112 protein-coding genes, 1 tRNA gene and 2 pseudogenes (1 of these 115 cut by a window edge) are annotated in these 109,447 nt (G+C 69.9%); 50 read left to right on the top strand and 65 right to left on the bottom strand.

Going from position 1 to position 109,447, the window contains the following annotated elements; genetic code table 11:
• Positions 1-129 precede the first annotated feature (129 nt).
• Positions 130-3,285, bottom strand: coding sequence for a Tat pathway signal protein (locus ABZ016_RS29430; protein ID WP_356919722.1), 3,156 nt, complete (start codon positions 3,283-3,285; stop codon positions 130-132).
• Between the two features lie 315 nt (positions 3,286-3,600).
• Between ABZ016_RS29430 and ABZ016_RS29435 the strand changes: the two genes are divergently transcribed.
• The 3 genes from ABZ016_RS29435 to ABZ016_RS29445 all read left to right on the top strand — a co-directional run bounded on the left by ABZ016_RS29435 (position 3,601) and on the right by ABZ016_RS29445 (position 5,530).
• Positions 3,601-4,476, top strand: a complete 876-nt coding sequence (locus ABZ016_RS29435; protein ID WP_356919723.1) for an aminoglycoside phosphotransferase family protein — start codon at positions 3,601-3,603, stop codon at positions 4,474-4,476.
• Between the two features lie 71 nt (positions 4,477-4,547).
• Positions 4,548-4,979 carry a peptidoglycan-binding protein gene (locus ABZ016_RS29440; protein ID WP_356919724.1) on the top strand — a complete coding sequence of 144 codons (432 nt, stop codon included), beginning with the start codon at positions 4,548-4,550 and terminating at the stop codon, positions 4,977-4,979.
• Positions 4,980-5,098: 119 nt separating this feature from the next.
• Positions 5,099-5,530 carry a hypothetical protein gene (locus tag ABZ016_RS29445; protein ID WP_356919725.1) on the top strand — a complete coding sequence of 144 codons (432 nt, stop codon included), beginning with the start codon at positions 5,099-5,101 and terminating at the stop codon, positions 5,528-5,530.
• 340 nt (positions 5,531-5,870) lie between these two features.
• Here the strand turns inward: ABZ016_RS29445 and ABZ016_RS29450 are convergent, their stop codons facing one another.
• The 3 genes from ABZ016_RS29450 to ABZ016_RS29460 form a co-directional block, all read right to left on the bottom strand.
• On the bottom strand, positions 5,871-6,137 hold the full coding sequence (locus ABZ016_RS29450; RefSeq protein WP_356919726.1) for a YrhB domain-containing protein: 267 nt from the start codon (positions 6,135-6,137) through the stop codon (positions 5,871-5,873).
• 86 nt (positions 6,138-6,223) lie between these two features.
• Positions 6,224-6,505: a hypothetical protein gene (locus tag ABZ016_RS29455; protein ID WP_356919727.1), complete on the bottom strand. Its 282-nt coding sequence runs from the start codon at positions 6,503-6,505 to the stop codon at positions 6,224-6,226.
• A 1-nt stretch (position 6,506) separates the two neighbouring features.
• Complete coding sequence (locus tag ABZ016_RS29460; protein ID WP_356919850.1) at positions 6,507-11,705, bottom strand: DUF6531 domain-containing protein; 5,199 nt, start codon at positions 11,703-11,705, stop codon at positions 6,507-6,509.
• A 385-nt stretch (positions 11,706-12,090) separates the two neighbouring features.
• Here ABZ016_RS29460 and ABZ016_RS29465 point away from each other — a divergent pair, with 385 nt between their 5' ends.
• Positions 12,091-12,516 (top strand): hypothetical protein, encoded by a 426-nt coding sequence (locus ABZ016_RS29465; protein ID WP_356919728.1) that lies wholly within the window; start codon positions 12,091-12,093, stop codon positions 12,514-12,516.
• 59 nt (positions 12,517-12,575) lie between these two features.
• Positions 12,576-12,980 carry a hypothetical protein gene (locus ABZ016_RS29470; RefSeq protein ID WP_356919729.1) on the top strand — a complete coding sequence of 135 codons (405 nt, stop codon included), beginning with the start codon at positions 12,576-12,578 and terminating at the stop codon, positions 12,978-12,980.
• A gap of 26 nt (positions 12,981-13,006) precedes the next feature.
• Here ABZ016_RS29470 and ABZ016_RS29475 read toward each other — a convergent pair.
• From ABZ016_RS29475 to ABZ016_RS29485, 3 genes and pseudogenes are all read right to left on the bottom strand, one after another.
• Positions 13,007-13,120, bottom strand: a pseudogene (locus ABZ016_RS29475) (transcriptional regulator); the annotation flags it as partial.
• A gap of 288 nt (positions 13,121-13,408) precedes the next feature.
• Positions 13,409-13,482 (bottom strand) — tRNA-Thr (locus ABZ016_RS29480).
• 90 nt (positions 13,483-13,572) lie between these two features.
• Entirely contained in the window at positions 13,573-14,007 is a 435-nt protein-coding gene (locus tag ABZ016_RS29485) for a DUF3224 domain-containing protein (protein WP_356919730.1), read from the bottom strand.
• 103 nt (positions 14,008-14,110) lie between these two features.
• On the opposite strand from ABZ016_RS29485, the gene ABZ016_RS29490 reads away from it, so the two are divergent.
• The 4 genes from ABZ016_RS29490 (at position 14,111) to ABZ016_RS29505 (ending at position 17,906) form a co-directional block, all read left to right on the top strand.
• A complete protein-coding gene (locus tag ABZ016_RS29490) occupies positions 14,111-15,082 on the top strand; it encodes a WYL domain-containing protein (RefSeq protein ID WP_356919731.1) in 972 nt (323 codons plus the stop codon).
• Between the two features lie 181 nt (positions 15,083-15,263).
• Complete coding sequence (gene ugpC / locus ABZ016_RS29495) at positions 15,264-16,346, top strand: sn-glycerol-3-phosphate ABC transporter ATP-binding protein UgpC (RefSeq protein WP_356919732.1); 1,083 nt, start codon at positions 15,264-15,266, stop codon at positions 16,344-16,346.
• A 229-nt stretch (positions 16,347-16,575) separates the two neighbouring features.
• The gene (locus tag ABZ016_RS29500; protein WP_356919733.1) at positions 16,576-17,031 is read left to right on the top strand and encodes a hypothetical protein; all 456 of its coding nucleotides are present in this window, start codon (positions 16,576-16,578) and stop codon (positions 17,029-17,031) included.
• A gap of 143 nt (positions 17,032-17,174) precedes the next feature.
• A complete protein-coding gene (locus tag ABZ016_RS29505) occupies positions 17,175-17,906 on the top strand; it encodes a nucleotidyltransferase family protein (RefSeq protein WP_356919734.1) in 732 nt (243 codons plus the stop codon).
• Positions 17,907-18,056: 150 nt separating this feature from the next.
• Here ABZ016_RS29505 and ABZ016_RS29510 read toward each other — a convergent pair whose 3' ends face one another.
• The 6 genes from ABZ016_RS29510 to ABZ016_RS29535 form a co-directional block, all read right to left on the bottom strand.
• Entirely contained in the window at positions 18,057-19,766 is a 1,710-nt protein-coding gene (locus ABZ016_RS29510; RefSeq protein ID WP_356919735.1) for a DoxX family membrane protein, read from the bottom strand.
• A 128-nt stretch (positions 19,767-19,894) separates the two neighbouring features.
• Positions 19,895-20,836, bottom strand: coding sequence for a 23S rRNA (guanosine(2251)-2'-O)-methyltransferase RlmB (gene rlmB, locus ABZ016_RS29515; protein ID WP_356919736.1), 942 nt, complete (start codon positions 20,834-20,836; stop codon positions 19,895-19,897).
• A gap of 141 nt (positions 20,837-20,977) precedes the next feature.
• Positions 20,978-22,375, bottom strand: a complete 1,398-nt coding sequence (gene cysS, locus ABZ016_RS29520) for a cysteine--tRNA ligase (protein WP_356919737.1) — start codon at positions 22,373-22,375, stop codon at positions 20,978-20,980.
• Positions 22,376-22,513: 138 nt separating this feature from the next.
• Positions 22,514-23,020 carry a 2-C-methyl-D-erythritol 2,4-cyclodiphosphate synthase gene (gene ispF, locus ABZ016_RS29525; RefSeq protein ID WP_356919738.1) on the bottom strand — a complete coding sequence of 169 codons (507 nt, stop codon included), beginning with the start codon at positions 23,018-23,020 and terminating at the stop codon, positions 22,514-22,516.
• Positions 23,010-23,774 carry a 2-C-methyl-D-erythritol 4-phosphate cytidylyltransferase gene (gene ispD / locus ABZ016_RS29530; RefSeq protein ID WP_356919739.1) on the bottom strand — a complete coding sequence of 255 codons (765 nt, stop codon included), beginning with the start codon at positions 23,772-23,774 and terminating at the stop codon, positions 23,010-23,012. Before ispD ends, ispF begins: the two co-directional genes overlap by 11 nt.
• Positions 23,775-24,114: 340 nt before the next feature.
• Positions 24,115-24,597, bottom strand: coding sequence for a CarD family transcriptional regulator (locus ABZ016_RS29535; RefSeq protein WP_003953493.1), 483 nt, complete (start codon positions 24,595-24,597; stop codon positions 24,115-24,117).
• 600 nt (positions 24,598-25,197) lie between these two features.
• On the opposite strand from ABZ016_RS29535, the gene ABZ016_RS29540 reads away from it, so the two are divergent.
• Positions 25,198-25,890 (top strand): DUF461 domain-containing protein, encoded by a 693-nt coding sequence (locus ABZ016_RS29540; protein ID WP_356919740.1) that lies wholly within the window; start codon positions 25,198-25,200, stop codon positions 25,888-25,890.
• A gap of 78 nt (positions 25,891-25,968) precedes the next feature.
• On the opposite strand, the gene ABZ016_RS29545 is transcribed toward ABZ016_RS29540, so the two are convergent.
• On the bottom strand, positions 25,969-26,649 hold the full coding sequence (locus ABZ016_RS29545) for a response regulator transcription factor (RefSeq protein WP_030243122.1): 681 nt from the start codon (positions 26,647-26,649) through the stop codon (positions 25,969-25,971).
• Positions 26,646-27,938 carry an ATP-binding protein gene (locus ABZ016_RS29550; protein ID WP_356919741.1) on the bottom strand — a complete coding sequence of 431 codons (1,293 nt, stop codon included), beginning with the start codon at positions 27,936-27,938 and terminating at the stop codon, positions 26,646-26,648. The genes ABZ016_RS29545 and ABZ016_RS29550 overlap by 4 nt, the downstream gene beginning before the upstream one ends.
• A gap of 244 nt (positions 27,939-28,182) precedes the next feature.
• Between ABZ016_RS29550 and phoU the strand changes: the two genes are divergently transcribed.
• The 4 genes from phoU to ABZ016_RS29570 all read left to right on the top strand — a co-directional run bounded on the left by phoU (position 28,183) and on the right by ABZ016_RS29570 (position 30,280).
• Entirely contained in the window at positions 28,183-28,884 is a 702-nt protein-coding gene (gene phoU / locus ABZ016_RS29555) for a phosphate signaling complex protein PhoU (RefSeq protein ID WP_356919742.1), read from the top strand.
• A gap of 171 nt (positions 28,885-29,055) precedes the next feature.
• Positions 29,056-29,211, top strand: coding sequence for a hypothetical protein (locus ABZ016_RS29560; protein ID WP_356919743.1), 156 nt, complete (start codon positions 29,056-29,058; stop codon positions 29,209-29,211).
• 169 nt (positions 29,212-29,380) lie between these two features.
• Positions 29,381-29,632, top strand: coding sequence for an SCO4226 family nickel-binding protein (locus tag ABZ016_RS29565; protein ID WP_356919744.1), 252 nt, complete (start codon positions 29,381-29,383; stop codon positions 29,630-29,632).
• A gap of 93 nt (positions 29,633-29,725) precedes the next feature.
• Positions 29,726-30,280: a GNAT family N-acetyltransferase gene (locus tag ABZ016_RS29570; protein ID WP_356919745.1), complete on the top strand. Its 555-nt coding sequence runs from the start codon at positions 29,726-29,728 to the stop codon at positions 30,278-30,280.
• Between the two features lie 44 nt (positions 30,281-30,324).
• On the opposite strand, the gene ABZ016_RS29575 is transcribed toward ABZ016_RS29570, so the two are convergent.
• Positions 30,325-31,665, bottom strand: coding sequence for an MFS transporter (locus tag ABZ016_RS29575; protein WP_356919746.1), 1,341 nt, complete (start codon positions 31,663-31,665; stop codon positions 30,325-30,327).
• Positions 31,666-31,852: 187 nt separating this feature from the next.
• Between ABZ016_RS29575 and ABZ016_RS29580 the strand changes: the two genes are divergently transcribed.
• Positions 31,853-32,614: a phosphoglyceromutase gene (locus ABZ016_RS29580; protein ID WP_356919747.1), complete on the top strand. Its 762-nt coding sequence runs from the start codon at positions 31,853-31,855 to the stop codon at positions 32,612-32,614.
• Positions 32,615-32,694: 80 nt separating this feature from the next.
• Here ABZ016_RS29580 and ABZ016_RS29585 read toward each other — a convergent pair whose 3' ends face one another.
• Positions 32,695-32,874 carry a hypothetical protein gene (locus tag ABZ016_RS29585; RefSeq protein ID WP_356919748.1) on the bottom strand — a complete coding sequence of 60 codons (180 nt, stop codon included), beginning with the start codon at positions 32,872-32,874 and terminating at the stop codon, positions 32,695-32,697.
• 423 nt (positions 32,875-33,297) lie between these two features.
• Positions 33,298-33,438, bottom strand: a pseudogene (locus ABZ016_RS29590) (site-specific integrase); the annotation flags it as partial.
• Positions 33,439-33,670: 232 nt separating this feature from the next.
• Here ABZ016_RS29590 and ABZ016_RS29595 point away from each other — a divergent pair.
• The 3 genes from ABZ016_RS29595 (at position 33,671) to ABZ016_RS29605 (ending at position 36,181) form a co-directional block, all read left to right on the top strand.
• Positions 33,671-34,120, top strand: a complete 450-nt coding sequence (locus tag ABZ016_RS29595) for a hypothetical protein (protein WP_356919749.1) — start codon at positions 33,671-33,673, stop codon at positions 34,118-34,120.
• A 260-nt stretch (positions 34,121-34,380) separates the two neighbouring features.
• Complete coding sequence (locus ABZ016_RS29600) at positions 34,381-35,136, top strand: hypothetical protein (RefSeq protein WP_356919750.1); 756 nt, start codon at positions 34,381-34,383, stop codon at positions 35,134-35,136.
• Positions 35,137-35,806: 670 nt separating this feature from the next.
• Positions 35,807-36,181: a hypothetical protein gene (locus tag ABZ016_RS29605; protein WP_356919751.1), complete on the top strand. Its 375-nt coding sequence runs from the start codon at positions 35,807-35,809 to the stop codon at positions 36,179-36,181.
• A gap of 314 nt (positions 36,182-36,495) precedes the next feature.
• On the opposite strand, the gene ABZ016_RS29610 is transcribed toward ABZ016_RS29605, so the two are convergent.
• The 4 genes from ABZ016_RS29610 to ABZ016_RS29625 all read right to left on the bottom strand — a co-directional run bounded on the left by ABZ016_RS29610 (position 36,496) and on the right by ABZ016_RS29625 (position 41,900).
• The gene (locus ABZ016_RS29610; protein WP_356919752.1) at positions 36,496-36,912 is read right to left on the bottom strand and encodes a hypothetical protein; all 417 of its coding nucleotides are present in this window, start codon (positions 36,910-36,912) and stop codon (positions 36,496-36,498) included.
• 95 nt (positions 36,913-37,007) lie between these two features.
• The gene (locus ABZ016_RS29615; RefSeq protein ID WP_356919753.1) at positions 37,008-37,745 is read right to left on the bottom strand and encodes a VOC family protein; all 738 of its coding nucleotides are present in this window, start codon (positions 37,743-37,745) and stop codon (positions 37,008-37,010) included.
• 40 nt (positions 37,746-37,785) lie between these two features.
• Entirely contained in the window at positions 37,786-38,349 is a 564-nt protein-coding gene (locus ABZ016_RS29620; RefSeq protein ID WP_356919754.1) for a dihydrofolate reductase family protein, read from the bottom strand.
• A gap of 131 nt (positions 38,350-38,480) precedes the next feature.
• A complete protein-coding gene (locus tag ABZ016_RS29625) occupies positions 38,481-41,900 on the bottom strand; it encodes a hypothetical protein (RefSeq protein ID WP_356919755.1) in 3,420 nt (1,139 codons plus the stop codon).
• A 441-nt stretch (positions 41,901-42,341) separates the two neighbouring features.
• Between ABZ016_RS29625 and ABZ016_RS29630 the strand changes: the two genes are divergently transcribed.
• Both ABZ016_RS29630 and ABZ016_RS29635 read left to right on the top strand, forming a co-directional pair.
• A complete protein-coding gene (locus ABZ016_RS29630; protein ID WP_356919756.1) occupies positions 42,342-42,839 on the top strand; it encodes a DUF664 domain-containing protein in 498 nt (165 codons plus the stop codon).
• Positions 42,840-42,900: 61 nt separating this feature from the next.
• Complete coding sequence (locus tag ABZ016_RS29635; RefSeq protein WP_356919757.1) at positions 42,901-43,320, top strand: nuclear transport factor 2 family protein; 420 nt, start codon at positions 42,901-42,903, stop codon at positions 43,318-43,320.
• Between the two features lie 7 nt (positions 43,321-43,327).
• Here the strand turns inward: ABZ016_RS29635 and ABZ016_RS29640 are convergent, their stop codons facing one another.
• The 3 genes from ABZ016_RS29640 to ABZ016_RS29650 all read right to left on the bottom strand — a co-directional run bounded on the left by ABZ016_RS29640 (position 43,328) and on the right by ABZ016_RS29650 (position 45,713).
• Positions 43,328-44,350: a hypothetical protein gene (locus ABZ016_RS29640; RefSeq protein ID WP_356919758.1), complete on the bottom strand. Its 1,023-nt coding sequence runs from the start codon at positions 44,348-44,350 to the stop codon at positions 43,328-43,330.
• Between the two features lie 63 nt (positions 44,351-44,413).
• The gene (locus ABZ016_RS29645; protein ID WP_356919759.1) at positions 44,414-45,157 is read right to left on the bottom strand and encodes a hypothetical protein; all 744 of its coding nucleotides are present in this window, start codon (positions 45,155-45,157) and stop codon (positions 44,414-44,416) included.
• 118 nt (positions 45,158-45,275) lie between these two features.
• Positions 45,276-45,713, bottom strand: coding sequence for a DUF2000 domain-containing protein (locus ABZ016_RS29650; RefSeq protein WP_356919760.1), 438 nt, complete (start codon positions 45,711-45,713; stop codon positions 45,276-45,278).
• A gap of 49 nt (positions 45,714-45,762) precedes the next feature.
• Between ABZ016_RS29650 and ABZ016_RS29655 the strand changes: the two genes are divergently transcribed.
• On the top strand, positions 45,763-46,599 hold the full coding sequence (locus tag ABZ016_RS29655; protein WP_356919761.1) for an AraC family transcriptional regulator: 837 nt from the start codon (positions 45,763-45,765) through the stop codon (positions 46,597-46,599).
• Here the strand turns inward: ABZ016_RS29655 and ABZ016_RS29660 are convergent.
• The 3 genes from ABZ016_RS29660 to mshA form a co-directional block, all read right to left on the bottom strand.
• The gene (locus ABZ016_RS29660) at positions 46,578-48,290 is read right to left on the bottom strand and encodes a glycosyl hydrolase family 28-related protein (protein ID WP_356919762.1); all 1,713 of its coding nucleotides are present in this window, start codon (positions 48,288-48,290) and stop codon (positions 46,578-46,580) included. The two genes, ABZ016_RS29655 and ABZ016_RS29660, sit on opposite strands and share 22 nt — an antisense overlap.
• 140 nt (positions 48,291-48,430) lie before the next feature.
• Positions 48,431-48,940: a YbjN domain-containing protein gene (locus ABZ016_RS29665; RefSeq protein WP_356919763.1), complete on the bottom strand. Its 510-nt coding sequence runs from the start codon at positions 48,938-48,940 to the stop codon at positions 48,431-48,433.
• Positions 48,933-50,270 carry a D-inositol-3-phosphate glycosyltransferase gene (mshA, locus tag ABZ016_RS29670; protein ID WP_356919764.1) on the bottom strand — a complete coding sequence of 446 codons (1,338 nt, stop codon included), beginning with the start codon at positions 50,268-50,270 and terminating at the stop codon, positions 48,933-48,935. Before mshA ends, ABZ016_RS29665 begins: the two co-directional genes overlap by 8 nt.
• 306 nt (positions 50,271-50,576) lie before the next feature.
• Here mshA and ABZ016_RS29675 point away from each other — a divergent pair, with 306 nt between their 5' ends.
• The 4 genes from ABZ016_RS29675 (at position 50,577) to ABZ016_RS29690 (ending at position 55,617) form a co-directional block, all read left to right on the top strand.
• The gene (locus ABZ016_RS29675; RefSeq protein WP_356919765.1) at positions 50,577-51,446 is read left to right on the top strand and encodes a calcium-binding protein; all 870 of its coding nucleotides are present in this window, start codon (positions 50,577-50,579) and stop codon (positions 51,444-51,446) included.
• A 355-nt stretch (positions 51,447-51,801) separates the two neighbouring features.
• A complete protein-coding gene (locus tag ABZ016_RS29680; RefSeq protein ID WP_356919851.1) occupies positions 51,802-52,593 on the top strand; it encodes a class I SAM-dependent methyltransferase in 792 nt (263 codons plus the stop codon).
• A gap of 226 nt (positions 52,594-52,819) precedes the next feature.
• A complete protein-coding gene (locus ABZ016_RS29685) occupies positions 52,820-53,914 on the top strand; it encodes an NlpC/P60 family protein (RefSeq protein WP_356919766.1) in 1,095 nt (364 codons plus the stop codon).
• 353 nt (positions 53,915-54,267) lie between these two features.
• Positions 54,268-55,617, top strand: a complete 1,350-nt coding sequence (locus ABZ016_RS29690; RefSeq protein WP_356919767.1) for a SpoIIE family protein phosphatase — start codon at positions 54,268-54,270, stop codon at positions 55,615-55,617.
• A 26-nt stretch (positions 55,618-55,643) separates the two neighbouring features.
• Here ABZ016_RS29690 and ABZ016_RS29695 read toward each other — a convergent pair whose 3' ends face one another.
• From ABZ016_RS29695 to ABZ016_RS29710, 4 genes are all read right to left on the bottom strand, one after another.
• On the bottom strand, positions 55,644-55,976 hold the full coding sequence (locus ABZ016_RS29695) for a DUF2516 family protein (RefSeq protein WP_078507033.1): 333 nt from the start codon (positions 55,974-55,976) through the stop codon (positions 55,644-55,646).
• Positions 55,977-56,090: 114 nt separating this feature from the next.
• Complete coding sequence (locus tag ABZ016_RS29700; protein ID WP_356919768.1) at positions 56,091-56,861, bottom strand: hypothetical protein; 771 nt, start codon at positions 56,859-56,861, stop codon at positions 56,091-56,093.
• An 86-nt stretch (positions 56,862-56,947) separates the two neighbouring features.
• Positions 56,948-57,529 (bottom strand): helix-turn-helix transcriptional regulator, encoded by a 582-nt coding sequence (locus ABZ016_RS29705; protein ID WP_356919769.1) that lies wholly within the window; start codon positions 57,527-57,529, stop codon positions 56,948-56,950.
• Positions 57,530-57,626: 97 nt separating this feature from the next.
• The gene (locus ABZ016_RS29710) at positions 57,627-58,250 is read right to left on the bottom strand and encodes a TetR/AcrR family transcriptional regulator (protein WP_356919770.1); all 624 of its coding nucleotides are present in this window, start codon (positions 58,248-58,250) and stop codon (positions 57,627-57,629) included.
• A 75-nt stretch (positions 58,251-58,325) separates the two neighbouring features.
• Here ABZ016_RS29710 and ABZ016_RS29715 point away from each other — a divergent pair, with 75 nt between their 5' ends.
• Positions 58,326-58,751 carry a hypothetical protein gene (locus ABZ016_RS29715; protein ID WP_356919771.1) on the top strand — a complete coding sequence of 142 codons (426 nt, stop codon included), beginning with the start codon at positions 58,326-58,328 and terminating at the stop codon, positions 58,749-58,751.
• A 106-nt stretch (positions 58,752-58,857) separates the two neighbouring features.
• Here the strand turns inward: ABZ016_RS29715 and ABZ016_RS29720 are convergent, their stop codons facing one another.
• From ABZ016_RS29720 to ABZ016_RS29730, 3 genes are all read right to left on the bottom strand, one after another.
• Positions 58,858-59,730: a universal stress protein gene (locus tag ABZ016_RS29720; protein ID WP_356919772.1), complete on the bottom strand. Its 873-nt coding sequence runs from the start codon at positions 59,728-59,730 to the stop codon at positions 58,858-58,860.
• A 307-nt stretch (positions 59,731-60,037) separates the two neighbouring features.
• Positions 60,038-60,382 (bottom strand): hypothetical protein, encoded by a 345-nt coding sequence (locus ABZ016_RS29725; RefSeq protein WP_356919773.1) that lies wholly within the window; start codon positions 60,380-60,382, stop codon positions 60,038-60,040.
• Positions 60,382-60,648 (bottom strand): hypothetical protein, encoded by a 267-nt coding sequence (locus ABZ016_RS29730; RefSeq protein WP_356919774.1) that lies wholly within the window; start codon positions 60,646-60,648, stop codon positions 60,382-60,384. Before ABZ016_RS29730 ends, ABZ016_RS29725 begins: the two co-directional genes overlap by 1 nt.
• Positions 60,649-60,829: 181 nt before the next feature.
• Here ABZ016_RS29730 and ABZ016_RS29735 point away from each other — a divergent pair, with 181 nt between their 5' ends.
• Positions 60,830-61,099 (top strand): winged helix-turn-helix domain-containing protein, encoded by a 270-nt coding sequence (locus ABZ016_RS29735; protein WP_356919775.1) that lies wholly within the window; start codon positions 60,830-60,832, stop codon positions 61,097-61,099.
• A 20-nt stretch (positions 61,100-61,119) separates the two neighbouring features.
• Here the strand turns inward: ABZ016_RS29735 and ABZ016_RS29740 are convergent, their stop codons facing one another.
• Together ABZ016_RS29740 and ABZ016_RS29745 are read right to left on the bottom strand one after the other, a co-directional pair.
• The gene (locus ABZ016_RS29740) at positions 61,120-61,476 is read right to left on the bottom strand and encodes a VOC family protein (protein ID WP_356919776.1); all 357 of its coding nucleotides are present in this window, start codon (positions 61,474-61,476) and stop codon (positions 61,120-61,122) included.
• Positions 61,473-62,021, bottom strand: coding sequence for a DUF6817 domain-containing protein (locus tag ABZ016_RS29745; protein WP_356919777.1), 549 nt, complete (start codon positions 62,019-62,021; stop codon positions 61,473-61,475). The genes ABZ016_RS29740 and ABZ016_RS29745 overlap by 4 nt, the downstream gene beginning before the upstream one ends.
• Positions 62,022-62,107: 86 nt before the next feature.
• Between ABZ016_RS29745 and ABZ016_RS29750 the strand changes: the two genes are divergently transcribed.
• Complete coding sequence (locus ABZ016_RS29750; protein ID WP_356919778.1) at positions 62,108-62,842, top strand: hypothetical protein; 735 nt, start codon at positions 62,108-62,110, stop codon at positions 62,840-62,842.
• 24 nt (positions 62,843-62,866) lie between these two features.
• Here ABZ016_RS29750 and ABZ016_RS29755 read toward each other — a convergent pair whose 3' ends face one another.
• Complete coding sequence (locus ABZ016_RS29755) at positions 62,867-63,520, bottom strand: class I SAM-dependent methyltransferase (protein WP_356919779.1); 654 nt, start codon at positions 63,518-63,520, stop codon at positions 62,867-62,869.
• A 110-nt stretch (positions 63,521-63,630) separates the two neighbouring features.
• Between ABZ016_RS29755 and ABZ016_RS29760 the strand changes: the two genes are divergently transcribed.
• The 3 genes from ABZ016_RS29760 to ABZ016_RS29770 all read left to right on the top strand — a co-directional run bounded on the left by ABZ016_RS29760 (position 63,631) and on the right by ABZ016_RS29770 (position 66,018).
• Positions 63,631-64,161 carry a DUF2269 domain-containing protein gene (locus tag ABZ016_RS29760; protein ID WP_356919780.1) on the top strand — a complete coding sequence of 177 codons (531 nt, stop codon included), beginning with the start codon at positions 63,631-63,633 and terminating at the stop codon, positions 64,159-64,161.
• Positions 64,162-64,243: 82 nt separating this feature from the next.
• Positions 64,244-64,831: a WHG domain-containing protein gene (locus ABZ016_RS29765; RefSeq protein WP_356919781.1), complete on the top strand. Its 588-nt coding sequence runs from the start codon at positions 64,244-64,246 to the stop codon at positions 64,829-64,831.
• Between the two features lie 5 nt (positions 64,832-64,836).
• On the top strand, positions 64,837-66,018 hold the full coding sequence (locus ABZ016_RS29770; RefSeq protein WP_356919782.1) for a GDSL-type esterase/lipase family protein: 1,182 nt from the start codon (positions 64,837-64,839) through the stop codon (positions 66,016-66,018).
• 16 nt (positions 66,019-66,034) lie between these two features.
• Here the strand turns inward: ABZ016_RS29770 and ABZ016_RS29775 are convergent, their stop codons facing one another.
• The 6 genes from ABZ016_RS29775 to ABZ016_RS29800 all read right to left on the bottom strand — a co-directional run bounded on the left by ABZ016_RS29775 (position 66,035) and on the right by ABZ016_RS29800 (position 73,329).
• Positions 66,035-66,658, bottom strand: coding sequence for an RraA family protein (locus ABZ016_RS29775; protein ID WP_356919783.1), 624 nt, complete (start codon positions 66,656-66,658; stop codon positions 66,035-66,037).
• A 29-nt stretch (positions 66,659-66,687) separates the two neighbouring features.
• On the bottom strand, positions 66,688-68,709 hold the full coding sequence (locus ABZ016_RS29780) for an AAA family ATPase (RefSeq protein ID WP_356919784.1): 2,022 nt from the start codon (positions 68,707-68,709) through the stop codon (positions 66,688-66,690).
• 40 nt (positions 68,710-68,749) lie between these two features.
• The gene (locus tag ABZ016_RS29785; protein ID WP_356919785.1) at positions 68,750-69,373 is read right to left on the bottom strand and encodes a TetR family transcriptional regulator; all 624 of its coding nucleotides are present in this window, start codon (positions 69,371-69,373) and stop codon (positions 68,750-68,752) included.
• Between the two features lie 40 nt (positions 69,374-69,413).
• Positions 69,414-71,498 carry an aminoglycoside phosphotransferase family protein gene (locus ABZ016_RS29790; protein ID WP_356919786.1) on the bottom strand — a complete coding sequence of 695 codons (2,085 nt, stop codon included), beginning with the start codon at positions 71,496-71,498 and terminating at the stop codon, positions 69,414-69,416.
• Between the two features lie 242 nt (positions 71,499-71,740).
• Positions 71,741-72,478 carry an HAD family hydrolase gene (locus ABZ016_RS29795; RefSeq protein ID WP_356919787.1) on the bottom strand — a complete coding sequence of 246 codons (738 nt, stop codon included), beginning with the start codon at positions 72,476-72,478 and terminating at the stop codon, positions 71,741-71,743.
• The gene (locus tag ABZ016_RS29800; protein ID WP_356919852.1) at positions 72,478-73,329 is read right to left on the bottom strand and encodes a winged helix-turn-helix domain-containing protein; all 852 of its coding nucleotides are present in this window, start codon (positions 73,327-73,329) and stop codon (positions 72,478-72,480) included. Before ABZ016_RS29800 ends, ABZ016_RS29795 begins: the two co-directional genes overlap by 1 nt.
• A gap of 208 nt (positions 73,330-73,537) precedes the next feature.
• On the opposite strand from ABZ016_RS29800, the gene ABZ016_RS29805 reads away from it, so the two are divergent.
• Entirely contained in the window at positions 73,538-73,726 is a 189-nt protein-coding gene (locus ABZ016_RS29805; protein WP_356919788.1) for a hypothetical protein, read from the top strand.
• 1 nt (position 73,727) lies between these two features.
• Here ABZ016_RS29805 and ABZ016_RS29810 read toward each other — a convergent pair whose 3' ends face one another.
• The 3 genes from ABZ016_RS29810 to ABZ016_RS29820 all read right to left on the bottom strand — a co-directional run bounded on the left by ABZ016_RS29810 (position 73,728) and on the right by ABZ016_RS29820 (position 76,871).
• Positions 73,728-74,636: a GntR family transcriptional regulator gene (locus tag ABZ016_RS29810; RefSeq protein WP_356919853.1), complete on the bottom strand. Its 909-nt coding sequence runs from the start codon at positions 74,634-74,636 to the stop codon at positions 73,728-73,730.
• A 257-nt stretch (positions 74,637-74,893) separates the two neighbouring features.
• A complete protein-coding gene (locus ABZ016_RS29815; RefSeq protein ID WP_356919789.1) occupies positions 74,894-76,159 on the bottom strand; it encodes a GNAT family N-acetyltransferase in 1,266 nt (421 codons plus the stop codon).
• Between the two features lie 79 nt (positions 76,160-76,238).
• Positions 76,239-76,871: an aerial mycelium formation protein gene (locus ABZ016_RS29820; protein WP_356919790.1), complete on the bottom strand. Its 633-nt coding sequence runs from the start codon at positions 76,869-76,871 to the stop codon at positions 76,239-76,241.
• A gap of 212 nt (positions 76,872-77,083) precedes the next feature.
• On the opposite strand from ABZ016_RS29820, the gene dtd reads away from it, so the two are divergent.
• Positions 77,084-77,509: a D-aminoacyl-tRNA deacylase gene (gene dtd / locus ABZ016_RS29825; RefSeq protein WP_356919791.1), complete on the top strand. Its 426-nt coding sequence runs from the start codon at positions 77,084-77,086 to the stop codon at positions 77,507-77,509.
• Between the two features lie 27 nt (positions 77,510-77,536).
• Here dtd and ABZ016_RS29830 read toward each other — a convergent pair whose 3' ends face one another.
• The 3 genes from ABZ016_RS29830 to ABZ016_RS29840 are packed head-to-tail and all read right to left on the bottom strand — an operon-like array spanning position 77,537 to position 79,542.
• Positions 77,537-78,502 carry a folate-binding protein gene (locus ABZ016_RS29830; RefSeq protein WP_356919792.1) on the bottom strand — a complete coding sequence of 322 codons (966 nt, stop codon included), beginning with the start codon at positions 78,500-78,502 and terminating at the stop codon, positions 77,537-77,539.
• 10 nt (positions 78,503-78,512) lie between these two features.
• A complete protein-coding gene (locus ABZ016_RS29835; RefSeq protein ID WP_010036186.1) occupies positions 78,513-78,950 on the bottom strand; it encodes a transcriptional repressor in 438 nt (145 codons plus the stop codon).
• 16 nt (positions 78,951-78,966) lie between these two features.
• Entirely contained in the window at positions 78,967-79,542 is a 576-nt protein-coding gene (locus ABZ016_RS29840; RefSeq protein ID WP_356919793.1) for an FABP family protein, read from the bottom strand.
• A 204-nt stretch (positions 79,543-79,746) separates the two neighbouring features.
• On the opposite strand from ABZ016_RS29840, the gene ABZ016_RS29845 reads away from it, so the two are divergent.
• Positions 79,747-80,109, top strand: a complete 363-nt coding sequence (locus ABZ016_RS29845) for a DsrE family protein (protein WP_356919794.1) — start codon at positions 79,747-79,749, stop codon at positions 80,107-80,109.
• Here the strand turns inward: ABZ016_RS29845 and ABZ016_RS29850 are convergent.
• The 9 genes from ABZ016_RS29850 to ABZ016_RS29890 form a co-directional block, all read right to left on the bottom strand.
• Positions 80,103-80,489: a VOC family protein gene (locus tag ABZ016_RS29850; protein WP_356919795.1), complete on the bottom strand. Its 387-nt coding sequence runs from the start codon at positions 80,487-80,489 to the stop codon at positions 80,103-80,105. The two genes, ABZ016_RS29845 and ABZ016_RS29850, sit on opposite strands and share 7 nt — an antisense overlap.
• A 62-nt stretch (positions 80,490-80,551) precedes the next feature.
• Positions 80,552-80,812 carry a DUF3099 domain-containing protein gene (locus ABZ016_RS29855; RefSeq protein WP_356919796.1) on the bottom strand — a complete coding sequence of 87 codons (261 nt, stop codon included), beginning with the start codon at positions 80,810-80,812 and terminating at the stop codon, positions 80,552-80,554.
• A gap of 86 nt (positions 80,813-80,898) precedes the next feature.
• Complete coding sequence (locus tag ABZ016_RS29860) at positions 80,899-81,186, bottom strand: DUF1416 domain-containing protein (protein WP_003991226.1); 288 nt, start codon at positions 81,184-81,186, stop codon at positions 80,899-80,901.
• Between the two features lie 43 nt (positions 81,187-81,229).
• The gene (locus ABZ016_RS29865) at positions 81,230-82,075 is read right to left on the bottom strand and encodes a sulfurtransferase (RefSeq protein WP_356919797.1); all 846 of its coding nucleotides are present in this window, start codon (positions 82,073-82,075) and stop codon (positions 81,230-81,232) included.
• A 137-nt stretch (positions 82,076-82,212) separates the two neighbouring features.
• Positions 82,213-82,293 (bottom strand): putative leader peptide, encoded by an 81-nt coding sequence (locus tag ABZ016_RS29870; RefSeq protein ID WP_350310325.1) that lies wholly within the window; start codon positions 82,291-82,293, stop codon positions 82,213-82,215.
• Between the two features lie 202 nt (positions 82,294-82,495).
• Positions 82,496-83,239 (bottom strand): DUF2993 domain-containing protein, encoded by a 744-nt coding sequence (locus ABZ016_RS29875; RefSeq protein WP_356919798.1) that lies wholly within the window; start codon positions 83,237-83,239, stop codon positions 82,496-82,498.
• Between the two features lie 158 nt (positions 83,240-83,397).
• On the bottom strand, positions 83,398-84,468 hold the full coding sequence (locus ABZ016_RS29880; protein ID WP_356919799.1) for a hypothetical protein: 1,071 nt from the start codon (positions 84,466-84,468) through the stop codon (positions 83,398-83,400).
• A 2-nt stretch (positions 84,469-84,470) separates the two neighbouring features.
• Positions 84,471-84,725, bottom strand: a complete 255-nt coding sequence (locus tag ABZ016_RS29885) for a MoaD/ThiS family protein (RefSeq protein WP_010036212.1) — start codon at positions 84,723-84,725, stop codon at positions 84,471-84,473.
• Between the two features lie 37 nt (positions 84,726-84,762).
• The gene (locus tag ABZ016_RS29890; RefSeq protein ID WP_356919800.1) at positions 84,763-85,614 is read right to left on the bottom strand and encodes an alpha/beta fold hydrolase; all 852 of its coding nucleotides are present in this window, start codon (positions 85,612-85,614) and stop codon (positions 84,763-84,765) included.
• 173 nt (positions 85,615-85,787) lie between these two features.
• Here ABZ016_RS29890 and ABZ016_RS29895 point away from each other — a divergent pair, with 173 nt between their 5' ends.
• The 8 genes from ABZ016_RS29895 (at position 85,788) to ABZ016_RS29930 (ending at position 92,552) form a co-directional block, all read left to right on the top strand.
• Positions 85,788-86,570, top strand: coding sequence for a response regulator transcription factor (locus ABZ016_RS29895; RefSeq protein WP_356919801.1), 783 nt, complete (start codon positions 85,788-85,790; stop codon positions 86,568-86,570).
• Positions 86,571-86,685: 115 nt separating this feature from the next.
• Positions 86,686-87,708 (top strand): LacI family DNA-binding transcriptional regulator, encoded by a 1,023-nt coding sequence (locus ABZ016_RS29900; protein WP_356919802.1) that lies wholly within the window; start codon positions 86,686-86,688, stop codon positions 87,706-87,708.
• Positions 87,709-87,820: 112 nt separating this feature from the next.
• Complete coding sequence (locus tag ABZ016_RS29905) at positions 87,821-88,891, top strand: trypsin-like peptidase domain-containing protein (RefSeq protein ID WP_356919803.1); 1,071 nt, start codon at positions 87,821-87,823, stop codon at positions 88,889-88,891.
• 46 nt (positions 88,892-88,937) lie between these two features.
• Positions 88,938-89,123, top strand: coding sequence for a hypothetical protein (locus ABZ016_RS29910; RefSeq protein WP_356919804.1), 186 nt, complete (start codon positions 88,938-88,940; stop codon positions 89,121-89,123).
• A gap of 84 nt (positions 89,124-89,207) precedes the next feature.
• Positions 89,208-89,945 (top strand): response regulator transcription factor, encoded by a 738-nt coding sequence (locus ABZ016_RS29915; RefSeq protein ID WP_356919805.1) that lies wholly within the window; start codon positions 89,208-89,210, stop codon positions 89,943-89,945.
• Entirely contained in the window at positions 89,942-91,414 is a 1,473-nt protein-coding gene (locus ABZ016_RS29920; protein WP_356919806.1) for a HAMP domain-containing sensor histidine kinase, read from the top strand. Before ABZ016_RS29915 ends, ABZ016_RS29920 begins: the two co-directional genes overlap by 4 nt.
• Positions 91,415-91,494: 80 nt before the next feature.
• Positions 91,495-91,827 carry a metalloregulator ArsR/SmtB family transcription factor gene (locus tag ABZ016_RS29925; RefSeq protein ID WP_356919807.1) on the top strand — a complete coding sequence of 111 codons (333 nt, stop codon included), beginning with the start codon at positions 91,495-91,497 and terminating at the stop codon, positions 91,825-91,827.
• Between the two features lie 44 nt (positions 91,828-91,871).
• Positions 91,872-92,552 (top strand): NAD(P)H-dependent oxidoreductase, encoded by a 681-nt coding sequence (locus tag ABZ016_RS29930; RefSeq protein WP_356919808.1) that lies wholly within the window; start codon positions 91,872-91,874, stop codon positions 92,550-92,552.
• Between the two features lie 15 nt (positions 92,553-92,567).
• Here ABZ016_RS29930 and mshD read toward each other — a convergent pair whose 3' ends face one another.
• Entirely contained in the window at positions 92,568-93,506 is a 939-nt protein-coding gene (gene mshD / locus ABZ016_RS29935) for a mycothiol synthase (protein ID WP_356919809.1), read from the bottom strand.
• 142 nt (positions 93,507-93,648) lie between these two features.
• Between mshD and ABZ016_RS29940 the strand changes: the two genes are divergently transcribed.
• The 4 genes from ABZ016_RS29940 (at position 93,649) to ABZ016_RS29955 (ending at position 98,907) form a co-directional block, all read left to right on the top strand.
• Positions 93,649-95,478: a bifunctional metallophosphatase/5'-nucleotidase gene (locus ABZ016_RS29940; protein WP_356919810.1), complete on the top strand. Its 1,830-nt coding sequence runs from the start codon at positions 93,649-93,651 to the stop codon at positions 95,476-95,478.
• A 74-nt stretch (positions 95,479-95,552) separates the two neighbouring features.
• A complete protein-coding gene (locus ABZ016_RS29945; protein WP_356919811.1) occupies positions 95,553-96,791 on the top strand; it encodes a DUF2993 domain-containing protein in 1,239 nt (412 codons plus the stop codon).
• 132 nt (positions 96,792-96,923) lie between these two features.
• Positions 96,924-97,733, top strand: coding sequence for a hypothetical protein (locus ABZ016_RS29950; protein ID WP_356919812.1), 810 nt, complete (start codon positions 96,924-96,926; stop codon positions 97,731-97,733).
• A gap of 139 nt (positions 97,734-97,872) precedes the next feature.
• Positions 97,873-98,907, top strand: a complete 1,035-nt coding sequence (locus ABZ016_RS29955; RefSeq protein WP_356919813.1) for a cellulase family glycosylhydrolase — start codon at positions 97,873-97,875, stop codon at positions 98,905-98,907.
• 63 nt (positions 98,908-98,970) lie between these two features.
• On the opposite strand, the gene ABZ016_RS29960 is transcribed toward ABZ016_RS29955, so the two are convergent.
• Entirely contained in the window at positions 98,971-101,034 is a 2,064-nt protein-coding gene (locus tag ABZ016_RS29960) for a pectinesterase family protein (protein WP_356919814.1), read from the bottom strand.
• A 90-nt stretch (positions 101,035-101,124) separates the two neighbouring features.
• Positions 101,125-101,973: a hypothetical protein gene (locus ABZ016_RS29965; RefSeq protein WP_356919815.1), complete on the bottom strand. Its 849-nt coding sequence runs from the start codon at positions 101,971-101,973 to the stop codon at positions 101,125-101,127.
• 114 nt (positions 101,974-102,087) lie between these two features.
• Here ABZ016_RS29965 and ABZ016_RS29970 point away from each other — a divergent pair, with 114 nt between their 5' ends.
• From ABZ016_RS29970 to ABZ016_RS29980, 3 genes are read left to right on the top strand one after another with little or no spacing between them, the layout of a single operon-like run.
• The gene (locus ABZ016_RS29970; protein ID WP_356919816.1) at positions 102,088-102,291 is read left to right on the top strand and encodes a DUF397 domain-containing protein; all 204 of its coding nucleotides are present in this window, start codon (positions 102,088-102,090) and stop codon (positions 102,289-102,291) included.
• 52 nt (positions 102,292-102,343) lie between these two features.
• Positions 102,344-102,631: a hypothetical protein gene (locus ABZ016_RS29975; protein WP_356919817.1), complete on the top strand. Its 288-nt coding sequence runs from the start codon at positions 102,344-102,346 to the stop codon at positions 102,629-102,631.
• Complete coding sequence (locus ABZ016_RS29980) at positions 102,628-103,026, top strand: hypothetical protein (RefSeq protein WP_356919818.1); 399 nt, start codon at positions 102,628-102,630, stop codon at positions 103,024-103,026. Before ABZ016_RS29975 ends, ABZ016_RS29980 begins: the two co-directional genes overlap by 4 nt.
• A gap of 752 nt (positions 103,027-103,778) precedes the next feature.
• Here ABZ016_RS29980 and ABZ016_RS29985 read toward each other — a convergent pair.
• The gene (locus ABZ016_RS29985) at positions 103,779-104,711 is read right to left on the bottom strand and encodes a LysR family transcriptional regulator (RefSeq protein ID WP_356919819.1); all 933 of its coding nucleotides are present in this window, start codon (positions 104,709-104,711) and stop codon (positions 103,779-103,781) included.
• A gap of 88 nt (positions 104,712-104,799) precedes the next feature.
• On the opposite strand from ABZ016_RS29985, the gene dnaE reads away from it, so the two are divergent.
• A complete protein-coding gene (dnaE, locus tag ABZ016_RS29990; protein WP_356919820.1) occupies positions 104,800-108,471 on the top strand; it encodes a DNA polymerase III subunit alpha in 3,672 nt (1,223 codons plus the stop codon).
• A gap of 171 nt (positions 108,472-108,642) precedes the next feature.
• Here the strand turns inward: dnaE and ABZ016_RS29995 are convergent, their stop codons facing one another.
• Together ABZ016_RS29995 and ABZ016_RS30000 are read right to left on the bottom strand one after the other, a co-directional pair.
• A complete protein-coding gene (locus tag ABZ016_RS29995) occupies positions 108,643-109,290 on the bottom strand; it encodes an ABC transporter (RefSeq protein WP_356919821.1) in 648 nt (215 codons plus the stop codon).
• On the bottom strand, positions 109,278-109,447 hold the 3' portion of the coding sequence (locus tag ABZ016_RS30000; RefSeq protein WP_356919822.1) for an ABC transporter permease. The gene runs 1,354 nt beyond the window's last position; the window shows 170 of its 1,524 coding nt (coding positions 1,355-1,524); its start codon lies off the right edge, out of view; it ends in the stop codon at positions 109,278-109,280. Before ABZ016_RS30000 ends, ABZ016_RS29995 begins: the two co-directional genes overlap by 13 nt.

Genomic DNA, 109,447 nt, shown 5'->3' on the forward strand with positions numbered 1-109,447 from the left:
TTCCACCCCTGGCTGCCGCCCCGGTTGCGGGCGCGCGGGCCCCGGCCGCTCACCGCCGGCATCGGCTCGAAGGCGAATTCGCCTTCGAGGGGCCCTCCTCGTCACCAGCGCTCGCGCGCGCTCAGCAGATCAGCGGGCGACCGCCTTCGTCGCCGCGCTCACCGCCGACCCGTCCTTGTGCCCCGCGCGACGGGCCGTCACCTTCACGGTGATCTTCTTGCCCTGCTGCGCCGCCTTCAGCACGAGCGAGGACTTCGTCGCCCCGCTGATCGCCGTGCCGTTCGCGTACCACTGGTACGCAAGGGAGGACACCGCCGGGCTCCACGTCCCGGCCGACGACGTCAGCGTCTTACCGACCGCGACGGTCCCGCTGATCACCGGCGGCTTGGTCGCCTTGGGCGCGTCGCCCTCGGCCACGGTCACCGACGGCGAGGACGCCGACCCGCTCTGCCAGCCGCTCCTGACCGCCGTCACGGTCACGCTGATCTTCTTGCCGGCCTGCGCCGCGGGGATCCGGTACGCCGACGCCGTGGCACCGGCGATCGCGGCCCCGTCCGCCTTCCACTGGTACGTGTACGACGTCGGCGCCGCCGACCAGGTGCCCGGCGCGGCAGTGACCTCGGCACCCACCTTGGGCGTGCCGGTCACCTTCGGTGCCGCCGTGTTCGACAGCTCGGGCCGGGGCGTCACGGTGAAGGTGCCGCGCTGGAACTCCCAGCCGCGTGTGATCACGCTGACGTTCCAGGTGCCGGTCGCCGCGCCCGTCAGGTCGACGGTCGCGGTCACCGTCCGGTTGTCCGCGGCGACCGAGTCCGCCTGCGCCGTGATCGTCTTGCCGGCCTGGCTCAGCCGGACCGTGACGTCCTTCCCGAGCGCGGTACCGGTGACCGTGAGCTTCACCTTGCCGCCGGCGGCGCCCGTGTCCGGGCTGACGGCGGTGACGTCCGTCTTCTCCGTGCCGCACAGCGCGGACGAGCAGATGAGTTCGGCGCTGTAGGCCGTACTCGACGCCTTCTCCGGCAGGCCGAGCAGGAACAGCGACGGCGCGCTCCCGGAGGACGAGCCCTGGACGCCGCAGTCGTAGTCCTCCGGGTAGAAGCGCGTGCAGCCGTTCTTCCAGGTGGACGTGTCGTACAGCACGGGTACGGCCTTGACGTCGGCGCCCGCCGTGTCCTTGATGTCGGTGTCGAACCGGTCGAAGCCCGCGGTGGGCAGCGCCGCGCATACGGCGGTGCGCGACTCGTCCAGCGTGCCGGTGACCGGCCCGTATCCGAAGGCCACCGACGGCACCTTCACGCACTCCGGGGCGGGCCCGTCGGCGGTCGCGATCCGCAGCCGGTCCAGGCGGTACTCGGGCGCCGCCTTCAGATGGGCGGGCGTCTGCACGAGCACCTGGTGGGTGGTCGAACCGCTCACCGCGCAGGACGTGTTGCGGAAGGAGCACTCCACTCGGCCGTCCCCGGCCACCACCGCGCTGTTGGCGGTACCGAGCGCGTCCCGCACGTCGACATGGACGACGTCGGTCGCCGCGCCGGTGGTCACCTGGTGGCAGTTGATGGTGCCCGGCGCCGCGTACGCGCTCTTCAGGGACGCCCCGCCGACCTTCACCGCGGCGGTCTTGCCACAGCCGGAGGCGGATGCGCTCTCCGTGACGTCACGCCGGGTCAGGGAGTACGTCGCGGCCTCGTCCCGGCCGGTCACCAGTACGGTGTGGGCCTTGCCCGGGGTCAGCGAACAGATCGTCCAGCCGTCGGTGGTGGCGTAACGGTCGCAGACCCGCTTGCCGTCGGAGTCCAGCACCGAGAACCCGGCCGGAGCGGTGCCCGAGGTCGCGGTCAGCTGGAGCAGTTCCGCCGTCGAGTGCGCGTCGGCCGGGATGCCCAGGCAGTGCGAGAAGACGCCGTCGCCCGTGGTCAGCGTGGCCTTGGCGCCGCCCGGGGCGAAACTGCCCGCGGGCAGGGCGGGGCAGCCCTCGGCGGCGTCGGTGCGGTGGAAGGCGACCCGGTAGGGGCCGGTGGCCGTGTCGCCGCTGTCCTCGGTGTGCACCAGCGCGCGGAACGGTGCCTCACCGGTCAGCGCGCAGTCACCGTCGCGGAGCGCCTCGCTGTCGCACTGCGGGGTGCCCGCACGATCCAGAACCTCCACCTCGGGGGTCAGCCCGGCCGAGGAGTTCGCGGTGAGCGCGGCGATCCGGGCGTCCTTCGGCACGGGCAGCGTCAGGCAGTCGTACTGCCCGGCCGTGCTCAGCTCGCCCTTGTACAGGCCGGTCCCGATCTCCTCGCAGCCGGCGTCGGAGGCCCGGTCGAACACGACCAGCCGGTCCCGGGAGGCCTCGAAGGGGTAACTGCCCAGGACGGCGGTGTACGTACCCGCCTCACGGATCCGGCACGGGTCGGTGCCGGAGTCGCACACGGTCAGCCCTTCGGCGTCGTACACCCGGACCGCCCCGGCCGACCGGTCCTCGTCCACGGCGTGCACGGTGTACGGCCCGGCCCGCCCGGCGGCGAAGGTGTAACAGAGGTCGGTGCCGAAGTCCTGCGGCTTCAGCGGCCCGAACGGCAGGACGGAGGCGGTCGTGCAGCCCTGCGGGTCGTTCAGCCGGCGCACTTGGAGCGCGTAGGCGGCGGGGAAGCCGCCCTCCGAACGCGAGACGGTCGACAGCACCCGGTAGGGGCCGTCGCCGGGCAGCACACAGCTGTCCTCGCCGTCCTCCGGGAAGCGCTCGCAGATCCGGGCGCCGGTCTCGTCGGTGATCCAGGCGACCGACTCGCCGTACACCTTCCGCTGCAGGTTCAGCCTGATCCGCTCACCGGGCCGGGCCTCGAAGGCCTGGCAGTCCACGGCCAGCGGGCTCGCCGCGCTCCGGATCACGGCCGGCTGGTCCCAGCCGGTGCCGACGGGCCCGGCGCAGCCGCGGTTGTCCGAGCTGAGCGGGACGACGGTCAGTTCGGTCTTCTCGTCGTCCACCCAGCCGCTGTTGACGACCTTGAGGGTGTACGTACCCGCCGCGGGCACCTGGCACCAGCCCTCGGTGCGGGCCTCGTCGGCGTAGCAGTCGACCTGGGCACCATCCGCGTCGTACAGCTCTGCGTGGGCGTTGTTCCCGCTGTCCTTCAGGGTCACCAGGTGCGGACCGGCCGAGCCGGCGGTCACGGTGAAGCAGGCGCTGCTCTGCGCCGGAACGGTCTCCCTGCCGACAGCCTCCCCCGGGTCGCCGAACGGCGCGAGCGCGAGCGGCGCGCACTCGGGCCCGTCGGCCTGGCCGACCTCGGCCGCGGCCCCCACCGCGGTCCCCGCCCCCGTCAGGCTGAGCAGCGGGACGAACAGCGAGACGGCGACGGCTGACGCGACGCCCCGTCCTCGTCCCGCACGCGCTCTCCATCTCGGTCCGGGTCTCGATCTCGGTCTCAATCTCGGTCTCGGACGCACGTCGGTTCCCGACATGGCAATCCCCCCTGGATCAGTGGTCGTTGGCGAGATGCTCGCACACAGATACGACACACCGCCCCCGAGATACAGCCTCCCCGGCCCATTCCGGCCCACCCCGGCCCGCCTCGAATTCGCGTGCCCCACCCCGCCCACCCCGCTACGGTGCGGCGAGTGATCGAGATTCCCCGCGAACTGGCAGCATCACAGGAGAAGTTCAACGGCGAGGCAGGCCGCGCCTTCATCGCCGGACTGCCGGAGCTGACGGCCGGCTTCCTCGACCGCTGGGAGCTGAGACCCGACGGGGCCCCCATGCACGGCGTCTGCGCCCTGGTCCTCCCGGTGCTCCGCGCCGACGGCACCCCCGCGGCCCTCAAGCTCCAGATCCTCGACGAGGAGAGCGAGGGCGAACCGGTCGCCCTGCGCGCCTGGGACGGCGACGGAGCGGTCCGCCTCCTCGACCACGACCAGCCCACCGGCACCATGCTGCTGGAACGCCTGGACGAGACCCGCATGCTCTCCGAGGAACCGGATCCCCACCGGGCCGTCGTCACCATCGCGGAACTCCTCACCCACCTCACCTCCTTCCCCGCCCCACCCGGCCTGCGCCACCTCGGCGACATCGCCCGCGCCATGCTCGACCGGACCCCGTGGGCACTCGACCGCATCCCCGACCCCGAGGCCCGCCGCCTCGTCGCCGACTGTGCCGCCGCGGTGCGCGAAGTCGTCGACGAACCGGGCGACCGCCTCCTGCACTGGGACCTGCACGACGAGAACGTCCTGGCCTCCGACCGCGCCCCCTGGCTCGCGATCGACCCCAAGCCCCTGGTGGGCGACCCCGGCTTCGAACTCTGGCCGGCCATCGACAACCGCTACGACCCCGGCGACATCCTCTGGCGCTTCGACGCCATGACCGACGTCCTCGCCCTGGACCGCCCCCGCGCCCGAGCCTGGACCCTCGGCCGCCTCCTCCAGAACGCCCTGTGGGACATCGAGGACGGCCGCCCCCTGGACGACGACCAGCTGGAAATCGTCCGCAGACTGAAATAGCCCGGGTAGCGCATTTTATTTCAAAAATTAAGCGAGATGCACGCCGCTACGCGCAGGATTAGCCTTGAAGCATGACTACAACACAGACACGAGACGCCATCTACTACGTCGTAGAAGGCGACACCCTCTCCGAGATAGCCGAGTTTTTCGGAACCACGGTCGCGAAGCTCCAGCATCTGAACAATATCCCTGACCCGGATGTGATCCGGGTCGGCCAGCGCCTGGTCATCTCCCATTCAGGAAACGGCTTCGTTCCGTTCCCCGGAAAGCGGTGGTTCCAGCATCACCCGAACAACAAGGTCGTTCTCGCGATGGCTCGCCGCCTGCAACAGGAAGGCTGTGGCACCTATCAGCCGCCGGAGCCGGACATGAAGTGGTCGTCGGCGGACAAGGCCTCGTACAAGAAGTTCCAGGAAAAGAATGGGTTCAGCGGCCCCGACGCGGACGGCATACCGGGGAAGCTGACCTGGGACAGGCTCAAGGTTCCCACGCCTTCCGCCTGACCGCGACGGCGTGAATTCAAACAAGGCCGATCGGCTCACAGTCGACCGGCCTTATTGAGCGATGATGCGGCCCGAAAATGGGGCGACCAGTCCCGGTGACCGTCGATAAACTCACGAACATGATGATCCGTACCGCGTCTCCGGACGACGCGCCTGCGATCGGTGGTCTCAAGGTTCGGGCGTGGCGTGCCGCCTACTCGCGGTTCATGAGTCACGCGTACCTCGACGCCTTGGACCCGGCGGACGAGACGACGGACTGGGCCGAGTATCTGGCTGCGATGCCGGACGCCCACCGGCTCTGGGTGCTGAGCGACGCGGGGGATGTGGTCGGCTTCGGTACCGGGCTGGGGCGTCGGCTCTTCACGTACGCCGTCGCTGACCTCGAAGTCCGTGGTCATGGCCCGCTGTGCGTGTACGCCTACCTGCCCAACGAGGTCGCTCAGCACTTCTACCGCCGGGCCGGCTTCGCACCCGACGGCCGCGCCCGCGTCGAGGACGGCGACGGTCCAGGCGTGCCTGAGGCGAGGTTCGTCAAACCGTTCCGACCGTGAAAGACCCCAGGTCCGTCAAGCACTGACCTGGGGTCCCAAGGGAGCCCCCTGTCGGATTCGAACCGACGACCTACGCATTACAAGCCCTAGCCATGACTTGACGGGTGGTTCCGGACCCTGGGTCGGTGTCCGGAACCACCTGGTCAGAGCATGTGAGCCGTGAGTGCCTATCCGCCGCGCGGCGGGTTGTGACGCACCGTCCGTTCACGCATCGCTCACGCAGACGTGTGAGAGGAGACCGCCTGCATCAGGCAGAACTCGGCCCGTGGCCTGCGGCGCACGTCGCAGGCCACCAACATGTCTCCCAACGCCGACACATAGGAGACTTTGAAGAGACCGGTCAAAAGAGGTCGAGCTCGGCGGACTCGACGGCTCCCAGCATGCTGCACTTGCCGGTTTCCCCGTCAACGGCTACGTGCCCCACGCCGATGGCCATGTCCCGGAAGTCTCCGCTGCGGAGGTAGGCGTCCGACTGGCAGTCGAAGTAGAAGACAGCGCCCACTTGAGTGCGCTCCCCTTCCACGAGGGCCAAGGGGGTGACGCCCGGCCCAGCCCGCTCGTCCAGGAACCGCTGGGCCAGCTTGGCCGCCTGTTCGATGTCCAGCATCAGTCGGTCCTCGCTGCTGACGGTAGGTTGGGACAGCGGGCTGTGGCGTTGATCTTCGCGGCCCGCTGTCCATGGCGAGGCGCTTCTCAGAGCAGGTCGCGCGCCATCATGTCCTCCGCCTCCTCCCGAGTGATGAAAGAACACGATCCGGTGCTCATGTCGACTGCTACTGGAAGATTTCCGCCGAGCTGCATGTCGTCACGGCCGTGATCGAGATAGTCGACATGGTCGTAGGGAGCGATGAACCGCCCTCGGTCTGTGAAGCAGTACTCAGGAATGATCCTCACGTTGGAGGACGGTCCCCATGTCCTGCTCTGTTCCGCGAGGAACTCCGCGGCCCTGCGCTCGGCTTCTTCCCGGTCGAGCATGTCAGTTTGTCCTCATGAGGTAGTAGTCACGGTACGTCGATTTCGCCGGATTGGCCTTGCCCTGCTGGAAGTCGAGGAAGACCACCTTCCCGTCGATGTTCACGACGTTGAAGTAGTGCCCCAGGCCCCTCCTCGGCCATGCTCCTACTATTGCTCGCGCGCCGGGCCCCCATCGCAGCACCTCGCTGACGATGACGTTCAGGCCGCCTACCTTCCGGAACGCCTGACCCGTCAGAGCAGACACCTCAGCACGTGTCATCGGGCGATCGGCCCCGGCCACCGCGTTCGGGTTCCGGCCAGCCATCAGGTCGTCACCCGCGGTCGCGCACAAGCCGCAGTTCATCTCACCGCCCTCGGGGTTGATGCGGTTCTTCGACGACGGGGTCTCCGGCGTGTAGTAGGAAAGTCCGAACCGCGTCGTGCTCGGCTCCCCGTAGTACCGTCCCCCGCCGGGCTCGACAGCGGCCCTTCGCCAGCCTGTGAGACCACCGAGGCCGGTGACCGCGATCTGCTGGGCGAGATCGTCCGCAGCGTCGGCGTACAGGTCGGCCAGGGCGTCGCAGCCCTGCTGGCGGAGCATGTACTCGGCCCGGTAGAGCCGGTAGGCGGGGCGGACGGGGAGGTACTTGTCGACGAAGGTGCCAGCACCGCCGTTCTGGCCGGTGGCGGCGTCATACGCGTCGCCGAGGAACTCGAATGGGGCTTTCAGCCCCTGGATGAAGCCATCACCGAAGATCTTGAGCCCCTCGCCGAGGCTGTCGACACGCTCGTTTGGATCCTCCGGTGTCAGGCCGCTGGGGTCGGTGAGCAGGGTGGGCTGGTTGTCGGCGTACGCGTACGTCGAGACGTACGGGGTGGTGAGGCTCCTCGTTGCCGGGTCGGGGCGGTTGAAGCGGCCGGTGGTGGTGTTGTACTGGCGGGCGTGCAGGTCGAGGTTGCCTGTGGTGGTCTCGTAACGGGCGCCCGTGTAGGACGGGGTGCTTGCGGGGGCGCCGCTGGTGACCGTGTTCAGGACACGGGTGCCGAAGGGGTCGTAGGCCCAGCGCTGGTGGAGCGTGCCGGTGCTGCCCGCCACGTCGACCGGGGAGCCCTGGGTGTCGTGGTGGTAGTAGAAGAGCGCGCCTGAGCCGGTCTTGGTGGCGGTGGGCTGTCCCAGGGGGTCGTAGCGGTAGGACTGCTTAAGCGCCCAGGCGCTGTCGTACTCGGTGGCGAGGATCGGTAGCGGGCCGTTGGGGTCCCACTGCGTGCGGCTGGTGACCGTCCCGTCCTTGGTGGTGGTGACCTGGTTGCCGCTGGCGTCGTGGTCGTAGGCGTAGGTGCTGCCGGCGACCGTGGCGGCGGAGATCTGTCCGGTCAGGTCGTAGGTGTAGGTGTCCGCTCCCGCCTTGGTTTGGTTGCCCTCGCCGTCGTAGTCGTAGGTGGTGGTCGTGGTGCCAGTGGCGGTGGACGTGAGCTGGTCGGCCGCGTCGTAGGTGTAGTTGGTGTTGGTGGTGCCTAGGGTGGAGGTCAGGCGGTTGCCGACCTTGTCGTAGGTGTAGGCCGTGGTGCGGGCGGACGCGCAGCCGGCTACCCAGGGCTGGGGGGCGCAGCCTGAGGTGAGGCGGCCTGCCGCGTCGTAGGTGAGGTCCCAGCCGCCGGTGCCGACACTGGCCCGGGTGACGTCGACGTGAGTGGGCAGTCCAGCAGCGGACAGAGTGAGAGCCGTCTTGGTGACGGTGGTCCCGGCCTTGGATGACGTGACGGCGGTGAGCCGGCCCGCCCGGTCATAGGCGCGGTCCTCGGTCTCGGTGTTGGGCAGCGCCGATTTGGTGAGGTTGCCCGCAGCGTTCCAGGTGTAGTTGGTGGTGACTCCGTCGGCGGTCATGGATGACGTGCGGCCGTCGTTGTCGTAGGCGTAGTTGATGGTGTTGCCGTCGGAGTACTTGCGGGTGAGCATCTGCCCGGCGGCGTCGTAGGTGTAGGAGAAGCCGCGGGTCTTGGTGAGGTTGCCCACCGCGTCGTAGTCGAAGTCCTCGGAGATCGTCGCGTTGGCGCGGGTCGTCATGCGCCCGGCGGCGTTGTAGCCGAAGCTCACGTCCGGCGTCGAGTCCGAGTAGTCCACCTTGGTGGGCAGCCCGCGGGTGTCGAAGGCGTAGCTGGTGGTGCCGCGCGGGGTGGTCTTCTTGGTGAGGTTGCCCTCGGCGTCGTACGCGTACGAGGTCACGCGGTCCAGCGGGTCGGTGACCGCCGTCAGGTGGCGGGCCGCGTCGTAGCCGTAGGCGGTCGTTTGGTTGTTGGCATCGGTTCGCTTGGTGACGTTGCCTGCGGCGTCGTATTCGTAGGTCGTCTTTGCGCCGTCAGGGGCGGTGACCGTGGTGAGCTGGTCGAGCTTGTCGTACCCGTAGGTGGTGGCGCGCTTGTCGGCGTCGGTGCGCTTGGTGACGTTGCCCGCCGCGTCGTACTCGGTCCTGGTCGCCCCGTCGAGCGGGTCGGTGACAGTGAGGAGGTTGCCGGCCGCGTCGTAGCTGTTGGTGGTGGTGTACTGGGCCGGGTCGGCGCCGGTGGCATTACCGCGGGGGTCGACGGTAGTGGCCTGGCGGCCGTCGCCGTCGTAGGTCCAGCTTTCCTTGTTGCCCAGCGGGGAGGTGCGGCTGAGCAGGTTGCCGTCGGTGTCGTAGGCGAATGTGGTGGCCTTGCCGAGTTGGTTGGTGGAGCTGGTCAGTCGGTTGTTCTTGTCGTACACCGAGGAGACGCTCTTGCCGAGGGCGTCGGTGACCTTGGTGACGTTGTCGACCGCGTCGTAGGCGTAGGTGGTCGTCTTGCCCAGCCTGTCGGTGGACTTGACGGGCCGGTTCACGGCGTCGTACTCGGTGCCGGCAGCCGCGCCGCTGGGGTCGGTGACCTTGGTGCGGTTGCCTGCGGCGTCGTAGGCGTAGCTCGTACTGTAAGCGGCCGGATCGGCGCCGGTGACGTTACCGCGGGCGGAGACCGTGCTCAGCAGTCGGCCGAGCTTGTCATAGGTGTAAGTCGTCTTGTTGCCCAGCGGGTCTGTCTCGGAGGTGAGACGGCTGCCGGAATCGTAACTACGGGTGACGGACTTGCCCGCCGCGTCGGTGGTCTTGGTCAGGTTCCCGACGTCGTCGTACTCATAGCGGGTGATGTTGTCGGCCGGGTCCTTGGCCGAGGTCAGCTGTTCGGCGCCGTTGTAGCCGTAGCTGGTGGTGCGGCCCAGGGGGTCGGTGGCGGTGCTGAGCAGACCGCGGCCGTCGTAGGTGTACTTCGTGGTGTAGGCGGCCGGGTCGGCTCCGGATGCGTTGCCGCGGGGGTCGGTCTTGGAGGTGATGCGGCCTGCGCCGTCGTAAGTGAAGGTGCTCTTCTCTCCGAGCGGGGTGGTGACCGAGGTGCGGTTGCCCTTCGCGTCGTACCCGTACGTCGTGGTCTTGCCGCGCGGGGTGGTCACGGTCGCCAGGGCACCGAGCGCGGTGTACGTGTACGTCGTTTTGCCGCTGAGCGGATCGGTGCTGGAGGTCAGCCGGTTGGACGCGTTGTAGGTGTACGTCGTCTTGTTGCCGCGGCCGTCCGTGTGGCTGAGGATGTTGCCGGCGCTGTCGTAGGTCCAGCTCTCCTTGTAGCCGAGGGACGCTGGCGCGCTGCGGGTGAGCATGCGTCCGGCGCTGTCGTACGTCATCGACGTGGTGTTGCCGCGCTGATCGGTGATCTCGACCGGGCGCAGGTAGCGGTCGTAGGTGTAGGAGACCTTCTTGCCGTAGGGGTCGATGCTCTCCATCAGCACGTTGGCGGCGTAGATGTCGGTCCACACTCCGCCGTCCGGGGCTGTCATGTGGGACTCTTCGCCGCCGCTGTCCCAGGTGAAGGACGTGGTCTTGCCCTTCTGGTCCGTCTGGGACTTGATCCTGCCGTTGGTCTCATAGGTGTTGGAGACCTTGCCACCCGCCGGATCGGTGATGGAGGACAGCCGCTTGTCGGCGTTGTAGCCGTAAGAGGAGACCTTGCCCGCCGGATCGGTGACCGAGGTCAGCAGGCCATCCGTGTAGGCGTAGGAGACCGACGTGGCATCGGGGAGGCTGACCTTGGTGACCCGGCCGTCGGCGTTCACAGTGAAGCCGGTGGTGCGGCCGGCGGCGTCCTTGACCGAGGACAGCTTGCCGGACGTGTACGTCAGTGTCAGGCCCTGCCCGCCGCCGTCGACGACCGACGTGAGCTGACCGGTGCTGCTGAAGGTGCGCTTGGTGTGGTCAGGGGTGGTGACGGTGTAGGTGCTGCTGCCCTTGACCAGCTTCGCGGCCGAACCCGCCGGCGCGGTGTACGTGCCGTCGCTCTTCTGCGTGAAGACGAACTTCGCCCCGTCGTCGGCCTGATAGGTGACCTTGCCGGAGGCCACCGTCAGTTTCACATCGAAGGGCGTGGCCCAGCCGCGCCCCAGCAGACCGGTCGCCGTGGAGTCGGAGCGGTACGTGCGCTCAAGGGTCACCTGCTTGCCGACGCCGACCAGTTGGGCGTCAGTGAGCTGTTCGAAGAACATGCCCGTGGCCGTGTTGACCGGGTCGGCGCGGTGAGCCTGCGCGTAGCAGGAGCAGATGCCGGCCTGGGCACCCGGGATGTCCGGGGTGTAGAACGCCTCGATCAGCGGAGAGGTGGTGCCGTTCGGACTGTAAGTACCGTCCGAACCCATGAGGTAGACGTGGGCGTAGTACTTCTTGCCGTCCTCAAGATGTCCGCCAAGCGCGCTCGAACTCCACCAGAAGCATTCGTCGCCCGCATGAGACCCGCCGTTGTTCGGCCACCAGCCATAACACCAGGCTCCACTGTCCAGATGCCCCTTTCCCTCCGGATCGTAGGTGGCCTTGTCGATCTCCTCGGCCTTGACGACCGTTCCCGCCTCGTTCCGGAGAAGCAGCAACAACCTCGAATAGGACGAACCGGTGCCGGAGGAGAACTTCACGTGCCCGCCGATCGAGAGGGTCCCCGGCCACACCCCGGACGAGCCCGACACCCACGCCGGATCAGCGGTTGCCGCCGCCGCGAGGGGCCGGCGCGTCGGGCTCCCCTCAGCGAGGAAGCGGCGCTCGACGGCGCCCTTGGCGGGCCGAGGATGGGGTTTGCCCACCGGCTTCCTGGCGGGTGAGTCCCGGTAGCGGCGCATCGGCGACAGCTCGTCCCGGGACTGCTTCACCTGCTTGCGCCGCTCCGCCAACGTCATGGCCTGGGGCGGCTTCGGCAGGTCCGCCGCCGTCCGAGCCTTGAGTTGTTCAGCGGCGGCCGGGGTGGAGGCAGGTTGCTCGGGGAGAGCCCAAGCCGGTACGACACCGATTGTGGCCATCATGGCCAGAACCAGCAGGGCTATGACTGATCTTCGTGATCTCTTCCGCACTGTGCATCCCTTGCGTGACGGCTGTGAACGAAGCGCAGGGTTGATCCTTGATCAGGAGGCGTGGGAAATAACTTGTAGTTTGCAGCTATGGCTGGATCTGCAACCCCTGCCCGGACCGATATGGTGCAGAGCCCCTGGCCGGATGGGCGCCCAGTGAAGAACTCTCTTCCAAATATGGCTGGAACATGCCAACCAGGTTGCTTTTCGTCCGTGCGTGGCCAAGCTGCCACACGCGGAGTGGGCCGACGGAACCGCCCTGTACTACTGGGTCAACAACTACGCCTTCGGCGCCCCCTATTGGCTGCGCCCTGTGCTCGACGTCATCGTCGACAACCCAGTAGGCGTCGCCGCGATGACTTGGGGGCCACTTGCCCTGGAGATTGCCCTGGCGGCCGCGCTGCTCATGCCGCAGCGGGTCCGCTGGATGCTGCTGCCCGCGGGCATCCTCTTCCACCTCTCCATCGCAGTCGTCATGGGGCTTTGGAGCTTCGCCCTCGCCATGTGGGCCGGCCTCCTCCTACTCCTGTCGCCCCTTGGTCACGACCCCGACTTCAAGGGCCTCCTCCGCCGCAGACACGGCCAGCCCGGGGCAGCTCGGCCAGGGGCTGGCGAACCCGCCAAAGAGCGTGTCCCCGCCTGAACGCCAATCTGATGAACAACCCGCCGCGCCGGCGGCACCAAGAAAGGACTCCACCTGCCATGCGCACCTTCAAGACGGTCACCGTGGCTCTCGGCTCTGCTGCCGTGCTGGCCGCCGGAAGCTCACCTGCAGCAGCTGACACCAGTGCGGAGAGGGAATGGACGGCCTCACACGGGACAGCCAGCGCATCAGGAACCAGCTGGGCGGAACCCGGAACCATATTCGTCCGTCCGTTCGTGATCAAGGGAGAGCTCTCGAACACCGGCTCCGAGTGCTACTCGGCCTGGATCACGTTCACGCATGACCTCACCCCAGGCATACCGAGCAAGAACGCCACGCAGTGCGGCGCTGGAACCGCGCCCGTGAACTTCCGCGGCTCACTCCCGTCACTCGGCACTGTCTCGATCAAGATATGCCGAGGGAGCACCGCCACTACGGACTGCGGACCCTCATCATGGCTTTGATCAGGACAGCTCCGGTCTCAGCGCCACCACGCTCGGATGTCCCCGTCGGTGTGGCTGTACACCTCGGCCTTTTGGATGCGAGTGGTCTTAGCAGGGTGCCAGCCGCACCGGGCGGAGCGTTCCTTCCCGGTGAGGCCGGCGGCGCCTGAACGCTGCCGAGGCCACCGCCAAGCTGGTCCCGCTCCAACGCAAGGGGGAGGCCGAAGAGGCCGCGCGGAAGGCCGAGAAGGCTCGGGAGAGCGCGCCAAGAAGGCCCAGGCCGAAGGCAAGAAGAAGAGCCGACGGAAGAAGGCCAAGAGGTGGGACGATCGCCCTCCGCTCACGCATCGCGCACGCAAGCAGAGTCACGGCGTCTCGGCCGTGAGACACGCCCGCCCTGAGCAACAGAAAACCCCAGGTCACGGGCTATGTGACCTGGGGTTTCTCGGAGCCCCCTGTCGGATTCGAACCGACGACCTACGCATTACAAGTGCGTTGCTCTGGCCAGCTGAGCTAAGGAGGCGCCGCGCACTACAACGCCGTACGCGAGGGCGCCACCACTGTACACAGGGCCCGTCACCCCGAGCCACGGAGTTCCGCTCGGGGTGACGGGTCACTCGACCTCGTACTCGAAGCGGTACGCCACGGCCGTCTCACCGTGCCGTGCGGTGAAGCCGCCCTTGCCCTTCAGTCCGGCCAGTTCCCCGCTGCCCGACCCCGGCACCACCTCGAACGCGCAGTGCACGGTGCCCTCCTCGTCGAACCAGCCCCGTTCCTCGACGGCGAAGCTCCCCTCGCGTCCGTCGACGCGGCCGGTGATCAGCTCCATGCCGCTGAAGGAGCCGGTCGTCGCGGTGACGTAGACGATGGAGTACCCGCAGATCGTCCCGGCCGCCTCGATGCCGCCGCTGAAGGTGTTCCGGACGGAGGCGTGGGCGAGGCGGGGGTTGGCGTCCTCGCCGGGGCCGATCACCTTCTCCTGCCAGTCGGCGAAGGTGAACTGACCGGTCGTGGTGGTAGCAGCGGTGGTGGTCTGCGGTGCGGGCATGGCTGGGTCCTCACGGGTCGGGTTCGGCCTGGTGAGACCACTTTCGCCGCCGTACCTGACATCTCCTGTCAGGTACGGCGGCTCACGCCGGACAATGGCCCTCATGCGCGCCGACCGGCTCCTCTCCCTGCTCCTGCTGCTCCAGAACCGCGGGCGGATGACCGCGCCCGAGCTCGCCGCCGAGCTGGAGGTGTCGGTGCGCACCGTCTACCGGGACGTCGAGGCGCTGGGCGCGGCGGGTGTGCCGGTGTGCGCGGACCGGGGGCCTGAGGGCGGCTACCGGCTGATGGACGGGTACCGGACGCGGCTGACGGGGCTGACCGACGCCGAGGCGGGTTCGCTGTTCCTCGCGGGGATGCCCGGACCGGCCCGGGATCTCGGGCTGGGGGCGGTGCTGGCGAGTGCCCAGCTGAAGGTGCAGGCGGCGCTGCCCGCGGAGTTGGCCGGGCAGGCGCGGCGGGTTCAGGAGCGGTTCCATCTGGACGCGCCGGCCTGGTTCCGGGAGGCCGATCCGGTGCCGTGTCTGGAGGCGGTCGCGGCGGCCGTGTGGGATCAGCGGGTGCTGCGCGTGCACTACCGGCGGTGGCGGGGCGAGGTACGCCGGGAGCTTTGGCCGATGGGACTCGTCCTGAAGGGCGGCATCTGGTACCTGGTGGCCCTGGCGGAGGGAACCGTCCGCACGTACCGGGTGTCGCGGGTGCTGGCCGTGGAGGAGACCGGGGAGGTCTTCGAGCGTCCGGCCGGCTTCGATCTGGCAGCCCACTGGGAGGAGTCCTCCCGTCGGATGGAGGCCGCTCTCCGGCAGGGCGTCGCGCGGCTGCGGATCTCCCCGCGGGCCCAGCGGCTGCTGCCGATGCAGTTCGGGGCGGCGGGCGCCGAGGCGCTGCGCGAGGCGGGCGCGCCGGACGGGGACGGCTGGGTGGAGGTGGAGCTGGCCGTGGAGGCGGAGGCCGTGGCGGTCGGTGATCTGCTCCGGCTCGGGGCGGAGGCGGAGGTACTGGGGCCTCCTGAACTGCGGCGAGCCCTCATGACGGCGGTGGCGGCGCTCGCGGAGCGCTACCAGTGCCTCGACTAGGCCTCGAAAATTTTCCACGAAGTTCACAGGGGCGGAGGTACTGACAGACGACGTGAACGCCAGGTACCGTCCTGAGCCAGTTCACCCGCGTGGACTACACCACAACGGAAAACCGTCGTGGCACCACCTTCCTACTCGGATCGTCCGGCACGTTCCTGCCGGTAGAAGGGGTTCACTGATCATGGCCACTGTCTCGTTCGACAAGGCGACCCGGATCTACCCGGGCACCGAGAAGCCCGCCGTGGACGGGCTCGACATCCACATCGAGGACGGGGAGTTCCTCGTCCTGGTCGGCCCGTCCGGCTGTGGAAAGTCCACCTCGCTCCGGATGCTCGCCGGGCTCGAGGACGTGAACGGCGGCGCCATCCGCATCGGCGACCGCGACGTCACGCACCTGCCGCCGAAGGACCGGGACATCGCCATGGTGTTCCAGAACTACGCGCTCTACCCGCACATGACCGTCGCCGACAACATGGGCTTCGCGCTCAAGATCGCCGGCGTCAACAAGGCGGAGATCCGGCAGAAGGTCGAAGAGGCCGCGAAGATCCTCGACCTCACCGAGTACCTGGACCGCAAGCCGAAGGCGCTCTCCGGCGGTCAGCGCCAGCGTGTCGCGATGGGCCGCGCCATCGTGCGTGAGCCGCAGGTGTTCCTCATGGACGAGCCGCTGTCCAACCTGGACGCCAAGCTCCGTGTCTCCACGCGTACGCAGATCGCGTCGCTCCAGCGCCGCCTGGGCATCACCACCGTCTACGTCACCCACGACCAGGTCGAGGCCATGACGATGGGTGACCGCGTGGCGGTCCTCAAGGACGGCCTGCTCCAGCAGATCGACACCCCGCGCAACATGTACGACAAGCCCGCCAACCTCTTCGTGGCCGGCTTCATCGGCTCCCCGGCGATGAACCTCGTCGAGGTCCCGGTGACCGACGGCGGCGTGAAGTTCGGCAAGTCGGTCGTGCCGGTGCAGCGTGACGCGCTCAACGCCACCAGCGACAAGACGGTCACCGTCGGTGTCCGCCCCGAGCACTTCGACGTCTCCGACGCCGAGCAGGGCCTCGCGGTCACCGTGAACGTCGTCGAGGAGCTCGGCGCCGACGCCTACGTCTACGGCACCGCGAAGGTCGGCGACGACTCCAAGGACCTCGTCGTCCGCGTCAACGGCCGTGACGTCCCGGAGAAGGGCAGCCAGCTGCACATCGTGCCCCGCTCCGGCGAGACCCACGTGTTCTCGACCTCCAGCGGCGCGCGCCTCTCCGACTGACCACGCCGGACGGCAACCGCGAACGCCCAACCCCGGGTGAATCGCCCGAGTTGACGAAGAGGGCCCCGTAGAGCGCTGCGGGGCCCTCTTCGCTCTCTCCGAATACCCCGGCAGACCGGACATTTCGAGCGCTGTGCGTCAACGCTCTACCCAAAAAAGGAGGCTCTCTCATCCCCCGAACCGGTGACTAAATGTCTACAAACCACTACTGGGCGCTACCCTCACTCGCGTGAAGCACTCCAACACCCAACAGACGCGACGCGGCCGGGGCCCCGCCCGCCGGATCGGCCGCACCCTCGCTTTCGTCCTGCCCGTCGTCCTGGTGCTCTCCGGGACCCTCGCGGTCACCCGAGTCAACTGGTCGGGAAGCCCCTCCGACCCGGTGCTCACCGCAGCGGACACCGCCACGTCCGCCGGCACCCCGCGGGCCGTCAAGCGCGCCCCGCAGGAGGTCCTGCGCGACAGGCTGCTGACCGAGCTCCAGCGGGAGGACCCGGGCACCGCCCTCACCCACCTCCAGCAGGCCGTCAACGACCGCCCGTCGCTGGCGAAGCACTGCGCGTCCATCGCCCGCGCCCTCGGCCAGGCCGCCGTCCGGGTCTACGGCCCGACCCGCGCCCAGTCCTACGCCCGCCCGGTCTGCGACACCGCGTTCGCCACGGGGGTCGCGGCGGCGCACAGCTGAGCGCGCACCCGGAGCTGAGGGCGGGCCCGGAGCCGGGCGCACGTCCGGAGCCGGGCGCAGGCCCACAGCCCAGCGCACACCCACAGCCGAGCGCACGCCCACAGCCGTATGCCCGGGCGGGACGCCACGTACAGTTCGGTCTCATGAGCGATCCGAGCGCCGCGTCCCGCCCCGTGCAAGCCGTGGTACTGGCCGGTGGCCAGGGCTCCCGGCTGCGCCCGTACACCGACGACCGGCCCAAGCCGATGGTCGAGATCCCCGGGACGGGGACTCCGATCATCGGCCATCAGCTTTCCTGGCTCGCCGAGGAAGGCGTGACCGACGTGGTGGTCTCCTGCGGCCACCTCGCCGAGGTGCTCCAGAAGTGGCTGGAGACGGCCGATCTGCCCGTCTCCGTCACCACCGTCGTGGAGTCCGAGCCCCTCGGCCGTGGCGGCGGCCTCAAGTACGCCGCCACGCATCTGCCCCACCCGGACCAGCCCTGGTACGCCACCAACGGTGACATCTGGACGCGGTTCTCACTGCGGGACATGGCGGACTTCCACACCGAGCGCGACGCGGTCGCGACGGTGGCGCTGGCGCGGCCGCGGCTGCCGTGGGGGGCGGTTCAGACCGACGGTTTTGGACACATCACCGACTTCATCGAGGCTCCGCTGTCGACGTTCGAGATCAACGCGGGTGTCTACGTCTTCTCCCCCGAGTTCGCGGGGCTGTTGCCGGATCGTGGGGACCATGAGCGCACGACGTTCCCGCGCCTGGCCCGGGAGCACCGTCTGGCCGGGTTCACCATCCCGCAGGGGTCGTACTGGCGGGCCATCGACACGGCGAAGGATCTGACCGAGGCGGCGAAGGAACTGGCGGCCTTGGGGCGCTGAGAGCTCGGTTGTCCCGGTGCGTCGGCGGCTGCGGGTTCGTTGTGGTTTCTCGCGCAGTTCCCCGCGCCCCTGAAGTCCGCTGCTCCCCTCTACGCCAGAAGGGCCCCGCACCTCAGGAGTGCGGGGCCCTTCTGGCGTACTGCCGTCGGGTCAGCCCAGGAGGCCGCCCACCAGGCCCGGTTGGCCGGAGGACGAGGAGTCGTCGCCGGTGCCGCCGGTCGAGCCGGAGCCGCCCGTGGTCGAGCCGCCGGAGGTGGGGCCGGACGTGGTGCTCGGGGCCTGGCCGGCCGGGGAGGACTGGCGGGGCGGGGCCTGGCCGGCGCTGCCCTGGGTCTGGCTGGGCCGGCCGCCGGTGACGGTGCCGGACTCCGGGGTGGCGCCCGGCTGGGACGTGGTGCCCGCGCTGGGTCCGGCCGTGCCGGCCGTGGCGCCCTGGGTGGGCGTGGAGGAGGCGGACGGGGTCCGCTTGTGCTGCCGCTTGCCGGGCTCGTCCGGGAGCGGCGAGCCGGGCAGTTCGTTGCGCGGGGCCTCGCCGGGCCCGGGGACGACGACCCGGTCGGCATCGCGGACGGCGCCGCCGAGCAGCGAGCCGATGAGCAGCGTGAGGCCGGCGGCGACGGCGGTGACGAGGGCGCCCCGGCGCAGCACGTAGCCGCGCAGGTGCCAGAGGTCGGCGCGGGGGCCGAGGTGGCGCCAGGCGCTGCCGGCGAGGCGGCCGTCGACGGAGTAGACGGGGGCGCCGGCGATGATCAGCGGGGACCAGGCGGCGAGGTAGAAGATGTCAGGGGTCTCGTAGACGGGGACGCTCTTCCAGCTGACGGTGACCAGCAGGGCCGCCGAGAGCAGGGCGCCCAGGGAGGCGGCGACGCGCTGCCAGCAGCCGAGGACCGTCAGGACGCCGACGACGACCTGTGCGAAGGCGATCACGAGCCCGGCGCCGATGGGGTGCGCGAAGGCGAACTGGCGCAGGGGCTCGGCGACTTCCCAGGGGTGCAGGGTGTTGAGCCACTTCACCATGGTGCCGCGCTCGCCGCCGTCGAAGTAGACGGGATCGCACAGCTTGCCCATGCCGGCGTAGATGGAGATGAAGCCGAGGAAGACGCGCAGCGGGAGCAGGACGACGCCGAGGTTCATCCGGCGGCCCGGGTAGTAGGCGTGCCGGGCCGGGTCGTCGCCGTGACGTTTGACGCGCCGCTCGGTCCCGCCCAGTTCGTCGGTGAGGTCCTCGAACTCCGCCTCCCCGTAGGCGGGTTCGTCGTAGGCGCTGCCGACGGTGCGCATGGGCGGCAACAGCCGGGTGCCGTCGGCCTGTTCGCGGGTGCGCTGGTGGCCGACGACGGGGGTCTCGACGGTCCGGGTGAGGTCGTCCTCGTAGCCGTCGCCCCGGTAGCCGGTGCCGCCGTAGCCGCCGTCGTCGTATCCGGCGCCGTGGCCCGTGCCCTGGCCGGTGCCCACGCGGGAGATGACCTGGGTGGCTCCGGCGTCGGCGGCGGCCTCGTCGGGGTGGCGGACGCTCTCGTGCCGCACGGCCTGGAGGAGCCGGTGGGCGCCGGTGTCGTCGGGCGCGGATCTGCCGCTCCAGACGACGGGACGGCGGCGGGCGGGGCCACCGTCCGCCGCGCCCCCGGCGGTGGCGACGGGGATGCGGGCGGTGTCCTCGGCGGCGGTCATGTGCCGTGCGACCCGGGGGGACTGCACGCGACGTGTCGAGCCGCCCAACTGCACGCGGAAACTCGCGTGGTTGACGATGACCTGCGCCGGGTCGCTCGGCACCTTCACCATGCTCAGCGCGGGAGCGTCGTCGAGTCCCGACGAGCGGTCCCCCGTGGGTGTGCGGGGTGTTCTGGTGTCCACACTCATCTAACCGAGTGACGTCGGGATAGGACACTGCTTTGACCCGCCGGATCTGTCCGGACCCCGTCAAGCTTGCCCTTGTCGCCCCGATGACACCGGAATTACCCCGTACGGGTGAAGTTCCGGACGCTTGTTCAGCGGCGTCGGCGAGCCGCCTCGTACAGCACGATCCCGGCCGCCACACCGGCGTTGAGCGACTCGGCGCCGCCCGGCATCGGGATCCGCACCCGGAAGTCGCAGGTCTCCCCGACCAGCCGGGACAGTCCCTTGCCCTCACTGCCGACGACGATGGCGACGGGGCCGTCCAGCGCCTCGAGGTCACCGAGCTCCGACTCGCCGTCGGCGGCCAGGCCGACGACCGCGATGCCGGCCTTCTTGTACGCCTCCAGGGCCCGGGTCAGGTTGGTGGCGCGGGCGACGGGGGTGCGGGCCGCCGTACCGGCGGACGTCTTCCAGGCACCGGCCGTCATGCCGGCCGCGCGGCGCTCGGGGACGACGACGCCGTGACCGCCGAAGGCGGAGACGGAGCGGACGACCGCGCCGAGGTTGCGCGGGTCGGTGACGCCGTCCAGGGCGACGATCAGCGGGTCCTCACCGTCGTCGTGGGCGGCGGCCACCAGGTCCTCGGGGTGGGCGTACTCGTACGGCGGGACCTGCAGGACCAGGCCCTGGTGGTTGAGGCCGTTGGTCATCCGGTCCAGCTCGGGACGCGGGGCCTCCATGAGGTTGATGCCACCGCGCTCGGCGGCGACCTGGAGGGCCTCGCGCACCCGCTCGTCGTTGTCGATGAACTGCTGGACGTAGAGGGTCGAGGCCGGGACGCCCTCGCGCAGCGCCTCCAGGACCGGGTTGCGTCCGACGACCAGCTCGGACGTGCCCTTGCCGCCGCGGCCGCGCACGGTGGGCCGGCGGACGGCCTGCTTCGCCTTGGCGCCCGCGACGCGGTTCTTCTTGTGTCCCTTGCGCATCTCGGCGGGCGGGGTGGGGCCCTTGCCCTCGAGGCCCTTGCGCCGCTGGCCGCCACTGCCGACCTGCGCGCCCTTCTTGCCGGACATGCGGCGGTTGTTGGCTGCCATGACCTACCTGTCTCTGCTGTCGCCGTGAGGCGGTGAAGTGCGTACGTCTATGAAGTGTGCCGCCCGGAGGCCCGGGCGGCACAATCGATCAGCTGTGGTTCTCGTCCCAGCGCCGGTCTCAGCTTGCTTCCAGCTCTGGTCTCAGCGTGGGCCGAGGCTCCACCGCGGGCCCTGCGGGCTGTCCTCGATGACCAGGCCGGACTGGCTCAGCTGGTCGCGGATGGCGTCCGCGGTGGGCCAGTCCTTGCGGGCCCGGGCGGCCTCGCGCTGGTCGAGAACCATGCGGACCAGAGAGTCGACCACGCCGTGCAGGTCGTCGCCGCGGTCGGTCTCCCCGGCCCAGTGCTCGTCGAGCGGGTCGAGGCCGAGGACGCCGAGCATGGCGCGGACCTCGGCGAGCCGGGCCACCGCGGCTTCCTTGTCGTCGGCGGCCAGCGCGCTGTTGCCCTGCCGGACCGTGGTGTGCACGACGGCGAGCGCCTGCGGCACGCCCAGGTCGTCGTCCATGGCCTCGGCGAAGGCGAGCGGCACCTCGGGGGCGGGCTCGACGGCGCCGGCCTTCTCGACCACGCGCTGCACGAAGCCCTCGATCCGCGCGAACGCCGACTCGGCCTCGCGCAGCGCCTCCTCGCTGTACTCGATCATCGAGCGGTAGTGCGGGGTGCCCAGGTAGTAGCGCAGCACGATGGGCCGCCAGCGCTTGACCATCTCGCTGACCAGGACCGAGTTGCCGAGCGACTTGGACATCTTCTCGCCGCTCATGGTGACCCAGGCGTTGTGCACCCAGTACCGGGCGAAGTCGTCGCCGTAGGCTTTGGCCTGGGCGATCTCGTTCTCGTGGTGCGGGAAGACCAGGTCGAGGCCGCCGCCGTGGATGTCGAAGGCGGTGCCCAGGTACTTGTGCGCCATCGCCGAGCACTCCAGGTGCCAGCCGGGGCGGCCGCGGCCCCAGGGCGTCTCCCAGCTGGGCTCCCCCGGCTTCGCCGCCTTCCACATGGCGAAGTCACGGGAGTCCCGCTTGCCGGTCTCGCCCTCGCCCGACGGCTGGAGCAGGTTGTCCAGCTCCTGGTTGGACAGCTCCAGGTACTCCGGGAAGGAGCGCACGTCGAAGTAGACGTTGCCGTCGGCCTCGTAGGCGTGCCCGCGCTCGATGAGACCGCGCATCATCTCGACCATCTCGGTCACGTGCCCGGTGGCACGCGGCTCGTAGGTCGGCGGCAGGCAGCCGAGGGCGTGGTAGCCGTTGTTGAACGCGCGCTCGTTCTCGTAGCCGATGGCCCACCAGGGGCGGTTCTGGTCGGCGGACTTGGCGATGATCTTGTCGTCGATGTCCGTGACGTTCCGCACGAACGTGACGTCGTAGCCGCGGTACGTGAACCAGCGGCGCAGGATGTCGAAGTTCAGTCCGGAGCGGATGTGCCCGATGTGCGGGGCGGCCTGCACGGTGGCGCCACACAGGTAGATCGAGACACAGCCCGGGGTGAGCGGGGTGAAGTCACGGATCTGCCGGGCGCTGGTGTCGTACAGGCGAATAGTCACGGGACCAGGGTAGTAGGCCGTGGGGGGTGCGTGGGGCAGTCCCTTGTTTGTCGGGTGCGCGGTCGGTGGGGCTTGTCGCGCCCACGCGGCGGAGCCGCATGTCACATACAGCCCCGCGCCCCTGGAGGGTCGGCCCGGTCACCGCGTCTTGACGACCAGAGCCGTTGCCACCGCCATCAGGCCCTCATCTCGCCCTGGGAAGCCCAGACCGTCCGTCGTAGCCCCCGATACGGCCACCGGTGCTCCCGCCGCGTCCGACAAAAGCTTCTGCGCCTCGTCCCGGCGTTTCCCGATCTTCGGCCTCGGGCCCACCACCTGTACGGCGATGTTGCCGATCCGGAAGCCGGCCTCCCGGACGATCCTGGCGGCCTCCGTGAGGAGCGTGACCCCCGACGCCCCCGACCACTCGGGCCGCCCCGTGCCGAAGTGCTGCCCGAGGTCGCCGAGGCCCGCCGCGGAGAACAGGGCGTTGCAGGCCGCGTGGGCGACGACGTCCGCGTCGGAGTGGCCTGCCAGGCCCGGGCCCTCGCCCTCCCACTTGAGGCCGGCGCACCAGAGCTCGCGGCCCTCCTCGAAGGCGTGGATGTCGGTGCCGATGCCGACCTGGGGCAGCGGGGGTTCGTGCATGGACGCGTCAGAAGCCATCGTTGAGCCTCCTGCGGGCCAGGACCGCCTCGGCGAGGACCAGGTCCAGGGGGCGGGTGACCTTGAAGGCCTCTTCGTGGCCGGGCACCGCAACGACCGTGAGGCCGAGCTGTTCGACCATGCCGGCGTCGTCGGTGACGTCGCCGGTGACCGTCTCGTGCGCCCGGACCAGCGTCTCCCGGTCGAAGCCCTGCGGTGTCTGCACCGCCCGCAGCAGCGCACGCTCCGGCGTCGCGACGACCGGCTCCGGCTCGCCGGGCGTCCCTGCGGGCTCGACCTGCTTGACCGTGTCGGCGAGCGGCAGCGCCGGGACGACGGCGGGGGCGCCCTCGCGTACGGCCTCGATCACGGCGTCGACGGTGTCCACCGGGACCAGCGGCCGGGCCGCGTCGTGCACCAGCACGATGTCGTGGCCGGGGGGCAGCGCGTCCAGGCCGAGCTTCACCGACGCCTGGCGGGTCTGCCCGCCCGGGACGACGAGGAAGTCGGTGCGCTCGGGCAGCGCGTGCGCGTCCAGCAGCGACTTGACCTCGGCGGCGCCGTCGGGCGGGGCCACGACGACGACCAGGGAGACGGCACGGGAGGCGGCCATCGCGCGGACCGCGTGGATGAGCATGGGGGTGCCGCCCAGCGCGCGGAGCGCCTTGGGGGCGCCCGGGCCGAGCCGTACACCACGGCCGGCGGCCGGAATCACGGCCGCGGTACGGGCGGTTGCGGGGCCGTCAGGCGGTGAGGGACGCGAATCGTCAGACATCGGTTCCTGTCAGGTTTGTGTGCTGGCCTGGCGTGGGTATGGCCTGGAGGAGTGCCGGGCGCGACGCGCTCGACCGGACCCTTCCGTGACGCTGGTCGAGCCGGCTGCCCGGGCCCGGCACGCCAAACACCGGATCGAGAGTCCTAACACATCCGGCGGTGTCGGCGCATTCGGCGACCGAGTACGAACATGCCGCAGCGCCCGGCGACAGAAGAATCGTCATCGGGCACCGCGGCATTTCGATGTGCAGCGTTGGTCTGCGTTGAACTGCTCTACGTTGAACTGCTCTGCCTTGAACTGCACAGCGCTGCGAGCAGAGTGCTGAGCGACGGGCTCCGCCTCAGGAGGCGAGAACCTCGTCGAGCAGGGCCTCGGCCTTGTCCTCGTTGGTGTTCTCCGCGAGGGCGAGCTCGCTCACCAGAATCTGGCGCGCCTTGGCGAGCATGCGCTTCTCACCGGCGGAGAGTCCGCGCTCACGCTCACGACGCCACAGGTCACGCACCACTTCCGCGACCTTGATGACATCACCGGAGGCGAGCTTCTCCAGGTTTGCCTTGTACCGACGGGACCAGTTCGTGGGCTCCTCGGCGTATGGTGCGCGCAGCACCTCGAAGACCCGGTCCAGCCCGTCCTGACCGACCACATCACGCACGCCGACGAACTCCGCATTGTCCGCTGGCACACGCACCGTCAGGTCACCCTGGGCGACCTTCAGCACCAAGTAGGTCTTGTCCACGCCTTTGATCTGGCGAGTTTCGATAGCCTCGATCAGCGCGGCCCCGTGATGGGGATAGACCACGGTGTCGCCAACCTTGAACGTCATGTGACAGGTACCCCTTCCGTGGCTATCCAGGGTAACACGGAAACTGCGGGTTCTGAATGGCGTTTTCGCAGGTCAGGGCATATCTCGGGGCTTGACAAGTCCGACAGGAACGTGCTTCGGACAGGGAGTGGAAGAAGGTATTCGCAGGTCGGAGGGGCTCTCCGGGGCGAGCGAAACGCGTACGTTACACACATCCGGGGCCACCTCCAGAGGGCTGAACATCCCCATATGTCCGGTTGCGTGTGATCGACTTCCGCTACTCCGTTCGGCGGGCCGCCCCGGCTTCCGGCCGAATCCCGAATTGATCACACGGCGGCCGGAGGAGTCCTCGGTGATCGATTTCCGGTGGCCCCCGCATTCCTTCACGGAAAATTTCCGCTGCCGTCCGAGGCTCTTATGTGAATGCCCGACGAGTGCATCGTCAATGTGACTCGGGAGTCTCCCGTGTCCCAGGAGCCGGTGGTGACTCGTGTGGGATCGGAGGGGCCCGGGGGGTCGGGTGCGGCCGCGCGGGAACGGCTCGGTAACCTGAGGCCCGCTGACAGACACATAGGGCGGCCTTTTCGGCCGCTCCGCTCGAGTCAAGGAGTTGCCGCCGCCGTGAGCAGCAGCCTTCGACGCGGCGTCCTCGCCGCGGCCGCCATCGCGTTCTCGATCGCCTCGCTCGCCGCGTGCGGTGCCGGCAACGACGCGCAGACGCTGGAGATCAAGCCGGACAACGCGGCGACCAGCGTCGGCGACATCAAGGTCCAGAACGCGATCGTGATCACGCAGCCCGACCTCGAGTCGACCGGCCCGGCCGCGATCTCCGCCACCTTCTTCAACTCCGGCAGCACCGCCCAGACGCTGGAGTCCATCACCATCCCCGGCACCGGCAAGAAGGCCGAACTCAAGCCCGCCAAGGGCGGCAGCCTGAGCGTCCCGGCCCACGGCTCGCTGATCCTGGGCGGCAAGGACAACGCCACGGCCATGCTGCCGAGCAGCCGCGAGGCCGTCCAGGACGGCAACGCGCAGAAGGTCACCTTCACCTTCAGCAAGACCGGTGACGTGAGCCTGCGCGCCTTCGTCGTCCCCGCCGAGCACTACTTCAAGGAGTGGGGCCCTAGCGAGATCCCGGCCGCGCCGGGCGCGTCGAACGCCCCGTCCGGCTCCCCGGCCGAGAGCGCTTCGGGCTCGCCGGCCGACAAGGAGAGCCCCGCCGCCGGCGAGACCCCGGGCGGCCACGAGTCGCCGACCACGCCGACCGACGCGGCGTCCGCGAGCGCCTCGAACGAGGCCGGCGCCGGGCACTGACCCGCCGGAACGGACGTAACAGGGCGGGACCCCTCCAAGGAGGAGTCCCGCCCTTCCGTCGTCGCCCCGCGGGCCGGTCTACGGCTCGAACTTGTAGCCGAGACCGCGGACCGTCACCAGGTAGCGCGGGGCGCCCGGGTCCGGCTCGATCTTGGCGCGCAGGCGCTTGACGTGGACGTCCAGCGTCTTGGTGTCACCGACGTAGTCGGCACCCCAGACGCGGTCGATGAGCTGCATCCGGGTCAGCACCCGGCCGGCGTTGCGCAGCAGCATCTCCAGCAGGTCGAACTCCTTCAGCGGCAGGTCGATCTTGGTGCCGCCGACGGTCACCACGTGCCGGTCGACGTCCATCCGGACCGGACCGGCCTCCAGCGCCGCCGGAGTCACCTCCTCCGGCTCGCCGCGGCGGCGCAGCACGGCCCGGATACGGGCCACCAGCTCGCGGGAGGAGAACGGCTTGGTCACGTAGTCGTCGGCCCCTATCTCCAGGCCGACGACCTTGTCGATCTCACTGTCCTTGGCCGTCACCATGATGACCGGGACGTTGGAGCGGCCGCGCAGCTGGCGGCACACCTCGGTACCCGGCAGCCCGGGCAGCATCAGGTCGAGAAGGACGAGGTCGGCGCCGTTGCGCTCGAACTCGTCGAGTCCGTCGGGCCCGGTGGTCGCGACGGCGACCTCGAAGCCCTCCTTGCGGAGCATGTACGACAGGGCGTCGGAGAAGGACTCCTCGTCCTCGACGACGAGCACTCGGGTCACGGAAGGACCTCCGGGGAGGGAAGCGTTTCGTACGCGGTTGATTCGGGGGATGTGGGGGTGGACCGCCCGGCCTCTTCGTCGAGGCCCGCGCCTGACGCGCGTTCTTCCCGGGCGGACTGCTGATGTGCGCGGTCGCGGGCCGCACCGGCCTCCGGCAGCCGCAGGGTGAAGGTGGAGCCCTGGTTCTCGGCGCTCCACACCGTGACCTCCCCGCCGTGCGAGGCGGCCACGTGCTTCACGATCGCCAGCCCCAGTCCCGTACCGCCGGTGGCACGGGAGCGGGCCGGGTCGACGCGGTAGAAGCGCTCGAAGATGCGCTCCTTGTCCTTGTCGGAGATACCGATGCCCTGGTCGGTGACGGCGATCTCGATGTGCTCCCCGCCGGGGGCGTTCACCCTGCGGGCCGCTATGCCGACGCGGGTGCGGGCGGGCGAGTAGTTGACCGCGTTCTCGACGAGGTTGCCGAGGGCGGCGGCGAGCTGGCCGCGGTTTCCCCACACGCGCAGGTCAGCGGTTCCCCCCGCAGCCATGGTGATCTGTTTGGTGCCGGCCTGGTGCCGGCAGCGGTCGATGGCCTCGGCGACGAGTTCGTCGACCCGGACGGGCTCGGCGTCCTCCAGCGGGTCGTCGTTCTGCACCCGCGACAGGTCGATGAGCTCCTGCACCAGGCTGGTCAGCCGGGTGGCCTCGATCTGCATGCGCCCCGCGAACCGCTGCACGGCCTCGGGGTCGTCGGAGGCGTCCATGACGGCCTCGGAGAGCAGCGAGAGGGCACCGACGGGCGTCTTCAGCTCATGGCTCACGTTCGCGACGAAGTCGCGCCGGACCGCCTCGATACGGCGGGCCTCGGTCAGGTCCTCCACGAGCAGCAGCACCAGCCGGGAGCCGAGCGGCGCGACCCGCGCGGAGACGGCCAGCGCGTCCCCGCGCCCGGTGCCGCGCCTCGGCAGGTCCAGCTCGACCTGTCGTATCTCGCCGTCCCGCCGGGTGTCCCGGGCCATCTGCAGCATCGGCTCGACGGCCAGCTTGCCGCCGCGGACCAGGCCCAGGGCGTACGCCGCCGAGCTGGCCTTGACCACGGCGTCCGCCTCGTCGAGGACGACGGCGGACGACCTGAGGACCGACAGGACGGTGTCCACACCCGGTGGAAGCACGGCGTCCGTGTGCAGGGAGGTACGTGTGGGGCGCTTCTGCTCGCGCTCACTCCAGCGGAACGCCAGCATGGCGATGACACCGGTGAGCACCCCGGCGATCGCAGCCGCTGCGGCGACCGCCGCGTTCACGTCCATGCACCCAGGTTAGGCATGGCCCGGGCACGGACCACAGCCGTCTGAGTGCGAGCTCGAACACTCGTCGCCCAGAGTTCACCTTGGAGCCAGTACCGGTTCATTTGGGGTGACGGAAACGGACGCGTAAGGGCCGGATCGTGGGAGCGTGGGGTGCGGACCGTTGTTCGTACGACGGTCGTACCGCCGGTTGTCCGGTGGGCCCGGCCCCCGGACCCCCGATGTAGACGCACGAGAGGGAAGCCTGATGCGGGACGCGTACCACGAGGAACTGGACTCGATCAGCGACAGTCTGGTGGAAATGGCCCGGCTGGTCGGGTCGGCGATCGGGCGCGCCACGACCGCCATCCTCGACTCCGACCTGAAGCTGGCCGAGAACGTCATCGAGGCCGACCAGAGGGTCGACGAGCTCCAGCACGACCTGGAGGCCCGGGCCATAACCCTGCTCGCCCGGCAGCAGCCGGTGGCGACGGACCTGCGGATCGTCGTCACGTCGCTGCGCATGTCGGCCGACCTGGAGCGCTCCGGCGACCTCGCCCAGCACGTGGCGAAGCTCGCGCGTCTGCGCTACCCGGAGCGCGCGGTCCCGAGCGACCTGCACGCCACGATCCTGGAGATGGGCCAGCTCGCGCAGCGCCTGATGGCGAAGGCCGCGGAGGTGATCATCACCAAGGACGTCGACCTGGCGCTCCAGCTGGAGCAGGACGACGACGAGATGGACCTGCTGCACCGCACGCTCTTCCAGCACCTGATGGACGACCGCTGGAAGCACGGCATCGAGACGGCCGTGGACGTCACGCTGCTGGGCCGTTACTACGAGCGCTTCGCCGACCACGCGGTCTCGGTCGCCAAGCGGGTGGTGTACCTGGTGACGGGCGAGCACGCGGACGAGATCCAGACGGACGTGCAGCCGGAGATCCAGGCGGTGACGGGGGCGGAGAGCGCCTGACCCGGTCGGGTGGGGTCCGGCTTCGGCGGGCTCGGCGGCTTCGGCAGGCACCGACGGCCTCGATGGCCTCGGCGGCTTCGGCTGAGGCGCGTGGGCGCCTCCGTGCGCCGTTGATGCGCCCAGCACTACGGGCGTCCAATGGGCCCAGGCACCAGCCTCGAGGAGGGACCCATGGCCGAATCCCCCAGCACCACGCCCGACCCCACCCAGCAGCGCGAGACCGAGCAGCCCGCCGAGATCAGGAACCTGCCCCTGATCGCCGCCTGCGGCTGCGGCTCCGGCTGCGGCTGCGGGTGCCAGTCGGGCGGCCCCTGCCAGTGCGGCTGACGCCGGCACCTCGTTCGTAGGACCCCGCAGGGCTCCGTCGGGCTCGTCCCGCCGGAGCCCTGCGGCGTTTCCGGCCACCTCGGGGCCATGCCCTCGCTCGCTTTCGGGCCCGTACAGGCGGAGCATGGACCGGGAGGGTACGTACGCGTACGGGAAGGAGCGCGGGGCCATGGCGAAGTACATGGATGTCCACCACAGCATGAAGGGCATCACGGAAGAGCAGCTGCGCGAGGCCCACAACGCGGACCTCGCCATAGAGAAGGACGAGCAGGTCCACTTCGAGATGGCCTGGGCGGACCCGGAGTCCGGCCGCGTCTACTGCCTCTCGGAGGCCCCTTCGGCGGAGGCGGTCCAGCGCATCCACGAGCGGGCGGGGCACAAGGCGGACGAGATTCATCCGGTGCCGTTGACTGTGCAGTGAGCGCAGGCACCGCTCGGGGGCGGGGGCGGGAGCGCGTGATGATCGGCCGGGTGGTCGCTGTTTGGCCCTCGGCAGCCGGACCATGATGCGGGTATGTCTGCGAACCACTCCTCCGCGACGAGCCGGCCCCTCGCGGCACCGGCCGCCGTACGCCTCCCCCACTACACGAAGGCCGAGCAGGCCGAGATCCTCGGCGACGGCGAAGATCCCTTCGGCGTCGCCGGGACCGGCCTGACCTTCCTGCCCAAGGAGGAGCACTTCGGCATCAGGCACGGCGACCGGCTCGTGGCGCACGCAGGCCTGCTACGGCTGCCTCTCGCGATCGGCGACGTGGAGACAGAGGTCATGGGCGTCGGTGGCGTGGCCGTCGCCCCCGACGTACGAGGCCAGGGACTGGCCCGGCTCGTGCTCACAGCGGCCCTCGGCCACGCGCGCACGATGGGGCCTGGGCACGCCCTCCTGTTCTGCCGGCCTCCGCTCGTGCCGCTCTACCGGCGCCTGGGATGGCATCCGCTCGACACGGACGTATGGGTCGAACAACCCGGATCCCGGCTGGTGTCCATGCCCCTGCGGACGATGGTGACGCCCCTGCGCGACGACGCGGTCTGGCCTTCCGGGCCGGTGCGGTTGTTCTCGCTGCCGATGTGACCGATGCTCGCTCGCCCCCCGACTCACCCGGCACCCACCCCCGGCTACGGCCGCGCCTCCCCTACCGCAGGCCCGCCCACCGCCGCCCCCTTCTCCTCCTGCTTCTCCTCGCGCTTCTCCTCGCGCTTCTCCTCGCGCTTCTCCTCGCGCTTCTCCTCGTGCGGCCGCTCGTGCAGCCGCCGCATCAGCACCCCGTATCCCAGCCCGGCCACCGTCCCCACCACCGCGCACAGCCCCCACAGCCACTCGGCCCCGAACCGGTCGATGACGAAGCCGGACAGGAGCGGGGCGACGAGACCGGCGACGGACCACGACATGGCGTACATGCCCTGGTAGCGCCCACGGCCGTGCAGCGGGGAGAGCTGGACGACCAGCCCCGTCTGCGTCGGCGCGTTGACGATCTCCGCCAGGGTCCACACGCACACCGTGAGGGCGATGACGCCGACCGACCCGGCGAAGGCGGTGAGTCCGAAGCCGTACCCGGCGAGCAGCGAGGAGATGACGAGCAGTCGCCGCGGATCCCGGTGCTCGATGAACCGCGTGACCGGGATCTGCAGGATCACGATCAGGGCGCCGTTGACGGCGATCGCCATGCCGTACTCGGCCGGTGTGAACCCGGCGTCGCCCATCGCCACCGGCAGCCCCACCGACCCCTGCTGGAAGATCAGCGCGACGAGGAAGGACAGACCGACGACGCTCATGAAGCGCCCGTCCCGCAGTACGGTGCCGAGGCCGACGGAGTCGTCCCGGGCGGCCGTCTGCGCCGCCTCGGCGGGCCTGGACTCCGGCAGCTTCAGGAAGACGACGATCGCGCAGACCATCGTCATCGCCGCCTCGATCAGGAACCCGGCGAGGTAGCTGGACTCGGCGATGAACCCGGCCGCCATGGAGGAGATCGCGAAGCCGAGGTTGAGGGCCCAGTAGTTGAGGGAGAAAGCCCGGATACGGTCCTCCGGCCGCACGATGTCCGCCATCATCGCCTGCACGGCCGGCCGGGACGCGTTGCTCGCCGCGCCCACCAGGAAGGCCACACCCGCGATCGCGACCGGGTCGCGCACGAACCCGAGGAGCGCGACGGACACGGCGGTCGACGCCTGGGCGATCAGCAGCGTCGGCCGCCGGCCCAGCCGGTCGGTCATCACCCCGCCGCCGAGCGAGGAGACGACACCGCCGAGGCCGTGCAGCGCGGCGACCAGACCGGCGTACGTGGCGGAGTAGCCGCGGTCGAGCGTCAGGTACAGCGCCATGAAGGTGGCGACGAAGGCGCCGAGCCGGTTGACGAGGGTGCTGGTCCACAGCCACCAGAACGCGCGGGGCAGTCCGGAGACCGTCTCCCGGACGGCTTGTCCGGCGCGCAGGGCGTACGCGTACGGCATGGACGGCATGGACTCCCCCAGAGCGGCACAGGACGTGGATGGACGCGGGATGTAAGCGCCACACCCGGCGATCACAAGTTACGAGCCGCCGATTGACAGAGGCCACTCAATTAGCAGAGCCCGTCAAACGTCCGTCGGACGTCCGCCTGCCGGGCAGCCACACGAACGGGCGAATGCGTGGATTACGCTCTGGGGCATGGCCGACGCACCGTACAAGCTGATCCTCCTCCGCCACGGCGAGAGCGAGTGGAACGCGAAGAACCTGTTCACCGGCTGGGTGGACGTGAACCTCAACGAGAAGGGCGAGAAGGAGGCAGTCCGCGGTGGCGAGCTCCTGAAGGACGCCGATCTTCTCCCCGACGTGGTCCACACGTCCCTCCAGAAGCGCGCGATCCGCACGGCCCAGCTGGCCCTCGAGGCCGCGGACCGCCACTGGATCCCGGTCCACCGCTCCTGGCGGCTGAACGAGCGCCACTACGGCGCACTCCAGGGCAAGGACAAGGCCCAGACGCTCGCCGAGTTCGGCGAGGAGCAGTTCATGCTGTGGCGCCGGTCCTACGACACTCCCCCGCCGCCGCTGGACGTCGACGCCGAGTACTCCCAGTTCTCCGACCCGCGCTACGCGACCCTCCCGCCGGAGCTGCGCCCGCAGACGGAGTGCCTGAAGGACGTCGTCGTCCGCATGCTCCCGTACTGGTTCGACGGCATCGTCCCGGACCTGCTGACGGGCAAGACGGTCCTGGTCGCGGCCCACGGCAACTCGCTGCGCGCCCTGGTCAAGCACCTCGACGGCATCTCCGACGCGGACATCGCGGGCCTCAACATCCCGACGGGCATCCCGCTGTCCTACGAACTGGACGCCGACTTCAAGCCGCTGAACCCGGGGGGCACGTACCTCGACCCGGAGGCGGCCAAGGCGGCCATCGAGGCGGTCAAGAACCAAGGCCAAAAGAAGTAGGCCCTACTGAAGAAGCCCCCTACCTGCGGGTTGTCCGCTGGTAGGGGGCTTGTTGTTGGGCTTGGGCCGTCTCTGGGCCGTCAGGTGCGACGGCGCGAGCGATGAACTCGGATGTCGAGGGCGATCAGCAGCGCCACGGGGACGGCGATCTCGGCGGGTGCGTTGGCCCAGAGGGCGAGCGCACCGCCGGCCGTGCCGATGAGCGCGATCGGCAAGTCGCGGGGACAGATGTCGACGGTGACACCTGTGCGTGGGACCATGGGGCCTCCATCTGTGGTCGGTTCCTGGCTAGGGGTCCCGATTTCGGAAATGGAAATGAATGCCGCCCCTGACCGGGCGGCATTCGCATGTGGTGAGACTTTCGCATAGCTGCACTGCATAGACAAATCTGCAGCTAGGAGAGGGCTTCTACTGACACAGTAGAAATGTAGGATGCCTCCACACGCCAGGAGCAAAGCCACCCCTCCCCGGTAAAGGGTAACCCCACGTCAGGCAGGGTGCAGGGCCCGTTCCACGTCAATGCCCACTCTGTATGCATACTCTGCACACATAAACCTTCTACCTTCCATGGAAGGCAGCTTTCTTTCCCGGAAGAAAGTAAGCCGAAGGCTCACTTCCTAGGCGTCAGCGGAATCGATTGCGCGCCCTATACCGGCTGACTTTCGTATGCATGCTCGATGGGCCGGAAGCGGCACGTCCCGCAGCTTGCCGCCCTTCGGCGGCGCGAACACGGCCTTACTGCGCCTCAGCTTTAGTTGCTGGACCACGTGGAGCGTGTCCGACTCGAAGTCGATCGCGTCGACCGCCACGCCCAGCATCTCGCCCGCGGCAATGGTCTGATGCTGTCCCGCGACGGCACCGCGAGGAAGCCCAGTGCCATGCCACCCTCCTCTCGCTGCCGCACGCCATGACGGGCCAGCGGCGGCCCCGACCAGCTGATTCAAGGTTTTCCCAAGGTTCCTTGCAACACGGACCGCGCATCGTGGTTGCACGCCACAGCCCGTGGCCGGCCGTTCCGACGGTCGACACCGCCAAGGAAGCGAAGGAGTCCGAAGAGTGCGCAGATTTCAGAAGATCGCTGCTACGGCGATGGGAGCCAGCCTGGCAGCAACTGCCCTTGTGGCGGTCACGGCAACGCCCGCCCTGGCCGCCGACACCTGGTGCTCCGCAGCCCGGGACTACAAGACGGTGGCCCCGAACGAGGCGTCGCGGTCTGTCGACGGACGGACCATCGCTGTCCGCTACTACAACAACCACGTCTTCGGCGTGATCTACGGGGGCAGGCAGGGCGACCGCGTGTCCATGGGGTGGAAGTACAAGGGCAATGACACGTCGTACTGGTGCGGCCAGTACGGCGGCAGTTGGCCCACCTGGTCGACCGTCCCCAGCGGCAAGAACTCGGCCTTCACCGCTGCCGTTCCGCTGAGCAGCGTCAAGTCGGTCTTCGCCCGGGGACGCCTGCTGAACAACGTCACCCCCTACGACACCGGCACGCTCTACCCGTGACGCTGAGGTAGGACTCCACCGCACGCTTGGGGGCTCTTATGACACCGCGCACGAAGCCGCTGTTCCCAGTTGTGTGCCTGTTAATGGCACTGACGACCGCCTGCGGACCGAACAGCGCATCCCAGGACGCCGGAGAGCATCGCAGGCGCGGTCCAGCAGTGTCACAGACGCCGCATCCACGGTCGGCATCGGATTTCACTGTTCCACTGCAGTCCTATGAGCTGACCTCACGTCAGTACGCACAGGTGCAGCGTGCGCGTATGGCGGCCGTTCAGCAGTGCATGCACCGATTCGGTATCTCTCTCGACACGCCGGATATCCGCGAGGTCCGATGGCCGCATATCCCTGCGCTCTTGGGCTGGCTCGGCGACCGGAAGCCGTCTCGGTACGGATACCGGGGCCCGGCCGGGTACCTGGCAGACCAGTACGCGGCCGCCGCTCGGGGAGGAACCAAGGCCCTCTTCGTGCCCGACAAGTACGGCGGTGTCTACGACGGGTCGGCCGACGTGTTCGACGGTCGGCCCGTGCCGCCGGGCGGTTGCCACGGCGAGGTGATGCGCCGACTCGACAGGTCTGGCGAGGCACTCCGCAGAGCACTGAAGGATGAGGCGATCGTCCCTTGGAAGCTGCTGTCCGGGATCGAGAACTCTGTGGCTCGGACAGTGGCGTCTGATCACCGGTATCAGCAGGTGGAACAGCGCTGGCGCGATTGCATGAACCGCTCTGGGCGCCCCTACGCTTCACCAGCCGACGCCGAAGGCGATCCGCGGTGGGCAAGGTCGGTGTCGATCACGGACGAAGAGCCCGAGCAACCCGTCACCCGAGCAGAGATCGAAGCTGCCGTCGCAGACGAGAAGTGCCGCGACGAGGTGAACCTGCCCGGGATATCCCTGGCCCTGCATGCCGCCCGTCAGAAGGAAGCGATCAAGGCTCACGCCACGGAACTCGAGCGAGTGAAGAAGCTTCTCCGCATCCAGTTCAAGAACAGTTCCGACATTGCCCGTGCCAATCCTTGACGGATGTAGCTCTCTCTTTTCAGCGTGCCGACTGTCAGCGCCGGCCCGGCGGTCGCGACTGTGCTGCAACTTGTACGTCGGGGAGAAGCGGCGAACGGGTCGGTCTCGGTGCCGGGTCCTCGGACTCGGCTATCGGGCCGTTCGTGCTGGATGGTCACCAGCGCCGATGCCGGCGACCGCACCGCCGTCGTGGCTCACTCTTGTCGACGGCACGGACAGTGTGCTGAGGCCGGTGGGGGTACACGAGGCGTACGCGCGCGTGATCGTCAGCGGCCTCGCCATCGTGACTAGCCGTCGCTGGCTGAGGCGCAAAGCGCGATGTCAGCCCGCCTGGCCCGGCTCGGTCGAGCTACCCTGCCCACAACGGACGGATGCTGCGGACTGCAATGCGCTGGCCGACGCGGGGAGACATCGCGACTGACTCTCATGGGCCAGGTTCAAGACCCCATGGCCGGACTTCGGCCCGACTGGCTACGGGGGCGAGCAGGGCCCGACGTTGGCCCTCCGCAGGTCGGCGGCGTGGTTTCACAGAAGACCCAGGTTTCCCGAGCTAAGGGTTTTTCGACGCTTCCGGCACGGTCGGCTAGCTCCGCCCGAGCATCTGTTTGCCAGGGGACCGGTCGAGGCAAGTGACATACGCCGTGAGGCGCTCATTGGTAGCTTCCTGGACATGGCAACTGATCCCGGCATCGAGCTGAGACGACTGCTCTCTCAGATGAGCGGCTTCTCTATAGGCGACAGGGACTACGTGTCCTACTTCGTCAACAACAGCGGAGAGCGAATGATCTACGTACAGAAGTGGGGCGAGGAAGCCGCCGTACTGCTGCACTCGGATCTGGATTGGGAGCCGCAGGCGGTCGAGGGCCCGCCAATTACTATGGCCGACACCGCGACAGCGACGCAGAAGAAGGCCCTGAGTAACGTCGGTATCGGTGGGGCTCTGCTGGCCACACCCGTGTGCGGGGGAGTCATCCTCAATCGTGCGGAGGCACAGTGGTTGAGCGCTTGTTACTCAGCGACTGAACCTCTGCGAGAAGCGCGTTAGCTCGTCGGGCCGTCTATGGGCCGTCCGAAGGCGCTCGACAGTGGCCAATGAGGACCAACGACCACCGCCAGGAGCACGATCCCACCGCCCCTGAACAGCAAAAACCCAGCTTCCAAAGTTCCTCGACAACACCCGAGGCAAGACGAGGTAACGCGGCGCCACTGGGCCCCGGCCTGCGGTTCTTCGCAGGCGGGGGCCTTTGGCCAAGGCCGGCGTCCACTCCGGCGTCTCCCCGTTCGGGGACGCCCACCAGACGGTACCGCCGCGTGGCCCGTGAAGATCAGCCGCCTCGTCGCGCAGGGAGAAAGACCAGCTCAGGATGGGATCGCTTCCGGGTGGCGTCGTCCGGCTCGTTTCGCCGTGGTGATCACGGCGGAAACGAGGGCGGTCATGCCCAGGCTCCCCACCATGACCAGCAGGACGCCGACCATGAACAGGCCGCTGGCGTCGTCCGACCAGTCGTAGAAGGCGGCGCCGGTCAGGCCCGCCGTGGTGCCGAGCACAGCGCCTGCGATGGAGCACCGGGACGCCGCCCAGCACACCGGCACGAGCAGGGTCAGCACCAGGCCGATCACCTGCCACGCCTCGTACGGGCCGGTCGTCGAGCCATCAGGCTGCACGTCACGATGCTGGTCCCAGCCCAGCCAGGCAGCCCACATCGCTGCCGATACCCCGGCCAGCACGAGGATCGACAACAGCTGGGGAACGGGTTTCAGTAGTCCTTGGCGCATGTCCCAAGCGTTTCGGCTCGCCCCGCCCTCGAACAGAGCGCAAGTACTCAGCTCTGTCCGAGTACATGAGCGTGAGGGAGCCCACCGAGCCCTCGTCAGCCCCGGCCGAGGACGCAGAACTCGTTGCCCTCCGGGTCGGCCAGGACGACCCAGGAGACGTCCCCCTGGCCCACATCGGCCCGTGTCGCACCGAGAGTTTCGAGCCGGGCGACCTCCTTCGCCTGGTCCTCGACGGGGTCGGACATGACGTCGAGATGGACGCGGCTCCATACGACCTCGTCCTCCGGCGTGCGGCGGAACTCGAGGTAGGGCCCGACGCCCTTGACGGAGCGCAGCAGGGCGCGGTCGTCGGTCAGTTCATGGACGGTCCAGTCGATCGCCTCGCCCCAGAACCGGACCATGGCCCCTGGGTCGGCGCAGTCGACGACCACGGCGGCTATGGGCCCGGTGTCCCGGTAGAGCTCTCGGGGCTCCAGGACGCTGAACACGTTGCCTTCCGGGTCGGCCAGCGTCGTCCACGGCACGTCGCCCTGGCCCACGTCGACGGGCGTCGCCCCGAGGTCCTTCAGGCGTGCGACCAACTCCGCCTGATGGGCGACGGAGGTGGTGGCGAGCTCGAGGTGCACGCGGTACTTCACCGTCTCCGGGTCCGGGACGCGGACGAAGTCGGCGCAGACGGCGGACGGGTCCGGCCAGTCGAAGCCCACAGGTTCCAGGTTGGTGACTCCAGGGCCTTCACTGGAGACACCCCAGCCGAGCGCCTCTGCCCAGAACCGGCCGAGCGCCGAGTCGTCCCGGGCCTTGAAGTTCACCTGAACAAGTTGCAGGGTCATGCTGCGTCCCCCAAGTGTTGTCCGATCTACGGAACGCCCCTCAGCGCGCCACTCGGTAGCGAAGGTAGACGACTCCCTGGCCGAAGGTGCGGGTCTCGACGAGTTCGAGATCGACCCTGCGCTCGCGCCGGTCAAAGAACGGAATGCCGCCGCCGACCAGCACCGGGTAGACCATGACCCGGTACTCGTCGATCAGACCCGACGCGGCCGCCTCGGCGGCGAGCGTCGCGCCGCCGATCGCGATCTCGCCCTCCCCCGGCTCGGCCCGCAACCGCTCGATCTCCTCCGCCAGCCCGCCGGAGACCAGTCGGGCATTGCCCTGCACCTCCGACAGCGTGGTGGAGAACACCACCTTCGGGAGCGGCTTCCAGAGCGCGGTCCACTCGCGTTCATCGTCGCCGAGCGAGGGATCCTGGTCGGCGGTCTCCCAGTACAGCATCGTCTCGTACAGCCGCCGTCCCATCAGGTGGACGCCGACCTGTCGAATATCGTAGATCCAGAAGCGGAAGACCTCCTCATCGGGCTCCGTCCAGTTGAAGCCGCCGTCCGGCCCGACGATGTAGCCGTCGAGTGACATGCTCATCGAATAAGTGACGCTGCGCATCGGAGGTCCTCCTCGGTGACGGGTCGACCTTGCGGCCGCCGAGGCGCGAAATGAGGTTCTGGTAGCGACTGCCCCAGAGGCGCTGCGTACCTTTATAACCGCTATGGCGACTTCGAAGCCGGTGAGCGTGGTTACTGTCTGCGGGGCCGGCGGCCCTGGGCTCGGTCCTCCATGGATTCCCAGAACCTCCTCATGTTCGGCAGCGAGGCGCCTTGCCACCACATGGTCTGCCGGAAGTTGAGGAACCTATGCTTAGCAACGAGTTCACGCTGCTTTCGGCAGAAGGCCTCGCTCATCTCGGATTGATGAATCTTGTCGGACTTGGATGGATAGGGGCAGAGCTGTACCGGGCAGCCTGAGGCACAATTCTCGCGCCCCAGGGTCAACTTCTCTGTCGAGCCGGGACGGCAGGGGTCAAGCCACCCTCGGTCGCCCCGGAGGCACGATGGCAGGTCGGTGCCCCCAGTCTGCTTGAGACGCGTTTCGTAGTCCTTCGAGGAAGGCGGGTCCCCTCGGTCGGCCAGGTTGAGCAGGAGCAGTACGTCGGCCACAAGCTTCCGTGCCCGCGGGTCGAGCAGGCTCCAACCTGTTGAGGGCGGAATCCACAGGTGATCAATAGTGTTCATCCGGTCAAGGTGCCTGGACTCGGAGCCCACTCTCGATACGACGCCAAACTCGTCTATCCACAGGAACCGTTCCGGCGCGTGATGCTCAAGGGCGAGTACCGCCATGTCGGCAGCGGCAGTCACGAACGGATGGTGCACCCTCCGTCCGTTGGCTACCGCTAGTGGCGAACGAGCCTCGGTGCCCGCGGTGTCGAGCCAAGCGTTCACCTTGGACCGCGCCTGGGAGTAGGTCAGCCGCTCTGGCTCCGGGTGCTCGCTGTCCGCATCGGGCATATGCCAAAGGCACAGCGCCTGGATGAGGGTGAGTTGAGTGAACCAGAAGTCCGTCCGGCGCAGCAATGAATTGGCCCGACCGATCAGATAGCTTTCACATTCCGGGGTATTATGGCGGTGCTGGCGACGCCGATTAGCTGCATACTTGAACCCCTGCGCCAAAGCGACCTGTTTGACCAGACACCCTCCTTCACCTTCCGAGCCCGCCCCATTCATTGCCCCATGCAGCACGTTTTCAAATTCCTCGTTGACCCATTTCAGGTTATGCGAGTGTTGTGAATTCTCTTCCTTGTGCTGCTTGTGCCACACCGATGCGCTCCCGAAGAGCATGGGAAGAAGCCACGATCGCGCTACTTCTTCCCACTCACCAGGGGAGCCGTTCCCCTTTGCACGCTGCTCATCAAGCTTGCGCAGCGTACTTATGGCCTTTGTCCCACTGTCAGCGAATTCCTGCACTGCGGCAAGCCTGATTCCGTGTGAACGGTCGGTTCCCGCGATCGCATTCAATGCTTCGTACCCTTTTCTCAGACCTCCCTCCAGCACCTCTGTCTTATCGTCCGTTTGGCGCACACCCTCATACTGCGCCCGACTGTCCTCCAGGTTGTGAAGGGTAGTGGCAAGCGATCGAGCGAGGTGCAATTTCGCTTGGCCGATAGTCCATTGATCGGTGACGATCTTCTCCTCGCTCTGCTTGTTTTCGATCCAGTCAACGAGCTTTTCCGCGATATTCGCGAAGCGCGCTCCACCCATTTCGCTATCGATCTCGAACGCGCGAATAAACACGTCGAGTACCTTGCTCGGGTCGGCGCCCCGCATTGCTTTCCTGAAGGTATCGAAATCCTTGTCGAACTTCAACCCCTCATACCAGGGCTCCAAGTTCCGAAGAAGGGCTTCCTTTTCCTTTTTCAGCCTTTCCCCCGTGGCACTAAAAGAAGTTCCGTGACTATAGGCATACATGGAAAGCGCGAGGAGGAACTCGTTGCCGACGTCAAGATGTTCTTCGCCCCCCACTCGCTGCCACATCGCGTCTTTCACGTAGCCGGGACTCAGTGCAATGTGCATCATGCGGGACCCGAGATATGCCTGCATGATGCTGTGCGGGAAGCGAAGACCGTCACCGTACGGCTCTACCAGGCCCAGTTTTGCGCCAAGCGTCGTCGCCAGCTCACGACCGATCCCTGATTCGCTTTGCAGTTTTTTCAGCTCGTCCTTGACCTCAGTGCAGTGGTCAAGCGGTGCATGGATTTCCGACCGTTCCTCGAATAGATATCTGAATTCTACGACCACGGAGTCTCGCTGCAACCCAATGCAGGCGAGGAGTGATATTTGGTCGATGACTCTGCGCCTCACGTCCGTGGAGATTTGCACGTGGCGGTACAGCATGCCGTCACTCACGGCGTTCACCCATGTCTTGAGCAGGTGAAGTCGTTGATTGGTAAGTATTTCGTGGCTTCGGGTGTCCAGGTCGGTGTCTGCTTCCCTGTAGCGGAGATGTTTCGTCAGACCCTGGTCGCAGAGTTCTTTCATGACCTGTAGATAAAGGGGGGATTCGACAACCCTTGCCACCCGCACCACATATTTGAGTCGCTGTTCGTCCTCAGTGGAGTGGTCTTGGTTCGATCTGAGGTAATCGAGCGCCTCTTCCTCGTTCAGAGGCTCCAGGTCGATAAGGGAAGCGTTGATGCCACGGATGGGGTCATGTGGCCTCGATGCGATGACCAGAGGAAGGTTTTGCTCATTCGCACGCTGTACAGCATCCCGGATCAATATGTCACGCCCGGACCCGATTCCATCACTGATCAGTAGTTCCTCAAGACCGTCGGCCAGCACAACGATCCTGCCGTTGTTGCGCAGCTTCTGCCAGAGTTTCGCCGGGTCGACCGTGAAGGGGATGATGCGAGACCGAGTCCTGATGATCTCGTAGAAACGCTGTTCACCGAGCGCCTCGAAATCGAGATTCTCTCTGTCCTTCGTCTCCCGTGCTTGTTTTTCGCGGAGCCGGATGGGCACCGGGATGTAACGTTCTTTTGCCAGTTTCTCTGCGAGTTTCAGCAGTACGGCTGTCTTACCCGCGCCGGCACCTCCCATGATCAGCTGGGGCCGCGGGTTCTCCTTGCTGGTTACTTCCTTGAGAATGGTGTGGCAAAGCGCGTCACGGCCCACGACCTCGCCGAAGATTCTTCCTGCCGTAGGGACAACCCCATGCGGGTTATTCCTGACAGTCTTCAAGTACTTCCGCTTGACCGGCCCGTAGGCTGCCACGAGGAAGAGGAGAGCAGTCAAAGCGAACAAGAACAATGTCGTGAGGCCGCTGGCGAGACCATTGCATGCGAGCGGGTGCCCATTGCATCCCTTCTCAAAGGGTCCAGCCTCATTCGAGGGAGAGAGCAATTCGACGACACCCCAGAACATCCAGGCGAGGAAAGCCATTGCCAGGACAAACAGCACAATACGGGTAGACGAGCGGCCGATCGCCTGCGGCCAATTGCGTACGTAGTGGCGGTCGCGGTACGACCAGTAGGAGCGCCTGGCCCGCTCCTGTGTGTCGGCAAGGAAATTACGAACGCCGCATCCTATTCGCCTGAGGGTCCGCTGGACCGCCCCCGGCTCTCTATGCTGCTTCTTCGGTGCCCGAAAATCCGCGTCGTTCATATTCTCCTCCCGCGGGGCCGGAGGTACAGCACCACTCACCACGGCGGGCTGCGGGGTAACCGAAACAAGGGGAATGTCTCTCCCAGGTTCGCTTGGGGCTGCGGCCCGGGCAACCCGGGGCCGCCGCGGGCTCAGGCGTCGGAAGCGGTGCAGCCAGGCGGAACCCTGCTCGATCATCCAGCGGCAGGCGCTGCTGTCTGTGCGCAAGTGGCCCCCTTGCGGGTGGCAAGAGGGACGGTCCTGGTCCCCTGGGCCATCGACGTCCGCAATGTGCCAAGCGGAGGCTGAGACACCGTCATCACTGGGGCGGCGCCGATTCCCGGCCTCAGTTCCACAAACCTGAGCTGGTCAGCACCCGGCGAGGTGGCCCAGGACTGAACGGATCAGCTGGGGGGGGCGGAATTCGTGGCGGAACTTTTCATGCCCGTCCACCATGCCCCCATGGCCTCGGACGAGCACACCAGTGATGCGGCGGTGACTCGGTGGACGCGGGCGAGCGTCTACCCCGACATGTGGGTGGACCCGGGCGACGATCCTCGCGAGACCGATGCCGAAGTCGTCGACGAGCGTGGGGCGTTGCTCGACTGTCTGCGGCACTTTCGGCTCACCCTGGAGATGAAGTGCGCGGGCCTGGACGCCGGGCAGCTGTACCGGACCGACGAGGACCGCGACGGGGACTGGACCGGGGCGGTCGCCGACCAGGCGGTCGTGGACGAGGCATGGCGGCAGTGGCGGACCGAAGTGGAGCGGACCGACCGGTACCTGGACGGGGCCACCGATCTCGCCGCCACGAACACCGGCTTCTCCGAGCTCGGCCCAGAACCGGGCGGCCGACTCCTGCTCCGCGACGTCCTGCTCGCGCAGATCGCGGAGTACGCACGCCACTGCGGCCACGCCGACCTCCTGCGGGAGCGGATCGACGGCCGGGTCGGGCAGTGAGCAGGCTCCCTTACCCGTGAGGTAATCGACGCTCCTACGGTGTCCGGACAACCTTGGCCTCATGACGCCTGCCACCACTGCGGACGCGACCCGCGCCACCGTTCAGAAGTTCCTCGAGCTCCGTCTCGCCGGGGACACCGCCGGACTCACCGCGCTCTTCGCCGACGAGGTCGACTGGGTGCTCGCCGAGAATCCGGGGGTGCCGTGGATCCGGCCGCGGTCCACCGCCGCCGAATGTGCCGCGCAGTTCGACGAGTTGATGGAGCACACCGTTCCGGAGGAGGCCCGTGCCTCCGTCGACGCCTTTCTCGTGGACGGGAACGACGCCGTCCTCACGGGACATCTGTCGGGGACCGTGCGGGCGACCGGGAAGTCCTTCGAGGGGCCGTTCGCCCTGCGGCTCACCGTCGAGGACGGGCGGATCACCCGGCACCACCTCTACGAGAACAGCCTCTCGATCGCCGAGGCCTGTGCTCGGTGACCACGTCCTACCGCTCGACCAGGACGTTCGTGGACTCCGGGTCGCCGGAGACGCCCGAGGGTTCCTCCGGATCGGACGGCCACCAAGGGGCCGTGACCGCCGCGGACAGCACCGCGCCGACCTCGCTGTAGGCGGGCGCGGCAGGTGGCAGTGCCAGGCGGACGCGGACCGTTCGGGACTGGCCGGGCGCGAGGGCGAACTCGTCCGTCTCGATGTGCGTCCGGCCGGTCAGGTCGGCCCAGCGGTCCTTGTCCCCCTTGCCCTTCTGATCTCCCTTGTCCCCCTGGTCCCGCTTGTCCTCGACCGACCAGGGAAGGCCGCGGACTGACTGGCCGGGAGCACCGGGGCCGAGGGTGATCGCGATGCGCAGGCCGGAGCGGGTGAGCTTGCCCGCCGCGTTACGGACCCGCACCTTCCACTCCACAGGCGGGCCGCCCTCCGTCGCCCTGAGTACGTCCGGCACCTCGAGGGCGAGGTGCGTGGGGTCGATCGGCAGCCGGAGCCGCGGTGCCGATGCCGCCGCGTGGGCGCTTGGTGTCCAGCCCTTCCGGGCCAGTTGCGCGGCGACGGTGGAGGTCCGGCCTTCGCCGGAGCCGCGCTCCCTGTCGGCGGTGAACAGCCGGAAGTCGAAGGCCGTCCGGGCCTTGCCGTGGTGCGCGAGGGGCAGTACGGCGACGAACTCCCCGTTGTCGTCCTGCTCGTTGGTCCACTGGAGCGGTACGTCGTGCCAGGCGCCGTCTTCACGGACCTGGAGCCGGTCGGGGGACAGACCGATGAAGAGCCCCAGTACGCGTTGTGCCGCCTGTGCGTCGGTGAGGCGGCCCTCGACGGAGACGCGGAAGGGGAGCGGCGGGCCGCCGGGGACCAGTGAGTCTTTCTCCCCGAGATGGATGGCCGGACGTGGTGCCGATACGGCCGGGCTTCGGTCCGGCGACGCGTCCGGTGCTCGGTCGGCACACCCTGCTGTCACCGACAGGGCGACGAGCAGCGCGAGCGGAGCGATTAAGCCAGGTATTCGGGCCTTTGCCACGGGAACCTCCGCGCGGAGTCTAGCCATCGGTGCCCGCGCGGCCCACGCCCTTACGTCGACCCGTCATGTCGACCCGTCACGTCGACCCCGCCGCACCGACCGCCAGTACTGCCGCCCGCCCTCGTCCCGTACGACCACCCCCAGCCGCAGCAGCTCCTCGCGCAACTCCCGGGCGTCATCGGCGCCGTCCTCGTGCTTCCGGGCCTGTGCGCGTGCCCTCAGCAGGGCGTCCGCGCCCTCGGGCAGGCCGGGGATGCCGGGGACCCAGCGGCGGAACTCGGCACGGTACGGGTCCTCCGCCGCCCAGCCGTAGCCGTGCTCGGCGAGCGCCTCCGTGAGGCGGCGCCAGGGCAGACCGCAGTGCTCCCGGGCCAGTTCCAGGCCGTCCGGGGCCAGCACCACGAGATGCTTGCCGTCCCTGAAGAGCGCTGCGATCTCCTCACGGGCGAGCTCCCGCGTCGTGTCCCTGACGGTGAGGGTCACGTGGGTGTCGGAGATGCGGACCGACAGCGACTCGTGCACGGCGGTCAGGCCCAGCAGCAGGCCGCCGAGCGCGCCCACCGCGACCGTGCCGAGGGTGAGAGCGGGTTCCGGGACCGACGTCAGCAGCTCGGCCGGGCCTTCCAGCGGTGCCCACGGCAGGGACAGCAGCCAGCGGGCGAGGATCGGGAGCACGGCGCCGATGCCGGCGCCCACCCCTGTGCAGAAGAGGGTGATCGCCCAGGCCGATTCGGCCAGCTCCGTGGCCGGACCGCCCGTCGGCGGATCGGGTCGCTTGCCCATGTCCACGTGCCTCGCGTCCTCCATGGAGCGAGTCTCGGCCGGAACGACATGCTCCGTCGTCAGCCGTTGGTCTACTCGTCCGCGACTTTGGTCGTCCCTCGGGGACCGCGCGCTGCAAGGAGCCCTCAGCCGCCAGGAGCCCTCAAGGGTGCATCCGCGCCCCCTTCACCACCTTGTCGACCGCGTTCTTCGGGCCGTAGACCGCGAGGCCGACCAGGTCCAGCTCCGCCGTCGGCACCGCCCGTACCGCAGCCCGGTTGTCGCGGTCGTTGCCCGTGCCGAACAGGTCGGAGGTGAAGACCGAGCGGGGCAGGGAGCGGGACAGGGCCCGGGTGTGGGCCGTGGTCAGGGTTTCCTTGGTGGCCTCGAAGACGAGGACCGGCTGGCGGAACATCGGCAGGTAGGGGACGCCGTCCGCGTCCTCGTACGGCTCGCCGACCACCTCGGGGATCTGCGTTCCGAGGCCACTGACCAGGAACGACGTCACGTTGAGGCGCTGCCACGGCTCCAGGTCCGCGCGCAGCAGTACGGCGATCTTCGTGTCGAAGCGGATCGGCTCCAGGGGTGATGCGGTGTTCATGATCCGAGCGTGCCCGGCAGGTCCCGCCCGGGTCTTGTACGTTCTTTGCATGGCCGCAGAGCCCCTCGCCGAGTCCTCCTCCGGCTCCTCCTCCGGGTCCTCCAGGAGCGTCTCCGCCTGGCGGCCCCCCGTCGCCGGTGTCGTCGAGGTCTTCCACGCCCGTTTCACCGAGTACACGTATCCGATGCACGTCCACGAGGCCTGGACGCTGCTGATCGTCGACACCGGCGCCGTGCGGTACGACCTCGACCGGCACGAGCACGGCACCCCGCACGACACCGTGTCGCTGCTGCCGCCGCACGTGCCGCACAACGGCTCCCCGGTCAGCACGGAGGGCTTCCGCAAGCGGGTGCTGTATCTCGACGGGACGTATCTCGGGGACGAGCTCATCGGGGCCGCCGTCGACCGCCCCGATCTGCGCGATCCGCTGCTGCGGCGCCGCGTCGGGCAGCTCCACGGCGCGCTGGTGCGGCCCGGTGAGGAGCTGGAGGCCGAGAGCAGGCTGCTGTTCGTCGGGGAGCGGCTGCGCGGACATCTGCGGAACGACGGTGCCGTGCCCCGTCCCGCCGATCCCGTCCTGGCGCGGCGGTTGCGGGAGCTCCTCGACGAGCGGGTCGTCGAGGGCGTCGCGCTGCGGGAGGCCGCCGGGCTGCTCGGCGCCCATCCCGCCCATCTCGTACGGGCGTTCAGCACGGCATACGGCATCGCCCCGCACCAGTACCTGACGTCCCTGCGCGTGGGGCGCGCCCGGCGGCTGCTCCTCGAGGGACGCTCACCGGGGGACGTGGCGGTGGCGACCGGGTTCTGCGACCAGTCGCATCTCACCCGGCACTTCCGGAAGCTGGTGGGTGTGCCGCCGGGGCGCTATCGCAGCAGCGCGCGCTGAGCGTCGTGGAGATTGCGCGGCCGTACGGCGTCCGTCGTGCCGTACAGCTCCAGGCGGGAGTGCAGGTCACCGGGGAAGTCCGGTACGTCGATCTGGTCGAACTCGGTGACCTCGTTGAGGCCCACGGTCGCGGAGTGGGGGGCGAGGCCGTCGAGGCGGATCATGCCCGCGCGGCCGTTGGTCACCCGGATGTTCCAGTGGGTGAAGCGCGCGCCGAACAGTGGCCCGGCACTGGCGTCGCCGCCGTGGCGGCCGTCGTTGTGGACGGTGATGTCGGTGCGGACGTTGGCGAAGGGCAGGCCTCGGTGGCTGTCGAAGGTGCCCATCCGCATGTCGCCGCGTGACCAGACGTTGTGGGAGGACAGGCCCTCCACGTTGATGCCGTGGAGCTGGGTGCCGGCGGGGGCGGGGGTCGTGCGGGCCTCGATCGTGAAGTCGTCGATCAGGTTGTCGTGCGAGCCCTCGCGGCAGAAGTACGGGTGGTGGACTCCTCGGCCCGCCACGCGCGTGTGCCGGAGCGTGCAGGCGGAGGCGGCCACGAGGCCGAAGCCGTTGTCGACGTGGCGGACGGTGACGTCGTCGGCCCAGCAGTCGTAGGCGCACTGGAGGACGACGCCGTTGTGGCCCTTGTCGAGGAGGTGCGGCTGTTGCGGGGTCTCCACGGCCTGAAGGGTCAGTCCCTCCACGCCCGATCCGGTCAACTCCTTTACATGGGTGGTCAGTCTGGGGTCCCACTCGGGGCGTAGATCGAGCGGGAGGGGGCGTTCGAGGGTGGCCTGGCGGCCTCGGACGCGGGTGATGCGCACCGGCCACTCGTAGGGGACGTACGAGGTCAGTTTCGTCTTGTCGTCCCAGGTGTACGCCTCGGGGCCGGGGCCGCCGCCGGACATGTGCTCCAGCAGCGTGTGGCCGGCGTCGTCGGCGAGGCGGAGGAGGACCAGAGCGCCGGGGCGCAGTGCCGAGGGGTCCTGGACCGTCACCGTCCAGGACCCCTGGCGTGCCGGGGCGAGGGTCGTGAGCGTGCGCCACTCGTCGCGCCGGTTGCCCGTCCAGCCCTCGAACGGCCAGGACTTCGCCCTGATCGCGGCGACGAGGGAGTCCCAACGGGCCTCGGGGGCCAGCCAGATCAGGCCGCCCGCCCAGGACCAGGAGGACTTGTCGCCGCCGTAGCGGGAGCCGTAGACGCCGATCAGTTCGGTGAGGTTCTTGGTCGCGAGGAGTGTCGTACGGCCGCTTCCGGCGCCGCGCAGGACCACGTTGGAGTGGCCGACGCGGATCACGTCGTCGATACGGAACGTGCCGGGCGGGATGGTGACCGTGCCGCCGCCGGCCCTTCCGGCGGCGGCGACGGCGCGGTTGATCGCGGGGGCGGAGTCGGTCGTGCCGTTCGCCACGGCACCGAAGTCGCGGACGTCGGCCACGACGGGGCGGCGCGGGAAGCGGCGGGCTCCACCGTGGTGACCGGCCCGGCCGACGAAGGGGATCTGCGGGTGAGTGAAGGGATGTCCGGTGAACTCGCGCCAGAGGGAAGGCACTGAAGGCACTGAAGGGCCAGAAAGGCCAGAAAGGCCTGAAGGGCCTTTGGCAGGGGCCGCCTGTGCCGTGCCTGTCGTCGTTCCCGTTATCGCGCCGAGCGCCACGGCCGTGGTCCCGCCGAGCAGGGCCCGTCTGGTGAGATGCGCATTGCCCATGTCCGTACGCCCTCCATGCGGCTCGTCATGGATGTGAACGACGTTCAGAACTGCGTCAGTTGGTGAGCATGCCACGGGACCCCTACGCCGAAAAGAGGGCGCGCAGGAGTTGGGTCAAACGTCTTGGTACGGACCTGAAGTCAGCCTGCGGGCCGCTGGGTCAGGTGGCTGAACGCATCCAGGTTCCGCGTCGATTCACCGCGCGCCACCCGCCACTCGTACTCCTTGCGGATCGCCGAGGCGAAGCCCAGCTCCAGCAGGGTGTTGAAGGCGCCGTCGGAGGCCTCCAGGACCTGGCCGAGCAGGCGGTCGATCTCGTCGGCGGTGACGGCGGACAGGGAGAGGCGGCCGGTGACGTAGACGTCGCCGTGCTGGTCGACGGCGTAACTCACGCCATAGAGCTTGAGGTTGCGCTCCAGGAGCCAGCGGTGGACGCCCTGCTCGTTCTCGTCGGGGTGGCGGATGACGAAGGCGTTCAGCGAGAGGGAGTGGCGGCCGACGATCAGGGAGACCGTCGTCTTCAGCTTGCGGGTGCCGGGCAGCTGCGCGACATAGGCGCCCGGTTCGGGGCTCTCCCACTCCAGCTCGGCGTCCTTCAGCGCTCCCTCGACGACCTGCGCCGCGCGCTGTTGCTGATCGGTTTCACCCATGCTGCGAGCGTACGCGACGGCGGTGTGCCTGCATCGCGGCCGTGTAGACGTCCGCGGTGGCGGCGGCCGCGGTGTCCCAGCCGAAGGACTGGGCGTGGCGGGCGGCCTGCGCGCCGAGCCGGGGGGCCAGCTGCGGGTCGTCGGCGAAGTCGCCGAGCACGCGCGCGTACGCGGCGGGGTCGTGGCCCTGCACGAGAAAGCCCGTGTGTCCGTCGCGCACGGCGACCGGCAGGCCGCCGACCGATGCGGCGAGCACCGGGGTGCCCGCCGCCTGGGCCTCTATGGCGACCAGGCCGAAGGACTCGCTGTAGGAGGGCATGACCAGGACGGACGCGGCGCGGAACCAGTCCACCAGCTGTTCCTGGCCGACCGGCGGGCGGAACCGTACGACGTCCGCGATGCCGAGGCGGGCGGCCAGCTTCTGCAGGCCCTCCGGCTTGGCGAGGCCGCTGCCGCTGGGGCCGCCGACGACGGGGACGAGGATGCGGGAGCGCAGTTCGGGGCGTTCGTCGAGGAGGACGGCGACGGCCCGCAGCAGCACGTCGGGGGCCTTCAGGGGCTGGATGCGGCCCGCGAAGAGCGGGATCAGGGCGTCCTGGGGCAGGCCGAGACGGGCCCGGGCGGCGGCGCGGCCGTCGGCGGGCGAGAAGCGGCTGAGGTTCACGCCGGGGTGGACCACGGCGACCTTGTCGGTCTCGGCGGCGTAGTGCCGTACCAGTTCGTCGGCCTCTTCGGTGGTGTTGGCGATGAGCCGGTCGGCGGCGGCGACGATCTGGGTCTCGCCGATGACGCGGGCGGCGGGTTCGGGGGTGTCGCCGTCGGCCAGGTTGGCGTTCTTGACCTTGGCCATGGTGTGCATCGCGTGCACCAGGGGGACGCCCCAGCGCTGGGCGGCGAGCCAGCCGACGTGGCCGGAGAGCCAGTAGTGGGAGTGGACCAGGTCGTAGTGGCCGGGGCGGTGACCGGCCCAGGCCTGCATGACGCCGTGCGTGAAGGCGCACAGCTGGGCGGGGAGGTCCTCCTTGTTGAGGCCCTCGTAGGGGCCGGCGTCGATGTGCCGGACGAGGACGCCGGGGGCGAGTTCGACGGTCGGCGGGAGGGCGGCGGCGGTCGCGCGCGTGAAGATCTCCACCTCGACGTTGATCGCGGCGAGGCGCTGCGCGAGTTCCACGATGTAGACGTTCATGCCGCCGGCGTCGCCGGTGCCCGGCTGGTGGAGCGGGGAGGTGTGCACGGAGAGCATGGCCACCCGGCGGGGCCTGCGGTGCAGCCTCAGGCGCGCGGGAGCGGACGCGGAGCGCCGCCCGAGCCTGCCGATGTACTGGCTCACGTGGCGTTCCTCCTCGCTCCGGGCATGCCTGTCGCAGGGCGCACGTGCCCTCCAGAGCGCAAACATCGGAACGGGGCGCTCCATTTCCCGATTCGCGACTTTTACCGAATCATTACCGCTCCTCGCTCAACCGTTCGAGGCCGGAAAGTGCCCCTGCGCGTCGGCTCCGGGAGCGTGACCAGCGACTCCGGGAGCGTGACCAGCAGGTGAACTCGGTCTGACGACTCCGGTGAGCGGACAACCGGGCACCCGCCGCGCCTGTCACAGACCACGAAGGGACCCACAACTGCCTCACGGAGGTTCGCCATGCCCTCTCGCCTCGTCAGCCGCCCCCGGCGGTTACGTGCCGCATCGATCCTGATGCCCGTTCTCGGCACAGCCCTGGCCGTTCCGATCGCCCTGGCCGGTCCGGCCGGTGCCGCGGCGCCGACGGCCACCGCCGCGGTGAACGAGTACGGCTGGCACCTCACCTACACGGCCGCCCCCGGGCAGGCCAACAAGGTGAGCATCACCCAGTCGTACACCGGCGACCGCTCGCGGTTCACGTACGTCATCGACGACGTCGTCCCGATCGACACCGGGAACGGCTGCGACCACCCCGACAGCGCGGACCTCACCCGGATCTCCTGCACGGTCGAGGCCCCGGAGAGCCAGTCCCCGCTCAACTCCCTGGAGATGGACCTGGCCGACGGCGCCGACACCGCCTCCTTCGACAACGCCACCGACCAGGTCTACTACTTCAACTCGATCGAGCTGGGCGACGGCGACGACAGGTGGACCGGCGCGACCGGCAGCCGGGTCGACGGCACCTCCGTCCGGGGCGGCGCGGGCGACGACATCATCACGGTGGGCGCCCTGGGGTACGCCGGGGGCGGTGACGGCGACGACACCCTCGCCGCCGCCGGCGGCGGCGAGATCGTGGACGGCGGCCCCGGCGACGACACCCTCCGCGGCGGCGACGGCGACCAGATCCTGCGCGCCGACGACGGCGCCGACACGGTCTACGGCGGGGCCGGCGACGACGAGCTGTACGGCGGCCGCGGCAACGACATCCTGTACGGGAACAGCGGCGCCGACCGGATCTGGGGGAACAGCGGCGACGACGAGCTGTACGGCGGGCCGGGCGCGGACACCCTTTCCGGCGGCCCGGGCCGGAACATCGTCCGCCAGGACTGAGGGACTCACCTGCCGGGGGCCGCTCGGGCGGGCGGTCGCTCGTGCGGTTCCCCGGGCAGGTGATCGCGCGCGTGCCCGGGCGGGTTACTGATCATGCTTGGGAGGCACCGGAACCTGGCCCGGAGCCGGGCGGCGATGACCGGCCTGGCAGCCCGGCCGAGAGCCGCGGATCCACACCCGCGCCCGGGCCGCGTTCGGCCAGCGCCCGGGCCTCGCCCGGCCCGCGCCCGGCTCGCGGTCGCCTCGGCCGGTGTGCGTCCTCGGGTCGGCGGGGCCGCCTACCCTCGTACGCATGACATCCCGCCCGGCGACCCGCCCCCGCTCTCGGCCTCGCCCGAGCGCGGCGGCCCCCGTCGTGGGAACGGTGACGCGCGGGACGACCAACCCCAACCGGCTGCGCCGTATGGACCGCTGGATCGCGGCCGCCCACGGCGCGGAGCTGCGCCGTGCCGCCGACCCGGTGGCGGTCGACCTCGGGTACGGCGCCGCCCCCTGGACAGCCGTCGAGCTGCTGCACCGCCTCCGTACGGTCGCTCCCCGCGCGCGCGTGGTGGGCGTGGAGATCGAGCCGGCCCGGGTCGCGGCGGCGCTGCCGTACGAGCGGGCGGGGCTCGTCTTCCGGCACGGCGGGTTCGAGATCCCGATCCCGCAGCGCCCCGTGCTCGTCCGGGCGGCGAACGTGCTGCGGCAGTACGAGGAGGGCGAGGTCGCGGACGTGTGGGCGCGGTTGTGCGCCCGGCTCGCGCCGGCCGATCCGGCGACCGGGTCGCGCGGCGGGCTGCTGGTCGAGGGGACCTGCGACGAGATCGGGCGCCGGCACGTCTGGGTCGCGCTCGGCCCGGAGGGCCCGCGCACGGTCACCTTCGCGACCCGGCTCGGCTCCCTGGAGCGCCCCTCGGACCTGGCCGAACGCCTGCCGAAGGCGCTGATCCACCGCAACGTCCCGGGCGAACCGGTGCACGCCTTCCTGCGCGACTTCGACCGCGCCTGGGCGGCCGCCGCGCCCTACGCCTCCTACGGCGCCCGCCAGCGCTGGATCCGTGCGGTGCGGGACCTGACGGCCGACTGGCCGGTGGTGGACGGGCCGGTGCGGTGGCGGCAGGGCGAAGTGACGGTGCGGTGGGAGGCGTTGGCGCCGCGGTGCTGACCGGTTGACCCGCCGACCGGCTGACCTCCCGGCGTGGCCGGTCGACATGGGCCGCCGGGAACGATCTCTTTGAGTTGTTCGTCACACAGGCGGGGAGATCGTCATGCCGGAGGCATACCTGGGAGGGAACGGCGGGAAGCACTACCCCTGTCGTTTTGCGGGCCGACGTGGCAGCATCCCCGGACGACCGGATGTTACTGACGGTTAATCAGTTGGGGGCTGAAGTATGGGCAGGGGCAAGCGGGGCCTGATCGCGACGGCCGTGACGGTGGTCTGTGCGATCACCGTGCTGGCGGCGCCGGGCACGGCGTTCGCGAGTCCGAGCCCGAGTCCCACACCGACGCCGAGCGCGAGCCCGGCGCCCGCTCCCAGCAAGGATCTCGAGGCCGTACGCGAGAAGCTCGACAAGCTCTACCGCGCGGCGGCCCGTGCCACCGACGAGTACAACGCCGCCGAGGAGAAGGCCGACAAGCAGTCCGCCGAGATCGTCGAACTGGCCAAGAAGATCGTCAAGGGGCAGGAGCGGCTCGACGAGTTGAAGACCCGGGCGGGTGCCGCGGCGGCCTCCCAGTACCGCGGTGGCGGACTGCCGCCCGAGGCCCACCTGATGCTGAGCGACGATCCGCAGGAGTTCCTCGAAGGAGTGGGCCGGGTCCGCCAGGGCCAGCACGCGACCAAGGGACTGCTCGGCGAACTGACCCGCACGCAGCAGGACTTGAAGCAGTACGCGAAGGACGCCTCCGCTCAGTGGAAGAAGCTGGAGGCGGGCCGCAAGGCCAAGGCCGCCGCGCAGAAGAAGATCGAGAAGCAGATCGCGCAGGCCGAGAAGGTCGAGTCCCAGCTGCGGAAGGAGGAGCAGAAGCGTCTCGCCGAGCTGGAGAAGGAGGCCGCAGACAAGGCACAGACCGCCTGGCTCGGCTCCGGCATCCTCGACGACATCAGCGGCAAGGCGACCGAGCAGGGCAAGAAGGCCGTCGCGTACGCCACGGCCCAGATCGGCAAGCCGTACCAGTGGGGCGCCGAGGGGCCGAAGACCTACGACTGCTCCGGGCTGACCTCACAGGCCTGGATCTCCGCGGGCCGCGGCATCCCGCGCACCTCGCAGGAGCAGTGGAAGCGGCTGCGCCACATCGACGTCCGGGACATGCGGCCCGGCGACCTCATCATCTACTTCGACGACGCCAGCCATGTCGCGATGTACGTCGGCGACGGGGCGATCGTGCACGCCCCGCGGCCCGGGCGTACGGTGACGATCGCGGGGGCCGGGTCGATGCCCATACTCGGGGTGGTACGGCCGGACGCGGAGGCCGGCTCCGACTGATCCCGTGCCGCTCGCACCCGCTGAGCGAACACCGGATATCGGATATCGGACAACATGTCGCGGCGCTCGCAGCGGCGAACCGGACGCGGCGAGTCGTGCGGTGACCTGGAACACGTGACCCGCCCCACCCCGAACCTCGGCCGGACCATGCGAGGGCGTGACGTTCGTCATCCCCGCAGCATCCCGGCCTTGTCCAACTGCTGCACATATCGCGGCATATGACGCTGGCCGATGGCGCAGCGGCGTGGCTCACACCATTCCAATGCGGCGCCGACACCCGCTATGGTCCCCGTCGGTGGGTCGAGGTCCCTCGCCCCACCGTGCCCTCGGGGGGAGGGAAGGAACCCAAGACGATGCCCGTACCCATACCGCGGCAGAGAGCGATCCCGGCCGTGGAGAGTGGTCAGGCGCAGGCCGCGTCCCCGTGCGGCGGCCCGGCCGAGGACTCCGTGACGGACGTCTCGGCCACGGCCCCGCGCACGCCGGACACCGCCGGGAACACCACGGAGAAGGTGGAGAGCACCACCAGCCACACCAACCTGACGCTGCTGCTGATCGAGGACGACCCGGCCGGTTCGCCGATCGTGCCGGACATGCTGGACCAGGCAGGCAAGCCGATCCGCGTCCGCACGGCCCGCAACCTGACCGAGGCCGGGCGGCTGCTGACCGACGACGTCCACTGCATCCTGCTGGACCTCGCGCTGCCGGCGCCCGGCCGTGGCGACACCGACGACGAGCTCGCCGTGCTCAGGCACGTGCTGGAGATCGCGCCCCGGCACGCCGTCCTCGCGCTGACCGCCTCGGGCGACGCCGAGCGCGGCGCGGAGGCGGTACGCGTCGGCGCCCAGGACTACCTCTTCCGCGACGAGCTGGACGGCCGGCTGCTGAGCCGCGCGATCCGCTACGCCGTGGAACGAAAGCGCTCCGAGTCGGCCGAGCGCCGCCTCGCCGAGGGCCGGCTGCGCGCCCAGGAGAACCGTCGCCTGGAGCGAGGTCTGCTGCCGACGCCGCTGCTGGACGGCTCCCCGCTCCGGTTCGCCGCCCGCTATCGCCCGGGCCGCTCGCGCGCCCTGCTCGGCGGCGACTTCTACGACGTCGTGCGCACGCCGGACGGCACCGTGCACGCCATGATCGGTGACGTCTGCGGTCACGGCCCGGACGAGGCCGCGCTCGGTGTGGAGCTGCGGATCGCGTGGCGCGCGCTGACGCTGGCGGGACTGTGCGGTGACGAGCTGCTGAACACGCTGCAGCAAGTGCTGGAGCACGAGCGGGCCGACGACGAGATCTTCGCGACCCTGTGCACGGTGGACATCGCGCCGGACGGCCGCCGCGCCGGCCTGTGCCTGGCCGGGCACCCCTCACCGCTGCTGGCCCGCCCGGGCAAACCGGCCCGCCTGCTGCCGTACGACAACAACGGTCCGGCCCTCGGACTGCTGCCGGGCGCGCGCTGGCCTCGGATGCAGGTGGAGCTGGGCGCCGAGTGGAGCCTGATGCTCTACACCGACGGCCTGATCGAGGGCCGCATCGGCCAGGGCCGGGAACGGCTCGGCCAGGACGGCATGACGGAGATGGTCCGCCGCCAGTTCGCCGCGGGACTGCGGGGCGAGGCGCTGCTGCGGGCGGCGGTGAACGAGGTGCGCGACCTCAACGGTGGCGAGCTGACGGACGACGTGGCGGTACTGCTGCTGGACCGGGTGCCGTAGCTCCCTGGGCCTGCCGGAGGGGGCGTTTACCGGCCGCCGTTCCACGGCCCGTACGGACCGTCGCTGCTGGAGCCGCGGTGGCTGCGGCCACCGCCGGGGAGCGCGCGGATGGCGGGGCGTACGTCGACCATGTACACGATCGTCGCGATGAGCCCGATGATCGGCAGGAACGACAGGATCGGGAAGAGCAGGTTCACCACGAAGGCGATGCCCAGGACGATCAGCCAGAACGGTTTGGTCTTCTTGTCGGCCGCGCGGTAGGCGTCCTCCCGGCGCACAGCGGCGTCGATCAACGCGAAGCCACTGAAAACGATCAGGGCCATGCTCAGAAGCCACATCAACCCTGCGAAGCCCTGCATCAGCACAACGTCCACCACCAGACTCGGCTCGTCCTACGCGGTCACCGTACCCGTACAACGGGCCGGACACCCCCAGGGTGCCCGGCCCGATGTCGCTCTCCGCCTTCCGCCGTCCTACTTCGCCGGCGGGGTGGTCTTCTTGGCGGTGGCCTTGCCGTTGGTGGCGGGCTTGCTGCCGGGGGTCGTGGTCTTGGCGCTGGGCGCCGTGGTCTTGCCGTTGGCGGGCTTGCGCGCCGCCGGGGCCTTCTTGGCGGCGGGCGCCGGCTTGGCGGGCGTCGGCTTCGGCACGGCAGCGGAGGCAGCGGCGGGCTTCGCCGGCTCCTCCTTGACCTCGACCGGCTGGGACTTCGGCTGCGCCTTCGGCTCGACGGCCACGGCCAGCTCCTCGACGCTCTCGGCGACGTCCTCGATGCCCTCGGCGGCCTCGCCGCGCCAGGTGCGCACGGCCTGCTCACCGTGCTCGGCGACCTTCTCGTAGGTCTCCCGCGCCTTGACGGCGTACTCGGCGGCCACGCCGACCCCGCGCAGCGCGAAGTCCTGGGCGTTCTCGCCGAACTTCTTCAGGTCCGCGTCGAGGTTGCTGCCGAGCTTCTTGATGTCGGTGTCGAGGGACCCGAGGAACCCGGTGACCTTGTTCTGGAGCGTCTCCTGCGTCTCGCGGACGCGGGCGGAGGCCTCCTTGGCACGGGCGGACGCCTTCTCCTGCACGGCCTTGGTGTCGGTGTTGCGCACGGCCTCGAACCGCGCCGGGGCCTCGTTGCGCAGCTGCTCCACCAGGGCCGGGACCTTCTTGGCCTGCTGGAAGGCGAGGTCGGCGGTACCTGCGGCGAAGTAAAGCGGGGTCGGGTCGCTGAGGGTCTTGCGCAGGTCGTCGGTGATGGCCATGGTGATGGTCCTCCCGGATTCTGTCTCGCTTGAGTTCGGCTGAGGGTTGTGTGATCCGCGGCGGGCGGCCGGTGCCCTGGTCCGGCTCAGCCGGCCGTCTGCTGCGGGTCGGTGTCAGTGCGGCCGCTGTCCTTGCGGGTGCGGCGGGTGGCGGACGTACCGCCGTCGGTGCTGCGGGGACGACGGGCCGGTGGGGCGCCGTCGTCGACCGCGAGGGTCGGACGTATCTCGGCACGGGCGCCGGCGGCACCGCCGGTCGCACTGCCGAGGACTCTGTCCGGTGCGGCCATGTCGACGTCCGCGTCCCCGTCCCCCGTCCCGAACCCGTTCTCCTTGCGGAAGGACTCGTAGATCTGGAGCAGCACCTGCTTCTGCCGCTCGTTCAGCGTCGGGTCCGCGAGTATCACGGCACGCGTCTCGACCTCGTCCCGGTCCCGCTCGGCGTCGAGGATGCCGGCCCGGACGTACAACGTCTCGGCGGAGATCCGCAGGGCCTTGGCGACCTGCTGCAACACCTCCGCGCTCGGCTTGCGCAGCCCGCGCTCGATCTGGCTCAGGTACGGATTGGACACCCCCGCGGCGTCGGCGAGCTGCCGCAGCGACAGCTGCGCGTTGCGCCGCTGCTCGCGCAGGTAGTCACCGAGATTGCCGACGTTCAGGGTTGCCATGCCTCCACAGTGCAACACCCCGCTAACTATTGCAAGCACCTGCTTGCAATAGTGCGCCACGCCACCCGTACGGCAGAGGGGCGCACCTGACCGCCCATCACGAAGCATCCGCATCGTGATCGATGAGGAACATCCCGGATGCCAGAGCGCGGGCGACGTCGGCGAAGTACTGCTCGTCGGCGCCAGGGGCAAGACCGAGCGGGACGCCCTGACCGAGACCGACGAACAGTGCCCTGAGCGCGGTGGTCAGGCGTTGCGCCTGGTGCGATGTCACGGCGCTTCCGTTGTGCGGCCTTCCGGTGAACAGCGCGATCAGATGGTCCTCCTGCGCCCGGATGGACGTGGCGAGCTGCGCCCCCAGCTCCGGGTCGTGCAGGGCCATGTCCAGCAAGGTGATCTGGAGCGACAGGCCGGGCAGCGCGTCCGCGGCATCACAACTGCGCCGGTAGTACCGGGCGAAGGCGTCGACCGCTTCCAGTAGATCAAGTCCGGCGGGAACCGCCTGCTCGATCTCCTCGTAGTACGGCCGCAGGTAGTCGGCGACCAGGGCGACCACCAGGCCGTTCTTGCTTCCGAACAGTGAGTAGATGGCGCCGGTCGTCAGGTCGGCGCGTTCGGCGATCTCATCGAGCCTCGCCCGGTAACCGTCCCGGGAAACGACCTGGAACGCAGCGTCCAGCAAGGCCCGGCGGTTGCGTTCCTTGGCCTCTGCTCTCGTCATTCTCATAATTTGATTATTACCGTAATCTCATTACGGAATCGGGTACGCACGAGTTGCACTTCAAGGAGGACACTCATGACCCAGGTCGTGGCATCGCGAGTCACCCGCCGGACGGTGGGGGTCATCGCCGATGGCGCCTTCAAGGTGCTGCTCGCCGCCGTCTGCATCGCCGGCGCTGCCCCGCTCGGCCGGTTACTCGGCACGCCGGCCTGGCTGATGGTCGCCGCAGGCGCGGCCCTGCTGATCGGCGGCGGTATCGAGATCGGATACACGCGCAGCCGGTCGATGCGCACCTACACGCAGCTCATGATCGCCTACGACAGTGGCTGGGTGCTGACGGCCCTGACCGGCTTCATGGTGGCGCGGCAGGGCAGCAGCGCCGGGGGTGAAGTGTGGATGGGGTACCAGACAGCCGCCCCCGTCCTGTTCGCCGCGCTGCTGGTCGCCGCGGCCCCCACGCGGTTGGACTCAGCTCCTCACACGGAGGGCGCCGCCCGCTGACGGCGGGCTTCAGAAGTGAGTCGCGATCCCGAAGGCGCGGCGGGGCTGACTCATGTCGTGCTGTGACGGGACGGTGCGGCGGGTTGTGAGGGGCGGTGAGTCGGACTCAGGCATGGGGGACGACAGCCACGGGGCAGCGTCCGTGGTGGAGGACGGCGTGGGCGACGTGGCTCAGCAGCGGCCCCGAGTGCGGGTGCCGGTGCACGCGCCGGCCGACGACCAGCAGCCCGGCGTCCTCGGTGGCCTGCACGACGGCCTTGGCGGGGCTCGTGAGACGGACACTGTCGGACACGTCCACCCCCGGGTACTTCTCCTGCCAGGGGCGGAGCGCCCTGCCCAGTTCCTTCTGGCCGTTCCTCGTCATCTCCTCCGTGGCGTCGTGGTCCACACCCCAGGGTGTGCGCGCGTGGAGCGGCACGCTGCGGCCGAGGACGGCCAGCAGCGGGACGCCCCGTGCGGCGGCGGTGTGGAAGGCGAAGTCGAGCAACTCGTCGCTGGACCCGCGCGGTTCCACCGCCACGACCACGCGGCTCGCGGTCGCCGGAGGCGGGTGCTCCTTTCCCGGGGCCGTGCGGACCACGACGACGGGCCGGCCGGCGCGTGCCACGACCGGGAGGCTGACGTCGCCCAGGAAGTAGCTCGAGAAGGTCTCCAGCCTCCGGGAGCCGAGCACGAGCATCTCGGAATCCGATGCCGCCCGCAGCAGGGCCTCCCGGGCGTCCTCGGCGACCAGGCTGCCCACGACCGTCAGGCCCGGATGGCGTGTCTGCAGCTCCGACTGCGCGGTGTGGACCAGACGCTTCGCCCAGTAGTTCTGGTCGACTTCGGAGGGCCCGCGGGCCGGTTCCGGCACCAGCATCGGCCACGCGTGCAGCAGCCGCAGGGTGAGCTTGCGCTTCTCGGCCTCGTCGGCGGCCCAGCGGGCGGCGGTGAGGCTCTCTGGTGAGCCGTCGAGGCCCACGGTGACGACTGGTTGCATGGCGGCGGCCTCCGTCTCGTACGAAGCTGGACATGACGGTGAACGAGTCCGGGGGCGAGCCGTCCGGACGTCGCCGGCGGGCCGATCGTGGTGTGTTTCTCTCCCTTCGAGGAGTACACCAATCCCCTGCGGCGCGCATGTGGACCTAGGGAGGACAGGACACGAGAGGTCATGCAGCAGGCGTGATCGGTCTGGTGCGGGGCTTGGGAGGAAGATCCTCGATGGCTACGCGGGCATGGCTGCCGTCCGCCGCGTGCTGCGGCACTTCGCCGTCTGGCGGGTTAACTCCTTCTCCGCTCCCTGCGTTCTACGTGAGTTGCCCTCGGGCGCCGTCGCCACCTGCAGTGTCCTCGGTGTCCGGCGCGGGCAGGCGCATACCGCGGGACTCTGCGACGCGCAGGGCGTCGGTCAGGCACTCGGCGAGACGCAGGCCGGCGTAGCGGACCTCGGTGCAGGGCGACTCGGGGTCCTCCAGCACCCTGCGGGCCAGACCGAGCACATCGGTGCCGGTGGTCATCTGGAGGTCCTCCAGTTCGTCAGCCAGACGGGAGAGGTAGCCGCCGCCGTTCCCGGTGATCAGGTAGCAGGGCTTGCCGTCCGGGGAGAGCCAGGGCAGGAGCCGGGGGGCGGTTGTGCCGTCTACGTGGTCCATCAAGCGGCCACCGTCTGCTCGCCGACGAGGTGTTCGTGGGCCACGAGGTAGGGGCGGACGAGGGTGGAGGCGGTGCCGTCGAGTCGGGTGGGGAGGCCGTAGGGGGACCGGTGACGTGGGAGGTGTGAGGGCTGGGGCTCGGGAAGACGGCGTGCGGGAGCGAGGCGAAGGTGTGGGGAGCAGCGGAGGCAGCGGCGTCGTTTGCCGGTGCCCGGGGCGAAGAGGAGCCGCAGCCATGTGAGTGCGCGGGAGATAAGGTCGTGCATGTCGACGTTCCTTGTCAGCGTTGGCCGTGCCCCGGGAGGTCTAGCCACCTCGCCGGGGTCTTGTCATTTCGACCATACCGCAACTGCGTCCCCCTGCACCCCTCTGAGTTCTACAGCGTCCCACCGCTGTGGGACGCGTTCTACTCCTGCAGCATGCGTAGGGCTGCGGCACGGTGAGGGGATGACCGAGCTTCCGCGCTACGAGTACGTGAAACTCGCCGACGCCATCTCCGCGGACATTGCGTCAGGCAAGCTGCCGCAGGGCGCCGCGCTGCCCGGCGAGCGCGCCATGACCGATCTGTACAGCGTGAGCATCGGCACCGTGCGTCGCGCCGTCGTCGAACTCCGCAAACGAGGGCTCGTCGCCACCCTGCCGGCGAAGGGTACGTACGTCATCGGGATGCCGGAGCCCGTCGGCGACGCCCCCGAGGAGAGCGAACCGAACGCCTGAAGGAGCCCGCGCGTTGTCGTTCAGCCTCCGACGATGCAGAAGGGGTGCCCCGCCGGGTCCGTGAGGACCCGCCACTTCTCCACGTTCGGCTGATACTCAGGCCTGCCCGCACCCAGCCCCACCAGTCGTGCCTCGGCCTCCTCCAGGTCCTCGACCCTGAAGCAGCAATGCAGCTGCTGAGGCACCTCCTGGTCGGGCCAGCTCGGTGGGTGGTAGTCGTCGACGCGCTGGAAGCTGAGGGAGATACCGCCCTCGCCGCCCAGAGAGGCGAACTCGGCGTTGGACTTCGGATGGAGTTCGAGCCCGGTGGCCTGCTGGTAGAACGTCGCGAGCGCCTGCGTGTCGGCGCAGTCCAGAGTGATCGCGCTCAGCTTCATCCCCCGAGCACCTCCTGACAGTCCGACCAGGCAGGTTGGCTCAGCAGAGGCCGGATGCGGGTGAAGAGGCTGAGGAGGTCGGGGCCCCACTGGTCGCGGAAGGCGGGGTCGGTGCGGGCGAGGTCGAGTTCGTTGGCGGCCGTGAGCTCGGCGAAGTCCCGCCGTGACCGCGGCTCCGGGGTGTGGCTCAGGCCGGTGAACCGGTCGTGAAAGGGCCCGTCGGTGTCGGCGAGCGTCGGATAGGTGGCCCCGCGATCGCAGGAGGCGTACAGGTACACCAGTTCCTCGGCCTCGGCGCCTGTCACCGCCACGAGTTCGCTGCGTCGGTCCAGGGGCAGCAGTGCGCCGGGGAAGCCGTCGGTTCCGTAGAACGCGTGGCACAGTCCCGCGAGTTGGAGGGCCGGGCGGGCGTCCCATGCGGCGAGTTGCCGCTGTACGCGCTGGAGATGGGCGATGAGGGTGCCGCCCGGATGGGCGATGTCCGCGGCGCCGAGCTCACGCAGCAGCGCGACGGCCGGGCCGGAGGCCGCAAGGGAAACGGGCACGGGGTGGAGTCCTTCCAGCAGTGCCAGAGGTCGGCACCCATCAAATCGTTGGACGGACCGGGTCGGCCATCGATTTGATCGCGCTCGTGACGACTCCGCAGCAAGCCCTGGTCCGCTCCGCCGCCCGTAACAACGCCGAGTGGTGTGCGGCGATGTGCCGGGCTCATGGCGTGGCGGAGGAGTTCGGGCGCGAGGCGTGGGTCGCCGCGGGGCGGACGCCGGCGTACTACCCCGAGGCGGTGACGCTGGCGCCGGGTGCCGACCGGAACGCGCTCGTGGCAGGGATCGACACGACGTCGCCCGGCGCCTCGGTGAAGGACAGCTTCGCCGATCTCGATCTGACGGGGGCGGGGTTCCGGGTGTTGTTCGACGCGCGGTGGATCCACCGTCCGGCGGGCGCGGCGGCGCCCCACACCGCGGAGGAGGCGTCGGGTCTCTCATGGGACGTGGTGGGCGATCCGGACGCGCTGCGCGCCTGGGCGCTGGCCTGGGCGGACGGAGGTGAGGACGCGGGCCTGTTCCGGGCCGGGCTGCTCGCCGACCCCGGGACCTACGTGCTCTCAGGGCGGCCCGCGCGCGGCGGCCGTGTCGTTGCCGGAGCGGTGGTGACGCGCAGCGGGCAGGCGGTCGGGGTGTCCAACGTCTTCGCTCGGGACGGCCACGAACCGGACGCGGCCTGGTCGGCTCTGCCGCATGTGCTCGGACGGCTCTTTCCCACCCTGGCCGTGGTCGGTTACGAACACGGCGACGATCTGGCGGCGGCCCTCCGGCACGGCTTCGAGCAGGTCGGCCCGCTCCGGGTCTGGCTGCACGAGGGGTAGCCCCCGAGCGGCCCGGGTCGGCCTCTACCGCGGCTTGTACGCCAGGAACGTGCCGGCCTGCCTCCTGGCCCCCTCCTCGGGCTCCTGCACCGTGCGCGCGGAGACGACCAGCCCGGCCCGGTGGAGGAGTTCGGCGATCCGGTCCGGGGGCAGGAGGTACGACTCGTAGGACACCGGATGGCCGCCGTAGGCATGGGTCGGGCGCAGGTGTTCGTCGTCGCCCACGTGGCCTGCCAGCATCAGCACGCCGCCGGGGGCGAGGGTGCGGTGGAACTCCGCGAACACGGTCGGCAGCCACTGCGGTGGGGTGTGGTGGGTGGAGTAGTACGCCAGGATGCCGCCGAGTTCGCCGGAGCCGATGTCCAGCGCGGTCATCGAGCCGACACCGAAACGGAGCTCCGGGTACGCCGTCCGCGCCAGCTCGACCATCCTCGGCGAGACGTCCACGCCGAACACCCGCACTCCCAGGGCGGCCAGGTGGGCCGTCACCTTGCCGGGACCGCAGCCCAGGTCGGCGACCGGCCCCGGGTGAGGGGGCCGTACCAGCTCGGCGAAGGTCGCCAGCATCGCGCGGGACACCGGGTCCAGCTCGGCCGGCTCCTTGACGAGTCGGGCGTAGTCGGCGGCGACGGTGTCGTAGGACTCGCGGGCGGCGGTGACGTGGGGCGGCTCGGTCATGGCGGGAAGTTAGCCGACGGCACTGACACGCCTCGTACTCCGACGCCAGTACACCGGTTTACTCCCGCCGTAAGACGCCCGCACCGCCCCTCCCCCGGCACGGTGACAGCGTGAAGCCGAACCCGAAGCTGAGCCGCCCCGTCCGCCGGGCCCTTCTCGTCGCCCATGTCACCGCCTCCGCGAGCTGGCTCGGGCTCACGCTCGGGCTGCTCGCGCTCGGCATCACCGCGGCCGTCACCGGGTCCGCCGTGACCGTGGAGGCGTCCGCGCGGGCCATGAAGCTCTTCGCCGACTGGCTGCTGCTCCCCGTCGCGTTCCTCACGCTCGCCAGCGGGCTGGTCCTGTCGCTGGGCACGCCCTGGGGGCTCGCACGGTACCGCTGGGTGTACACGAAGTTCTGGCTGTCCCTCGCCACGACCGCCGCCACGGCGTTCGCCCTGCGCCCCGCCGTGAACTCCGCGGTCGCCGCGGTCGCCGCGGGCGGACCGCTGCCCGAGACCCACGACGTGCTGATGGGGCCGAGCGTCTCACTGTCGGCCTACACCTTCATGACCGTGATCTCCGTTCTCAAGCCCTGGGGGCTGACCCGGAGGGGGAGGCGCCTGCGGGCGTCCGCACGACGGGCACCCGAGAGTGTCTGAGGGTGTCTGCCTAAGCCACTTGCCACTTGCCTAAAAGCATTAGGAAGATGCACACTCTCTTCAGGCAAGAGGGAGGATCCTTATGGCACGCGTGGGACTCACGCCGGATCGTCTGACCGAGGCGGGCGCCGAACTCGCCGACGAGGTCGGCTTCGACCAGGTCACCGTCTCGGCGCTGGCCCGCCGGTTCGACGTCAAGGTCGCGAGCCTGTACTCGCACGTGAAGAACTCCCAGGACCTCAAGACCCGCATCGCGCTGCTCGCGCTCACCGAAATGGCCGACCGGGCCGCCGAGGCCCTGGCCGGCCGGGCCGGCAAGGACGCCCTGGCCGCGCTCGCGAACGTCTACCGCGACTACGCCCGGGAACACCCCGGCCGCTACGCCGCCGCCCAGCTGCGGCTCAACCCGCGGACCGCGGCCGCGAGCGCCGGTGTCCGGCACGCGCAGATGACCCGGGCGCTGCTGCGCGGCTACGACCTGACGGAACCGGACCAGACCCACGCGGTCCGGCTGCTCGGCAGCGTCTTCCACGGCTACGTCAGCCTGGAGCTCGGCGGCGGTTTCAGCCACAGCGCCCCGGACACCGAGGAGACCTGGGCCCGGATCCTCGAAGCCCTCGACACGCTGCTGCGGAACTGGCCCGCGGCCCCTACCGATCCCCGAGGCTGACACCCATGCACACCGAGCACGACTGGATCACCACCCCCCTCACGGCGGACCTGCTGCGCGGCGCCCTCGACCTGGAGCGCACCGAGCACGGCCTCCTCCCCCACCGGCTCCCGGCCCGGGCCCGCGCGCAGAACACCAACCCACAGCTGGCGATGGCCGAGGCCCAGCCCTCCGGCGTACGGCTGGCCTTCCGTACGGCCGCCACCGCCGTCGAACTGGACACACTGCGCACCAAGCGCGACTACGCCGGCTTCCCGTCGCGCCCGGACGGCCTGTACGACCTGCTGATCGACGGCCGCCCGGCCGGCCAGGCAGCCGGGACCGGCGGCAACGTCCTCACCGTCGACCTGTCCACCTGGGAGGGCGAGCTCACGCCCGGCCCGGTCGGCACCGTCCGCTTCACCGGACTGCCCGCCGAGGAGAAGGACGTGGAGATCTGGCTGCCGCACAACGAGACCACCGAGCTGGTCGCCCTGCGCACGGACGCGCCCGTCGCACCCGCGCCGGACCGGGGCCGCCGGGTGTGGCTGCACCACGGCAGCTCGATCAGCCACGGCTCGGACGCCGCGAGCCCCACGGCCGTCTGGCCCGCGATCGCCGCGGCCCGCGGGGGCGTGGAGCTGATCAACCTCGGCCTGGGCGGCAGCGCGATGCTCGACCCGTTCACCGCGCGCGCCATGCGGGACACCCCGGCCGACCTGATCAGCGTCAAGATGGGCATCAACATCGTCAACCAGGACGCGATGCGGCTGCGCACCTTCGGCCCGGCCGTGCACGGCTTCCTCGACACCATCCGCGAGGGGCACCCCGACACCCCGCTGCTGCTCGTCTCCCCCATCCACTGCGCCATCCACGAGAAGACGCCCGGGCCCACCGCCCCCGACGTCGAGGAGATCGGCAAGGGGCGGCTGGTCTTCTCCGCCATGGGCGACCCGGCGGAGACACCCACCGGCAAACTCACCCTCGCCGTCATCCGCGAGGAGCTGTCCCGCATCGTGCGGCAGCGCGCCGCCGACGACCCGAACCTCCACTACCTCGACGGCCTGGAGCTCTACGGCGAGTCCGACGCGGCCGAACTCCCGCTGCCCGACAACGTCCACCCGGACGCCGCCACCCACCGCCGCATCGGCGAACGCTTCGGCGAGCGGGCCTTCACCGAGGGCGGTCCCTTCGCCCCACGCCCGTAACGCCGCCCGCCACCCGTCAGCCCTCGAACCCCTGGTCCGCCAGGATCTTGTCGATCCGGGCCCGGTGCGCCGCCTCCCAGTCGTCCAGGGTCTCCCCGGCCTCCTTGGCCAGCTTGGCGCGGGCGGCGGTGCGGACCTCCTCGCGGCGGGCGCCGGGCACCACCACGACGCCTTCCTCGTCGGCCACGACCACGTCACCCGCGTCGACCGCGACCCCGCCGCAGCGCACCCGCTCGCCCAGCGGCCGAACGGCCGACTTGCCGCCCGGGATGGGGATGACCCCGCGGGCGAACACCGGGAAGCGCATCTCCCGTACCTCGGCGAGGTCGCGGATCAGCCCGTCGGCGACGAACGCGGCGACGCCCCGGCGCTGGGCGACGGCGCAGACGTTGCCGCCGGCCAGCGCGTAGTCGAGGTCGCCCGACTCCACGACGACGACCGAGCCGGGGGCGGCCCGGTGGATCGCGGCGTGCAGCATCAGGTTGTCGCCGGGCGGGCACCGTACGGTGAAGGCCGGTCCGGCCACGCGCGGCACCGGCCCCCACAGCGGCCGGATCCCGCTGTCCATGACCTGCTCGCGGCCCAGCAGGTCGGCCAGTGTGGTCGTGGGTATGTCCGTGAACGCGTCGACGTCAGCCATGACACGCATCCAACCACCCACACCGGCCGTTAGAACGGCAACGGCCGGGCCCGTACCACCTCCAGCCGCGACACCGCCCGCGTCAGCACCACGTACAGCCGGTGCGGGCCCCGTTCCTCCGCCTCGGCGATCGCCGCCGGCTCGACGGCCACGACATGGTCGTACTCGAGTCCCTTGACCACGCTCGCCGGTACCAGCGACAGCCGTGCGCCGAGTTCCTCGTGGCCCGCCGCCTCGATACCGGCGGCCTCCAGCGCCGCCCGCACCCGGGGCACGTCGGCGTCCGCCGCGACCACCCCGACGGATCCCTCGCGCGCGAGGGCGTCCCGTACGGCGTCCACGACCGCCCCCATCACCCCGTCCGCGGTGGTCTCCCGCGTCCGCAACTCCCCGTCCCCACGCAGCGAACGGGCCGCCGGCACGTCCACGTCCAGCCGCTCCAGCAGCCGGTTGGCGAACCCGACGACCGCCTGCGGCACGCGGAAGCCGGTGGTCAGCTCGACCACGGCCGCGTCCGGCTTCCCCAGGTGCGCGAGGACCGTCCGCCACGACCGTGCCGCCCACGGCGTCGTCCCCTGCGCCAGGTCGCCCAGCACCGTCAGCGAACCGAAGGGGACCCGGCGGGCGATGGCCCGGCACTCCATCGGTGACAGGTCCTGCGCCTCGTCGACGACGACATGCCCGTACCCCTCCGGGTGCTCGATCAGCCCGGCGGCCTCGTCGACGAGCACCAGATCGGCGGCCGACCAGCGCGCCGACTTCCACGACCGGGGCGGCCTCCGCCACCGCAGCGCCTCCTGCTCGGTGGGGTCCAGCAGCCCGTCGGCCGCCTCCGCCAGCACCTCACCGTCGCCGAGCAGTCCGGCCACGACCTCCTCGGGCCGCACCCGGGGCCAGACGGCGTCGAGGTACGCGGACACGGGTCGTGCCCGCTCGACCCGGCGCACCCAGGCGTTCGTGGGCGGCCCGGCCCGCCGCTCCACCTGCGCGCGCAGACAGCTCACGATCCGCGCCCGAACGCGCTCCCGCCCGACCCCGTACGGCGGTGCCTCCTCCCGTACGTCCGCGACGATCCGCGCCAGTTCCGCCTCCGGCACCCGCCAGCGGTACGACCCGTCCGGCACGGCGAGGGAGCCGGCCCCCTCGGTGCGCACCCGCGCGTACAGCGCCCGCCGCAGCACCTCGGCCATCCGGGCGTCGTGCTTGACGGCGGCGGCCGCCGGCTCGTCGACGCCCCTGACCGGATGCCGCGCGATCTCCTCGGCGAGCGTCGACTGCCGCACCCCGCTCTCGCCGAGGGCCGGCAGGACCTCCGCGATGTACGACAGGAAGGTGCGGTTGGGCCCGAGGATCAGCAGACCGCCGCGCCGGATGCGCTGCGGGTGGGTGTAGAGCAGATAGGCGGCCCGGTGCAGGCCGACCGCGGTCTTGCCGGTGCCGGGCGCCCCCTGCACACACACCGACACCGTCAGGTCCTCCCGGACGAGGTCGTCCTGCTCGGGCTGGATGGTCGCGGCGATGTCCCGCATGGGTCCGACGCGTGGCCGCTCGATCTCGCGGGCGACGATCTCACTGGCCCGGGCCTCCCCCTGCCCCAGGTGCTCGTCCTCCAGGCCGGTGAGGTCGCCGGAGTCGCCCCGGCTGCCGGGCGCCCAGCCGAACCGCCGGCGCACGGCGACGCCCTGCGGATCACGCGCCGAGGCCTGGTAGAAGGCGCGCGAGACGGGAGCGCGCCAGTCGACCACGAGGGGAGGTTCGGCCGGGTGCTCGGTGATCCGCAGCCGCCCGATGTGCAGCCGCCCACCGGCCCCCTCGAACTCCAGGGCCCCGAAGAACAACGGCCCCTCGGGCAGTTCCCGCAGCGCCTTGGCCCGGCTGCGCAGCCGGTATCCGAGGACCTCGGCATCGGCACCGGACGCGGATACGTCCTCCCCGATGACGACCTGTTCACCGGCGCCCTCGACCATGGCGGCGAGGGCGTCCCGGCAGCGCTCGTGATGGGCGCGTTCCCGGTCGAGTACGTGCTGAAGGGCAGGCTCGGTCGAGGTCATTCCACCGAGCATAAGCGAAAACGTAACCGAGTTAAATTTATTACTGAGTTCCACCTTGGAGATTCGGCGGCAGCCCGGCCGCCAGCCACCCGAACGCCCGCTCGGCCGCGGCCACCGCGTCCGGCCGTACGTCGCCCACGCGCTCCCCCGCCGCGATCCGCCGCCAGTTCTCCATCGCGAGGATCCGCAGTACGGCCATGATCTGCCCGGCCGCGAGCCGCGCGTCCAGATCACCCCCGAGCGCCTCCGCGAGCGCGGCCTCGGAGCGCTCCTGGTGCGTGTGCGCCCGGGCGGCCAGGGAGGGCGTCTCGTAGAGCAGGCCGTGGAAGGCGAGGACCTGAGGGTGATCGCTGAGCCCGGTCACCGGATCGGACCGCTCCAGCCCCTCCAGGAAGTGCCGCCGCAACGCCTCGACCGGGGAGGCCTCCGCCTCCGCCACCACCCGCGCGGCCTCCCCCTCGTGGTCGGCGATCCGGTGCAGCACCAGATCCTCCTTGGCCGGGAAGTACCGGAACAGCGTCGGCTTCGAGATCTCGGCAGCCGCCGCCACCTCGGCCACGGACACCGCGTCGAACCCCTTCTCCAGGAAGAGCCGGATCGCGATGTCCGACACGACCTGGTACATCCGCTGCCTCTTGCGCTCCCGCAGCCCGATCTCGCTCATGCCGCGAGCCTACGCAGTGCCGCACCGCACCGAACCGGGCCTAAGCGAGGGTCCTGGCGAGATAGGGACTGGCGGTGGAGCGGGCCGGCAGGCCGAGGGACGCGGTGGCGGCCGCGAGGGTCATGGCGTAGGAGTCGACGGCCCGCCGGACGTTCGGGGCGTCCAGACCGGCGCCGGTCACCAGCCGGTCGAGGTCGACGTAGGCCGACCGGACGATCTCGACCCAGCGGTAGACCCGCCAGTCCCGCTGCCAGTCCCGGGTGTACGCGCCGGGCAGGGTGTTCTCCCACCTCCGGAGCATGCGTTCCCGGATCTCCGGCCTGGTCGGGGTGAGGTGGAAGTGCCGGACCAGGTCGTACAGCGGATCGCCGACCATGGCCATCTCCCAGTCGATGATGGTGAGGGCCAGACGGTCACGCTGGGAGTGGCGGACGAGGTTCCAGGGGTTGAGGTCGCCGTGCAGCAGGGCGTGCTTGCGCGGGGTGACGCGGTGCCGGGCGAGGATCTCGCTCAGCCGGTCGGCGTCCGGCAGCCCCAGCGCCTTGGCCACCTGCTGCGACTCCTTCGGCAGCCCCCGGACCAGGGTGACCAGCTGCTGGCTGAGCCAGGTGTAGAAGTCCCACGGGCCGGTGAGCGGGTCGAGCCCGGCATGGTCGACCCGGGTCAGCTCCCCGAGCTGGTACACGAGCCCGTCCGCCTCGTGCGGCAGCAGCCCGTTCACCGGGTGGCTGGGGGGCCGGTCGCTGTGCCGCGGTCCCACGTAGGTGTGGATGGCGAAGTCGTCCCCGCCGTGGCTCCTGCCCAGTGCGAGCACCCTGGGGGCCGTCACGTCGACATCGGAGCGGGCGATGGCGCGCAGCACGGCGTGCTCGCTGAGGTGGCTCGGCTCCAGGCGGCAGAACGAGGCGATCCTGCGCCGCACCACCACGGGAAAGTCGACGTGCGGGACGCGGACGACGGAGTTGAGGTGGGCGGTGCCCTTGAAGACCCGGCCGGCCGGAGCCGTGCCCTCCGCGACCAGGGCGTCGCGTACCGCCGGGTGCGGGAAACCGGGGTCCTCCGGGACCCGCTTGTCGGGGAGCCAGGTGAGGGCCGGGACCGGCCGGAAGGCGGTGGGCCTGCGGTGCCGTGAGGTCCGCCAGCGCAGCAGCACCCGCTCGACCTCCGTGCGGCCCGGGACCCTCGCGAGGCCGAGCGGTTCGGCGGCGGTGGTGAGCGCCCGGTGCACGACGGCGGTGGCCTGCGTCAGGCTCCGGTCGTCGAGCCGGTCGTCCAGCTCCTTGGCGGCCCGCATCACGTCCGGGTACACGGACTGGGCCCGCTCGAAGGCCACGTAGTGCCGCAGGTCCTTGGTCAGGCCGTTGACCGCCGAGGGCCGGCTCTCCTCCATGGCCACGACCCAGGCCTGCCGCACCTCGTCCCATTGGGACGCGGGATAGCGCATCCGGACCAGGTGGGTCGCGAGCTCGTGCAGCGGGTCGCCGTAGGTCGCGAGTTCCCAGTCGACGCAGGCGATCGACCGGTCGTCGGCGGCGACGATGAGGTTGTCGCGGTGCAGATCCGTGTGCAGCAGGCCGTACGGGCGGCGCGTCATGGCGGGGATCCGCTCGGCCAGCCGGTTCAGGGCGTCGGCCGGGACACCCAGGGCCTCGAACAGCCCTCCGAACTCGTTCCAGTTGGGCTGCCGGACCTGGCGGTCGGCCTGCTGGGCCAGGGTGCGCAGGAAGCCGCGGCTGTCCTTGTCGCCGCCGGTCCGCACCTCCGGCATCGGGGGCAGGGTCTCCTTGCGGACCTGTGCCATGTGGGCGACCGTCCGCATCAGTGACGCGATGAGGGGACGTTCGACCGGTTCGCCGTCCTTGTGGAGGCTGGAGAGCGGGACGCCCTCCACATAGCTGTGGACCGCTGAACCGTTCCGTCTGGCCAGGCATTCCGGTGCCCGGGGCAGTGCGCCGCTGATGGCGCGGAGCACGTCGGGTTCCTTCCAGGTCCGGATGACGACGGGCAGCGCGTCCAGGGTGCGCAGCCGCACTATCGCCAGGGTGCCCGTCTCGCGTCCCACGTACCGGGCCATGGGCTCGGTCAGGGGCAACACGAAGTTCCGGTTGTGATGGCCGTCGTACATCACGCCGTCTGTCGTCGCCCGCCGCACGAACTCCCCGTAAGGGTCGTGCGCGGGGGCCCTCCCCGGGGGAGGTGGGGAAACCGGCTGCGGGGGCACCGGCTGCTCCTGGATCAAAGTGCCATGCTCTGGAAAGTGTTGCAGAGCCTAGCGCCGGGCCGGTGCCCACACGACTCGAGTCCGGTGATCGGTGGTCTCAATGAGGTAACCGTGACACTCGGATACCTGTGCGATTACTTGTGCGATCACGCCTCTCGCAGGGCGAGCAGGACTTCGTCCATGGAGCGGACGATGTGCGACGGCTCGACGCCGACGGCCACCAGTCGGTCCAGTTGCCGCTGGTTCCGGGCGTAGCCGAGGAAAGGGACGCCCAGCTTCTGCGCCGCCTCGTAGTCCGTCCCGGCGTCGCCGAGCATGAGGGCGTGCGACGGGTCCGCTCCGAGCGCCTTGAGGGCCTGGGACAGGCAGTGCGGGTGGGGCTTCATCTGATCGAGGTCCTTGGTGCGCCCGTAGATGTAGGAGAAGCACCCCTTGAGGCCCCGGCTCTCGACGTAGGCCGCCGCGGCGAGCGCCGAGTTGTTCGTGGTGATGGCGAACCTGGCCCCCAGGGCCGACCAGGTCCTGATGAGCGGATCCACGTACGGCGTGGGCATCGCGCTGGGGACGGCCGTCAGCTCCTGCTGGGTGAGCCACTCCTCGAGCAGGGTGATCAGGTCGCTCTCCGGATGCCGCTCGTTGACGCCGAGCAGCACGGCCTGCGGATCCGGGTCGAGGCGTTCCTCCTCCCGCAGCAGTCCGCCCAGTCCGCGCTGCTGGATCAGGTTGACCAGCTCCCGGGCCACACCGGCCGCCGGGTGGCCGGCGAACAGCCGGCATATCGGCCCGTCGAGGTCCCAGAGGACGTAACGAACGGGAGCGAGCAGTTTTCGCAGTTCCCCGGCCGGTGCCGTCGCCGCACCAGCCCGCGTCGTATCAGAGGTCACTAGGAGAGTGTCAGGTCCGTCGTGATGGTTTCCCAGAGGGCGTCGAACCACTTCTGTGATTCCTTCACGAACGCCGCATCCCGCTGACCCGCCTGTTTCACGAAGGAGAACAGCAGGGACTGGGAGCCGAGGACGTCGTACATGTCCAGGGTCTGGCTGCCCCACTCCTCCGCGCGCCTGGTGAGCATGTAGTAGCCGATGAGCGCCTCCTCCTCGTTGAGGAGGTACAGCTTCACCGGCGGCGTGAACGGCAGCGCGCGGAAGCGGACGCGTACGTCCATGCCGTGGGTGGAGCGCAGGGCCAGCAGGTTGTGCTGGAGGACCTGCCCCTGGGCGTTGCGCATGGCCAGCCAGCGCTGGTGGACGGGGTTGTCGTCGCCGTGGGCCTCCACGGGGACGGGGAAGGCCAGCTCGATGTCCCGGGACGGGACGAGGATGCGGACGTCGATCGACTCGGGGCGGAGGCGGCCCTCGTGGATCAGGCGGAGCGGCTCACCGATGGCGACCATCAGCGTCTCCGCGGTGTGGCAGACGACGTCGACCCGCACCCGCCGGGCCGAGAACGCCTCCGTCAGCCGGGGCGCCAGCCCCACCATGGTCGGCTGCGGCTCCCCGCGTGCCGGAGCCGGGGCCGCGATCCGCGGCGGGCTGCCCTTGCTGACGTTGGTGAGGAGGCCGTCCTCCTGGAGTACCCGCAGGGCCTGGCGGACGGTGCCGCGTTCCACGCCGAACTCGTCCGCGAGTTCGGCCTGGGTGGGCAAGCGGTCCCCGGGCCTCAGCTCACCGGCGCGGATGCGTTCCTTCAGGCGGTCGGCGATCTCCTGGGGCGTGAGCCTTCTGCTGCCGTTCACTGCCACGTTCTCCGCCACGTCCTCCGCCACACTTCTCCCCGCTCCCCCGCGTCACAACCAAACGCTACAACTTTGATCCATCTGACGGGAGTTGTTTGAAAGTTGTTTATGACTAGTAGCCAAGTGGGGACAACTTAATCAGAGTTGGTTGCCAACTTGCCAGAGTTGGCGGAAGTTTTGCTTCCGAACTTCCGAAGGGGGAACACCGATGCCCGCCCTCGCTCTCCTCTCCGCCGCCTTCGTCGTCGCCTTCGAGCAGCTCGTCCAGTGGAAGTACGGCCCGGTCGGCATCGTCGGCCTGCTCCTGCTCACCGTGGGCATCAAGGCCAAGAGCCCGGCGGTCAGCTCCGCCGGGGCGGTCGTGCTCGCGCTGCTGATGACCGGGCCCGCCCGCTGACTCACCGCGTGAGCACCAGGTCCGAACTGATCGTCTCCCACAGCGCGTTGAACCACAGGTGGGACTGCTCCACGAACGTCGTGTCGCGCAGGCCCGGGCCCTGCCGGAAGGAGAACAGCATCGACTGGGTGCCCTGGGCGTCGTACATCTCCAGGTGCTCGTGGTCGATCTCGGTCTCCCGGCGGGCCAGCGTGTAGTACGCGAACAGCGCCTCCGCGCCGTTGAGGAGGTAGAGCTTCACCGGCGGCGTGAAGGGCAGCGCGCGGAACGTGACGTGCACATCGATGCCGTGCGTGGCGCGCAGGGCCAGCAGGTTGTGCTCCAGCACCTGCCCCTGGGCGTTGCGCATCGCGACCCACCGCTCGTGCACCCAGTCGTCGCGGCGCCCCTCGACCGGCACCGGGAAGGCGAGGTCGATGTCCCGGCTGGGCAGCAGGATCCGGACGTCGACCTTGGCCGGTTTCAGCCGCCCGGCGTGGATCTGCCGCAGCGGCTCGCCGATGGCGAGCGTGAGGGAGATGGAGGTCAGGCACACGGCGTCGATCTCGACGTGCTCCGACGCGAACGCCGCCGCTATCCGGGGCGCGAGGGCCACCGTGGTGGGCAGCGGTGGCGCTTCCGGGCCGGTCAGCGCCCTGGAGAGGTCGGCGGCGACGGTCGCCGGGGCGCCCTTGGACACGTTGGTGAGCAACCGCTCGGACTGGAGGATGCGCAGCGCCTGGCGCACGGCACCGCGCTCGACTCCGAACTCGTGGGCCAGCTGGGCCTGGGTGGGCATGCGTTCACCCGGCCGCAGCGCTCCTGACCTGATCCGGGCGCGCAGCTCTTCGGCCACTTCGCGATGTGTTCTCTGTGGCCGTTGTGACCTCTTCCGTCCAGTGACGGAGGCGTGTTCCGGGTCCACCATCAAACAGTACAACTTCCCGCCATCTTGCGGCAGTTCACTGCTGGGTGGTTATAGGGAGCTTCCAAGTGGAGATAAGTACAGTGAAGTTGGTCGCCAACTTGCGCAACATGGTCAGTCTTTCAGGGGGTTGGCCATCCACCATGGGGTTCCCTTCCGGAGGGGAGCCGGGAGCCCCGGGCCGGTCGGCGCCACCGCACAACAACCACAACCGAACAGCTCGCTACGGATGCGGGTCCCCGTCGTCGGCAGAAGGGAGCGGTTCAGAACATGTCCGGGCACCAAGGCCGCCTGGACGTACGCAGCAGGGCGTCGGCCTTCCGGGCGGCGCCCGCTCGTTCTTCCCGGACCCGCCCCAGCGCCGCCAGCCGCACCGCCGACTCGTCCCCCAGCCACAGCGCCCCCAGGTCGCCCAGCCCCAGCGTGACGTCCGCGCTCTGCGTGGTCGGCTTGCAGGACGCCCCGTCGGCCGAGGCCTCCAGCCGGTAGCGCCCGCCGGTCAGCCCGTCCACCCCGGCGACCTCCAGCACCAGCGCCCCCTCCCCCTCGTACGTCCGCGCCTCCAGCGCCCGTACGACGTCCAGGATCCGCACCCACAACCAGTCCGCCAGCGACGTGATCCGGGCCGCCCGCGGGTCGGGCAGGAAGTGCGGGAGCAGGTCGTCGGGCGCCCGCGGGCCGCTCTTCACCCGCGCCACCCAGTCGATCGAGCAGAGGTACTGCCACAGAGCGCGCTCCGCGGCCGGTGTCGTGCCGATCAGCCACCTCACGGTCGCCGTGTTCAGCGGCTGCAGCTTGCCGTCCCCCCAGTTGTCGTCCACCTCGTACACGGCCAGGCCCTCGACCTCGCCGGACGCCGAGCGGTACACGGCGAAGAAGGGCTGCTTCCACGACGGGTCGAACCGTACGGCGCCGGTGTCCAGCTGCCACCACAGCTCATCGCGGTCGACCAGGCCCGGCCGGGCGCGGCGCAGCCGGTCGTGCAGGTCGGGGCCGAGCTTGCGGGCCTCCTCGCCGTCCACCAGGTCGATCCGCCCGCCGTCCGCCGGACCCGCCCAGCGGGCGTCGAGACCGGCACGCGGCACGTCGACCGTCCACTCGGCCGTCCAGGTCGCCGGCCCGAAGCCGTACCGGCCGTAGATCGGGTACTCGGCGGCGATCAGCGTCGCGACGACGTCCCCGCGCTCCTTCGCGGCCGCCAGGTCCCGCGCCATCATGCCGCTGAGCAGCCCGCGGCGGCGGTGGGTGGCGGTGACGGTGACGCCCGATACGGCGTCGGCGGGGACGGTCGCCCCGCCCACGACCGTCAGCTCCTGGGCGAAGGACCTGAAGGTCGCCACACACCGGCCGGCGTCGAAGGCGCCGAGGTAGCGGCCCGGCACGAACCGCCGGCGGCGCCCCTCGCGTTCCTCGTCGGAGACGGCCGGCGCCCGCAGGAAACCGGTGTTCACGGCACGAAGCCACTCGCCGAACTCGGCGTCGGTGATCGGGCGTATGTCGATGCCGTCGGCTCGGGGCGTGGGGGTCATGGACTCACGCTAGGCGGAGGGCCGGTCGGTGTCGCGCGGTTTTCCGCGCACCGGCCCTCCCCACCCGCGGGAGGGCGGCTCACGCCAGCAGGTCGTCGACCTGCGCCTCCCCTTCGCGGTACCGGCGGGTGATCTCCGCGCTGCATTCGTCGGCCGTGCGCTGCAGCCGCTGCCGCCGCCGGGAGATCTGCTGCTCGTAACGCTCGAGGCGCCCCATCGCGGTGGTCAGCTCCGCGTCGGTGCGTGCCTCGAGATCGGACAGCTCGACCTCGGCGAGCATCTCCGCGGCCAGCCGCCGGTACTCCTCGCCCTGCGGCGTGCCCAGGGTCAGGTGCCGCGCGGAGGAGCGGTTGCGGGCGGGGGCGTCCCGCAGGATCTCCGCCAGCCGCTCGACCACGGACGCCTCCGCGGGCTCGGCGACGGAGACCGGTTCCGCCGGTGCGCGCCGCGCCAGCTCGGCGCGCAGGATGTCGATCCGCCCCTGGAGCAGCCGCCGTACGTAGCTGAGGTCGGCCTCGTCGCGCTGGGCCTCGCGGCGCAGCGTGCGCAGCTCGGGCAGGCTCCGCGCGGCCGGCCCGTCCTCGGGAGCGTCCGAGGGCAGCCGCGGGCTGTCGGTGCGCTGTGTGGGCGGCCGGTGGTACTCCGACGTCCCGATCCCCGTGTATGCCGACCAGACAGCCCCCGACTGCTGCCCGGTGCTTGGTGTGCTCATGTGCCTCAACCGTCCCCTCGACCGGTGTGTGAAAGCATCGTGCCACCCCAAGTGGCCGCTATGGGAACGAGTGCCCCCGATAGACCCCAGATGGGCGGATAGGCAGCAAAATACGTCCCAGCGCGGTCCGTTGGCGCCCGATGCAAACCACCCGTTCGTGCCATGGGCGAACCGCCCGCGGCTCCACGTTCACCGCCCTGCATGATGGACGTATGCGAGCAGTGGTGCAGAGGGTGGACGGCGCGAGCGTCGTCGTGGACGGCGAGACGGTGGGCGCGATCGAGGGCGAGGGGCTGTGCGTCCTGGTCGGCGTCACCCACGAGGACACCAAGGAGAAGGCGGCCCAGCTGGCCCGCAAACTCTGGTCGATCCGCATGCTGCAGGACGAGAAGTCGTGCAGCGACATCGACGCCCCGCTGCTGGTGATCAGCCAGTTCACCCTCTACGGCGACGCCCGCAAGGGCCGCCGCCCCACCTGGAACGCCGCCGCCCCCGGCGATGTCGCCGAACCGCTGGTCGACGAGGTCGTCGCCCAGCTGCGTTCGCTCGGCGCGACGGTGGCGACGGGCCGCTTCGGCGCGGCGATGAGGGTATCGCTCACGAACGACGGCCCGTTCACCGTGCAGATCGAAATCTGACCCGAAAGGTCTACAAGCGTCAAAGCGCTACGGCTCGACGACGACCTCCTGGGCGGCGGCCGTGTCCCCGGCGATCAGGGGCGCGTCCACGGCCACGTTCCGCTTCACGAGGGCGAGGGCGACCGGTCCGAGCTCGTGGTGGCGTGCGGAGGTCGTGATGAAGCCGACCTTCCGGCCGTCGGGTCCGTCGGCCGCGAGCCGGACCTCGGTGCCGGCGACCGGCAGATGGACCTCGCTGCCGTCCAGGTGCAGGAAGACCAGCCGCCGGGGCGGCTTGCCCAGGTTCTGCACCCGGGCGACCGTCTCCTGGCCCCGGTAGCAGCCCTTCTGCAGGTGCACCGCCGAGCCGATCCAGCCCAGCTCGTGCGGAATCGTGCGGTGGTCGGTCTCGAAGCCGAGCCGGGGCCGGTGCTGCTCCACGCGCAGCGCCTCGTAGGCCAGGATCCCGGCGGGCGGCCCGGCCTGCCCGGCGTAGGCCTCCAGATCGGCGCGCGGCAGGAACAGGTCCCGGCCGTACGGCGTCTCCCGTACGACGACGCCCTCCGGGACCTCGGCGATGGAGCCGGCCGGCAGGTGCACCACCGCGGTGTCGGCCGTCCGGTCGGTGACCTCGACCTTGTAGAAGAACTTCATCGACTCCAGGTACGCGATCAGCGTCTCCTGGGTGTCCGGCTCCACATGGGCCCAGACCGTCTCGCCGTCGTCGACGAGGTACAGCGCGTGCTCGACGTGGCCGTTCGCGGAGAGGATCAGCGCCTCGGTCGCGCGGCCCGCCGGGAGGTCGCTGACGTGCTGGGTGAGCAGCAGGTGCAGCCAGGCGAGCCGGTCCTCGCCGGTGACGGTGACGACCCCGCGGTGCGAGAGGTCGACGAAACCGGTGCCGTCGGCGAGGGCGCGCTGCTCGCGGAACAGGTCGCCGTAGTGGGCGGCGACACCTTCGTCCGCGCCCTCCGCGGGAACGGCGCCGGGCAGGGTCAGCAGGGGGCTCTTCATACTTCTAAGCCTACGACTCGGTAGTTGAAGCCTTCAGTGTGCAGTCCTCACACCGGCCGAAGATCGCGAAGTGCTTCATGTCGGTGTCGAACCCGAACGTCTGCCGCAGCTTGGCGGTGAACTCGGCGGCCACGGAGACGTCCGCCTCGATGACGTTCTGGCAGTCGCGGCACACCAGGTGGAGGTGGTGGTGCCGGTCCGCGAGGTGGTACGTCGGCGCCCCGTGCCCCAGGTGCGCGTGGCTGACCAGCCCGAGCTCCTCCAGGAGCTCCAGCGTCCGGTACACCGTCGAAATGTTGACCCCCGACGCCGTCTTCCTCACTTCCACGAGGATGTCGTCGGGGGTCGCGTGCTCCAGGGTGTCCACGGCTTCGAGCACGAGTTGCCGCTGCGGGGTCAGCCGGTAGCCGCGCTGCCGCAGATCACTCTTCCAGTCGGTGCTCACCACACCGGCCAGTCTAGGACTACTTGAAGAAAGCGATGCCGTCATCCGGCATGTCGTCGGGCAGGGCCTTGGCCCAGCGCTCGACGTCCTCCGGGGTGACGACCTTCTTCAGGTGGGCCGACATGTAGGGGCGCAGCTCGACCTCGGGGGTCTGCTTCTCGCCGACCCACATCAGGTCGCTCTTGACGTAGCCGTACAGCCGCTTGCCGCCGCTGTAGGGCTGGGAGGCGGCCGTGCGGGCCACGGCGTCCGTCACCAGGTCGATCTGCGGCTTCTGGTCGGCCAGCTCGCCGTACCAGATCTCGATGACGCCGTCGTCGCGGGTCATCGTCACCTCGACCTTGCGCTCGGCGTCGATCCGCCAGAAGCCGTGCTCGGACTCCAGCGGCCGGACCTTGTTGCCGTCGTTGTCCAGGACCCAGGAGTGGGAGTGGTACTCCAGGAAGTCCCGGCCGTCGTGGGTGAACGTGACCTCCTGCCCGAAGTTGCACTTCTCGGAGCCGGGGAAGTCGTGCACACCGGCCCCCGCCCAGTTGCCGAGCAGGAAGGCGAGCGGGACGAGCTCCTTGTGGAGGTCGGACGGGATCTCGATCATGAGGGTTTCCTAGACGTGGGTCAGCGCTGGCCCTGGTACAGCTTCTTCACGGTCAGTCCGGCGAAGGCGAGGACGCCGACGGCGACCAGGACCAACAGGATTTCGAAGAAGATCTCCACGAGGTGCTCCTTGAGCGGGGGTGCGGATGTGTGCACAGGGCCGGGCCCAGCTTACGCGGGCCCCTGCGGCACTACGATTCCGGCTATGGCGAAGAAGCTGGTGATCAAGGTGACGGCGGGGGCCGACGCCCCCGAGCGGTGCTCACAGGCGTTCACGGTGGCGGCGGTGGCCGTCGCCAGCGGTGTCGACGTCTCCCTGTGGCTGACCGGCGAGTCCTCCTGGTTCGCGCTGCCCGGCCGCGCCGCCGAGTTCGAGCTGCCGCACGCGGCCCCCCTGCCGGACCTGCTGGACTCGATCCTGGCGGCCGGCCGCATCACCCTGTGCACCCAGTGCGCCGCCCGCCGCGAGATCACGGAGAAGGACGTCATCGAGGGCGTCCGCATCGCGGGCGCCCAGGTATTCGTCCAGGAGTCCCTGGCTGACGACACCCAGGCGCTCGTCTACTGATCCTGCCGGTCCGTCTCCGTGTAGAGACAGAAGGGGTGGCCCACGGGGTCGAGGAGCACCCGGACGCCGGCCTGCGGCTGGAACGCGGCGAGCGTCGCCCCCTCGGCGAGGGCCCGGGCCGTCTCCGCCGCCAGGTCGTCGACCTCGATGTCGAGGTGGACCATCATCTGCTGCCGGTCCGGACCGCTCGGCCAGACCGGCGGGCGGTAGGCCGGTTCCGTCTGGAAGGACAGCCCCGTACCGCCGTCGGGCGGCCGGATGTGCACCCAGTCCTCCCATGCCTCCCCGCGCCACACCCGCCAGCCGGGCAGCAGCCGCAGATAGAAGTCCGCCAGGTCGCGGGCGTTCGGGGCGTCCAGAGTCGCCGCAGTCAGTCTCATGGGGCGGGGATACCCGCTGCCCGGGACAAGACGCCGGTCACCTCAAGAAGACGCCGGCCGCCTCACCTCGGCCGCTTCTTGCCGTCCAGTTCGTCCCACCACTCGTCGGACTGGGGATCCCCGGACGGGTCGTCCCACCAGCGGTCGTCGGGGCCCCGGCGGTTCGCGACCATCGCCGCGAGGGGCGGGATGACCATGGCGACGACGCACATCCCGACGGCCACGGGGATCGACCAGATCCGCACGACACCCCAGGCCAGGACGAACAGTCCGATGCAGCCGCCCATCATCGCGAAATACGTGCGCCGGCGTCGTGCGTACATGTATCCAGCGTAGGTCCGGGCACGCCGAAGGGCCGCACCCCAGGTGTCCAACCCGGGGGGTGCGGCCCCTACTGGCCCGGTCGCCGTCAGACGGCGATCGCGACCTCCGCCAGTCCGCCCTGCTGGGCGACGACCGTGCGGTCGGCGGTGGCGCCGGGCACGAGGGCGCGGACGGTCCAGGTGCCCTCGGCCGCGTAGAAGCGGAACTGTCCGGTCGCCGAGGTCGGCACCTCGGCCGTGAACTCGCCGGTCGAGTCCAGCAGACGCACGTAGCCCACCACGGGCTCGCCGTCCTTGGTCACCTGACCCTGGATCGTGGTCTCACCGGGCTTGATCGTCGAGGCGTCGGGGCCGCCGGCCTTCGCTCCACACATGTCGTTCTCCTGAAGGGGGTGATGAGAGGTCGGTCGGGAGGTCTTACTTGTTGGCGCCGAGCTCGATCGGCACGCCCACCAGGGAGCCGTACTCGGTCCAGGAGCCGTCGTAGTTCTTGACGTTCTCCACACCGAGCAGCTCGTGCAGCACGAACCAGGTCAGCGCGGAGCGCTCACCGATGCGGCAGTAGGCGATGGTGTCCTTCGCCAGGTCGACGCTCTCCTCGGCGTAGAGGGCCTTGAGCTCCTCGTCCGACTTGAAGGTGCCGTCGTCGTTGGCGTTCTTGGACCACGGGATGTTGCGGGCGCTCGGCACGTGGCCCGGACGCTGCGACTGCTCCTGCGGCAGGTGGGCCGGGGCGAGCAGCTTGCCGGAGAACTCGTCGGGCGAACGCACGTCGACGAGGTTCTGCGAACCGATGGCGGCCACGACGTCGTCGCGGAAGGCGCGGATGGACGTGTCCTGGGCCTTGGCCTTGTACTCCGTCTTCGCACGCTCCGGCACCTCGTCACCGGCGACCAGCTCGCGGGCGTCGAGCTCCCACTTCTTGCGGCCGCCGTCGAGGAGCTTGACGCTGTCGTGGCCGTACAGCTTGAAGTACCAGTACGCGTACGAGGCGAACCAGTTGTTGTTGCCGCCGTACAGGACCACCGTGTGGTCGTTCGCGATGCCCTTGTCCGACAGGAGCTTCTCGAAGCCCTCCTGGTCGACGAAGTCACGGCGGACCGGGTCCTGAAGGTCCTCGGTCCAGTCGATCCGGATGGCGTTGCGGATGTGGTTCTTCTCGTAGGCGGACGTGTCCTCGTCCACCTCGACGATGGCGATGGTCGGGTCGTCCAGGTGCTCCTGGAGCCAGTCGGCGTCAACCAGGACGTCGTTGCGGCTCATGCTTCTTCTCCTCCGGGGCAGTTACGGCGGGGCGTGCGAGGTATGCAGGGCGCACCCTTGAGGCAGGGCGACGCACGGGTGCCCGTGATGCGGGGCTGCGGGGATGCGCGCGCCGACGCAGCGGCCGACGCGATCGCTCAGAAGGTGCGACAGAGCATGGCGGCGACGCGGCACAGGTCTACTGCCCGCCGCTTCGTGAGATCCGCCTGTCGCTTCATGCTGTCGATCGTAGGGACGGCAGGGTGCGCGTGTCACCGGGGTGTCGCATACTGAGACGCGAAGATCCGCCATTTGGGATCGACGGTCCCTCGACGCCCCTCACGCGCAGCGTCCGGCCGGATGTATCCACGGCCACATCTACGCTACGGACTCCGCCGTCTCGCCCACCGGACAGTCCTGGTCGGGCCGACGTGCCGCTACCTACCCGGCGAGCCGGACGTTGGAACCCTTCACCGTGATCTCCACGCCGTCCGGAGCCGCCTGCACCTTGTCCAGCTCGATCCCGCCGGGCAGGCCGTCGATCTTCTGCTGGAAGTCGGTGATCGCCCGGACACGGTTCTCGGCGATGTCGACACCGCCGAACTTGGGCAGGCCGTCGGCCTTCACGCGCACCGTGCCGTCGACGACCGTGACCGTGCTGAGCACGGAGACCGGCTCCGGCAGCTTGGTGCCGAGGACGGTGGCCTCGACGGTGACCTTGATCTTGCCGTTGCCGCCGTCGGAGAGCCCGACGACGTTGGCGGTGACACCCGGGGCGACCTGGGTGGGCTCCGACTTCGCGGTCTTCAGCAGCTCGTCGTAGGCGATGGTCGCGGTGCCGGTGGCGCTGGTGGCGGTGGCGGAGCTGTAGTCGCCGGAGAACTCGACGCCCTTCATGTCGGCGCGGAGGTCGTCGATACGGATCTTCTGGGCACTGTCGCCGTTGCCGGCGGCGGCCTCGTAGTTCTCGATGCCGACCTGGATGTCGTCGAGGGAACCGCCGGCGACCTGGGTGAGGAACGGGAAGCCCTTGATGGACACGTCCGGGGTGCTGGCCAGGTTCTCGGTGGTCTTCAGGCGGTCCGCGGCCTCGTCCTCGGCGAAGTTGACGGCGACGCGGTCGGCGATCACGAAGAGTCCGCCCAGGATCACGACGACGATCAGCAGTATTCGCAGTGCGCGCATGCGGTGTTTCCCCCACCTAGGCGGTTGGACGGCGGTCCGGTGTGCGACGACCGGGCGGCCGTCCAAGCGTGAGGGTAACTCCGTGGGATGTGGGTGCCCTGGATTTGTCGATCACCTGTGACAGGTACTCGGTGTCTGTGCCGCACGATTGCCCGCAGTTAAGCGAGCGCCCTGCCCAGGACATAGACCGCAGGAGCCGCCGCCGCCAGTGGCAAAGCCACTCCCGCGGTGAAGTGGACGAAGCGGGACGGGTAGTCGTAGCTCGCGACCCGGTGGCCGATCAGGGCGCAGGCTGCCGCGCCCGTGCCGAGGAGGGCGGCCGACGTGCCCAGGTCGGTCAGCGCGCCGGACGCGATGCCCGCGCCGGCGCCCGCGAGCAGCGCCACCACCACCGACGCGGGCGTCGGCAGCGGCAGGGCGCGGGCCAGGACCGCGACGGCCACGGCGATCGCTCCCACTGTCACCGCGTCCGCGTCGGCCGCGAGGTACCCACCCGCGACGATCGCCAGCGCCGACGCCGCGACCGTCGCCATCAGGCCGTACATCCGCTCGTCCGGGTCGGCGTGCGAGCGCAGCTGCAGGACCAGCGCCAGCAGCACCCACACCCCGAGCGTGCCCAGGATCGCGGACGGCGAGCGGTCCGACACCAGCAGCGCCGCGTCCGCGGCCAGCGCCCCGGCGAAGCCCAGCGCGATGCCCTGCCGCGCCGGCCACATCCCGTTCAGCCGGAACCAGCCGGCCGCCGTGACGGCCTGGAGGACGACGAGCGGGACCAGGAGCGCGTACGTCCCCACCGCCGCCGCACCCGCCAGCAGCAGGCCCAGCAGCGCCGTCAGCGCGGCCGGCTGCATCCCGGGCTCGATGATCGGCGACCGGCCCTCGGCCCGGGCCCGCTGGGCGTCCGTGATCCGCGCGTTCCCGCCGACCGTGGCAGGGCCGTAACCGGAGTCGGAATCGGGAGCAGGAGCGGGTTCACCGGCGGGCGGCGCCGTGTGTCCCTGCGGCGGCAGATACGCCGTCTCCTCCGCCGGAGTCGCCTGCGCGGGCACCGGCGCGTGCGTCTGGGTCTCCCAGGTCTGCCCCTGCCACTGCTGCGTGTACTGCTGAGCGGCGTACGGATCCTCGTAGGGCTGCTGGTACCCCTGGTTCGGGTACGCCTGGTTCGGGTACGCCTGGTTCGGCCCGTGCGCCTCGTACGGTCCGCCGTTCCCATACGGCTGATCGGTCATCGTCACCCTCCTGCGAACGGCGGGAGCACCTCGACCGTGCCGCCGTCGGCCAGCCGTACCGTCTCATGTCCGCGGGTGCCCACGGGGTCACCGTCGACGAGGAACGAGCAGCGCCGCAGCACGCGCTCCAGCTCACCGGGGTGCCGCTCGCGCACCCCGTCGAGCGCCTCGGCGAGCGTGGCCGCCTCGTACGGCTCCTCGGCCACCCCGGCCGCGGCCTTGGCGGCGGCCCAGTAGCGCACCGTGACCTTTGGCATCTGCTTCCTCAATCACTCGTCTGTGAACCCCGTCAGGCTAGCCCGCCCGGCCGACGACCCACGCCGCGATCCGGTCCAGCAGTTCGTCGCTCGCCGCGTGCTCGGCATGCCCCATGCCCGGCTCCAGCCACAGTTCGCCCTGGTCACCGGCGGCCGCGGCCAGCATCCGCGGATGGTCGACGGGGAAGTAGCCGTCGGCGTCGCCGTGCACGATCAGCAGCGGGGTCGGGGCGATCCGCGGTACCGCCTGCACCGGCGAGAGCGGGACCGGGTCCCAGTCCCGGTGGTGGATCCGCGTACCGAAGCCGTACCGGCCCACCATCCGCCCCTCGGGCCGCGTCACCAGCCAGTGCAGCCGCCGCATGGGGGCGGTGCCCCGGTAGTACCAGCGGGCCGGGGCGCTGACGGACACCACCGCGTCGGTGTCCCTCTGGTGCAGCGCCGCGTGCCGCAGCACCACCGAGCCGCCCATGGAGAACCCGACCGTGCCCACGCGCGTGTGCCCGAGTTCCCGCGCCCACCGCACCGCCGCCGCCAGGTCGAGCACCTCCCGGTCCCCGACCGTGGACCGCCCGCCGGACGCCCCGTGCCCCCGGAAGGAGAACGTGACGACGGCCCCGAACCGGGCGAAGGCCTGCGCCACGCGCCGTACGTGCGGCCGGTCCACCGCACCGGTGAAGCCGTGGGCGACGACGAACACGGGGTGATCGGCAGGCGTCCGGGAGGCGTCGCGCACGGCGGTGCCCGGGTCGTACACGGCGTCGATCGTCACGCCGTCCGAGGCACGCAGGAAAGTCCGCGAAGGTGTCCGCACAGGCGTTCCCCCGGTCGTCTCACAGTGCGGACGAAGCGTGGATCGCGCCACATGACCTGCCGGTCCAGAGCTCATGTGGGCTATTCTGCTGGGCAGAGGACTCGGGCAGCGTCGCCCCCGGGTCCTTTTGTGCTTTCGGAAGCGTTGTATACGACGCGGGAAACCGCAGGTGTACGGGGCCTTCGGGATCGCAGAGCTGTGCTGTTGCCAACAAACGTCCTCGCAGGGACCGAGGAGGAACCAGACGTATGAGTTCTCTGCTGCTCCTGACCAACGCCCTCCAGCCGTCGACGGAGGTGCTCCCCGCTCTCGGCCTGCTCCTGCACAACGTGCGAGTGGCTCCCGCGGAGGGCCCCGCACTCGTCGACACCCCGGGTGCCGACGTCATCCTCGTCGACGGCCGGCGCGATCTGCCGCAGGTCCGCAGCCTGTGCCAGCTGCTGCGCTCGACCGGGCCCGGCTGTCCGCTCGTCCTCGTGGTCACGGAGGGCGGTCTCGCCGCCGTCACCGCGGACTGGGGCATCGACGACGTCCTCCTCGACACCGCGGGACCCGCGGAGGTCGAGGCCCGGCTGCGGCTGGCCATGGGCCGGCAGCAGATCGTCAGCGACGACTCCCCCATGGAGATCCGCAACGGCGACCTGTCGGTCGACGAGGCGACGTACTCCGCCAAGCTCAAGGGCCGGGTCCTGGACCTGACCTTCAAGGAGTTCGAGCTCCTGAAGTACCTCGCGCAGCACCCCGGCCGCGTCTTCACGCGCGCCCAGCTGCTCCAGGAGGTCTGGGGCTACGACTACTTCGGCGGTACGCGCACGGTCGACGTGCACGTACGGCGCCTGCGCGCCAAACTCGGTCCCGAACACGAGTCGCTGATCGGCACCGTCCGGAACGTCGGTTATCGATTCGTTACGCCCGAGAAGGTGGAGCGCGCCGCCGAGGAGGCGAAGGCCAAGGCCGCCAAGGCGAAACAGGACGACGGCGCGGACGAGCCGGCCGCCCTGGACGACGGGAAAACCCGCGCCAAGGCCTGAAGGAACACGAAAGCGCGGCAAGAGGATCGAACGGCAATCTGAATATCGCCGGGAAATCCTATGGAAGCTCCTTTACGCCCTGCCCAGAGCCGGTATATCCGCGTAGACTCCGCGCGTGGCAAAGGTGACTCGGGATGATGTGGCGCGACTGGCAGGGACTTCCACTGCCGTGGTCAGTTATGTCATCAACAACGGACCCCGGCCGGTCGCCCCGGCCACGCGCGAGCGTGTCCTCGCCGCGATCAAGGAGCTGGGGTACCGGCCCGACCGGGTCGCCCAGGCGATGGCGTCCCGGCGTACGGACCTCATAGGCCTGATCATCCCGGACGCGCGCCAGCCCTTCTTCGGGGAGATGGCGCACGCGGTCGAGCAGGCCGCCTCCGAGCGCGGAAAGATGGTCCTCGTCGGCAACACCGACTACGTGAGCGAGCGCGAGGTCCACTACCTGCGCGCCTTCCTCGGGATGCGGGTCTCGGGCCTGATCCTCGTCAGCCACGCGCTGAACGACCAGGCCGCCGCCGAGATCGAGGCCTGGGACGCCCGGGTGGTGCTGCTGCACGAGCGGCCCGAGGCCATGGACGACGTCGCCGTCGTCACCGACGACCTGGGCGGCGCCCAGGCCGCCGTCCGGCACCTGCTGGAGCACGGCCACGAGTACGTGGCCTGTATGGGCGGCATCGCCGAGACCCCCGCGGTCGGCGACCCGGTCTCCGACCACGTCGAGGGCTGGCGGCGCGCGATGGACGAAGCCGGCGTCTCCACCGAGGGCCGCCTCTTCGAGGCCCTCTACAACCGCTACGACGCCTACCAGACCGCCCTGAAGATCCTCTCCGGCCCCGACCGCCCGCCGGCGATCTTCTGCTCCACCGACGACCAGGCGATCGGCCTGCTGCGCGCGGCGCGCGAGCTGCGCATCGACGTCCCCGGCGAGCTGGCGGTGGCCGGCTTCGACGACATCAAGGAGGCGGCCCTGGCCGACCCGCCCATGACGACGATCGCCTCCGACCGCCCGGCGATGGCCCGTGCGGCGGTGGACCTCGTCCTCGACGACGGGCTGCGGGTGGCCGGGTCACGCCGGGAGCGGCTGAAGGTGTTCCCCTCGCGCCTGGTGGTCCGACGCTCCTGCGGCTGCCCGTAGGACCTGTCGGCAGGGCCCACCCGGGCGGCTTTATATCGGGCATACGAGGTTCTGTCGGGCTTCTCAGGGAGCACTCAGGAAGCTCTCATGGTCGGGCGACAAGCTCTGAGACATGACCGAGAGCTTCCACCGCAGTGGCGAGAACCAGAACCCTTACGAGGGTCAGCAGCAGGCCCCGGTGAACCCCGAGTGGCCGCCCCCGCCGGCGTACACCCCGGCACAGGCTCCGATTTCGACTTCGACTTCGATTCCGGCTCCGGCTCCGGCTCCGGCTCCCAAGAAGCGCCCCCGTGGCCCGGTCGCCCTGCTCGCCGCCGTGGCGATCGTCGCCGCGGCGATCGGCGGCGGCACCGCCTACGGCATCCAGGAGCTGACCGGCAACGACACCGTCAGCTCCAGCTCCACCAGCACCAACGTGGTGCCGTCCAGCCAGAAGGGCACCGTCTCCGGTGTCGCCAAGGCGGTCAGCCCGAGCATCGTCGAGATCAACGCCGAATCCAACGCCGGTTCCTCCACCGGCTCCGGCGTGATCATCACCGGCGGCGGCGAGATCGTCACCAACAACCACGTCGTCTCCGGCGCCTCCCAGATCAAGGTGACGACCAACGACGGCACGTCGTACTCCGCCAAGGTCGTCGGCACCGACAGCAAGAAGGACCTGGCGCTGATCAAGCTGACGAACGCCTCCGGCATGAAGGCCGCGACGCTCGGCGACTCCTCCGGCCTGCAGGTCGGCGACCAGGTCGTGGCGATCGGCTCCCCCGAGGGCCTGTCCGGCACCGTCACCAGCGGCATCATCTCGGCCCTCGACCGTGACGTCACGGTCCCCACCGACGAGGACCAGGGCCAGGGCCAGTGGGGGCAGGGCCAGGGGCAGGGCCAGGGGCAGGGCGGCGACCAGTGGCCGTTCGAGTTCGGCGGACGGCAGTTCAACGGCGACACCGGCTCCGACACCACGACGTACAAGGCGCTCCAGACCGACGCGTCCCTCAACCCGGGCAACTCCGGCGGCGCGCTGATCGACATGAACGGCAACATCATCGGGATCAACTCCGCGATGTACTCGCCGACGGGCCAGGCCTCCTCGTCCTCCAGCGCCGGCAGCGTCGGACTGGGCTTCGCCATACCGGTCAACACCGTCAAGGCCGACCTCGCCAAGCTGCGCGCCGGTGCGACGGACTGAGAACCACGGCCCCAGGAGCAAGGAGCAAGGAGCAAGGAGCAAGGCGATGATCCAGCAGGTTGCGCACACGGACCCCGGCGGCGACGCGGCGGGAGTGCGGCTGGCACTGGCGGTGGCCCACGAGCTGCACGCACCGGCGGGGCGGGCCCCGGAGGTTGCGCCCGCCGCGCCCCGCAGGGCCACCACCGGCAAGAAGCGGACCGCGTCCCGGCGCCGCACCGCACGCGGCTGACACTCCTCCCTGCTCACCCCGCCGCCGTGCGAGGCTGAGAGCGTCAGCCCGTCCCTCCCTTCCCACCCCGAGGACCCCCGACCCATGAGCCCCGCAGACGGCGACCGTGACCCCCAGCGCATCCTGATCGTCGACGACGAGCCGGCGGTACGCGAAGCACTCCAGCGCAGCCTCGCCTTCGAGGGGTACGACACCGAGGTCGCCGTCGACGGCGCGGACGCCCTGGACAAGGCCGCGGCCTACCGGCCCGACCTGGTCGTCCTCGACATCCAGATGCCCCGCATGGACGGCCTGACCGCCGCCCGCCGCATCCGCGCCACCGGCGACACCATCCCCATCCTGATGCTCACCGCCCGTGACACCGTCGGCGACCGGGTGACCGGGCTGGACGCGGGCGCCGACGACTACCTCGTCAAGCCCTTCGAACTCGACGAACTCTTCGCCCGTATCCGCGCCCTGCTGCGCCGCAGCTCCTACGCGGCGGCCGTGGGCGCGGGCAGCCCCGCCGACGAGGACGCCCTCACCTTCGCCGACCTGCGCATGGACCTCGCGACACGTGAGGTCACGCGAGCCGGCCGCCAGGTGGAGCTGACCCGCACGGAGTTCACCCTCCTGGAGATGTTCCTGGCGCACCCGCGCCAGGTGCTGACCCGGGAACAGATCCTCAAGGCGGTCTGGGGCTTCGACTTCGAGCCGTCGTCCAACTCCCTCGACGTCTACGTGATGTACCTGCGCCGCAAGACCGAGGCGGGCGGCGAGCCGCGCCTCGTCCACACGGTGCGGGGTGTGGGCTACGTGTTGCGGCAGGGCGGCGCGGAGTGAACAAGGTCGTACGCCGCTTCCGTTCCCTGCCGATCCGGTCCCGGCTGGCGCTGCTGGTGGCGGCGGCGGTGGCGTTCGCCGTGGCGGCGGTGTCGGTGACGTGCTGGTTCATCGTGCAGGGGAAGCTGTACGACCAGGTGGACGGGGACCTGAAGTCGTCGTTCCGCACCATTCAGGCGGACGACTTCGACGCACTGACGAAGACGTGTCCCCAGAAGCCGTCGAGCACCCTGGGCGGGGCACCGCGGCCGCAGACCTACGCCCAGGTGGTCAGGTCCGACGGCACGGTCTGCCTGTTCAGCAATCTCATGCCCCAGGTGAAGGTCACGAGCGGCGACAAGGACGTGGCCAAGAACCCCGACCCCACGAAGATCAGTCTGCGCAACGGCACCGACAGCGACGGCAACTCGGTGCGCGTGCTGACCACGGCCGTCGTCGTCAAGGACGGCCCGTTCCAGCAGGGCGTGGCCGCCGACTACGCACTGGTCATCGCCGTACCCCTGAAGGGGACGGAGTCCACGCTCAACGAACTGGCGCTGATCCTCCTGCTGGTCTCCGGGGTCGGGGTGATGGGCGCCGGGGCGGCCGGTCTCACGGTGGCCCGGGCCGGCCTGCGCCCGGTCGACAAACTCACCGAGGCCGTGGAGCACGTGGCCCGCACGGAGGATCTGGACGTCCGCATCCCCGTGGACGACGCGAGCGAGGACGAGGTGGCCCGACTCTCCCGCTCCTTCAACTCGATGACCTCGGCCCTGGCCAGCTCCCGCGAGCTGCAGCAACAGCTCATCGCGGACGCCGGCCACGAGCTCCGTACGCCGCTCACCTCCCTCCGTACCAACATCGAACTCCTCACCCGCAGCGAGGAGACGGGCCGCCCCATCCCCGAGGCGGACCGCAAGGCCCTGCTCGCGTCGGTGAAGGCGCAGATGACGGAGCTGGCGGCGCTCATCGGCGACCTTCAGGAACTGTCGCGTCCGGACACCGGCCAGCACTCGGGCCGGACGCAGATCGTCGCCTGGCACGACACCGTCGAGTCGGCGCTGCGGCGGGCGCGGCTGCGGGGCCCGGAGCTGACGATCACGGCGGACGTCCAGCGCTGGTTCGTGCGCGCCGAGCCCACCTCGCTGGAGCGGGCGGTGGTCAACATCCTGGACAACGCGGTGAAGTTCAGCCCCGAGGGCGGCACGATCGAGGTACGCCTCTCCGCGGGTGCCCTGACGGTCCGTGACCACGGCCCGGGCATCCCCGCCGACGAACTCCCCCACGTCTTCGACCGCTTCTGGCGCTCCCCGAGCGCACGGGCGCTGCCGGGCTCGGGGCTCGGCCTGTCGATCGTGGCGCGGACGGTGCAGCAGGCCGGGGGCGAGGTGTCGCTGTCCCGGGCCGAGGGCGGGGGCACGGTGGCGACGGTACGACTGCCGGGAGCGCCCCTGCCGCCGCCGGACGACCCGGCCCTCGCCGCCGAATAGCGCGGGTCCGGGCATCTCCGGCATCGACGTATCGTGGTGTGTCGGAATGTCGGACTCGTGGGCGAGAAAGGTGGCTGCGCATGGCCGCGACGGCGGGACTGGACCCGGCTGAGCTGATCGAGGTGTTCAAGGCCCTCGGCAACCCCGCCCGTCTGCAGATCATGCGGTGGCTGAAGGACCCCGAGGCGCATTTCGCCGAGTACGAGCCGATCGCGGACCGCCGGTCGGTCGGTGTGTGCGTCACACACATCCAGGCGAAGGCGGGACTCGCCCAGTCGACGGTCTCCAGCTACATGAGCACGCTCGAACGGGCCGGACTGGTGCGCCCCACCCGGGTGGGCAAGTGGACCCACTACCGGCGGGACGAGGACCGGGTGGCACAGCTTGCACGGGAGATCGGCACCAACGTCTGAACAGGACAGATTGACGAATCGCGATACGTCGATATGATCTCATCATGTCGACCTTCACCGCCGCGCCCACCGCGCTGATCGTTCACGCCCACCCCGAGCCCCACTCCTTCAGCACCGCCCAGATGACCGCCGCGGCCGAGACCCTGCGCGCGGCCGGGTACCGCGTCGACGTCCTGGACCTCTACGCCGACGGCTGGGCACCGGTCCTCGCCCGCGAGGAGTTCGCGCCGGTGGACGGCCCGTTCAAGCCGCAGGCCGAGCAGGTGCGCGCGGTGCGGGAGGGCACCCTCGACGCGGCCGTCCAGGCCCATCTCGACCGGCTGCTCGCGGCGGACCTGCTCGTGCTGTCGTTCCCGCTGTGGTGGTTCTCGCTGCCCGCCGTCCTCAAGGGATGGGTGGACCGGGTCTTCGTGATGGGCGGGGTCTTCGGCGGCGACCACGGGCTGTTCGGGGACGCCGCGCTCGCCGGGAAGCGCGCGATGCTGCTGTTCACGACCGGCGGGCCCACCGAGTCGTTCCGGCCCGGTGGCGCCTTCGGCCCGATGGACGACTTCCTGTTCCACATCCACCGCGGAATGCTGGAGTTCGTCGGCTTCGAGGTCCTCGACCCCGTGATCACCTACGGTCCGGCCCGCATGACCGACGAGGAACGGGCGGCGGCGCTGGGCGCGGTCAGGCAGTCCGTCGCCCGTGTCGCCGCGCCGAGCCCGTCCCCGGTGGGCTGAGCCGGAACGGTCCCGTCACGTCTCCGTCCGGTACATCAGATCCACCTCGTGCGTCACGAACCCCAGCCGCTCGTACACCGACACCGCCGCCTTGTTGTCCGCGTCGACGTACAGCATCGCCGTCGGCAGCCCCCGCTCCGCCAGGTGCCGCAGGCCGATCGTCGTGAGGGACTTGCCGAGGCCGCCGCCCTGCGCGCCGGGTCCCACACCGAGGACGTACACCTCACCGAGGCCCTCCTCGGCGTGCACCTTCGTCCAGTGGAAACCGACGAGTTCGTCGCCGCGGAAGGCGAGGAAGAAACCCGCCGGGTCGAACCACGGCTCGGCCTTGCGGTCGTCGAGGTCCCGCTGGGTGAGGGAGCCCTGCTCGGGGTGGTGGGCGAAGGCGGCCGCGTTCACCGCGAGCCAGGCCGCGTCGTCCCGGCCGGGGACGAAGGGGCGGACCGTGACGCCCTCGGGCAGGACCGGCTCGGGCGCGTCGAAGCCCGTCAACGGGCGGCGCATCTGACGCAGTTCACGGAAGAGGGTCAGCCCCAGGACCTGGGCGAGATGCCGGGCCGCGGAGTGCCCGCCGTGCGCCCACACCCGCAGCCGCTTGCCGGACGCGCCCAGCAGCGCGGAGCCCAGTGCCCGCCCGTGTCCCTGCCCGCGATGCCCGGGGTGCACGACCAGCTCGGCGGCCGGCGGCTCCACCGAATCGGTGTCCTCCAGCTGGGCATACCCCACGAGTTCACGGCTCTCGCCGCTGTCCACGGTGAGCAGCAGATGGGACACGCCCTCGCGCTCGCCCCCGCGCAACTGCAACCGGCCCTGTTCGGACACCGCCTGCTGCCCGTCGGTGGCGGCGGCTTCGTCGAGCAGCCGCAGGACGGCCTCGGTCTGCTCGGTGGAGAGCGCGGCGTACGTGTCGATCGAGCGGTTGCGGCCGGGCCGTACGGTGTCGTCGCTGGTCATGCGTACGAGGGTACGGGCACCGGCGGCAAATCGGCGGCAAAAGGCAACCAGGATGTAACCACGAAACACCTGTCGCGCTACGCGCGTTGACTCTAGGCTGCGCCGGACGACATCACTGTCCAGCAGACACCCAGGGGGGCGAATGCCAGCCACTTCACCCGCAGCGGCACCGGCGCACCAGGAGCGCCGCAGACGTCGTACGACCCGTCTCGTCGCTCTGACCGCCGGTGTCGCCGCCGTCGGCGCGCTGGCCGCGGCGATGCTGCCCGGGTCGGCGTCCGCCGGCGAGGACCACCGCAAGGGCGGCCACTGGCCCGGCCGCTACCAGGACGTCCAGCTGCTGTCCTTCAACGACCTGCACGGCAACCTGGAGCCGCCCGCCGGTTCCTCCGGCCGGGTCACCGAGGACCAGCCCGACGGCACCACGAAGACCATCGACGCGGGCGGTGCCGAGTACCTCGCCACGCATCTGCGCGAGGCCCGCACGGGCCAGAAGTACTCCGTCACCGCGGCCGGCGGCGACATGGTCGGCGCCTCCCCGCTGATCTCCGGGCTGTTCCACGACGAGCCCACCATCGAGGCGCTGAACAAGCTCGACCTCGACGTCACCTCCGTCGGCAACCACGAGTTCGACGAGGGCGCCAAGGAGCTGGCCCGGCTGCAGAACGGCGGCTGCCACCCGAAGGACGGCTGCTACACGGACAAGAGGTTCAAGGGCGCCGACTTCCCCTACCTGGCGGCCAACGTCCTCGACGAGAAGACGAAGAAGCCGATTCTGAAGCCCTACTGGGTGTGGAAGAAGAAGGACGTCAAGGTCGGCTTCATCGGCGTGACCCTGGAGGGCACCCCGGACATCGTCTCCGCCGAGGGCGTCAAGGGCCTCTCCTTCAAGGACGAGGTCGAGACGATCAACAAGTACGCCAAGGTGCTCCAGAAGCAGGGCGTGAAGTCGATCGTCGCCCTCATCCACGAAGGCGGCTTCCCGGCCTCGTCGTCGTACAACTACGACTGCGACGCCCCGGGCGCGGGCGACGGCGTCTCCGGACCGATCGTCGACATCGCCAAGAACGTCACGCCGCAGGTGGACGCGCTGGTCACCGGCCACACCCACAACGCGTACGTGTGCACGATCGACGACCCGGCGGGCAAGCCCCGCATGGTCACCTCGGCCGCGTCCTTCGGCCGCCTCTACACCGACACCACGCTCACGTACGACCGCCGGACCGGCGACATCGCCCGTACGGCCGTGAAGTCGGCGAACCACGTGGTCACCCGGGACGTCCCCAAGGCGCCCGACATGACCCAGCTGATCGGCAAGTGGAACACCCTGGCCGCGCCCATCGGCAACAAGCCGATCGGCTACATCTCCGGCGACATCGGCAACACCGGCACCGAGTCCCCGCTCGGCGACCTCATCGCCGACGCCCAGCTCGCCCACGGCAAGCAGCTCGACCCGGAGACCGACCTGGCGCTGATGAACCCCGGTGGGATCAGGGCGCCGCTGACGTACGCGGCGAAGGCCGGTGAGGGCGACGGTGTCGTGACGTACGCCGAGGGCTTCACGGTCCAGCCGTTCGCCAACACCGTGAACCTGCAGAACTTCACGGGCGCGCAGCTGATCCAGGTGCTCAAGGAGCAGGTGAGCGGCCCGAACGCGGCCGCCCCCAAGATCCTCCAGGTGTCCTCCGGCCTCACCTACACGCTGGACCTCACCAAGTCCGGCGCCGACCGTGTGGTCACGGACAGCATCAGGCTGAACGGCTCGGCCATCGACCCGGCCGCCACCTACCGCGTCGCGACCAACAGTTTCCTCGCGGGCGGCGGCGACGGTTTCCCGACGCTGGGGCAGGGCACCGGCGATGTCGTGGGCTCGGACGACCTGGCCGCGCTGGAGCAGTACCTGACGGCCAACTCCTCGGCCACGAACCCGATCGCGCCGCCGAAGGCGGACCGCATCACGATCGTGAAGTAACGCGATCGTGAAGTAAATCGCATACCTGTGGTTCAGGTTGCGGGTAGGGGCGGTGCGCATGTTCGGATGAGTCGATGCGCACCCCCCACCGCATAGACACGCACCACCGCCCCGACCAGTACTCCGAGGGAGCTCGCAACCCCTACGAGGAACTCGGCGCCCTCGACGACGGCCCGCTGGAGGAGACCCCTCTGGAGGAGTTCCTCGGCGAGGACGCCGAGCAGCGGGACGAGGAGGAGCCGGAGTGGTCGCCGCCTGCCCACCGCCGGGGCGGACGGCGTAAGAGGAATCGTTTCGCCGGACTGCCTCTCGCCGTGAAGGCGGTGGTCGCCCTCCTCGTGATCGCGGCCTTCGCCGCCCTCGGCGACCGCTGGGCCGTGCTGTACGCCGAGCACCGGGCCGCGGACACGCTCAAGGACCGCCTCGACCTGGCCGCGGCGCCCGAGGTCGAGATCGGCGGGTTCCCCTTCCTCACCCAACTCGCCGACAAACAGCTGGAATCGGTGAAGGTGACCGTGCCGGACGTCGCCGCCGACCGGGTCTCGCTCGCGAAAGTGTCCGCCACCGCCCATGACATCCGGCTGGACGCCGACGGACTGACCTCCGTACGCGGTGCCCGGATCCCCCGGTTCGACGGGGAGGTCGTGCTGTCCTTCGAGGACCTCAACCGCGAACTCGGGGCCTCCCAGGTGACGTTCACGGGCCAGGGCCGCGACCGGGTGCGCGCCGACGGAACCCTGCCGGTGGCCGGCCACGACCTGCGGCTGCGGGCCGAGGCCCGGATCCAGCGCCAGGGCGAGCGGGGCATCGCCACGGAGATCGGCGGGATGCGGCTCGACATCGGCGACCTGGCCACCTACCGCCCCGGCAAGCGCGCCTCGGAGGGCCTGCACCTGACGCCCAAGGCCAGCGCCGACCTCGCCCGCGAGACCCGGAAGGCCAAGGCACTGCTGTCGGTCCCGGCCATCGTGCAGCGGATGGGCGTGCCCGAGGCGACCGTGCAGGAGGCCCTCGCCGACGACGGCAAGCTCGCCGAGCTGACCGGCACCCCGCGCTTCGCCCGCCAGGCCGAGCGCCTCAACCTCATCGACCTGGCGCTGAGCAACCCCGACGTGATGCGCCGCCTGGGTCTCGACCCCGACCTCCTCGACGAGCTGTCCGGCCTGACCCGCCCGGTCCTCGCCGACCGGCTGTCCCTGGCGTTCGAACTGCCGAAGCCGGAGCAGGGGGACGTGCGGCTGCAGGACGTCCGGGTGGGGAAGGACGGCATCCGGGTGCGGGTGTCGGGCTCTGGGCTGTCGGTGGGCGGCTGAGTCGCACCCCGCGCGGGACGGCCGTTCGCGCAGCGGACCGTGCCCGAAAGTCTGGCCCCCGGACACTGCCGTGCCCCGCGCCCCCCACGGAGACTGGCGGGGTACGACCGGACCGAGACGAGGAGGATACGGATGCGCGGGCACGGCCGGTCTCCGGAGTCGGAAACGGACGCGCGGGCCGGACACGACCACCGGCCCCTCCTCCGGCCCGGTACGGCGGGCCCCGAGGCTGCCCGGCTGGCGGCCGGGGGACGGATGACGCCGGACGCGGCCCGGTCCCTCCAGGGCTCCGCCGGGAACGCCGCTTTCGTGGCCGTCCAGCGCAGCCCCCAGGGCGGCGACGGTGCGGGCCCCGCCGAGGAGAAGCCCATGGACGGGCTGAGCCGGCTGCGCCGGGCCAACGCACGGGCCGTGAAGCGCGGCCAGGCGGCGCCCACCTACGGCCCCGGGCAGAGCCCCTTCGGCTCGTACACCGTGAACAAGGGTCGGGGTGCCGGTCCGTACATCACCTCGAACAAGAAGGTCCAGCACCCAGGGAGCGAGGACCTCGGGACCACCTACGACGAGCTCGTGAGAGCGCTCGACGCCGAGCACCTGCCGGTGGTCTCGGCAGCGGCGCGCGGAGAGGAACCGGACCCGGACATCGTCAGCACCATGGACGCCACACAGCGGCGGGCCGCCGCCATGCTCTACGGGATCATGACCGAGTCCGAGGAGCGCAGGTTCCCGGGGGCAGGCAAGGCAATGCGCAGTGCCCTGACCAAGCAGGGCGATCCGTACCACGAGGCGGAGGAGTTCGACGAGGACTTCCCGATGGCCAAGGTCGGAGGCGCGCAGCACTACGCACAGGCGTTGGCCGGTAAGCAGCAGCTCTCCGAGAAGGCCCGCAAGAACCTGGAGGACATGTCGTCGTCGTCCTCGGACGGGGAGAAGTCCTCCTGAACGCCCCGGCGGCCCCGCCGTGGGTGAAACTTTGTGTGCAGATGTGTTGACCTCTGTTCGAGTTCCCTTCTAGTTTCGTGCTCCACTGAGCGGTCCGACCGTGACCGCTCACCTTCGCACCTGCTCAGAAGGGGATGTCGTGTCTCAAAAGAACCACCGCGGGACAGCTTGCGTGGGGGCGCTGCTGGCCTGCGTCACGGCATTCGGCGGAGCGCTCGCTTCCCCCGCTGCCGCCTCGCCAGCCTCCCGTCCCACCACGCCGCCGCCCGTCAGCGACTTCAAGGGCGTCAACTGGGCCGACCCGCGCGACAACTACGCCCACGACGCGGTCGTGCCCTCGGGCCTGTCCACCTCCGACAGCTACGCCACCACCTACGCCAAGTCCAAGGCGATCATCGGCGGCTTCTCCAAGCTCGGCGCCAACACGGTCCGTCTCCCGGTCAACCCGACCTCCGTGAACGGACCCTTCTGGAAGTCGTACCGGGGTGCGATCGACGCCGCCACCGCCAAGGGCTTCAAGGTCATCCTGGGCTACTGGGAGGCCGACAACGCCAAGGACGGCAAGATCGACGACCAGGCCTCCTGGAACCAGATGTGGGCGCGGATCACCTCCGCCTACAACGGCAACTCCAAGGTGTACTTCGAGCCGATGAACGAGCCGTTCGGCTACACCGCCCAGGAGTGGACCGACATCGCCGCGAAGTGGGTGAAGACCCACGCCGACGTGCCCCGCGACCGGGTCCTCATCGGCGGCTACAAGTACAGCGAGGACGTCAAGCCCGTCTGCGCCGACCCCCGGCTCAAGGGCGTCCGCCTGGCCCTGCACAACTACGGCTTCTGGCACACCGACTGGACCAGCGTCGACCAGTGGAAGGCCGACTTCAAGTCCCGTATCGGCGACTGCGCCTCGCGCACGATCCTCGACGAGTTCGGCGCCTCCATGACCACCGGCCTCGACTACAACGGCCCGGTCGGCAGCTCCAACGAGATCGCGTACATACAGGCCGCGACCGACACCATCCGGGAGCTGGGCCTCGGCTCGGTCTACTGGCCCGGCCTGCGCAACGGTGACACCTACTCCCTCACCACGCTCCAGGGCACGGGCACGAACCTCAGCCTGACCGTGAACAACCAGAGCGGCCTGGACCGGCTGCACTACGCCTGGAAGCAGTAGCAGCACGGTTGGTGGCCCTTCCGGGTTCGGCGCCGCTCGTCAGCCGAACCCGGAAGGGAGCCGTCAGGACGCCGAAGGCGTCCAGCCCGCGAGCCAGTCCGCGACCTCCTGGCCGGCGGCCTGCGCATCGCTCAGATGCGGACGGTTGCTGCTCGCGCTCCCCGCCCCCGCACCGGTGTTCTTGTACTCGGCGAACCGGTCGTCCTTCCACGAGAAACCGCTCATGTCGGTCCACGGCGTGGACTTGACCGCGGCACTGAGGCTCGTGTTCCGGACCGTGGTCTGCGGGTTGAGGGAGGCGTCCCCGCCCGCGTGCCAGGGCCGGCCGAGGTAGAAGCTGCCGTTCGACACATCGCCGCTCACCGTGGAGTTGGCGATCAGGATGCCCTTGCGGTTCGCGGCGGTGCTCGGAGCGGTGACGTACCCGGCCGAGGTGCCGTCCCAGCGCTTCTTCAGCGTGATGACGGACTTGTCGACGACGGCCGTGGCCCGCCCGAAGATGAAGTCGACGTTCCCGATGACATACGAGTTGCTGACGTAGACCCGCCCCAGCTTGTCCTTGGCGGCGGTGTCGAGCAGCAGCGTGTCCTGGTCGCCGCTGACGATGATCCCGTCCAGGAACACCTTGTCCGCGGCGGTCCGCAGCGCGACGGCCTGGTGCCCGTTGAGGCTCTGGTTGGCCTTCTCGTCGAAGTCGTTGGAGATGGTCAGGTTCCGCGCCTGGAAGTCGTCGGCCTCGACGGCGACGGTCGCGCTCCCGCCCGTGCCGTAGGTGCCACCGCCGGGCTTGGGCGTACCCGCCGCGTTGTTGTAGACGATCGTCGTGTCCTTGCGGCTCCCGCCCGTGCCCTGAAGGGTGACGTGCGGCTTGTTCGCCGGGACCTTCACCAGCTCCCGGTAGGTCCCCGGCTTGACGGCGATCACGACCCGCGACGGGTTGTTCGCCGGCACGGCGTTCACGGCGGCCTGGACGGACGTGTACTGCCCGCTGCCGTCCTTGGCGACGGTGAGGGTGGTGGCCGCGGCTGCCTTGGTGGAAGCGGAAGCAGTCGTACCGATCGAAGTGCGAGGACCCGCCTGCGACCTGAGGAGGGCGGGCAGATCGGCGGCCTTGTCCAGGGTGTACGCGTAGTACGCCTTGGGATCGAAGGCGGTACCGCCGCTCTCGTTCCGCCCACTGGTACCGGAGAAGGAGTTGCCCCGCTGGACGATGGCGGCACCGCTGTCCTTGATGACGGGGTTCTTGATGCCCTGGAAGTAGGAGTTCTCCAGGACCATCTTCGTCGCGCCGCGCGAGTAGTTGCCGTACGACGAGTTGATGCTCGTGCCCGGGGCGTCCTCGAGGAAGTTGTTGTAGAGGTGAGCGTGGGCGGCGTTGTCGGTGGAGGGGTTGCGCTGCTCGGTCTCGCGGATCCAGTTGTGGTGGATCGTGATGTCCGTCTTGACGTTCTCGGTCCAGCCGATGCCGAACGTCTTGTTGTTGTCGCTGAGCTTGTTCCAGGAAACAGTGACGTTCGTCGAGTCCTTGCGGACGTCGATCAGCCCGTCGGCCATGTGCCGCAGATCGTTGTGATCGATCCAGACGTGGTGCGCGCCGTCCATCTGCACGGCGTCGAAGTCATGGTCCTTGTCGTTCCAGATGCCCTGGTACGAGTCCCGGATGGTCACGTTCCGGATGATCACATTGTGCACACCCTGCCCCAGGAAGAACCCACCGCCGACGATGTGCCCGGAGGTCCCGGCCCCCACGATGGTCTTGTCGGACTGCACCTTGATCTCTTTGCCGACCGGATTCATGTTGATGGTCCCGGCGACGACGATCACGTACGGCTCGGCGGCGGTGGCGTACTTCTCCAGATCGGCGAGCGTCTTCACCGTGACGGTCTTGCCACCCCGACCGCCGTACGTCCCGTTCTGCCCGAGGGAGTTGACGGAGGCGAACCCGTCGGCGGTGTCGGCGGCCCAGGCGGGGACGGCTTCCGCCGCCGAGGCCTGTCCGAGGACGCCGAGGTCGGTGGTGCCGTAGGCGAGGGCCCCTGCGGCGGTCAGGGCCAGCGGGACCCCGACCGCCAGGGCCGTGCGGCTTCTGCGGTGACGATGACGGGCCTTGCTGCGCGGCTCACTCATGCGGCGATCCGATCCGTGTGGGGGAATGACCGCTGACCAGTCGCCGCCCCACACGGAAAGGTTGCCGCTGTATTCGACCTACTCGACGCCCTACTTGGTGCAGGAGTCAGGATCGAGCTTCTCCTCGACCTTGTCCTCACGACCGTCGGGCTGACCGCTGGGGAGGAGCTTGTCGGAGATGCCGTCGATGTAGTACCCGTGCGAGTAAATGGTCCGGTACCCCCGGTCCCGCCAACTGTGCACGGTCTTCTCCCCGTCCCCCTTGTCCCACTGGTAGTCCTCGACCTGGAAGACGGGGTTCACCCGCACCACGCGCTGATACGGCGTCCAGGTCACGGCGACCTGCCGGCACGGCGGAATGGTCTTCTCACTCCGGGTCTCGAACTTGGACTCCTTCTCCCAACCCCACTCGTACCCTGCGCTGCCGCCCACGGTTCCGCTGAAGATGCTCTTGGCGAGGGAGAGACTGATGGTGCCGCCGACGCTCTTCTTCGCGAACGTCTTGGTGCTGTAGCTGCTGACGAAGGTCTCCTTGTCGTCGGCCGAGCCCTTGTTCCCGATCCACCGGGACGTACGGACGGTGTCGCCCTTGATCGACCAGGTGGACGCCTCGGCGTACCCGCACCAGCCGCGGAACAACTCCCAGGGCCCGGCGGGCTTCCACAGCCCGAAGACGTCCCGCAGGTACTCGTCGCGGGTCTTGAACTCACCGGTGTCGACGTTCAGGGCGCCGTAGACGCCGGTCAGGCTGGTCTCCTGGCTGCAGAGCCGCTCGATCATCCCGTCGGTGTCCCCGGGGTCGACGCCCCGGATGTTGGTGGCCCCGGCGGGCCCGGCGGTGGCGGTGCCTGCGCCGGCGAGCAGACCCGTTACGGCGAGGGCGGTGGTGGCTGCAACTGCACTGGCCTTCTTGACAGTTGATGTGCGAATGAGACGCATGTGGGGGGCTCACTCCTGCTTGCGGTTCTGTGACGGCAGTGAAGATGTCAGAGCACGGGCAGGAGTTTGCGCTACCGGTGGGTACGACAGGACATTGACAGGTGGGTGGGGGGCATGTCCTGCCTTATCGGGTGTGGCCGCCCCCGCGGCGACGGGGGCGACAACAACTGCCTCGAGGTCGCCGACGACCACCCCGGCATGGTCCCGGTCCGCGACAGCAAGCTCTCCCACAGCCCGATACTCGTGTTCGGCGCGAGCCCTTGGGCGTTGTTCCTGGCCGGCGCCGAGGGTGGGAGCTCGGCAGGCACTCCCGGGTGAACCGAGGGCACAGCGAGGCACCCAGGGGCCGTGGCGGGGCTATGGTGACTCCATGGCAGAGCACACGACCATCCAGGTGTCCCGGCAGGCCCGGGACCATCTCGCTCAGGTCGCCAAGGAACGCGGGGTGACCCTGGGGCAGCTTGTCGAGCAGATCGCTCTTGAGCAGCCCACGGCCGAGCAGATCGCCGAGCGGGTCGCGGCGGACCGGAAGGTCGTGCGGGAGAAGATCGGCCTGGACATCCGCGACGTCGAGTTCGACGAAGCACCGGACATCCTCGGCAACATCTACCGCATCGCGGCCGAGAAGGTCCGTGCTGCACGGGGCGCCGCTGCGTGATCATTCTGGACACCGGCGCCACTCTCGCCCTCTCCCAGGGGCACAAAACGCTGAATCTCCTCGCCGGCAATATGGCACACACTCCCGGTGACCTCCTTCGGATCCCCGCCCTGTGCCTCATGCAAGTGGAGTCGGAGGACGCGGATGCCGCGCAGCGGGTTCTCGCCTTCAGCTCGGTCGTGGTGGATCCACTCAACACAACCGCTTCAGTCACCGTCGGCACCATGATCCGCGACGGCTACGGCGGCTCCGACACCTGCCACGCCCTGTACTGTGCGCTGCCGCGGGCTGAATTCACAGGCATGTCGATTCTGCTCACAGATCGCGAAGAGCGTTACCCGCCCGGTGTAGTCACTGTCGACATCGATTCCCCAGGCATGCTCGGCTTCCACTGAACCCGTCCCCCCTCTTCACCTGGCCGAACACGGGCCGCCCGCTTCTTTGGCAGTGTCGTGCTTCCACGGCCTGCATCAAGGGCGCTTCGCGTCGCCTTCGGCGATGGCCCTGCGGGCCACCCTTGACCCAGGCCGCTCCAGCACGTGGAAGAAGCGAGCGAGCGGCCCGGAAAGGCGGGTGGCCAGGCCCAGTCGGGCCCTCACGTCCCTCAAGAGGCCGCCCGGCGAGGAGGGGCGCGCTCGCGCCTCGGCAGCACGCCGGGTCGGCTTAGCGGCCATCGGTGAGTGGGTGGTGGGGGCGCGGAGCGGCGAGTGGAGCGATTGGGCCTTGGCCTGGTGCGTAACCAGAGGTCAGGGAGAGGATCGTGGCCCAGATACTCCAATTCGCAGTCGCGTGCCGATCCCGGACCCCATCGGCACCCAACATCACCGGCCAACCCAGGGAGACTCTCCCACCCACCCGCCGATGGCCGCTAAGCCGACCCGGCGTGCTGGCGAGGCGCGAAGGCGCTCCTCATCGCCGAGCGGCAGCGCAGCCGACCGGAGGGACCGGCGGCCCTGGCCACCCGTTCCTCCCCCGGCCGCCCGCTCGCTTCTCTCCCGTGCTGGAGCGGACTGGGTCAAGGGTGGCCCGCAGGGCCATCGCCGAAGGCGACGCGAAGCGCCCTTGATGCAGGCCGTGGAAGCACGACACTGGCAAAGAAGCGGGCGGCCCCGACAGTTGCACTCGGCCGACCAGAGGCCCAGCATCCTCACCTCGCCCACCCCGGCTTCCACACCTCCCCCTCCGTCAACCGTGGGCGCGTAGCAACCAGGTGGTCGCGGAGGGCTGCCAGGCCCGGATGGGGATTGTCCGTGCGAAAGAGCAGGGAGTGGGGGTAGACCGGGGTCGGGTTCAGTACGGGGACGAGGCGTAGGTCGTGGTCGGCCGGCCAGACCAGGGGGGTGCGTTCGCTGAGGAAGGTCGCCAAGGTCGGGGAGTCGGCGATGGTGTCGAGGAGGGCTTCGACGCCGAAGTTGGGGCCTATCGCGTCTATGGTCGGGCCGAAGGTCGCGGCGAGGTCGTCGTAGTAGGCGGACCATTCCGTGCCCGGCGTGTTGCCGGGCATCCATATCCGGTGTCCGGCCAGCTGTGCCGGTGTCACCCAGGGTGCGCGCGCGAACTCGTGGCCGGGGCCGACGCACAGGCGGAGCGGTTCGTCCAGGACGGAGACGGCCGATATGCCGTCAGGGAGACGGTGCCCTGGCATGGTCACCGCACGAAAGGTGGCGTCCACCGACCCGTCCCGCACCGCCGCCACCGCCGTGTCCGCCGCCCCGAACAGCGTGACGACGTCCAGGGTGATCTCCGGGTGCGTGCGGTGGAAGTCCCGTACCAGCCCGGCCGTGGCGACCCGTCGCCCCACCACGTCAACTCGTAGCGCACGGTCCCCGGGGCGTACGGCGGCGAGCGCGCGCTCCTCCGCCTGGAGCAGGGACCGGGCGTGGGGCAGCAGGGCCTGTCCGTCGATGGTGAGGTCCGCTCCTCGCGGGGTACGGACCAGCAGCCGCACGCCGAGGTCCTTCTCCAGGGCGGCGATCCGCTTCGATACCGCCTGCTGGGTGAGGGAGAGGTCCACGGCGGCCTTCTGGAACTGGCCGGCGTCGGCGATCGCGACGAATGCCCGTACTGCTTTGAGGTCCACGGCGGCAGCCTAGTAGTACAAACAGTAGTTGTTGCAACCGCGCCGAGGTTGTTTGATCGGCCGAGGTCAGAGCGATTACATATCGAGGATGCCGAGTTCCTTCGTTCATCTGCACAACCACACGGAATACTCCATGCTCGACGGCGCGCAGAAGCTGAAGCCGATGTTCGCCGAGGTGGAGCGACAGGGCATGCCCGCGATCGCGATGAGCGACCACGGGAACATGTTCGGGGCCTACGAGTTCGCGCAGACCGCGAAGGAGCATCCAGCGGTCAAGCCCGTCATCGGAATCGAGGCCTACCTCGCTCCCTCCTCACGGTTCTCGCGGAAGCAGGAGTTCTGGGGGCCGGGTGGGCGGCGGGCCGTCGGGGAGGACGGGGAGGGGTCCAAGGACGTCTCCGGAGGTGGGCGGTTCACTCACATGACGATGTGGGCCACCGGCGCTACGGGGCTGCGGAATCTGTTCTGGTTGAGCACCCAGGCCAGTTACGAGGGGCAGTTCCCGGCCGGGAAGCCCCGGATGGACCGGGAGCTGATCGCCGAGCGGCCGGACGGGATCATCGCCACCACCGGGTGTCCCTCCGGGGAGGTGCAGACCCGGCTGCGGCTCGGGCAGTACGAGGAGGCCAGGGCTGCCGCCGGCGCCTACCAGGAGATCTTCGGGCGGGAGAACTACTTCCTGGAGCTGATGGACCACGGGCTGGCCATCGAGCGTGACGTGCGTGAGGGGCTGCTGCGGCTCGCCCGGGAGCTCGGTCTTCCCCTGCTGGCCACGAACGACGCCCACTACGTCACCGAGGACCAGGCCGATGCCCACGACAACCTGCTGTGCATCGGCGTCGGCAAGAACAAGGACGATCCGCGCCGCTTCCGGTTCAGCGGGTCCGGCTACTACCTGAAGTCGGCCGCCGAGATGCGCACCCTCTTCGCCGAGCTGCCCGAGGCCTGCGACAACACCCTGCTGGTCGCCGAGCGCGTCGAGTCGTACGACGAAGTGTTCGACCATGTCGATGAGATGCCGCGGTTTCCGGATGTGCCGGAGGGGGAGACGCAGGAATCCTGGCTGCGGAAGGAGGTTCTGAAGGGCCTCGTCCTGCGGTACGGGGATCCGGCTCCCGCGCACGTCCTGGAGCGGTTCGAGACCGAGATGGCGGTCATCGGGCCGATGGGCTTCAGCTCGTACTTCCTGGTCGTGGCGGACATCTGCCGGTACGCCCGGGACAACGGCATCCCGCTCGGCCCGGGGCGTGGTTCGGCCACCGGGTCGCTCGTGGCGTACGCGACCCGCATCACGGAGCTGTGCCCGCTGGAACACGGGCTGCTCTTCGAGCGGTTCCTCAACCCCGAGCGCATCAACCCGCCCGACGTCGACCTCGACTTCGACGACCGGCAGCGCGACCGGATGGTCCGGTACGTGATCGACAAGTACGGCGACGAGTACACCGCCCTGGTCAACACCTTCGGCAAGATCAAGGCCAAGAACGCCATCAAGGACTCGGCGCGGATCCTGGGCTATCCGTTCGCGCACGGTGAGCGGATCACCAAGGCGCTTCCGCCCGACCAGAACGGCAAGTCCGCCCCGCTGGACGCGATCTTCGATCCCTCGCATCCGCGGTATCCGGAGGCCGGTGAGATCCGGCAGTTGTACGGGAGCGAGCCGGATGTCGCCCGGGTGATCGACACCGCCCGGGGTGTGGAGGGGCTGACGCGCGGGACCGGTGTGCACGCCGCCGCCGTGATTCTGTCCAAGACGCGGCTGACCGACCGGATCCCGCTGCATCTGCGGGCCTCCGACGGGGCCAGGATCACCGGGTTCGACTACCCGTCGTGCGAGGCGATGGGCCTGGTGAAGATGGACTTCCTGGGCTTGCGGAACCTGGGCGTCATCGACCAGGCCATCGAGAACGTCCGGGAGAACCGGGGCGTCCGGCTGGCCACCGTCGGCCCCGGTGACGGTGACCGTGACGGTGGCGGAGGCGAGCCGGGCGGCGATCCCGGCGAGACCGACGGCCCCGGCGATCCCGGCGATCCCGGCGACACCGTCGTCATCCCGCTGGACGACGCCCGTACCTACCGGCTGCTGGCCGACGCCAACACCCTCGGCGTCTTCCAGCTGGACGGCGGGGGCATGCGCGCCCTGCTCAAGCTGATGGCTCCCACCCGGTTCGAGGACATCGCCGCGGCCAACGCCCTGTACCGGCCCGGCCCGATGGCCGCCAACGCGCACACCAACTACGCCCTGCGCCAGAACGGCAAGCAGGCCCCGACCCCGGTCCATCCGGAGCTGCGGGAGGCCCTCGAACCGATCCTCGGCTCCACCCACCACCTGCTGGTGTACCAGGAGCAGATCATGGCCATCGCCCGGCAGCTCGCCGGCTACACCCTGGGCGGCGCCGACATGCTGCGCCGGGCGATGGGCAAGAAGAAACCGGAGGTGCTGGCCGCCGAGTGGGAGAAGTTCCACGGCGGCATGACGGCGAACGGCTACTCCGACGAGGCGGTCAAGGCGCTCTGGGACGTGATGCTGCCGTTCTCCGGCTACGCCTTCAACAAGTCCCACACGGCCGGCTACGGCCTCGTCTCCTACTGGACGGCCTACCTCAAGGCCAACTACCCCGCCGAGTACATGGCAGCCCTGCTCACCTCGGTCGGCGACGACAAGGACAAGGGCGCGCTGTACCTCGCGGACGCCCGCGCCAACGGCGTGCGGGTGCTGCCGCCCGACGTCAACGAGTCGGTGGCGGAGTTCACGGCGATCGGCGACGACGTGCGGTTCGGGCTGCGGTCCGTGCGCAATGTCGGGGACGGTGTCATCGAGGCGGTCATCGACGCCCGTCGCCGCGAGGGGCGGTTCACCTCGTTCTCCGACTTCCTGCACAAGGCCGGACTGCCCGCCCTGAACAAGCGGGCCGTGGAGTCACTGATCAAGGCCGGGGCCTTCGACTCGCTGGGGCATTCACGCAAGGGCCTGACCGCTGTGCACGAGGCCGCGGTGGACGCGGTGATCCCGGTGAAGAAGGCGGCCGGCTTCGGCCAGGACGATCTCTTCGCCGGGCTCGGCGGGGCGGAGGCCGATGCCGCTCCGGTCTTCGGCCTGGACTTCGCCGTGGACGAAGAGGAGTGGCCCCGCCGTCAACTGCTGGCGACCGAGCGGGAGATGCTCGGGCTGTACGTCTCCGCCCACCCGCTGGACGGGGCCGAGCGGATCCTCGCCGCCGCCCGCGACTGCTCCATCGCCGAGCTCCTCGCCTCCGGGCGTACGTCCGGGGAGGTGCGGCTGTCCGGGCTGATCACCGGTGTCCAGCGCAAGGTGACCAAGCAGGGCAACGCCTGGGCGGTCGTCCAGCTCACGGACCGGGACGCCGGCATCGAGGTGCTGTTCTTCCCGGCCGTGTACCAGCTCGTCCAGCACGCGCTGACCGAGGACGACGTCGTCTCCGTACGGGGCCGGATCGAGGATCGGGACGGCACGCTGAACCTGTTCGGCAGGGAGCTCGCCGTCCTGGACATGGCCTCGGCCGATCTGGGAAGCAGGCCGCCCGTCCATCTCGCCCTGCCCGCACACCGGATCACCCCGCAGTCCGTGAGCGAACTGAAGCGGATCCTCACAGACCATCCCGGGGACACCCCCGTCCAGCTCCGGGTCCGGGGCTCCCACAGGACGACCGTGTACGCCCTGGACACCACGGTGGACCCGGCCACCGTCGCCTCCGACGTGAAGGGGACGTTCGGGGCGGACGCCTGGCTGGGCCTCACGTGACGCCGGACCTGGCTGCGGGCCGTCGTGCCGCTGGGGCGATGGGGGTCCCCCCTGCTCGAGCGAAGCCGAGAGCTTGGGGGAGGGTGGGCGCACCGGCACCCCGCACCGCCGGGCTGCGCAACGCCCCGCCCCCGGCACCGACACCCCGGAGCCGACGCCCCACAGCACCCGTCACCGGCCCCGCGACACCCCCCACGACCACCGCCGCAACGGCTCCACCACACACACCCCGCCCACGAGCACCGCAACGGCCAGCACCATCACCCACCGGTCATGCGCCACCCCCCACCGCTCGTCCCCCACCGGCACGAACAACGCCCACCGCTCCGGCCAGAACAGCAGGGCCAGCAACGCCGAGGTCAGCAGGGCGGAGGCGCCCCGTGGCCCGGGCCGGGCCGTCTCGCTGAAGCGCACCGCGGCCGTCGCCCCGGCCACCGCCAGGGTGAGGGCCGCCCCGGCCTCCAGGGTGATGTCGGCGACCGGAGGCCTCAGTTCCCCCGGTACGAGCAGCAGCGCGACCGTCCACCAGGCCGCCGCCACCGGGGCGACGAGGGCGACCCGGAGTCCGATGCGCACCGGGCGCGAGGTCGGGACCGTGGCGGTGGTGTGCCGGGCCGGGTCGTCCAGGAGGAACACCAGGCCTGTCGCGGAGGCCAGGATCGCCGCGCGCAGCATGGGGAGTGCCAGCCACGCCCCCGCCTCGCCGGTCGCCCGTGTCAGCCCGGCGATCAGCAGCCCCGTCGCCCCGGCCGCCCCGACGAGGCCCAACGGCATGGTCCGGCAGACGGCGACGACCAACTCCTTCCTCAGTCGAGGCACTTGTCGTCTCCCTCGGGTGCCTTGAGGCCCAGCAGCTCGGCCGCCCGGGCCGCCGTCACCTTCGGGGCCGTCAGTCCGGCCCAGTGCTCCCGTACACGTGCGGCGGCCTCACCCCGGGGGCGCTTCAGAAGCGCGCGCAGCACCTCGGTCTGGGCGT

This window comes from Streptomyces sp. NPDC006372, assembly GCF_040612515.1.
GTDB lineage: Bacteria > Actinomycetota > Actinomycetes > Streptomycetales > Streptomycetaceae > Streptomyces.

Bases quoted from the DNA above. Each gene is read 5' to 3' on its own strand.
- ABZ016_RS29665 (WP_356919763.1), bottom strand. From the start codon at position 48,940: ATGGGTGAAACCGATCAGCAACAGCGCGCGGCGCAGGTCGTCGAGGGA.
- ABZ016_RS29690 (WP_356919767.1), top strand. From the start codon at position 54,268: ATGCCCGTACCCATACCGCGGCAGAGAGCGATCCCGGCCGTGGAGAGT.
- ABZ016_RS29940 (WP_356919810.1), top strand. From the start codon at position 93,649: ATGCCAGCCACTTCACCCGCAGCGGCACCGGCGCACCAGGAGCGCCGC.
- ABZ016_RS29950 (WP_356919812.1), top strand. From the start codon at position 96,924: ATGCGCGGGCACGGCCGGTCTCCGGAGTCGGAAACGGACGCGCGGGCC.
- ABZ016_RS29685 (WP_356919766.1), top strand. From the start codon at position 52,820: ATGGGCAGGGGCAAGCGGGGCCTGATCGCGACGGCCGTGACGGTGGTC.
- ABZ016_RS29550 (WP_356919741.1), bottom strand. From the start codon at position 27,938: ATGGACGTGAACGCGGCGGTCGCCGCAGCGGCTGCGATCGCCGGGGTG.
- ABZ016_RS29600 (WP_356919750.1), top strand. From the start codon at position 34,381: ATGGCGGCCGTTCAGCAGTGCATGCACCGATTCGGTATCTCTCTCGAC.
- mshD (WP_356919809.1), bottom strand. From the start codon at position 93,506: ATGACCAGCGACGACACCGTACGGCCCGGCCGCAACCGCTCGATCGAC.
- ABZ016_RS29770 (WP_356919782.1), top strand. From the start codon at position 64,837: ATGCACACCGAGCACGACTGGATCACCACCCCCCTCACGGCGGACCTG.
- ABZ016_RS29960 (WP_356919814.1), bottom strand. From the start codon at position 101,034: ATGAGTGAGCCGCGCAGCAAGGCCCGTCATCGTCACCGCAGAAGCCGC.
- ABZ016_RS29630 (WP_356919756.1), top strand. From the start codon at position 42,342: ATGGCCTCGGACGAGCACACCAGTGATGCGGCGGTGACTCGGTGGACG.
- ABZ016_RS29710 (WP_356919770.1), bottom strand. From the start codon at position 58,250: ATGACGAGAGCAGAGGCCAAGGAACGCAACCGCCGGGCCTTGCTGGAC.
- ABZ016_RS29850 (WP_356919795.1), bottom strand. From the start codon at position 80,489: ATGAGACTGACTGCGGCGACTCTGGACGCCCCGAACGCCCGCGACCTG.
- ABZ016_RS29965 (WP_356919815.1), bottom strand. From the start codon at position 101,973: ATGCGTCTCATTCGCACATCAACTGTCAAGAAGGCCAGTGCAGTTGCA.
- ABZ016_RS29970 (WP_356919816.1), top strand. From the start codon at position 102,088: ATGTCCTGCCTTATCGGGTGTGGCCGCCCCCGCGGCGACGGGGGCGAC.
- ABZ016_RS29655 (WP_356919761.1), top strand. From the start codon at position 45,763: ATGGCCGCAGAGCCCCTCGCCGAGTCCTCCTCCGGCTCCTCCTCCGGG.
- ABZ016_RS29570 (WP_356919745.1), top strand. From the start codon at position 29,726: ATGTCTGCGAACCACTCCTCCGCGACGAGCCGGCCCCTCGCGGCACCG.
- ABZ016_RS29560 (WP_356919743.1), top strand. From the start codon at position 29,056: ATGGCCGAATCCCCCAGCACCACGCCCGACCCCACCCAGCAGCGCGAG.
- ABZ016_RS29620 (WP_356919754.1), bottom strand. From the start codon at position 38,349: ATGCGCAGCGTCACTTATTCGATGAGCATGTCACTCGACGGCTACATC.
- ABZ016_RS29580 (WP_356919747.1), top strand. From the start codon at position 31,853: ATGGCCGACGCACCGTACAAGCTGATCCTCCTCCGCCACGGCGAGAGC.
- ABZ016_RS29575 (WP_356919746.1), bottom strand. From the start codon at position 31,665: ATGCCGTCCATGCCGTACGCGTACGCCCTGCGCGCCGGACAAGCCGTC.
- ABZ016_RS29790 (WP_356919786.1), bottom strand. From the start codon at position 71,498: ATGTACGACGGCCATCACAACCGGAACTTCGTGTTGCCCCTGACCGAG.
- ABZ016_RS29455 (WP_356919727.1), bottom strand. From the start codon at position 6,505: ATGCTCGACCGGGAAGAAGCCGAGCGCAGGGCCGCGGAGTTCCTCGCG.
- ABZ016_RS29715 (WP_356919771.1), top strand. From the start codon at position 58,326: ATGACCCAGGTCGTGGCATCGCGAGTCACCCGCCGGACGGTGGGGGTC.
- ABZ016_RS29735 (WP_356919775.1), top strand. From the start codon at position 60,830: ATGACCGAGCTTCCGCGCTACGAGTACGTGAAACTCGCCGACGCCATC.
- ABZ016_RS29450 (WP_356919726.1), bottom strand. From the start codon at position 6,137: ATGCTGGACATCGAACAGGCGGCCAAGCTGGCCCAGCGGTTCCTGGAC.
- ABZ016_RS29915 (WP_356919805.1), top strand. From the start codon at position 89,208: ATGAGCCCCGCAGACGGCGACCGTGACCCCCAGCGCATCCTGATCGTC.
- ABZ016_RS29805 (WP_356919788.1), top strand. From the start codon at position 73,538: ATGCCCGCCCTCGCTCTCCTCTCCGCCGCCTTCGTCGTCGCCTTCGAG.
- ispF (WP_356919738.1), bottom strand. From the start codon at position 23,020: ATGGCTTCTGACGCGTCCATGCACGAACCCCCGCTGCCCCAGGTCGGC.
- ABZ016_RS29945 (WP_356919811.1), top strand. From the start codon at position 95,553: ATGCGCACCCCCCACCGCATAGACACGCACCACCGCCCCGACCAGTAC.
- dnaE (WP_356919820.1), top strand. From the start codon at position 104,800: ATGCCGAGTTCCTTCGTTCATCTGCACAACCACACGGAATACTCCATG.
- ABZ016_RS29755 (WP_356919779.1), bottom strand. From the start codon at position 63,520: ATGACCGAGCCGCCCCACGTCACCGCCGCCCGCGAGTCCTACGACACC.
- ABZ016_RS29815 (WP_356919789.1), bottom strand. From the start codon at position 76,159: ATGACCCCCACGCCCCGAGCCGACGGCATCGACATACGCCCGATCACC.
- ABZ016_RS29975 (WP_356919817.1), top strand. From the start codon at position 102,344: ATGGCAGAGCACACGACCATCCAGGTGTCCCGGCAGGCCCGGGACCAT.
- ABZ016_RS29460 (WP_356919850.1), bottom strand. From the start codon at position 11,705: ATGACGTTGGCGGAGCGGCGCAAGCAGGTGAAGCAGTCCCGGGACGAG.
- ABZ016_RS29510 (WP_356919735.1), bottom strand. From the start codon at position 19,766: ATGAGTGTGGACACCAGAACACCCCGCACACCCACGGGGGACCGCTCG.
- ABZ016_RS29820 (WP_356919790.1), bottom strand. From the start codon at position 76,871: ATGAGCACACCAAGCACCGGGCAGCAGTCGGGGGCTGTCTGGTCGGCA.
- ABZ016_RS29485 (WP_356919730.1), bottom strand. From the start codon at position 14,007: ATGCCCGCACCGCAGACCACCACCGCTGCTACCACCACGACCGGTCAG.
- ABZ016_RS29625 (WP_356919755.1), bottom strand. From the start codon at position 41,900: ATGAACGACGCGGATTTTCGGGCACCGAAGAAGCAGCATAGAGAGCCG.
- ABZ016_RS29780 (WP_356919784.1), bottom strand. From the start codon at position 68,709: ATGACCTCGACCGAGCCTGCCCTTCAGCACGTACTCGACCGGGAACGC.
- ABZ016_RS29895 (WP_356919801.1), top strand. From the start codon at position 85,788: ATGAGTTCTCTGCTGCTCCTGACCAACGCCCTCCAGCCGTCGACGGAG.
- ABZ016_RS29610 (WP_356919752.1), bottom strand. From the start codon at position 36,912: ATGCGCCAAGGACTACTGAAACCCGTTCCCCAGCTGTTGTCGATCCTC.
- ABZ016_RS29535 (WP_003953493.1), bottom strand. From the start codon at position 24,597: ATGACGTTCAAGGTTGGCGACACCGTGGTCTATCCCCATCACGGGGCC.
- ABZ016_RS29635 (WP_356919757.1), top strand. From the start codon at position 42,901: ATGACGCCTGCCACCACTGCGGACGCGACCCGCGCCACCGTTCAGAAG.
- ABZ016_RS29585 (WP_356919748.1), bottom strand. From the start codon at position 32,874: ATGGTCCCACGCACAGGTGTCACCGTCGACATCTGTCCCCGCGACTTG.
- ABZ016_RS29445 (WP_356919725.1), top strand. From the start codon at position 5,099: ATGATGATCCGTACCGCGTCTCCGGACGACGCGCCTGCGATCGGTGGT.
- ABZ016_RS29645 (WP_356919759.1), bottom strand. From the start codon at position 45,157: ATGGAGGACGCGAGGCACGTGGACATGGGCAAGCGACCCGATCCGCCG.
- ABZ016_RS29675 (WP_356919765.1), top strand. From the start codon at position 50,577: ATGCCCTCTCGCCTCGTCAGCCGCCCCCGGCGGTTACGTGCCGCATCG.
- ABZ016_RS29720 (WP_356919772.1), bottom strand. From the start codon at position 59,730: ATGCAACCAGTCGTCACCGTGGGCCTCGACGGCTCACCAGAGAGCCTC.
- dtd (WP_356919791.1), top strand. From the start codon at position 77,084: ATGCGAGCAGTGGTGCAGAGGGTGGACGGCGCGAGCGTCGTCGTGGAC.
- ABZ016_RS29845 (WP_356919794.1), top strand. From the start codon at position 79,747: ATGGCGAAGAAGCTGGTGATCAAGGTGACGGCGGGGGCCGACGCCCCC.
- ABZ016_RS29725 (WP_356919773.1), bottom strand. From the start codon at position 60,382: ATGGACCACGTAGACGGCACAACCGCCCCCCGGCTCCTGCCCTGGCTC.
- ABZ016_RS29860 (WP_003991226.1), bottom strand. From the start codon at position 81,186: ATGTGTGGAGCGAAGGCCGGCGGCCCCGACGCCTCGACGATCAAGCCC.
- ABZ016_RS29505 (WP_356919734.1), top strand. From the start codon at position 17,175: ATGAGCGATCCGAGCGCCGCGTCCCGCCCCGTGCAAGCCGTGGTACTG.
- phoU (WP_356919742.1), top strand. From the start codon at position 28,183: ATGCGGGACGCGTACCACGAGGAACTGGACTCGATCAGCGACAGTCTG.
- ABZ016_RS29910 (WP_356919804.1), top strand. From the start codon at position 88,938: ATGATCCAGCAGGTTGCGCACACGGACCCCGGCGGCGACGCGGCGGGA.
- ABZ016_RS29855 (WP_356919796.1), bottom strand. From the start codon at position 80,812: ATGTACGCACGACGCCGGCGCACGTATTTCGCGATGATGGGCGGCTGC.
- ABZ016_RS29490 (WP_356919731.1), top strand. From the start codon at position 14,111: ATGCGCGCCGACCGGCTCCTCTCCCTGCTCCTGCTGCTCCAGAACCGC.
- ispD (WP_356919739.1), bottom strand. From the start codon at position 23,774: ATGTCTGACGATTCGCGTCCCTCACCGCCTGACGGCCCCGCAACCGCC.
- ABZ016_RS29775 (WP_356919783.1), bottom strand. From the start codon at position 66,658: ATGGCTGACGTCGACGCGTTCACGGACATACCCACGACCACACTGGCC.
- rlmB (WP_356919736.1), bottom strand. From the start codon at position 20,836: ATGGCAGCCAACAACCGCCGCATGTCCGGCAAGAAGGGCGCGCAGGTC.
- ABZ016_RS29905 (WP_356919803.1), top strand. From the start codon at position 87,821: ATGACCGAGAGCTTCCACCGCAGTGGCGAGAACCAGAACCCTTACGAG.
- ABZ016_RS29930 (WP_356919808.1), top strand. From the start codon at position 91,872: ATGTCGACCTTCACCGCCGCGCCCACCGCGCTGATCGTTCACGCCCAC.
- ABZ016_RS29885 (WP_010036212.1), bottom strand. From the start codon at position 84,725: ATGCCAAAGGTCACGGTGCGCTACTGGGCCGCCGCCAAGGCCGCGGCC.
- ABZ016_RS29605 (WP_356919751.1), top strand. From the start codon at position 35,807: ATGGCAACTGATCCCGGCATCGAGCTGAGACGACTGCTCTCTCAGATG.
- ABZ016_RS29925 (WP_356919807.1), top strand. From the start codon at position 91,495: ATGGCCGCGACGGCGGGACTGGACCCGGCTGAGCTGATCGAGGTGTTC.
- ABZ016_RS29875 (WP_356919798.1), bottom strand. From the start codon at position 83,239: ATGCGCGCACTGCGAATACTGCTGATCGTCGTCGTGATCCTGGGCGGA.
- ABZ016_RS29470 (WP_356919729.1), top strand. From the start codon at position 12,576: ATGCGCACCTTCAAGACGGTCACCGTGGCTCTCGGCTCTGCTGCCGTG.
- ABZ016_RS29615 (WP_356919753.1), bottom strand. From the start codon at position 37,745: ATGACCCTGCAACTTGTTCAGGTGAACTTCAAGGCCCGGGACGACTCG.
- ABZ016_RS29700 (WP_356919768.1), bottom strand. From the start codon at position 56,861: ATGGCCATCACCGACGACCTGCGCAAGACCCTCAGCGACCCGACCCCG.
- ABZ016_RS29890 (WP_356919800.1), bottom strand. From the start codon at position 85,614: ATGAGCTCTGGACCGGCAGGTCATGTGGCGCGATCCACGCTTCGTCCG.
- ABZ016_RS29785 (WP_356919785.1), bottom strand. From the start codon at position 69,373: ATGAGCGAGATCGGGCTGCGGGAGCGCAAGAGGCAGCGGATGTACCAG.
- ABZ016_RS29830 (WP_356919792.1), bottom strand. From the start codon at position 78,502: ATGAAGAGCCCCCTGCTGACCCTGCCCGGCGCCGTTCCCGCGGAGGGC.
- ABZ016_RS29865 (WP_356919797.1), bottom strand. From the start codon at position 82,075: ATGAGCCGCAACGACGTCCTGGTTGACGCCGACTGGCTCCAGGAGCAC.
- ABZ016_RS29840 (WP_356919793.1), bottom strand. From the start codon at position 79,542: ATGATCGAGATCCCGTCCGACCTCCACAAGGAGCTCGTCCCGCTCGCC.
- ABZ016_RS29660 (WP_356919762.1), bottom strand. From the start codon at position 48,290: ATGGGCAATGCGCATCTCACCAGACGGGCCCTGCTCGGCGGGACCACG.
- ABZ016_RS29870 (WP_350310325.1), bottom strand. From the start codon at position 82,293: ATGAAGCGACAGGCGGATCTCACGAAGCGGCGGGCAGTAGACCTGTGC.
- ABZ016_RS29565 (WP_356919744.1), top strand. From the start codon at position 29,381: ATGGCGAAGTACATGGATGTCCACCACAGCATGAAGGGCATCACGGAA.
- ABZ016_RS29730 (WP_356919774.1), bottom strand. From the start codon at position 60,648: ATGCACGACCTTATCTCCCGCGCACTCACATGGCTGCGGCTCCTCTTC.
- ABZ016_RS29440 (WP_356919724.1), top strand. From the start codon at position 4,548: ATGACTACAACACAGACACGAGACGCCATCTACTACGTCGTAGAAGGC.
- ABZ016_RS29880 (WP_356919799.1), bottom strand. From the start codon at position 84,468: ATGACCGATCAGCCGTATGGGAACGGCGGACCGTACGAGGCGCACGGG.
- ABZ016_RS29765 (WP_356919781.1), top strand. From the start codon at position 64,244: ATGGCACGCGTGGGACTCACGCCGGATCGTCTGACCGAGGCGGGCGCC.
- ABZ016_RS29705 (WP_356919769.1), bottom strand. From the start codon at position 57,529: ATGGCAACCCTGAACGTCGGCAATCTCGGTGACTACCTGCGCGAGCAG.
- ABZ016_RS29695 (WP_078507033.1), bottom strand. From the start codon at position 55,976: ATGCAGGGCTTCGCAGGGTTGATGTGGCTTCTGAGCATGGCCCTGATC.
- ABZ016_RS29650 (WP_356919760.1), bottom strand. From the start codon at position 45,713: ATGAACACCGCATCACCCCTGGAGCCGATCCGCTTCGACACGAAGATC.
- ABZ016_RS29740 (WP_356919776.1), bottom strand. From the start codon at position 61,476: ATGAAGCTGAGCGCGATCACTCTGGACTGCGCCGACACGCAGGCGCTC.
- ugpC (WP_356919732.1), top strand. From the start codon at position 15,264: ATGGCCACTGTCTCGTTCGACAAGGCGACCCGGATCTACCCGGGCACC.